This is a genomic window from Bradyrhizobium sp. 138, assembly GCF_023074075.1.
Lineage (GTDB): Bacteria > Pseudomonadota > Alphaproteobacteria > Rhizobiales > Xanthobacteraceae > Bradyrhizobium.
In genome coordinates this window covers 1-112,170 of record NZ_JADPKT010000003.1, presented here as the reverse complement: position 1 = coordinate 112,170, position 112,170 = coordinate 1, and the positions used below count along the sequence as shown (strand labels likewise).

Annotated in this window: 101 protein-coding genes and 1 tRNA gene (1 of these 102 only partly in view); 50 read left to right on the top strand and 52 right to left on the bottom strand. The window is 64.3% G+C overall.

All coding sequences use genetic code 11. From position 1 onward, the window contains the following. The 3 genes in view from IVA79_RS01525 to IVA79_RS01515 are tightly spaced (each overlapping or abutting the next) and all read left to right on the top strand, a layout consistent with a single transcriptional unit that may run on beyond the window. A protein-coding gene (locus IVA79_RS01525) for a M3 family metallopeptidase (protein ID WP_247549822.1) crosses the window boundary here: on the top strand, positions 1 to 1,679 show its 3' portion. The gene continues 403 nt to the left of window position 1, outside the view; the window shows 1,679 of its 2,082 coding nt (coding positions 404-2,082); its start codon lies beyond the left edge, outside the window; it ends in the stop codon at positions 1,677 to 1,679. Further along, the gene (locus IVA79_RS01520) at positions 1,679 to 2,317 is read left to right on the top strand and encodes a DUF1007 family protein (RefSeq protein WP_247549821.1); all 639 of its coding nucleotides are present in this window, start codon (positions 1,679 to 1,681) and stop codon (positions 2,315 to 2,317) included. Before IVA79_RS01525 ends, IVA79_RS01520 begins: the two co-directional genes overlap by 1 nt. After that, entirely contained in the window at positions 2,308 to 3,444 is a 1,137-nt protein-coding gene (locus tag IVA79_RS01515) for a nickel/cobalt transporter (RefSeq protein ID WP_247549819.1), read from the top strand. Before IVA79_RS01520 ends, IVA79_RS01515 begins: the two co-directional genes overlap by 10 nt. A 38-nt stretch (positions 3,445 to 3,482) precedes the next feature. Here the strand turns inward: IVA79_RS01515 and IVA79_RS01510 are convergent, their stop codons facing one another. Next, entirely contained in the window at positions 3,483 to 3,881 is a 399-nt protein-coding gene (locus IVA79_RS01510) for an MAPEG family protein (protein WP_247549818.1), read from the bottom strand. Positions 3,882 to 3,963: 82 nt separating this feature from the next. Here IVA79_RS01510 and hemH point away from each other — a divergent pair, with 82 nt between their 5' ends. The 5 genes from hemH to IVA79_RS01485 all read left to right on the top strand — a co-directional run bounded on the left by hemH (position 3,964) and on the right by IVA79_RS01485 (position 8,287). Next, positions 3,964 to 5,001, top strand: a complete 1,038-nt coding sequence (hemH, locus tag IVA79_RS01505) for a ferrochelatase (protein ID WP_247549816.1) — start codon at positions 3,964 to 3,966, stop codon at positions 4,999 to 5,001. Positions 5,002 to 5,011: 10 nt separating this feature from the next. Continuing rightward, positions 5,012 to 5,989, top strand: a complete 978-nt coding sequence (locus tag IVA79_RS01500; RefSeq protein WP_247549815.1) for an ABC transporter substrate-binding protein — start codon at positions 5,012 to 5,014, stop codon at positions 5,987 to 5,989. Between the two features lie 116 nt (positions 5,990 to 6,105). After that, positions 6,106 to 6,633, top strand: coding sequence for a hypothetical protein (locus tag IVA79_RS01495; RefSeq protein ID WP_247549814.1), 528 nt, complete (start codon positions 6,106 to 6,108; stop codon positions 6,631 to 6,633). Positions 6,634 to 6,822: 189 nt separating this feature from the next. Further along, complete coding sequence (locus tag IVA79_RS01490) at positions 6,823 to 7,827, top strand: SPFH domain-containing protein (protein WP_247549813.1); 1,005 nt, start codon at positions 6,823 to 6,825, stop codon at positions 7,825 to 7,827. A 16-nt stretch (positions 7,828 to 7,843) separates the two neighbouring features. After that, positions 7,844 to 8,287: an NfeD family protein gene (locus IVA79_RS01485; RefSeq protein ID WP_247549812.1), complete on the top strand. Its 444-nt coding sequence runs from the start codon at positions 7,844 to 7,846 to the stop codon at positions 8,285 to 8,287. A 107-nt stretch (positions 8,288 to 8,394) separates the two neighbouring features. Here IVA79_RS01485 and IVA79_RS01480 read toward each other — a convergent pair whose 3' ends face one another. After that, positions 8,395 to 9,402, bottom strand: coding sequence for a KpsF/GutQ family sugar-phosphate isomerase (locus IVA79_RS01480; protein ID WP_247549811.1), 1,008 nt, complete (start codon positions 9,400 to 9,402; stop codon positions 8,395 to 8,397). 193 nt (positions 9,403 to 9,595) lie between these two features. Here IVA79_RS01480 and IVA79_RS01475 point away from each other — a divergent pair, with 193 nt between their 5' ends. Then, positions 9,596 to 11,353: an outer membrane beta-barrel protein gene (locus IVA79_RS01475; RefSeq protein WP_247549807.1), complete on the top strand. Its 1,758-nt coding sequence runs from the start codon at positions 9,596 to 9,598 to the stop codon at positions 11,351 to 11,353. A gap of 27 nt (positions 11,354 to 11,380) precedes the next feature. On the opposite strand, the gene IVA79_RS01470 is transcribed toward IVA79_RS01475, so the two are convergent. The 3 genes from IVA79_RS01470 to gltB all read right to left on the bottom strand — a co-directional run bounded on the left by IVA79_RS01470 (position 11,381) and on the right by gltB (position 18,311). After that, entirely contained in the window at positions 11,381 to 11,788 is a 408-nt protein-coding gene (locus tag IVA79_RS01470) for a hypothetical protein (RefSeq protein ID WP_247549806.1), read from the bottom strand. Positions 11,789 to 11,950: 162 nt separating this feature from the next. Continuing rightward, positions 11,951 to 13,402 carry a glutamate synthase subunit beta gene (locus IVA79_RS01465; RefSeq protein ID WP_247549804.1) on the bottom strand — a complete coding sequence of 484 codons (1,452 nt, stop codon included), beginning with the start codon at positions 13,400 to 13,402 and terminating at the stop codon, positions 11,951 to 11,953. A gap of 160 nt (positions 13,403 to 13,562) precedes the next feature. Then, positions 13,563 to 18,311: a glutamate synthase large subunit gene (gltB, locus tag IVA79_RS01460; protein WP_247549802.1), complete on the bottom strand. Its 4,749-nt coding sequence runs from the start codon at positions 18,309 to 18,311 to the stop codon at positions 13,563 to 13,565. Positions 18,312 to 18,803: 492 nt separating this feature from the next. Here gltB and IVA79_RS01455 point away from each other — a divergent pair, with 492 nt between their 5' ends. Then, positions 18,804 to 19,601, top strand: a complete 798-nt coding sequence (locus tag IVA79_RS01455) for a hypothetical protein (RefSeq protein ID WP_247549800.1) — start codon at positions 18,804 to 18,806, stop codon at positions 19,599 to 19,601. Between the two features lie 95 nt (positions 19,602 to 19,696). Here IVA79_RS01455 and IVA79_RS01450 read toward each other — a convergent pair whose 3' ends face one another. Together IVA79_RS01450 and IVA79_RS01445 are read right to left on the bottom strand one after the other, a co-directional pair. Next, complete coding sequence (locus IVA79_RS01450) at positions 19,697 to 20,467, bottom strand: alpha/beta hydrolase (protein WP_247549798.1); 771 nt, start codon at positions 20,465 to 20,467, stop codon at positions 19,697 to 19,699. Positions 20,468 to 20,617: 150 nt separating this feature from the next. After that, on the bottom strand, positions 20,618 to 21,088 hold the full coding sequence (locus IVA79_RS01445; protein WP_247549797.1) for an Hsp20 family protein: 471 nt from the start codon (positions 21,086 to 21,088) through the stop codon (positions 20,618 to 20,620). Positions 21,089 to 21,307: 219 nt separating this feature from the next. Between IVA79_RS01445 and IVA79_RS01440 the strand changes: the two genes are divergently transcribed. Then, positions 21,308 to 22,255, top strand: coding sequence for an alpha/beta hydrolase (locus IVA79_RS01440; RefSeq protein ID WP_247549795.1), 948 nt, complete (start codon positions 21,308 to 21,310; stop codon positions 22,253 to 22,255). Between the two features lie 169 nt (positions 22,256 to 22,424). Here IVA79_RS01440 and IVA79_RS01435 read toward each other — a convergent pair whose 3' ends face one another. Both IVA79_RS01435 and IVA79_RS01430 read right to left on the bottom strand, forming a co-directional pair. Next, positions 22,425 to 25,184, bottom strand: coding sequence for a di-heme-cytochrome C peroxidase (locus IVA79_RS01435; RefSeq protein ID WP_247549794.1), 2,760 nt, complete (start codon positions 25,182 to 25,184; stop codon positions 22,425 to 22,427). A gap of 191 nt (positions 25,185 to 25,375) precedes the next feature. Continuing rightward, complete coding sequence (locus tag IVA79_RS01430; protein WP_247549792.1) at positions 25,376 to 27,172, bottom strand: tetratricopeptide repeat protein; 1,797 nt, start codon at positions 27,170 to 27,172, stop codon at positions 25,376 to 25,378. Positions 27,173 to 27,390: 218 nt separating this feature from the next. On the opposite strand from IVA79_RS01430, the gene IVA79_RS01425 reads away from it, so the two are divergent. Further along, positions 27,391 to 28,023, top strand: coding sequence for a LysE family translocator (locus tag IVA79_RS01425; RefSeq protein WP_247549790.1), 633 nt, complete (start codon positions 27,391 to 27,393; stop codon positions 28,021 to 28,023). Between the two features lie 163 nt (positions 28,024 to 28,186). Here IVA79_RS01425 and IVA79_RS01420 read toward each other — a convergent pair whose 3' ends face one another. Beyond that, positions 28,187 to 28,939 (bottom strand): sulfite exporter TauE/SafE family protein, encoded by a 753-nt coding sequence (locus tag IVA79_RS01420; protein WP_247549789.1) that lies wholly within the window; start codon positions 28,937 to 28,939, stop codon positions 28,187 to 28,189. 170 nt (positions 28,940 to 29,109) lie between these two features. On the opposite strand from IVA79_RS01420, the gene IVA79_RS01415 reads away from it, so the two are divergent. Continuing rightward, positions 29,110 to 30,000 carry a LysR substrate-binding domain-containing protein gene (locus IVA79_RS01415; protein ID WP_247549787.1) on the top strand — a complete coding sequence of 297 codons (891 nt, stop codon included), beginning with the start codon at positions 29,110 to 29,112 and terminating at the stop codon, positions 29,998 to 30,000. A 34-nt stretch (positions 30,001 to 30,034) separates the two neighbouring features. Here IVA79_RS01415 and IVA79_RS01410 read toward each other — a convergent pair whose 3' ends face one another. From IVA79_RS01410 to IVA79_RS01400, 3 genes are all read right to left on the bottom strand, one after another. Next, the gene (locus tag IVA79_RS01410) at positions 30,035 to 31,024 is read right to left on the bottom strand and encodes a tripartite tricarboxylate transporter substrate binding protein (protein ID WP_247549785.1); all 990 of its coding nucleotides are present in this window, start codon (positions 31,022 to 31,024) and stop codon (positions 30,035 to 30,037) included. 20 nt (positions 31,025 to 31,044) lie between these two features. Next, positions 31,045 to 31,827 carry a histidinol-phosphatase gene (gene hisN, locus IVA79_RS01405; protein ID WP_247549784.1) on the bottom strand — a complete coding sequence of 261 codons (783 nt, stop codon included), beginning with the start codon at positions 31,825 to 31,827 and terminating at the stop codon, positions 31,045 to 31,047. 526 nt (positions 31,828 to 32,353) lie between these two features. Further along, positions 32,354 to 33,244, bottom strand: a complete 891-nt coding sequence (locus IVA79_RS01400) for an N-formylglutamate amidohydrolase (protein WP_247549782.1) — start codon at positions 33,242 to 33,244, stop codon at positions 32,354 to 32,356. Positions 33,245 to 33,573: 329 nt separating this feature from the next. On the opposite strand from IVA79_RS01400, the gene IVA79_RS01395 reads away from it, so the two are divergent. From IVA79_RS01395 to IVA79_RS01380, 4 genes are all read left to right on the top strand, one after another. Continuing rightward, on the top strand, positions 33,574 to 33,933 hold the full coding sequence (locus IVA79_RS01395; protein ID WP_007597092.1) for a response regulator: 360 nt from the start codon (positions 33,574 to 33,576) through the stop codon (positions 33,931 to 33,933). Positions 33,934 to 34,007: 74 nt separating this feature from the next. Then, a tRNA-Val gene (locus IVA79_RS01390) sits at positions 34,008 to 34,082 on the top strand. A gap of 141 nt (positions 34,083 to 34,223) precedes the next feature. Further along, on the top strand, positions 34,224 to 34,709 hold the full coding sequence (locus tag IVA79_RS01385; RefSeq protein WP_247549780.1) for an L-2-amino-thiazoline-4-carboxylic acid hydrolase: 486 nt from the start codon (positions 34,224 to 34,226) through the stop codon (positions 34,707 to 34,709). Positions 34,710 to 34,838: 129 nt separating this feature from the next. Next, complete coding sequence (locus tag IVA79_RS01380; protein ID WP_247549778.1) at positions 34,839 to 36,113, top strand: lipase family protein; 1,275 nt, start codon at positions 34,839 to 34,841, stop codon at positions 36,111 to 36,113. A 16-nt stretch (positions 36,114 to 36,129) separates the two neighbouring features. Here the strand turns inward: IVA79_RS01380 and IVA79_RS01375 are convergent, their stop codons facing one another. The 10 genes from IVA79_RS01375 to IVA79_RS01330 all read right to left on the bottom strand — a co-directional run bounded on the left by IVA79_RS01375 (position 36,130) and on the right by IVA79_RS01330 (position 45,274). Further along, positions 36,130 to 36,648 (bottom strand): NUDIX hydrolase, encoded by a 519-nt coding sequence (locus tag IVA79_RS01375; RefSeq protein WP_247549777.1) that lies wholly within the window; start codon positions 36,646 to 36,648, stop codon positions 36,130 to 36,132. Positions 36,649 to 37,020: 372 nt separating this feature from the next. Continuing rightward, entirely contained in the window at positions 37,021 to 37,452 is a 432-nt protein-coding gene (locus IVA79_RS01370) for a hypothetical protein (RefSeq protein WP_247549776.1), read from the bottom strand. Continuing rightward, positions 37,449 to 37,919 (bottom strand): hypothetical protein, encoded by a 471-nt coding sequence (locus IVA79_RS01365; protein WP_247549775.1) that lies wholly within the window; start codon positions 37,917 to 37,919, stop codon positions 37,449 to 37,451. The genes IVA79_RS01370 and IVA79_RS01365 overlap by 4 nt, the downstream gene beginning before the upstream one ends. Continuing rightward, positions 37,903 to 38,568 (bottom strand): hypothetical protein, encoded by a 666-nt coding sequence (locus IVA79_RS01360; RefSeq protein WP_247549774.1) that lies wholly within the window; start codon positions 38,566 to 38,568, stop codon positions 37,903 to 37,905. The genes IVA79_RS01365 and IVA79_RS01360 overlap by 17 nt, the downstream gene beginning before the upstream one ends. A 68-nt stretch (positions 38,569 to 38,636) precedes the next feature. Beyond that, positions 38,637 to 39,581 carry a peptidoglycan-binding domain-containing protein gene (locus IVA79_RS01355; RefSeq protein WP_247549773.1) on the bottom strand — a complete coding sequence of 315 codons (945 nt, stop codon included), beginning with the start codon at positions 39,579 to 39,581 and terminating at the stop codon, positions 38,637 to 38,639. 432 nt (positions 39,582 to 40,013) lie between these two features. After that, entirely contained in the window at positions 40,014 to 41,105 is a 1,092-nt protein-coding gene (locus IVA79_RS01350) for an enolase C-terminal domain-like protein (RefSeq protein WP_247549772.1), read from the bottom strand. Positions 41,106 to 41,126: 21 nt separating this feature from the next. Then, complete coding sequence (locus IVA79_RS01345) at positions 41,127 to 41,753, bottom strand: LysE family translocator (RefSeq protein WP_247549771.1); 627 nt, start codon at positions 41,751 to 41,753, stop codon at positions 41,127 to 41,129. Between the two features lie 399 nt (positions 41,754 to 42,152). Further along, positions 42,153 to 43,376, bottom strand: a complete 1,224-nt coding sequence (locus tag IVA79_RS01340) for an ABC transporter substrate-binding protein (RefSeq protein ID WP_247549770.1) — start codon at positions 43,374 to 43,376, stop codon at positions 42,153 to 42,155. A gap of 153 nt (positions 43,377 to 43,529) precedes the next feature. Next, positions 43,530 to 44,459 (bottom strand): carboxylesterase family protein, encoded by a 930-nt coding sequence (locus tag IVA79_RS01335; RefSeq protein ID WP_346658140.1) that lies wholly within the window; start codon positions 44,457 to 44,459, stop codon positions 43,530 to 43,532. A 245-nt stretch (positions 44,460 to 44,704) separates the two neighbouring features. Next, complete coding sequence (locus IVA79_RS01330) at positions 44,705 to 45,274, bottom strand: alpha-ketoglutarate-dependent dioxygenase AlkB (protein ID WP_247549768.1); 570 nt, start codon at positions 45,272 to 45,274, stop codon at positions 44,705 to 44,707. 79 nt (positions 45,275 to 45,353) lie between these two features. Between IVA79_RS01330 and IVA79_RS01325 the strand changes: the two genes are divergently transcribed. Then, entirely contained in the window at positions 45,354 to 45,494 is a 141-nt protein-coding gene (locus IVA79_RS01325; RefSeq protein WP_007597071.1) for a hypothetical protein, read from the top strand. Here the strand turns inward: IVA79_RS01325 and IVA79_RS01320 are convergent. The 3 genes from IVA79_RS01320 to IVA79_RS01310 are packed head-to-tail and all read right to left on the bottom strand — an operon-like array spanning position 45,491 to position 49,317. Further along, entirely contained in the window at positions 45,491 to 47,077 is a 1,587-nt protein-coding gene (locus IVA79_RS01320) for an ATP-binding protein (RefSeq protein ID WP_247549767.1), read from the bottom strand. The two genes, IVA79_RS01325 and IVA79_RS01320, sit on opposite strands and share 4 nt — an antisense overlap. Beyond that, positions 47,074 to 47,778: a response regulator transcription factor gene (locus IVA79_RS01315; RefSeq protein ID WP_247549766.1), complete on the bottom strand. Its 705-nt coding sequence runs from the start codon at positions 47,776 to 47,778 to the stop codon at positions 47,074 to 47,076. Before IVA79_RS01315 ends, IVA79_RS01320 begins: the two co-directional genes overlap by 4 nt. Positions 47,779 to 47,799: 21 nt before the next feature. Then, the gene (locus tag IVA79_RS01310) at positions 47,800 to 49,317 is read right to left on the bottom strand and encodes a DUF4173 domain-containing protein (RefSeq protein ID WP_247550533.1); all 1,518 of its coding nucleotides are present in this window, start codon (positions 49,315 to 49,317) and stop codon (positions 47,800 to 47,802) included. 189 nt (positions 49,318 to 49,506) lie between these two features. On the opposite strand from IVA79_RS01310, the gene IVA79_RS01305 reads away from it, so the two are divergent. Beyond that, the gene (locus IVA79_RS01305) at positions 49,507 to 50,850 is read left to right on the top strand and encodes a glycoside hydrolase family 3 N-terminal domain-containing protein (RefSeq protein WP_247549765.1); all 1,344 of its coding nucleotides are present in this window, start codon (positions 49,507 to 49,509) and stop codon (positions 50,848 to 50,850) included. Here IVA79_RS01305 and IVA79_RS01300 read toward each other — a convergent pair. From IVA79_RS01300 to IVA79_RS01290, 3 genes are all read right to left on the bottom strand, one after another. Then, the gene (locus tag IVA79_RS01300) at positions 50,847 to 52,469 is read right to left on the bottom strand and encodes an ABC transporter substrate-binding protein (RefSeq protein WP_247549764.1); all 1,623 of its coding nucleotides are present in this window, start codon (positions 52,467 to 52,469) and stop codon (positions 50,847 to 50,849) included. The genes IVA79_RS01305 and IVA79_RS01300 overlap by 4 nt on opposite strands. Positions 52,470 to 52,564: 95 nt before the next feature. After that, complete coding sequence (hydA, locus tag IVA79_RS01295; RefSeq protein ID WP_247549763.1) at positions 52,565 to 54,019, bottom strand: dihydropyrimidinase; 1,455 nt, start codon at positions 54,017 to 54,019, stop codon at positions 52,565 to 52,567. Between the two features lie 75 nt (positions 54,020 to 54,094). Continuing rightward, complete coding sequence (locus IVA79_RS01290; protein WP_247550532.1) at positions 54,095 to 54,709, bottom strand: TetR/AcrR family transcriptional regulator; 615 nt, start codon at positions 54,707 to 54,709, stop codon at positions 54,095 to 54,097. Between the two features lie 102 nt (positions 54,710 to 54,811). Between IVA79_RS01290 and IVA79_RS01285 the strand changes: the two genes are divergently transcribed. The 3 genes from IVA79_RS01285 to IVA79_RS01275 all read left to right on the top strand — a co-directional run bounded on the left by IVA79_RS01285 (position 54,812) and on the right by IVA79_RS01275 (position 56,170). Continuing rightward, the gene (locus IVA79_RS01285; protein ID WP_247549762.1) at positions 54,812 to 55,507 is read left to right on the top strand and encodes a PspA/IM30 family protein; all 696 of its coding nucleotides are present in this window, start codon (positions 54,812 to 54,814) and stop codon (positions 55,505 to 55,507) included. 39 nt (positions 55,508 to 55,546) lie between these two features. After that, a complete protein-coding gene (locus tag IVA79_RS01280; RefSeq protein ID WP_097657431.1) occupies positions 55,547 to 55,822 on the top strand; it encodes a YiaA/YiaB family inner membrane protein in 276 nt (91 codons plus the stop codon). A 141-nt stretch (positions 55,823 to 55,963) separates the two neighbouring features. Next, on the top strand, positions 55,964 to 56,170 hold the full coding sequence (locus IVA79_RS01275; RefSeq protein WP_247549761.1) for a hypothetical protein: 207 nt from the start codon (positions 55,964 to 55,966) through the stop codon (positions 56,168 to 56,170). A gap of 54 nt (positions 56,171 to 56,224) precedes the next feature. Here IVA79_RS01275 and IVA79_RS01270 read toward each other — a convergent pair whose 3' ends face one another. Beyond that, positions 56,225 to 57,070 carry an SDR family NAD(P)-dependent oxidoreductase gene (locus IVA79_RS01270; protein ID WP_247549759.1) on the bottom strand — a complete coding sequence of 282 codons (846 nt, stop codon included), beginning with the start codon at positions 57,068 to 57,070 and terminating at the stop codon, positions 56,225 to 56,227. A 180-nt stretch (positions 57,071 to 57,250) separates the two neighbouring features. Between IVA79_RS01270 and IVA79_RS01265 the strand changes: the two genes are divergently transcribed. From IVA79_RS01265 to IVA79_RS01250, 4 genes are all read left to right on the top strand, one after another. Continuing rightward, entirely contained in the window at positions 57,251 to 58,747 is a 1,497-nt protein-coding gene (locus tag IVA79_RS01265; protein ID WP_247549758.1) for an aldehyde dehydrogenase family protein, read from the top strand. A 118-nt stretch (positions 58,748 to 58,865) separates the two neighbouring features. Further along, on the top strand, positions 58,866 to 59,993 hold the full coding sequence (locus IVA79_RS01260; RefSeq protein ID WP_247549756.1) for an alkene reductase: 1,128 nt from the start codon (positions 58,866 to 58,868) through the stop codon (positions 59,991 to 59,993). A gap of 104 nt (positions 59,994 to 60,097) precedes the next feature. Beyond that, a complete protein-coding gene (locus IVA79_RS01255) occupies positions 60,098 to 60,601 on the top strand; it encodes a GFA family protein (RefSeq protein WP_247549755.1) in 504 nt (167 codons plus the stop codon). A 111-nt stretch (positions 60,602 to 60,712) separates the two neighbouring features. Continuing rightward, on the top strand, positions 60,713 to 62,374 hold the full coding sequence (locus tag IVA79_RS01250) for a thiamine pyrophosphate-binding protein (RefSeq protein ID WP_247549753.1): 1,662 nt from the start codon (positions 60,713 to 60,715) through the stop codon (positions 62,372 to 62,374). 178 nt (positions 62,375 to 62,552) lie between these two features. Here IVA79_RS01250 and IVA79_RS01245 read toward each other — a convergent pair whose 3' ends face one another. Next, positions 62,553 to 63,950 (bottom strand): LLM class flavin-dependent oxidoreductase, encoded by a 1,398-nt coding sequence (locus IVA79_RS01245; RefSeq protein WP_247549751.1) that lies wholly within the window; start codon positions 63,948 to 63,950, stop codon positions 62,553 to 62,555. Positions 63,951 to 64,230: 280 nt separating this feature from the next. Here IVA79_RS01245 and IVA79_RS01240 point away from each other — a divergent pair, with 280 nt between their 5' ends. The 6 genes from IVA79_RS01240 (at position 64,231) to IVA79_RS01215 (ending at position 69,909) form a co-directional block, all read left to right on the top strand. Beyond that, positions 64,231 to 65,628 carry a M20 family metallopeptidase gene (locus tag IVA79_RS01240; protein ID WP_247549749.1) on the top strand — a complete coding sequence of 466 codons (1,398 nt, stop codon included), beginning with the start codon at positions 64,231 to 64,233 and terminating at the stop codon, positions 65,626 to 65,628. Between the two features lie 86 nt (positions 65,629 to 65,714). Continuing rightward, positions 65,715 to 66,626: an amino acid ABC transporter substrate-binding protein gene (locus IVA79_RS01235; protein ID WP_247549747.1), complete on the top strand. Its 912-nt coding sequence runs from the start codon at positions 65,715 to 65,717 to the stop codon at positions 66,624 to 66,626. Positions 66,627 to 66,754: 128 nt separating this feature from the next. Next, on the top strand, positions 66,755 to 67,486 hold the full coding sequence (locus IVA79_RS01230) for an amino acid ABC transporter permease (RefSeq protein WP_247549745.1): 732 nt from the start codon (positions 66,755 to 66,757) through the stop codon (positions 67,484 to 67,486). Positions 67,487 to 67,489: 3 nt separating this feature from the next. Further along, on the top strand, positions 67,490 to 68,182 hold the full coding sequence (locus IVA79_RS01225) for an ABC transporter permease subunit (protein WP_247549744.1): 693 nt from the start codon (positions 67,490 to 67,492) through the stop codon (positions 68,180 to 68,182). A 12-nt stretch (positions 68,183 to 68,194) separates the two neighbouring features. Further along, complete coding sequence (locus IVA79_RS01220; RefSeq protein WP_247549742.1) at positions 68,195 to 68,926, top strand: amino acid ABC transporter ATP-binding protein; 732 nt, start codon at positions 68,195 to 68,197, stop codon at positions 68,924 to 68,926. Positions 68,927 to 69,048: 122 nt separating this feature from the next. Continuing rightward, positions 69,049 to 69,909 carry a D-amino-acid transaminase gene (locus tag IVA79_RS01215; RefSeq protein ID WP_247549740.1) on the top strand — a complete coding sequence of 287 codons (861 nt, stop codon included), beginning with the start codon at positions 69,049 to 69,051 and terminating at the stop codon, positions 69,907 to 69,909. Between the two features lie 145 nt (positions 69,910 to 70,054). Here IVA79_RS01215 and IVA79_RS01210 read toward each other — a convergent pair whose 3' ends face one another. Genes IVA79_RS01210 through IVA79_RS01200 form a run of 3 tightly spaced genes read right to left on the bottom strand, consistent with a single transcriptional unit; the run spans position 70,055 to position 73,342 of the window. After that, positions 70,055 to 70,516: a carboxymuconolactone decarboxylase family protein gene (locus tag IVA79_RS01210; protein ID WP_063197490.1), complete on the bottom strand. Its 462-nt coding sequence runs from the start codon at positions 70,514 to 70,516 to the stop codon at positions 70,055 to 70,057. Between the two features lie 29 nt (positions 70,517 to 70,545). Further along, positions 70,546 to 72,156 (bottom strand): MDR family MFS transporter, encoded by a 1,611-nt coding sequence (locus IVA79_RS01205; protein ID WP_247549739.1) that lies wholly within the window; start codon positions 72,154 to 72,156, stop codon positions 70,546 to 70,548. Positions 72,157 to 72,160: 4 nt separating this feature from the next. Continuing rightward, entirely contained in the window at positions 72,161 to 73,342 is a 1,182-nt protein-coding gene (locus IVA79_RS01200; RefSeq protein ID WP_247549737.1) for an HlyD family secretion protein, read from the bottom strand. A gap of 213 nt (positions 73,343 to 73,555) precedes the next feature. On the opposite strand from IVA79_RS01200, the gene IVA79_RS01195 reads away from it, so the two are divergent. Continuing rightward, the gene (locus IVA79_RS01195) at positions 73,556 to 74,467 is read left to right on the top strand and encodes a LysR family transcriptional regulator (protein WP_247549735.1); all 912 of its coding nucleotides are present in this window, start codon (positions 73,556 to 73,558) and stop codon (positions 74,465 to 74,467) included. Between the two features lie 12 nt (positions 74,468 to 74,479). Here the strand turns inward: IVA79_RS01195 and IVA79_RS01190 are convergent, their stop codons facing one another. Next, the gene (locus IVA79_RS01190; protein WP_247549734.1) at positions 74,480 to 77,911 is read right to left on the bottom strand and encodes an indolepyruvate ferredoxin oxidoreductase family protein; all 3,432 of its coding nucleotides are present in this window, start codon (positions 77,909 to 77,911) and stop codon (positions 74,480 to 74,482) included. Positions 77,912 to 78,063: 152 nt separating this feature from the next. Between IVA79_RS01190 and IVA79_RS01185 the strand changes: the two genes are divergently transcribed. Continuing rightward, the gene (locus IVA79_RS01185) at positions 78,064 to 78,519 is read left to right on the top strand and encodes an Lrp/AsnC family transcriptional regulator (protein WP_247549732.1); all 456 of its coding nucleotides are present in this window, start codon (positions 78,064 to 78,066) and stop codon (positions 78,517 to 78,519) included. Between the two features lie 345 nt (positions 78,520 to 78,864). Beyond that, positions 78,865 to 82,974, top strand: coding sequence for an EAL domain-containing protein (locus IVA79_RS01180; protein ID WP_247549731.1), 4,110 nt, complete (start codon positions 78,865 to 78,867; stop codon positions 82,972 to 82,974). On the opposite strand, the gene IVA79_RS01175 is transcribed toward IVA79_RS01180, so the two are convergent. From IVA79_RS01175 to IVA79_RS01155, 5 genes are all read right to left on the bottom strand, one after another. Beyond that, positions 82,948 to 83,289 (bottom strand): hypothetical protein, encoded by a 342-nt coding sequence (locus IVA79_RS01175; protein ID WP_157283101.1) that lies wholly within the window; start codon positions 83,287 to 83,289, stop codon positions 82,948 to 82,950. The two genes, IVA79_RS01180 and IVA79_RS01175, sit on opposite strands and share 27 nt — an antisense overlap. A 221-nt stretch (positions 83,290 to 83,510) precedes the next feature. Further along, a complete protein-coding gene (gene galE, locus IVA79_RS01170; protein WP_247549729.1) occupies positions 83,511 to 84,503 on the bottom strand; it encodes a UDP-glucose 4-epimerase GalE in 993 nt (330 codons plus the stop codon). Positions 84,504 to 84,522: 19 nt separating this feature from the next. Beyond that, positions 84,523 to 85,326, bottom strand: coding sequence for a WecB/TagA/CpsF family glycosyltransferase (locus IVA79_RS01165; RefSeq protein WP_247549728.1), 804 nt, complete (start codon positions 85,324 to 85,326; stop codon positions 84,523 to 84,525). Continuing rightward, positions 85,319 to 87,682, bottom strand: coding sequence for an exopolysaccharide transport family protein (locus IVA79_RS01160; protein ID WP_247549726.1), 2,364 nt, complete (start codon positions 87,680 to 87,682; stop codon positions 85,319 to 85,321). The genes IVA79_RS01165 and IVA79_RS01160 overlap by 8 nt, the downstream gene beginning before the upstream one ends. A gap of 291 nt (positions 87,683 to 87,973) precedes the next feature. Next, a complete protein-coding gene (locus tag IVA79_RS01155) occupies positions 87,974 to 88,774 on the bottom strand; it encodes a methyltransferase domain-containing protein (RefSeq protein ID WP_247549724.1) in 801 nt (266 codons plus the stop codon). Between the two features lie 394 nt (positions 88,775 to 89,168). On the opposite strand from IVA79_RS01155, the gene IVA79_RS01150 reads away from it, so the two are divergent. After that, positions 89,169 to 90,197 carry a glycosyltransferase gene (locus IVA79_RS01150; RefSeq protein WP_247549722.1) on the top strand — a complete coding sequence of 343 codons (1,029 nt, stop codon included), beginning with the start codon at positions 89,169 to 89,171 and terminating at the stop codon, positions 90,195 to 90,197. A 3-nt stretch (positions 90,198 to 90,200) separates the two neighbouring features. Here IVA79_RS01150 and IVA79_RS01145 read toward each other — a convergent pair whose 3' ends face one another. Beyond that, complete coding sequence (locus IVA79_RS01145) at positions 90,201 to 91,187, bottom strand: glycosyltransferase (RefSeq protein WP_247549720.1); 987 nt, start codon at positions 91,185 to 91,187, stop codon at positions 90,201 to 90,203. 241 nt (positions 91,188 to 91,428) lie between these two features. On the opposite strand from IVA79_RS01145, the gene IVA79_RS01140 reads away from it, so the two are divergent. The 3 genes from IVA79_RS01140 to IVA79_RS01130 are packed head-to-tail and all read left to right on the top strand — an operon-like array spanning position 91,429 to position 95,027. After that, on the top strand, positions 91,429 to 92,529 hold the full coding sequence (locus IVA79_RS01140; RefSeq protein WP_247550531.1) for a glycosyltransferase family 1 protein: 1,101 nt from the start codon (positions 91,429 to 91,431) through the stop codon (positions 92,527 to 92,529). A gap of 15 nt (positions 92,530 to 92,544) precedes the next feature. After that, the gene (locus tag IVA79_RS01135; RefSeq protein ID WP_247549718.1) at positions 92,545 to 93,897 is read left to right on the top strand and encodes an O-antigen ligase; all 1,353 of its coding nucleotides are present in this window, start codon (positions 92,545 to 92,547) and stop codon (positions 93,895 to 93,897) included. Next, positions 93,894 to 95,027, top strand: coding sequence for a GNAT family N-acetyltransferase (locus tag IVA79_RS01130; RefSeq protein WP_247549716.1), 1,134 nt, complete (start codon positions 93,894 to 93,896; stop codon positions 95,025 to 95,027). The genes IVA79_RS01135 and IVA79_RS01130 overlap by 4 nt, the downstream gene beginning before the upstream one ends. A 21-nt stretch (positions 95,028 to 95,048) precedes the next feature. On the opposite strand, the gene IVA79_RS01125 is transcribed toward IVA79_RS01130, so the two are convergent. Then, positions 95,049 to 95,588 carry an alpha/beta hydrolase gene (locus tag IVA79_RS01125; protein ID WP_247549714.1) on the bottom strand — a complete coding sequence of 180 codons (540 nt, stop codon included), beginning with the start codon at positions 95,586 to 95,588 and terminating at the stop codon, positions 95,049 to 95,051. A 122-nt stretch (positions 95,589 to 95,710) separates the two neighbouring features. On the opposite strand from IVA79_RS01125, the gene IVA79_RS01120 reads away from it, so the two are divergent. Further along, entirely contained in the window at positions 95,711 to 96,181 is a 471-nt protein-coding gene (locus IVA79_RS01120; RefSeq protein WP_247549713.1) for an Lrp/AsnC family transcriptional regulator, read from the top strand. 108 nt (positions 96,182 to 96,289) lie between these two features. Here IVA79_RS01120 and wrbA read toward each other — a convergent pair whose 3' ends face one another. Genes wrbA through IVA79_RS01105 form a run of 3 tightly spaced genes read right to left on the bottom strand, consistent with a single transcriptional unit; the run spans position 96,290 to position 98,414 of the window. Next, on the bottom strand, positions 96,290 to 96,889 hold the full coding sequence (gene wrbA / locus IVA79_RS01115) for an NAD(P)H:quinone oxidoreductase (protein WP_247549711.1): 600 nt from the start codon (positions 96,887 to 96,889) through the stop codon (positions 96,290 to 96,292). A 39-nt stretch (positions 96,890 to 96,928) separates the two neighbouring features. Continuing rightward, a complete protein-coding gene (locus IVA79_RS01110; protein ID WP_247549708.1) occupies positions 96,929 to 97,627 on the bottom strand; it encodes a pirin family protein in 699 nt (232 codons plus the stop codon). A 34-nt stretch (positions 97,628 to 97,661) separates the two neighbouring features. Further along, positions 97,662 to 98,414, bottom strand: coding sequence for an SDR family oxidoreductase (locus IVA79_RS01105; RefSeq protein WP_247549706.1), 753 nt, complete (start codon positions 98,412 to 98,414; stop codon positions 97,662 to 97,664). 119 nt (positions 98,415 to 98,533) lie between these two features. Here IVA79_RS01105 and IVA79_RS01100 point away from each other — a divergent pair, with 119 nt between their 5' ends. After that, positions 98,534 to 99,469: a LysR family transcriptional regulator gene (locus IVA79_RS01100; RefSeq protein ID WP_247549704.1), complete on the top strand. Its 936-nt coding sequence runs from the start codon at positions 98,534 to 98,536 to the stop codon at positions 99,467 to 99,469. Positions 99,470 to 99,646: 177 nt separating this feature from the next. Here the strand turns inward: IVA79_RS01100 and IVA79_RS01095 are convergent, their stop codons facing one another. Continuing rightward, positions 99,647 to 99,904 carry a hypothetical protein gene (locus IVA79_RS01095; RefSeq protein ID WP_247550530.1) on the bottom strand — a complete coding sequence of 86 codons (258 nt, stop codon included), beginning with the start codon at positions 99,902 to 99,904 and terminating at the stop codon, positions 99,647 to 99,649. Between the two features lie 532 nt (positions 99,905 to 100,436). On the opposite strand from IVA79_RS01095, the gene IVA79_RS01090 reads away from it, so the two are divergent. The 4 genes from IVA79_RS01090 to IVA79_RS01075 all read left to right on the top strand — a co-directional run bounded on the left by IVA79_RS01090 (position 100,437) and on the right by IVA79_RS01075 (position 103,910). Further along, complete coding sequence (locus IVA79_RS01090; RefSeq protein ID WP_247549694.1) at positions 100,437 to 101,009, top strand: hypothetical protein; 573 nt, start codon at positions 100,437 to 100,439, stop codon at positions 101,007 to 101,009. A 139-nt stretch (positions 101,010 to 101,148) separates the two neighbouring features. Next, on the top strand, positions 101,149 to 102,138 hold the full coding sequence (locus tag IVA79_RS01085) for a tripartite tricarboxylate transporter substrate binding protein (RefSeq protein ID WP_247549692.1): 990 nt from the start codon (positions 101,149 to 101,151) through the stop codon (positions 102,136 to 102,138). 324 nt (positions 102,139 to 102,462) lie between these two features. Continuing rightward, the gene (locus IVA79_RS01080) at positions 102,463 to 103,452 is read left to right on the top strand and encodes an AraC family transcriptional regulator (protein ID WP_247549691.1); all 990 of its coding nucleotides are present in this window, start codon (positions 102,463 to 102,465) and stop codon (positions 103,450 to 103,452) included. Positions 103,453 to 103,556: 104 nt separating this feature from the next. Beyond that, positions 103,557 to 103,910, top strand: coding sequence for a hypothetical protein (locus IVA79_RS01075; protein WP_247549689.1), 354 nt, complete (start codon positions 103,557 to 103,559; stop codon positions 103,908 to 103,910). Positions 103,911 to 103,980: 70 nt separating this feature from the next. On the opposite strand, the gene IVA79_RS01070 is transcribed toward IVA79_RS01075, so the two are convergent. The 4 genes from IVA79_RS01070 to IVA79_RS01055 are packed head-to-tail and all read right to left on the bottom strand — an operon-like array spanning position 103,981 to position 106,470. Continuing rightward, entirely contained in the window at positions 103,981 to 104,811 is an 831-nt protein-coding gene (locus tag IVA79_RS01070) for an adenylate/guanylate cyclase domain-containing protein (protein ID WP_247550528.1), read from the bottom strand. Positions 104,812 to 104,870: 59 nt separating this feature from the next. Then, on the bottom strand, positions 104,871 to 105,338 hold the full coding sequence (locus IVA79_RS01065) for a YbaK/EbsC family protein (protein ID WP_247549688.1): 468 nt from the start codon (positions 105,336 to 105,338) through the stop codon (positions 104,871 to 104,873). Between the two features lie 38 nt (positions 105,339 to 105,376). Further along, entirely contained in the window at positions 105,377 to 106,108 is a 732-nt protein-coding gene (locus IVA79_RS01060) for a haloacid dehalogenase type II (protein ID WP_247549686.1), read from the bottom strand. Then, positions 106,105 to 106,470, bottom strand: a complete 366-nt coding sequence (locus IVA79_RS01055; protein ID WP_247550523.1) for a helix-turn-helix domain-containing protein — start codon at positions 106,468 to 106,470, stop codon at positions 106,105 to 106,107. Before IVA79_RS01055 ends, IVA79_RS01060 begins: the two co-directional genes overlap by 4 nt. A gap of 160 nt (positions 106,471 to 106,630) precedes the next feature. Between IVA79_RS01055 and IVA79_RS01050 the strand changes: the two genes are divergently transcribed. Continuing rightward, complete coding sequence (locus tag IVA79_RS01050) at positions 106,631 to 107,365, top strand: SDR family oxidoreductase (RefSeq protein ID WP_247549685.1); 735 nt, start codon at positions 106,631 to 106,633, stop codon at positions 107,363 to 107,365. 56 nt (positions 107,366 to 107,421) lie between these two features. On the opposite strand, the gene IVA79_RS01045 is transcribed toward IVA79_RS01050, so the two are convergent. Continuing rightward, a complete protein-coding gene (locus tag IVA79_RS01045; protein WP_247549683.1) occupies positions 107,422 to 108,306 on the bottom strand; it encodes an amidohydrolase family protein in 885 nt (294 codons plus the stop codon). Positions 108,307 to 108,634: 328 nt separating this feature from the next. Here IVA79_RS01045 and ykgO point away from each other — a divergent pair, with 328 nt between their 5' ends. The 3 genes from ykgO (at position 108,635) to IVA79_RS01030 (ending at position 109,882) form a co-directional block, all read left to right on the top strand. After that, positions 108,635 to 108,760 (top strand): type B 50S ribosomal protein L36, encoded by a 126-nt coding sequence (gene ykgO, locus IVA79_RS01040; RefSeq protein WP_006611362.1) that lies wholly within the window; start codon positions 108,635 to 108,637, stop codon positions 108,758 to 108,760. 103 nt (positions 108,761 to 108,863) lie between these two features. Continuing rightward, positions 108,864 to 109,496 carry a tetratricopeptide repeat protein gene (locus IVA79_RS01035; RefSeq protein ID WP_247549681.1) on the top strand — a complete coding sequence of 211 codons (633 nt, stop codon included), beginning with the start codon at positions 108,864 to 108,866 and terminating at the stop codon, positions 109,494 to 109,496. Between the two features lie 125 nt (positions 109,497 to 109,621). After that, on the top strand, positions 109,622 to 109,882 hold the full coding sequence (locus IVA79_RS01030; protein WP_247549679.1) for a hypothetical protein: 261 nt from the start codon (positions 109,622 to 109,624) through the stop codon (positions 109,880 to 109,882). A gap of 11 nt (positions 109,883 to 109,893) precedes the next feature. On the opposite strand, the gene IVA79_RS01025 is transcribed toward IVA79_RS01030, so the two are convergent. Further along, positions 109,894 to 110,076, bottom strand: coding sequence for a hypothetical protein (locus IVA79_RS01025; RefSeq protein WP_247549678.1), 183 nt, complete (start codon positions 110,074 to 110,076; stop codon positions 109,894 to 109,896). Positions 110,077 to 110,408: 332 nt separating this feature from the next. Between IVA79_RS01025 and IVA79_RS01020 the strand changes: the two genes are divergently transcribed. Further along, positions 110,409 to 111,365: an alpha/beta hydrolase gene (locus IVA79_RS01020; protein WP_247549676.1), complete on the top strand. Its 957-nt coding sequence runs from the start codon at positions 110,409 to 110,411 to the stop codon at positions 111,363 to 111,365. The last annotated feature ends 805 nt before the right edge of the window (positions 111,366 to 112,170 follow it).

Sequence of the window (112,170 nt, the reverse complement as noted above, 5' to 3'; positions counted from 1 at the left end):
GCCTCACACCCGAGCAGCTCCGCCTGCTGGAGCGCACCTACACCCGCTTCCACCGCGCCGGCGCCGGCCTCTCCGAGGAGGCCAAGACGCGGATGGCCGAGATCAATGAGAGGCTGGCCCAGCTCGGCACCGGCTTCAGCCATCATCTGCTCGGCGACGAGCAGGATTGGTTCATGGAGCTGGGCGAGGCCGATCGCCAGGGCCTTCCGGAGAGCTTCGTCGCCAGCGCCAAGGCTGCGGCGGAAGAGCGCGGCATGGCAGGCAAGGCCATCGTCACGCTGTCGCGCTCCTCGGTCGAACAGTTCCTGAAGAGCTCGGCCCGGCGGGACCTGCGCGAGAAGGTCTACAAGGCTTTCATTGCGCGGGGCGACAATGGCAATGCCAACGACAACAACGGAACCATCGTCGAGATCCTGAAGCTGCGCGAAGAGAGCGCGAACCTCCTGGGCTATCCGACCTACGCCGCCTACCGGCTCGAGGATTCCATGGCCAAGACGCCGGACGCGGTGCGGGGCCTCTTGGAACGGGTCTGGAAGCCGGCGCGCGCCCGGGCGCTCGCCGACCGCGACGAGATGCAGGCGCTGATCACGGCCGAGGGCGGCAATTTCAGGCTCGCCCCCTGGGACTGGCGCTTCTACGCCGAGAAGCTGCGCCTGCAGCGCGCCAATTTCGATGACGCGGCGATCAAGCCTTATCTTTCGCTCGACCACATGATCGAAGCCGCCTTCGACTGCGCCACGCGCCTGTTCGGGATCACCTTCGAGGAGTGCAAGGACGTTCCGGTCTGGCACCCCGACGTGCGGGTCTGGGAGGTCAAGGGCCCCGACGGCAAGCACAAGGCGCTGTTCTATGGCGACTACTTCGCCCGGCCGTCGAAGCGCTCCGGCGCCTGGATGACCTCGCTGCGCGATCAGCAGAAGCTCGACGGCGACGTCGCGCCGCTGGTCCTCAACATCTGCAATTTCGCCAAGGGCGCCGGTGGCGAGCCCTCGCTGCTGTCGCCCGACGATGCCCGCACCCTGTTCCACGAGTTCGGCCACGGCCTGCACGGCATGCTCTCCAACGTGACCTACCCGTCGCTGTCGGGCACCTCCGTATTCACCGACTTCGTCGAGCTGCCGTCGCAGCTCTACGAGCACTGGCAGGAGCGGCCTGAGGTGCTGCAGAAGTTCGCCCGCCACTACCAGACCGGCGAGCCGCTGCCGGACGAGCTGCTGCAACGGTTCCTGGCCGCGCGAAAATTCAACCAGGGCTTTGCCACGGTCGAGTTCGTCTCCTCGGCGCTGGTCGATCTCGAATTCCACACCCAGCCGGCCGCGGCGGCCGGCGATGTCCGTGCCTTCGAAAAGAAGGAGCTTGAGAAGATCGGCATGCCCGAGGAGATCGCGCTGCGTCACCGGCCCACGCAGTTCGGTCACATCTTCACCGGCGACCATTATGCCGCCGGCTATTACAGCTACATGTGGTCGGAGGTGATGGACGCCGACGCCTTCGGCGCGTTCGAGGAGGCCGGCAACATCTTCGATCCTGCCGTGGCAAAACGCCTGCACGACGACATCTACGCGAGCGGCGGATCGGTCGATCCGGAAGCGGCCTATGAGGCCTTCCGCGGCCGGCCGCCGGAGCCCGACGCGCTGCTCCGCCGTCGCGGCCTGCTCGACGACGCCAAGGCGGCCTGATGGGTACGCGCCGCCTGTTCGGATGGCTGCTCGCCGCCGCGATGACGCTCGCCGCGGGCCCGGCGAGCGCGCATCCGCATGTCTGGATCACCGCGACCAGCGAACTGCTCTACGCGGCCGACGGCACCATCACCGGCGTCCGCCATGCCTGGACTTTCGACGACATGTTCTCGGCCTATGCGGTGCAGGGGCTCGAGAGCAAGACCAAGGGCGCCTATACCCGCGAGGAGCTGGGGCCGCTGGCGCAGACCAATGTCGAGTCGCTGAAGGAATATGCCTATTTCACCTTCGCGAAGGCCGACGGCAAGAAAGAGCGTTTCCAGGAGCCGGTCGACTACTTCCTCGACTACAAGGACACGGTGCTGACCCTGCACTTCACGCTGCCGCTGAAGAACCCGGTCAAGCCCAAGCAACTGATGCTCGAAGTGTTCGACCGTTCCTTCTTCATCGACTTCCAGATGGCCAAGGACAGTCCAGTCAAGCTGGTCGGCGCGCCCGCCGGCTGCCAGATGAAGCTGGAGCGGCCGAACGACGGCACCGCCAGCGCGCAGAAGCTCAACGAGCAGACCTTCCTGAACGGCGAGAACACCAATTTCGGCATGATGTTCGCCAACAAGATCACGGTGGATTGCCCTTGAGCGGTCGTCTTCATTCCCCGCTCGCCCGCGGGCTTCTTGCCTGCGCCGCGGTCATCGTCGTGCTCGGCCTTGCGGATGCTGCGCTTCACGATCTCCTCGCGCAAAACCCCTTTGGCGCGCCGCGCCCCGCGCCGGCGGCTGAACCTGAAGCGAGCGGCCTCATCGGCTGGCTCTTGGCAAAACAGTCGGAATTCTATCGCCAGATGTCGGCCACGATCCGCGCCGCCAAAACCGACGGCTCGGCGGTGTGGACGCTGCTGTTCATCTCGTTCGCCTACGGCATCTTCCATGCCGCCGGCCCTGGCCACGGCAAGGCGGTGATCGCCTCCTATCTGGTCGCCAACCGCGAAACTGCCCGGCGCGGCATCGCGCTGTCGTTCGCCTCGGCGCTGATGCAGTCGCTGGTGGCGATCCTGATCGTCGGCATTTCGGCCTGGGTCCTGAATGCGACCGCCAAGTCCATGTGCAAGGCGGAAGGCGCAATCGAGATCGCGAGTTACGCCTTGATCGCGCTGTTCGGGCTGCGCCTCGTCTGGGTCAAGGGCCGCACCTTCATCCGCGCGCTGCAGGCGGCCCAGCCGGTGCCGGCAATCGCCGGCGTGCCGCATCACCACGATGATGACCATCACCATCATCATGATGCGCATGGGCATCATGACCACAATCATGGTCATGATCATCATCACCACGACCATGGTCACGCGCATCACCACCATGCCCACGATCATGTCCATGACGAGCATTGCGGCCATTCCCATGGTCCCACGCCGAGCGAGCTCGGGGGCCCCGGCGGCTGGCGGCGAGGTTTTGCCGCGATCCTCACCGTCGGCATCCGCCCCTGCTCGGGTGCGATCCTGGTGCTGGTGTTCGCGCTTGCCCAGGGCCTGTTCTGGGCCGGCATCGCCGCGACCTTCCTGATGGGGCTCGGCACCGCGATCACGGTCGCGGCCATCGCGGTCGTCGCTGTCTCCGCCAAGGAGATCGCCGCCCGCCTCAGCGCCGGGCGCGATGGCGGTGGTGCGCTGTTCATGCGCGGCATTGAGTTCGCGGCCGCGGGCGTCGTGCTGCTGTTCGGCGCAGGCCTGCTGTTCGGCTACATCGCGGCCGAACGGACGACGTGTTTTTGAGTCTCTTCCTCTCTCCCACAAGGGGAGAAGGACACACCTCACACCGGCAGAAACCGCTTCAACGCCGGCATGAAGAAGATCCCGAGATTGATCGCAAAGCCGACGGTCCAGAGGATCGAGCGCAGTGTCGGGCGATTGCCGAGATAGGTCAGCACATAGGCGATGCGGACGATCAGGAACAGTGCGGCGAGCTCGTCGATCAGCCGTTGCGGCGAATCCCTGTATTCGGCAAGCAGTACCGCGAAGGCGAAGAACGGAAAGGTCTCGATGCCGTTCTGGTGCGCGCCGAGCGCGCGCTGCGAGAGCGCGTCCTCGTAGAAGGCGGGGTCGCGCGGCCGGGAATTGTCGAAGCGGCGAAACCTGATCCATTTGACCGAGGCGATCGTCGCTAGATAGAGCAGCAGCGCTCCTAAGACGCACCATTCCGCGAGTGTCATGAGCTCCTCCCGCCCGGGTGCGACCCTAGCGATGCCGGGCTTACCTTGACAAGTTCGGATCAACGCGCGACCCACAGGGGCCATGACCAGTGTCGTCCCCATCGAGACCGGAAGACCGGCCGCCCAATCCGCCTTGCCGCGCGTTGGCGTGCTCCTGATCAATCTCGGAACGCCGGATACGGCCGATGCGCCGGGTGTGCGGGTCTATCTCAAGGAATTCCTCTCGGATGCTCGCGTCATCGAGGACCAGGGCCTGGTTTGGAAGCTGGTGCTGAACGGGATCATCCTGCGCAGCCGTCCCCGCACCAAGGCGCTCGATTACCAGAAGATCTGGAACACCGAGAAGGACGAGTCGCCGCTGAAGACCATCACGCGCTCGCAAGCCGGCAAGCTCGGGGCCGCGCTGTCGGATCGCAACCACGTCGTCGTGGACTGGGCGATGCGCTACGGCAATCCCTCGATCAAGGCGGGCATCGACGCGCTGATCGCGAAAGGCTGCGAGCGCATCCTGGCGGTCCCGCTCTATCCGCAATATTCCGCCTCGACCTCGGCGACGGTCTGCGACGAGGTGTTCCGCGTGCTCGCCCGCCTTCGTGCGCAGCCGACGCTGCGGGTGACGCCGCCTTATTACGAGGACGCGGCCTATATCGAGGCGCTCGCGATCTCGATCGAGGCGCATCTGGCGAGCCTGCCGTTCAAGCCGGAGCTGATCGTGGCGTCCTTCCACGGCATGCCGAAATCCTATGTCGACAAGGGCGACCCTTATCAGCAGCACTGCATCGCGACCACGCAGGCACTGCGTCGCCGGCTCGGCATGGACGAGACAAAACTGCTGCTGACCTTCCAGTCGCGCTTCGGCAATGCCGAGTGGCTCCAGCCCTACACCGACAAGACCATGGAACGGCTCGCCAAGGAAGGCGTACGCCGTATCGCGGTGGTGACGCCGGGCTTCTCCGCCGATTGCCTGGAGACGCTGGAGGAGATCGCGCAGGAGAACGCCGAGATCTTCAAGCATAATGGCGGCGAAGAGTTTTCCGCGATTCCCTGCCTCAACGACAGCGAGCCGGGCATGGACGTGATCCGCACCCTGGTGCTGCGCGAGCTTCAGGGCTGGATCTGATGAGCGCTCCATGAACCGCCGCCGGTGCCTGGCGCTTCTTGGGATGATCGCGGCGCTGCCGGCCCCGCTACTAGCGCAGCAGCCGAACGCGACGCGGCGGCTCGGCGTGCTCTCGGTCACGGCCGCCGATGATGCGATCGGCCAGACGCGCAGCATGGTCCTGGTCGAGGCGCTCGCCGGCCACGGCTGGAAGGAGCGCGACAACCTTAAGATCGACTGGCGCAGCGGTGGCGGCGACCGCGCCCGCATCGCGCAGCTCGCCGACGAGTTGATCGCGCTCAAGCCCGACATCCTGCTCGCGGTCGGCACGCCCTCGGTGGAGGAGTTGCGCCGGCGCACGACAGCGATCCCGATCGTGTTCGCCGTCGTCACCGATCCCGTCAGCCAGGGCTTTGTCGAGAAGCTCGCGCATCCCGGCGGCAACATCACCGGCTTCACCGATTATGACGGCCCATTGGCCGGAAAATGGCTGGAGATGCTGACGCAGGTCACGCCGCCCGTTCGTCGCGTCTTCGTCGTCTACAATCCCGAGACCGCGCCGTTCGCGCCCCTGATGCTGCGCACGATCGAGGAGGCGGCAACGGCGCTTCACGTGGCCGTCGAGCCCGCGCCGGTGAACGATGCCGGCTCGATCGCGGCGCTGGCTGCGCGTAAGGATGGCGGCTTCCTGGTCCTGCCCGACTTCTTCACCCTGGCCAATCGCGCGCAGCTGCTGGCGGCGATCGGCGAGGCTCGCTTGCCGGCGGTGTTCTGGAGCCGCACTTTTGTCGATGAAGGTGGGCTGATGTCCTACAGCACCGACAGCACCGAGCAACTGCGCCGCGCCGCCGCCTACATCGACCGCATCCTGAGGGGCGCGCAGGCGGCCGATCTGCCGGTTCAGAATCCGACCAGATTCGAACTCGCCATCAATTTGAAGACAGCCAAGTCGCTCGACCTGGTGATTTCACCCTCGCTGCTGGCAATCGCCGATTCCGTGGTTGAATAGCATCGCCGCTGCTACTCTCCGTCTGGAGAAGACTGCAAGGGTCTGACATAATGGCGGTGGGAGTCTGTCGCCTTTCGGTGGCTGCGACGGACGGCACAAGGGGCGAGTTTCAGTCGATGCGAGGATGGGTCTTTGTCGTTGTCGTGGCCTGGGCGCTCGCAGGCTGCAATACGACCGGCGATGTTGCGTCCACCATGTATCCGGACGCGGTGCGGGCCGGCAGTGCCGTGAAGGGCGATGCGGCCATCTTACTGGTCGGAAACGGCGGCAGCGAGACGATCAACTATCTCCAGTTCGTTCACAGCGGCTTTCCGGCGATCAATGCGCGTGGGATCAGCCTTGCCCCGGACGGATTTGTCGCCATCCCCGTCGCCGTCGGAACGACCGGGCTCGAGCTGCAGAACTATACGACGACGGGCCGCCCGGGCACCTATCTTCCAAATGGTGCGTCGATGGGATTCGTCCCGGTGCATACGCCCAAGATCGATATCCTCTCGCCCGGGCTGTACTACGTGGCGACCATCTTTCCGGGGCAGTCACGCAATTTCGAGACAAGACCGACCGGTGTCCAGCTCGCGAAGCTGCGAAAGGAGCGGCCCGAACTCGCAGGGCTGAAGCCGGTCAATTTCGGCTGGTCCAACTAGATCAACTCGTGGGTGGCCGCTGTTGTTTTTCAATGGATGTGGCTCGGTCGGTTCAAATAAATACACGCGCCGCTGTCCTTGCCGAACAGTCGCGGCAAACCGACGTTACTTGCGACCGCTGAACCGGTAGGGTTGCGATCCCGACCAATGACCGCGCGGGAAAGGTCTTCTTCCCGCCTTGGAGGAAATATGAGCGGTTTCGACATTTTCGCGATTGTTCTGGTGTTGCTCGTCATCGTCACGCTGCTGGCCGGCGTGAAGACGGTGCCGCAGGGCTATGATTGGACCATCGAGCGGTTCGGCAAATACACGCAGACGCTGAGCCCCGGGCTCAATCTGATCGTGCCCTATTTCGATCGCGTCGGGCGCAAGATCAACATGATGGAGCAGGTGATCGACATTCCCGAGCAGGAGGTGATCACCAAGGACAACGCCACCGTGACGGTGGACGGCGTTGCCTTCTACCAGGTGTTCGACGCTGCCAAGGCGAGCTACGAGGTTTCCAACCTGACGCAGGCCATCACCGTCCTGACCATGACCAACATCCGTTCGGTGATGGGCGCGATGGATCTCGACCAGGTGCTGTCGCATCGCGACGAGATCAACGAGCGCCTGCTGCGCGTTGTCGATGCCGCGGTCTCACCTTGGGGCCTGAAGGTCAACCGCATCGAGATCAAGGATATCGTGCCGCCGGCCGATCTCGTCGAAGCCATGGGACGGCAGATGAAAGCCGAGCGCGTCAAGCGCGCCGACATTCTCGCCGCCGAAGGCCAGCGCCAATCGGAGATTTTGCGTGCCGAGGGCGCCAAGCAGGGCCAGATCCTGCAGGCCGAAGGCCGCAAGGAAGCCGCGTTCCGCGACGCCGAGGCGCGCGAGCGTTCGGCGGAGGCCGAGGCGAAGGCCACTCAGATGGTGAGCGAAGCGATTTCCAAGGGCGACGTCGCCGCGTTGAACTATTTCATCGCCGACAAATATATCAAGGCGTTCGGCCAATTCGCGGAGGCGCCGAACCAGAAGATCATCATGCTGCCGATGGAAGCCACGAGCATGCTCGGCTCGCTCGCCGGCATCGGCGAAATTGCCAAGGCGACGTTCGGCGAGAGCGCGGCCTCGGGGTCTGCCGCCGCTCGCCGCCCCGGCTCAGTGCCGCCGACCGGCAGCACGCCGCCGGCGGTGCCGCCGCGGCAGGGATAATCAGAGAGGTCGCCTCATGACCGACATGTTCGTATCGCTCGGCAGCTGGAATTGGCTGATCTTCGGCTTCATCCTGATGGCGCTGGAGGTGCTGGCGCCGGGCATTTTCCTGTTCTGGCTCGGGCTCGCCGCGCTGCTGGTGGGGCTGATCTCGTTCACGGTCGCCGTGTCCTGGCAGATCCAGCTCGTGATGTTCGCGGTCTTCGCGGCTGCCGCCGTGCCGGTGTGGCGCCGCCTCGCCCGGCCGAAGCCGGAGGCAGGCGCCAGCCCCTTCCTCAACAGGCGCACCGAGGCGCTGCTCGGGCGCGAGTTCACCCTGGAGAAGCCGATCATCGACGGCAGCGGCACCGTACGCATCGGCGACACGGTGTGGCGCGTGGCTGGGCCCGATGTTCCGGCGGGGACGCGGGTGAAGGTGGTGCAGGTGGATGGCGCCAATCTGACGGTCGCCGCGGCGTAGTCGATCGTCATTGCGAGGAGCCCTTGCGACGAAGCAATCCAGACTGCATCTGCGGAGGCAGTTTGGATTGCTTCGCTACGCTCGCAATGACGAGCGGAAAGAGCGTGCTACGCCACGCCCGCCCGCAGCAGATCGTGCAGATGCACGATACCCACCACCTTGCCTGCCTCGGTGACGACCAGCGTCGTGATCTTGCTTGTGTTCAGCACCTCGATCATTTCGGTCGCGAGCATCGAGGGCGGCACCGTTTTCGGCTGCTTCGTCATGATGTCGTCGACCGATGCCGTCAGCAGGTCGGGGCGCATGTGGCGCCGCAAATCGCCGTCGGTGATGATGCCCGCGACCTCATTGGCGTCGTTGACGATGCAGACGCAGCCGAGACCCTTGGCCGACATCTCGACCACGGCCTCCGACATCTTGGTGCCCATGGGCTTGAGCGGGATCTCGGCGCCGGTGCGCATGTAGTCGCGGACGAATTTCAGCATCGCGCCCAGCTTGCCGCCGGGATGGAAATGCGCGAACTCCAGCGCGGTGAAGCCGCGGCCTTCGAGCAGCGCGATCGCGAGCGCATCGCCGATTGCGGCCTGCATCAGCGTCGAGGTGGTCGGCGCCAGATTGTGCGGGCAGGCCTCGCGCGCCTTCGGCAGCTCGATCACGATGTCGGCGGCTTGTCCCAGCGAGGAGGCCGCGTTCGAGGTCATCGCGATCATGGGGATGGCGAAGCGCGCCGAATAGTTCACGACGTTCTTCATCTCCGGCTGTTCGCCGGACCAGGACAGCGCCATGATGACGTCGTCGGTGGTGATCATGCCGAGGTCGCCATGACCGGCCTCGGCGGCGTGCACGAAGAAGGCGGGCGTGCCGGTCGAGGCCAGCGTCGCGGCGATCTTGCGCCCCATATGGCCTGACTTGCCGAGCCCGGTGACGATGACACGGCCCTTGGCGTTGCGGATCAGGTCGACCGCCTTGGCAAACGTCTCGCCCAGCGGGCCGCGCAGGGCGGCTGCGAGCGCGTTGATGCCGCCGCTCTCCGTCTCCAGGGTGCGGAGCGCGGATTCGACGCTGTCAGGGATGGGGCCGGATGATGCGGTCATCAGCGGTTTCGAATTCGGCATGTTCTGGTCCAGGGAGGAGGGCGCATTCGCCCGGTCGGCGCCTCATTAGCACGCCGCAGCCCGCGAGGCGACGAGGGCGCCAAGCGCCTCAACGGCTCATTAACCATAATTGTTTTAACTCCATTAACGATGGTTCCCGCCAACCGGAGGTCACCATCGTGAAAGTGTTTGATTTCGTTGGAGTTGTTCCATCGTGGGGTCGTCTCCAGGCACCGGCCGGAGCAAACGCGCGCAATTCCTGCGCGCGGCTTTGCCGTGCCTTGTCCCCTGCCTTGCGCTGACGGCCCTTGGAAGCTCACCCGCGGCCGCCCAAAGCCTCACGCCCGATCTGTTCAATCCCAACCGCGGCGGCTTCGCCTCGCCCGAGACGCTGCCGACCCGCCGCACCGCGGGCGTGCCGCAGGCGCCGTCGGATGCGCTGCCGCCGCTGCCCGATGCCAGTGCCGATCCGCGCAAGCGCCAGCAAACGCCGGCGACCTCGCGAATCGGTCAGGTCCCGACCTATGGCCTTCCGGCCGCCTCCGGCGCGAGCAGCTCCGGCTACGACGCGCTCAACCGCAAGCGACAGCAACCCAAGCTCTATCCCGGCCAGCCGAAGCCGAAGCGCGCGGCTGGTCCCGGCTCGCCGGTGCCGACGACAGTGGCGCCGCCATCCACGCTCGGCCTGCCAAAGATTGCGCCACCGCCATCTGCGTCCGCGAACAAGGCGCCGGTGCCGGCGGCGATGGCAGGATCGGTGCCCGGCCAGCCCCTGCGCCGTCGCCTCAAGGCGGATGACGATCCGTTCGGAGCGGTCGGCGACTATGCCGGCAGCTTCCTGATCAAGGGTGGACTCGAACTCTCGACCGGCTACGACACCAACCCGACGCGTCTCAACAGGCCGGTCGGCTCGCCGGTCTACGTCGTCGCGCCGGATCTCCTGGTGACGTCCGACTGGGAGCGCCACGCGCTCGTCGCCGACCTGCGCGGCTCGTTCTCCGGTTACACCAACGACATGCCGGCGACGATCAACGGCTTTGCCTCGCCGTCGCCGGTCGAGGCCAATCGCCCTGACTTCACCGGCCATGTCGACGGCCGCCTCGACGTCGATCGCGACCTCAAGCTGACCTCACAGCTGCGCCTGCGGCTCGCCACCGACAATCCCGGCAGCCCGAACGTGCAGGCCGGCCTGCAGAAATATCCTGTCTACGCCGCCTACGGCACCACGGTCGGCTTCGACCAGACCTTCAACCGCTTTCAGGTCGCCGCCGGCGCCACGATCGATCGCACCGCCTACACCGATTCGAAGCTCACCGACGGCTCGACCTTCAGCAATGACGACCGCAACTTCAACCAGTATGGCGGCGTCGGGCGCTTCTCCTACGATCTGAAGCCGGGCCTGAAGCCATTCGTCGAGGTCCAGGGCGACACCCGCGTCCACGATCAGGCCGCCGACCGCAATGGCTATTTCCGCGATTCGAACGGCGGCTATGCCAAGGTCGGCTCGACCTTCGAATTTTCGCGCATCCTCACCGGCGAGATCTCGGTCGGCTATTCCGCGCGCAACTATACCGACCCGCGCCTCAGCCAGCTCGCAGGGTTTTTGACCTCGGGTTCGCTGATCTGGAACGCGAGCGGCCTCACCACGGTGAAATTCTTCACCGATACGCAGATCGCCGAGACCACCATCCCCGGCTCCTCAGGCGTCCTGGTGCGCACTTACTCTGCCGAAGTCGACCACGACTTCCGCCGCTGGCTCACCGCCGTCGGCAAGTTCACCTATGGCACGCTCGACTACCAGGGCCAGAACCGCAACGACAAGACCTACTCGTTCGAAAGCAATCTGATCTACAAGCTCAACCGCAACATCTGGGTCAAAGGCACGCTGCGTCATGACATCCTGGATTCGAGCGTCGCGGGCTCAAGCTCGCAGGGGACGGTGGTGATGCTGGGGGTGAGGTTGCAGAATTAGAGGGGGCCGCGGTCGCTGTCCGATCAGCTAGCTGCGGTTCGACCGTCTCGCGGTTATTGTGATGACCGGCTCTTCGTCTGAAATGACGTCAAGGCATGTCCAGCCAGTTACAAAGCGATAGTGGCGAGCATTGTTGTGAATGAGTTTGAGCGCTTCGGATTGTGACTTCCAGAATGAAGAGTCTTCGACGAGATACGCGAAGTGCTCGGCGATCAGTCCCTCGGACACAGTGTCCTCGTTTTCGGGGCTAAGCGCCATTTCGTCCAAAATTCGAACGACGTGCGTCCTGTGGAACTGAACCGTCAGAGCGCGCCATGCGTCGTCCGGAATCGCAAAGTCGGCGCAAACGCCCTGGTCTTCCCAAGTCAATGCGATGAGGTCGCTCAGGCTCGTCTTGACTTGGAGGGGCTGTGCGATGGGGTGATATTTGGGCATGGCCGGGTCCAGAGGCGCCACTCTTTCCGTCGTCATGCCCCGCGAAGGCGGGGCATCCAGTACGCTGCGCCTTCTCGGTCGACGACAACTGTCGCGGGATACTGGATCGCCCGCTTTCGCGGGCGACGACACCTTTCACAAATCCGGCAGCGGCGCGCGAAGCTACCGCGGCAGATCCGTCTTTCCCATCAGGAACGTGTCGATCGACCTTGCGCACAGCCGGCCCTCGCGGATGGCCCACACCACCAGCGATTGGCCGCGGCGCATGTCGCCCGCGGTGAAGACGTTCGGGCGCGAGGTCTGGTAGTCCAATGTGTTGGCCTTGACGTTGCCGCGGGGGTCGAGATCGACCGCGAGCATCTTGAGCAGGCCCTCATGCACGGGGTGCACGAAGCCCATGGCGAGCAGGACGAGCTCGGCCTCGAGCTCGAACTCGGTGCCGGCAATCGGCTTGAACTTGTCGTCGACGTGCACGCAGTGCAGCTTCTTGACCTGGCCGTTCTCGCCCGAGAACTTCTGTGTCAGCACCGCGTATTCGCGGACGGCGCCTTCGGCCTGGCTGGAGGACGTCCGCATCTTGAGCGGCCAGTTCGGCCAGGTCAGGCCCTTGTTCTCGCGCTCGGGCGGGGCGGGCATGATCTCGAGCTGGGTCACCGAGAGTGCGCCCTGGCGCAGCGAGGTGCCGATGCAGTCAGAGCCTGTATCGCCGCCGCCGATCACGACGACATGCTTGCCGCCGGCCAGAATCTCCTGGACGCCGTTCAGAGGCTCCTCGGAGACGCGGCGATTCTGCTGCGGCAGGAAGTCCATGGCGTAGTGGATGCCGGCGAGATCGCGGCCGGGGATCGGCAGGTCGCGCGGGGCTTCGGCGCCGCCGGTCAGCGCGATTGCGTCGTACTCGTTGAGCATCTCGCGCGGATCGACGTTGCCGTCCGCGCCGACATGGCTGTTGTAGTGGAAGGTGACGCCTTCGGCTTCCATCTGCGTGACGCGGCGGTCGATGACGCCCTTCTCCATCTTGAAGTCGGGGATGCCGTAGCGCAGCAGGCCGCCGGCCTTGGCGAACTTCTCGAACAGATGCACGTCGTGGCCGGCGCGCGCGAGCTGCTGCGCGCAGGCCATGCCGGCCGGGCCCGAGCCGATCACCGCGACCTTCTTGCCGGTCTTGACGGCAGCGACCTCAGGCTTCAGCCAGCCATTGTCCCAGGCGCGGTCGACGATCGCGCATTCGATGGTCTTGATGGTGACCGGGTTGTCGTCGATGTTCAGCGTGCAGGAGGCTTCGCATGGCGCCGGACAGATGCGGCCCGTGAACTCCGGGAAATTGTTGGTCGAGTGCAGATTGCGCGAGGCCTCTTCCCAATTGCCCTGATAGACGAGGTCGTTCCAGTCGGGGATCTGGTTGTTGACCGGGCAGCCGGGCGTGCCGGGCGCGACCGAGCCGGTGCCGTGGCAATAGGGAATGCCGCAGTTCATGCAGCGCGCGGCCTGGTCGCGCACTTCCTTCTCGGTCAAGGGAACGACGAACTCGTTGTAATGCTTCACGCGCTCGGCGACCGGGGTGTACTTGCGGTCGTGCCGTTCGATTTCGAGAAAACCCGTGATCTTGCCCATTAAACCCGAAGTCCCTGCCGCTTAAGTTCTTTGCTCTCTCTCCCCTCATCCTGAGGAGCGGCGCGCTCTTCGCGCCGCGTCTCGAAGGATAGAGGCCCGGATGTGACCTCATGGTTCGAGACGCAGCTATCGCGCTCCTCACCATGAGGGCTTAGTTGTCTTACGCCCCGATCGCGATTTTCGGCTCGGCGTCCGCGTTGGCGGCCGCCATTTCGCGCAGCGCGCGCCGGTACTCGACCGGCATCACCTTGCGGAATTTGGGCAGCCAGTCCTTCCAATTGGCAAGGATGTCGACGGCGCGCTTGGAGCCGGTGGCTTTCGCATGGCGCGAGATCAGGACGTGCAGCCGCTCGACGTCGGAGGCGAGCAGGTTCTTGAACACGTCGACCCGGCCGTGCGCCTCGAGGTCACCGGCATGGTTATAGGTGCCGGCGTTGATCAGCTCTTCCGAGAGCACCGGTTCGAGCTCGACCATGCTGAGGTTGCACAGCCGGTCGAAGTCGCCGGTCTCGTCGAGCACATAGGCTATGCCGCCGGACATGCCGGCCGCGAAGTTGCGCCCGGTCTTGCCGAGCACGACCACGATGCCGCCGGTCATGTATTCGCAGCAATGATCGCCCGCGCCCTCGACCACGGCGACCGCGCCCGAGTTGCGCACGGCAAAGCGTTCGCCGGCAATGCCGCGGAAGTAGCACTCGCCCTCGATCGCGCCGTACATCACGGTGTTGCCGACGATGATGCTCTCTTCCGGCACGATGGCAGAGTTCTTCGGCGGCTTGACGATGATCTTGCCGCCCGAGAGACCCTTGCCGACATAATCGTTGCCTTCGCCCTCGAGCTCGAAGGTGACGCCGTGGGCGAGCCAGGCGCCGAAGGCCTGGCCCGCGGTGCCCTTGAGGCTGACATGGATGGTGTCGTGCGGCAGGCCGGCATGGCCGTAGATCTTGGCGACGGCGCCGGACAGCATCGCGCCCGCGGAGCGGTTGGTGCTGTTGATCGTGGCCTCGATCTTCACCGGCGCGCCGCGGTCGAGCGCAGGCGTCGCCTGCTCGATCAGCGAGCGGTCGAGCACCGCCTCCAGATGATGGTTCTGGCGCTCGGAGTGATAGATCTTCTGGCCCTTCTCTTCCTTCTGCTTGACGAACAGCTTGGAGAAGTCGAGCCCCTTGGCCTTCCAATGCGCGACCAGCTTGGTCTGGTCGAGCAGCTGCACCTGGCCGACCATCTCGTTGAAGGTGCGGAAGCCGAGCGAGGCCATGATCTCGCGGACTTCCTCCGCGACGAAGAAGAAGTAGTTGATGACGTGCTCGGGCTGGCCGGTGAAGCGCTTGCGCAGGACGGGGTCCTGGGTCGCGACGCCGACCGGGCAGGTGTTGAGATGGCACTTGCGCATCATGATGCAGCCGGCCGCAATCAAGGGCGCGGTGGCGAAGCCGAACTCGTCGGCACCGAGCAGCGCGCCGATCACGACGTCACGGCCGGTGCGGAAGCCGCCGTCGACCTGGACCACGATGCGGCTGCGCAGCCGCTCGCGCACCAAGGTCTGATGGGTCTCGGCCAGGCCGATCTCCCACGGCGAGCCGGCGTGCTTGATCGAGGTCAGGGGCGAAGCACCGGTGCCGCCCTCGAAGCCCGCGATGGTGACATGGTCGGCGCGCGCCTTGGCAACGCCCGCGGCCACCGTGCCGACGCCGATCTCGGAGACGAGCTTGACCGAGACGTCACCGGTCGGGTTGACGTTCTTGAGGTCGTAGATGAGCTGCGCCAGATCCTCGATCGAGTAGATGTCGTGGTGCGGCGGCGGCGAGATCAGGCCGACGCCCGGCGTCGAGTGCCGGACTTTTGCGATGGTCGCGTCGACCTTGTGGCCGGGCAGCTGGCCGCCTTCGCCGGGCTTGGCGCCCTGCGCCATCTTGATCTGCATCATGTCGGAGTTGACGAGATACTCCGTGGTGACGCCGAAGCGGCCGGAGGCGACCTGCTTGATCGCCGAGCGCATGGAATCGCCGCTCGGCATCGGCTTGAAGCGGTCGGCTTCCTCGCCGCCCTCGCCGGTGTTCGACTTGCCGCCGATCCGGTTCATGGCGATCGCGAGCGTGGTGTGCGCCTCGCGCGAGATCGAGCCGAAGCTCATTGCACCCGTGGCGAAACGCCTGACGATGTCCTTGGCCGGCTCGACCTGGTCGAGCGCTACAGGCTTGCGCTTCTCTTCGTCCGCGTTCTTGATCCGGAACAGGCCGCGCAGCGTCAACAGGCGCTCGGACTGCTCGTTGAGGATCTTTGCAAAGGCGCGATAGCGCTCCTGCGAATTGCCGCGCGCGGCATGCTGCAGCAACGACACCGATTCGGCGGTCCAGGCGTGATCCTCGCCGCGGCTGCGATAGGCATATTCGCCGCCGACATCGAGCGAGGTCTTGTAGACCTGCGCCTCGCCGAACGCGTCGGCATGACGGCGCACCGCTTCTTCGGCGATCTCGCCAAGCCCGACGCCCTCGACGCGGGTATGCGTGCCCGCGAAGAATTTTGCGACGAAGTCGGCCTTGAGGCCGACCGCGTCAAAAATCTGCGCGCCGCAATAGGACTGGTAGGTCGAGATGCCCATCTTGGACATCACCTTCAAAAGGCCCTTGCCGATCGACTTGATGTAGCGCTTGACGATCTCGTAGTCGTCGAGCGAGCCGGGCAGGCGGTCCTTCATCGCGATGATGGTCTCGAACGCGAGGTACGGGTTGATCGCTTCGGCGCCGTAGCCGGCCAGGCAGGCGAAGTGATGCACTTCGCGTGGCTCGCCGGATTCGACGACGAGGCCGACCGAGGTGCGCAGGCCCGTGCGGATCAGGTGATGATGCACGGCGGCGCAGGCCAGCAGCGACGGGATCGGCACGCGATCGGTGCCGACCATGCGGTCGGACAGGATGATGATGTTGACGCCCTCGCGCACCGCGCTTTCCGCGCGCGCGCAGAGCTCGTCCAGCACCTGGTCCATGCCCGCCGCGCCGAGACCGGCGTGGAAGGTGGTGTCCAGCGTGCGCGACTTGAAGTGCGACTCGGCGACATCGGAGATCGAGCGGATCTTTTCCAGATCCGCGTCGGTCAGGATCGGCTGGCGCACTTCGAGACGCTTGGTGGTGGCCATGCCCTGCAGGTCGAACAGGTTCGGCCGCGGTCCGATGATGGAGACGAGGCTCATCACCAATTCCTCGCGGATCGGGTCGATCGGCGGGTTGGTGACCTGCGCAAAATTCTGCTTGAAGTAGGTGAACAGCGGCTTGGCCTTGTCCGACAGCGCCGAGATCGGCGTGTCGTTGCCCATCGAGCCCGCGGCTTCTTCGCCCGTGGCCGCCATCGGCGTCATCAGGATGGCGATGTCTTCCTGGCTGTAGCCGAACGCCTGCTGGCGATCGAGCAGCGACAGATTGGAACGCACCCCTGTTGTCGGCACCTTCGGCAGCTCTTCCAGCACGATCTGGGTCCGCTCCAGCCACTCCTTGTAGGGATGGCTCTTGGCGAGCTCGGCCTTGATCTCGTCGTCCGGGATCAGTCGGCCCTGCTCGAGGTCGACCAGCAGCATCTTGCCGGGCTGCAAGCGCCACTTGGTGATGATCTGGTCCTCGGGGATCGTCAGCACGCCCATCTCGGACGCCATCACGATGCGGTCGTCCTTGGTGACGAGATAGCGCGCTGGCCTGAGGCCGTTGCGGTCGAGCGTGGCGCCGATCTGGCGGCCGTCGGTGAAAGCGATCGCGGCGGGACCGTCCCACGGCTCCATCAGTGCGGCATGATATTCGTAGAAGGCGCGGCGCTTCTCGTCCATCAGCGGATTGCCGGCCCAGGCCTCCGGAATCATCATCATCACGGCGTGCGGCAGCGAGTAGCCGCCCTGCACCAGGAATTCGAGCGCGTTGTCGAAGCAGGCGGTGTCCGACTGTCCCTCATAAGAGATGGGCCAGAGCCGGTTGATGTCCTTGCCGTACAGCTCGGAGCTCACCGAAGCCTGGCGCGCCGCCATCCAGTTGGTGTTGCCGCGCAGCGTGTTGATTTCGCCGTTATGCGCGATCATGCGGTAGGGATGCGCCAGCGACCAGGCCGGGAAGGTGTTGGTCGAGAAGCGTTGATGCACGAGCGCCAGCGCGCTCTCGAAATCCGTCTCGTGCAGATCGGGATAGTACTTGCCGAGCTGGTCGGCGAGGAACATGCCCTTGTAGATCACGGTGCGACAGGACATCGAGCAGGGGTAATAGCCCGCAAGGCCACGGTCGCGACGCTGGTAGATCGCCTGCGAGATCGACTTGCGCAGGATGTAGAGCCGGCGCTCGAACTCGTCCTCGGTCTTGGCGGTGCCGTTGCGGCCGATGAACACCTGCATGCAGGCGGGCTCGGTCGGCTTCACGGTGACGCCGAGCGAGGAATTGTCGGTCGGCACGTCGCGCCAGCCGAGCAGGGTCAGGCCCTCCTCCTTGATCTGGTCGGCGATGATGCTCTTGATGACGTTGCGCCAGGCGGTGTCGCGCGGCATGAACAGCGAACCGATGGCATATTCGCCCGGCTGAGGCAGCGCGAAGCCGAGCTCACCGGCCTTGCGGCTGAAGAAGGCGTGCGGAATCTGCACCAGAATGCCGGCGCCGTCGCCGGCGCGCGGGTCGGCGCCGACGGCGCCGCGATGCTCGAGATTGCAGAGGATGTTCAGCGCGTCTGCGACGATCTCGTGCGACTTCTGGCCCTTGATGTTGGCGATGAAGCCGACGCCGCAGGAGTCCTTCTCGAGGGCGGGATCGTAGAGGCCTTCGGCCGGCGGGCGCGAGTTGTGCTCTTGAATCGGATTGGTCATCGGATCGGTCGTTTTCGAGGCGACCGTCGCCGACAGCTCTTCTGCCACGATGTTTGCGCGCTCGAATTGCGACCCGTTCATTGTTTCAATCCTCTCCATGCGGCAAGCTGCCTCACCGCCACCTTCGGCGCACCTTCGGCGTTCCGCGGCACCCGCCTCTGGGTTACCGCTCGTCCGCTGCGAGCCGCATTTTCTTAAATTCAGGCCTAGGCGTTCTTCGTCCCCGAGAACGGCTTTGCCTGGTACCTTGCCGGCGCTCGAAAGTGCCAGTTTTCGCTGCAATCCCTGTGCCGGAACCGCAGGCAAAATTGAGACAGTCTTCCTGTCCTAACCATCACCTTGCCAAATTTTTGTCTAGCACACAAGCGCGCGGAAGTCCCGATTCCCGATATGTCAATCAATCGCTTTCCAAAAGTTGCGCGGCCGCCGTTTTGAAGCAAACGCGCCCCGATCCGGCCCTGTGGGCGCCGAAATCCCAAATGAAGCTTCGGATCAACCCTTCGGAAGGCGCGCCACGCCGCAAGAAGCGAAAGAGCGCGAGGTCATCCGGGGCCTGACAGGAGCGTGTCGAAAATGAAGTTTTTCACAGGATGTGTGGCTGCTGCCACGCTGGCGCTGGCTGCAACTACTGCCCAGGCGCAGATTCCCGCGAGCGGTGTTGCGGGAGGGGGCGTGCTCGCGGTGTCGGATTTCGACGGACCCTATGCGCCGCCGGAGGCCGCGCCGCCACCGCCGCCGCGTTACGGCCAAGGCTACGGTCAAGGCTACGGTTACGACTATGGCTACGAAGGGCAGGGGCCGGCACCGGCGTTGCTGCCTGCCACCGAGGTCTACGCGGTGCTGCGCGACAACGGCTTCTCGCCGCTCGGCATCCCGCGCCTGCGCGGCAGCGTCTACACCATCGCGGTGATCGACCGCCGCGGCGACGACGGCCGGCTCGTGATCGATGCCCGCGACGGAAGAATCTTGCGCTTCATGCCGGCCGCCGACGCCTATGGCATGGCGCCCGGCTATGACGAGCGTTCGGTCGCGCCCTACGGGCCGAAGACCGCGCTGCCGCCGCCGACCATGGTCCGCAGCGGCCCGCCGCGGCCGCCCGCCGCGATCCCGCATGTGGCGAGCCGGACCGTGCCGCTGCCCAAGGCCGCGCCGCCTCGCGGCGCGACGCCGGTTGCCGCCGCCAAGCCGGCCGAGCCCGCGGCGCCGCAAGCTCAAGCGCCGCAGGCGCAGGCCACGCGGCAAACCGCTGCCGCGCAGGCCAAGCCCGCCGAGGCCGCGCCACAAGCCATGGCATCAACGGTCGGACAGGCGAAGCCGCTGGCAACGATCTTGCCGACGCAGGAGATGCCTGCCGCTCAGGGGCTGGATTAGCCTTGCGGGTTTGACGCGCCGGCCTCGGGAGGGAGCTGAGCAAAACAAAAGCGCCCGATAAAACTCGGGCGCTTTTTCGTTACTTGACCTGAGCTTCAGCTCCGCGGATACCCCGCCGCTTCCAGGATCAAATTCGCCACCTCCTTCGGATGCGACACCAGTGAGAGGTGGCCGGCATCGAGCTCGACCGTGGTGGCGTTCATGCGCTTGGCGAGGAAGCGCTCGAGATCGGGATTGATGGTGTAGTCGTTCTTCGACACTGCGTACCAGCTCGGCTTCGAATGCCATGCCGCTTCCGTGGTGCGGCCGGCGAAGATCGAAGCCGCGGTCGGCCATTGCACGGCGTAGAGCTCCTTGGCCTGCTCCGGCTTCACGCCGTTGGCAAAATACTTCAGGAAGGCGTCCTCCGAGAGCTTGGTGTAGCCGTCATGTTCGACGATGCCGGCGCGCACCGGACCGGTCGGAAACTGCTTTGACAGGGCGACGAAATCCTCGTTCGCATCGGGCGCGCGTGCCGCGATATAGACGAGGCCGGTCACCTTCGGATCGGTGCCGACCTGGCTGATCACGGTGCCGCCCCAGGAATGCGCGACTAGCACGGTCGGCCCGTCCTGCTCGGCCAGCGCGCGCTTGGTCGCCTCGACGGAGTCGGCAAGCGAGGACAGCGGATTCTGCACAGCCGTCACATGCAGGCCTGCGGCCTGGAGGATCGGGATCACCTCCGACCAGCTCGAGCCGTCGGCCCAGGCGCCGTGCACCAGCACGACATTCGTCGCCTTCACGGTCTGCGGTGTCTGTGCGTGAGCGAGGCTGAGAGGAGCCGCCAGCAGGCTCGCGGCGACGAAAAGGCTGCGCCAAAGTGTCATGATCGTTCTCCGTGTTGTTTTGGGCTCGATGCCCAAAGGACGGAGCGCACAGCGGCGCCGTTACGCGCCTTCACCGCTCTGTGATGCGGCGCAAAAAAACGCCCCGGGGCACCGGGGCGTTTTCGTAACTTGGAAGCAGCGTTGTGCGGTTTACGCGGCGGCTTGCGCGGCCGAGTTCTCGATCACCTGCGCCTTCGGTGCGCCGGCATTGATCGCGATCTGGCGGGGTTTCTTCGCCTCGGGAATCTCGCGGACGAGATCGACGTGAAGCAGCCCGTTCTCGAGCGAGGCGTCCTTGACCTGCACGAAGTCGGCAAGCTGGAAGGCGCGCTCGAAGGCACGCGCGGCGATACCGCGGTAGAGCACTTCGGACTTCGAGTTCTCGCCTGCGACCTTCTCGCCCTTGATCGTCAGCGTGTTTTCCTTCGCGACGATGGAGAGCTCATCCTTGGCGAAGCCCGAGACCGCAACGGTGATGCGGTAGGCGTTCTCGCCGGTACGCTCGATGTTGTAGGGGGGATAACCGGGGCTGCCGTCCGAACCGGCCTGGTCGAGCAGGTTGAAGAGGCGGTCGAAGCCGACGGTGGAACGATAGAACGGGGTGAGATCGTAGCTACGCATGGTCAAGTCCTCCATTGAGCGACTGTTGGGTACCCGCCCGCCAATCGGGCCGGGCTTTAGTCTGTGTGCAGCCTGATGTTCCGGTTCCGAAACACTGGTAGCGGCCTGCACGAAGGTGATATGGGTGGAACGAGACGGCGTTCAAGAGGGCGGCATTTGCGCCTTTTCGGCGCTTTGGCCCCTTGATTTGCAGCACTTCGCGCCCAAGCACCTCCAATCATGACGCTGGTCTCGATCCCGTCCAATCCCGTCCCCGAAAACGTCGTCAGTGGCACCATCAAGACCCCCGATGGCGCCGAGCTGCGCTTTGCGCGCTGGGCGCCGCCGGCGAACCGCAAGGGCACCGTCTGCGTCTTCACCGGACGCAGCGAGCAGATCGAGAAATATTTCGAGACCGTGCGCGATCTGCGCGACCGCGGCTTTGCGGTGGCGATGATCGACTGGCGCGGGCAGGGCCATTCCTCGCGCCGCCTGCGCGATCCGCGCAAGGGCTATGTGCGCGACTTCTCCGATTTCGAGGTCGACGTCGAGGCCTTCGTGCAGCAGGTGGTGCTGCCGGATTGCCCGCCGCCCTTCTTCGCGCTGGCCCACTCCATGGGCGGCACGGTGATGCTGCGGGTGGCCCATGCGGGCAAGCGCTGGTTCGACCGCATGGTGCTGTCGGCACCGATGATCGATCTGCCCGGCCGCACCACCTCGCTTCCAGTGCGTGCATTGCTGAAGACGATGCGTCTGCTCGGGCAGGGCGGCCGTTATGTCCCCGGCGGCAGCGACCGCCTCACCGGGCTCGATCCCTTCATCAACAATCCCGTCACCAGCGATCCGGTGCGCTATGCACGCAATGCCGCGATCCTGGAGGAGGATCCGACGCTCGGGCTGGCGTCACCGACCGTCGCCTGGGCCGATACCGCCTTCCGCGCGATGCACACGTTCAAGGGCGTGAACTACCCCTCGCAGATCCGCCAGCCGATCCTGATGCTGGCGGCCTCCAACGACAGCGTCGTCTCCACCGCGGCGATCGAAGAATTTGCCTATCACTTGCGCGCCGGATCCCATCTCGTGATCGCCGGCGCCAAGCACGAGATCCTCCAGGAGCAGGATCGCTACCGCTCCCAGTTCTGGGCCGCCTTCGACGCCTTCGTGCCGGGCACGCCGCTGTTCAAGTGAGGGGCATCCGCGAAGGCGGTGCGTGTTTCACCTCTCCCGCCTGCGGGAGAGGTCGGCGCGCAGCGCCGGGTGAGGGCTCTATCCTCTTGGGGGTTCTCGCCCGTTGAGATACCCCCACCCCAGCCCTCCCCCGCAAGCGGGAGAGGGAGCGTACTGTCGCCGGAGTTAGCTACAGCGTCTTCAGATACTCGATCAGATCGTAGCGCTCGGCGTCGTCCTTGAACATGCGGCCGATCACGCCGGGGCGTTTCGGCTCGCCATCCTTGCGCTCGAAGGAATGGCCGAGCACGCTGTTGCCCTGGATCGGATCCTGCTCCGACCCCGCCGAGAACTGCGTTTCACCCGTCTTGCACGTCTCGTTTGCGGTGACCGCAAAGCCGACGGTCACGGGGTCATAGTCGCGGCGGCCCATGCAGAATCTGGTCGGGCGCTCGCTCGCCGGCTTCAGCAGCCAATACAGTGAAGGCACCGAACCGTTGTGCAAGTAAGGCGCCGTGGCCCAGATGCCGTTCAGCGGCCGCGCGCGATAGCGCGGATCGGGCGCCGGATTGAGGCAATTCTTGCGCGCGAGATTCCACATCTTCCCCCGCTCGGCCTCCGGGACCTTCTCGTCGTCCATCCATTTGCGCGCGACGAGATCGACCACCGTCATGAGGCCCAGCGCATAGACCATCTCGTTGGGGGACTTGCTGGCGGTCGGGACCTCGCATTGCCACCATGTCTGGAGGTCGCCCGTGTTCACTTTCAGGAAACCGGGCACATCGACAACCCTGTTGCCGAGAACGAGCGACTGTTCGGGATCCGTATTGATCTCCTTGAGCGGAATCGTGACGGCGTTCAGCACCTTGCTGTCGCCGCTCTGCTCCCAATGCGACGAGGACCAGAAAGCGTCGGTGTTGACCGCCGGCAGGTGACATCCGGAACACATCTGTTCGTAGATCTTGCGGCCATTCTCAGCCTTCTTCTGATCGATCCGCCAAGCGTCGCCGAGGATCTGCGAGGGCCATTTCGGCGCCAGCAGCCCGCCGAACTTCGGCTCGGCCGCCTTGAACGGATCCGGGCCTCTCAGCATGTCTTCGATCCAGCCGAGTGTCCTGATGTTCACCGAAGAGCGCCACAGCCTGTCCGCGGGATAAGCGTCGGACAGATTGAGCAGCGCGGTCACGCCGAGCGCTTCGCCTGCGTTGCGGATCAACGGCTGCTCGATCGAGGCGTCGTATTGGGCGAACTTGAACCAGGGCACGGTCCAGATCGCGGGGTAGCTGACCGGGGCGTCCTGGGCGTGCAGGTTCTTCTCGAATCCCTTGACCCCGCTCAGCGCGAGATCCTGCGAGAACACCTGGTTGCCGATGCGGTTGAGCGCGTCGAGGCGGCCGAACCCTTCCTCCGTGTCCTGCTGCTGCCGGCCGTTCCAGGTCTTCTTGCCTTCAATCGTCTTTTGCTGGGTTTGCGCCCAGTCGATCAGGAACGTGCCGATCGCGCTGAGTTTCTGCTTGAGTGCGGCGCGGTCCGTCTTGCTGGCGTCGGGGCCGAGCACGCGATCGGCAAAGCGCTGGAAGCGGAACGGAACGTACAGCGTGTAGGCGATCGAGAGGCCGGTGGAGAGCTCCAGCTTCTTCAGGTCGGTCATGGCCGGGCCGCCGTCGAAGCGGACGTCCACGCCCTGGTAATGGATCTGGCCGGTGTGGCAGGCCGCGCAGGTCAGCCCGATCTTGTCTTCCTCGCGACGGCCGGTCGCGGGATCGACGACGCCGGTCATTCGCGCAAAGCCGACCGGCAGGCCGTCGACGTTCTCCACCGGCGTCCATCTGGTCGACCAGTCCGATGGCTGCGTCGTCTCATAGACATTGGCGTAACCGAAGCGGCGCAGTGTCGTCGTGTCGGTCTGGATCGACTGCGGGCTCGGGATGAAGCCGAAGCCTTCGAGATAGGCGCTGTCCTTCATCATGCCCGGCTTTGAGAACAGATGAAGCCGCGGCTGCTCCAGCGCGATGAACCATTCGTAGGGCACCGGGAAGGTCGCGGTACCCTGGCTGGCATGATGGAACCAGTGCCGGTCTTTCAGCGACCAGTTCTGCTCGAGCCAGAAGGCGGCCTTCGTCTCCGGGACCGCAGGCAAGGGCGGCGGCAGAAGATTCACGAGGATCCCCTTCTGGGGCAGGATGGCGCGGACCTGGTTGGGGAATTCGGCGACCGCCACCAGCGCGACGAGGCCAAGGCCGATGACGAACGCCGTGAGCGCGACGGCCCAGCGAAAGCGGAGCTGGCAGGCCGACAGCAGCGGCTGCGACAAGATCCGCTGATTGATACTGTCGGGGAATTTGCGCTCCTCAAACAGCGTGCGCACGTCGGCCACGCTGAGATAGCGTTCCTCGTCCTGCTTGCCCTTGCCGATGATCTTCAAAAGGATGGGCCATTCGAACTTCATCAGCAGCTTGTAGTACCAGCGTGCGGCGCTGCCGGCGCGCTTGAGGTTGTCGCGCATGAAGCTCTGGATTTCCGCGGCGTTGAGGCCGGGCTCGCTGCTGCCGGTGCGCGGGTCGGTGTAGGTCCGGCCGAAGCTCGCGAGCCGTGCGATCTCGTCTTCGTTGACCTTGCCGTCGACGCCGAGGATGCGCGAGCCGGCGCCGCGCTTGTCGAGCGGACCACCGCGCAGCGCGTCGAGCTGCGCGCCCGACCAGATGCTCTTCAGAATGTGCTTGATGCCGTTGGCGATCAGCGCAACGCCGCGGACCTGGATGCGGGCCGAGATCTTCTTCAGCCCCGTCTCGCCGGTCGCATTCGCGATGGTCTGCGAGAGCGTGTTGAGCGGAACGGTTCCGCCCTCGACGAAACCTTCACCGGCGAGGCCGCGCAGGAACGGACATGGGTTGTTCGGCGAGACCGGGATCGAGGGATCGAAGGGCGGCTTCGAAGCGGGGTGATGCATGGCCCAAATCCTGAAACAGCGAATCGAAATGCGCAGGCGCGCTGTTAGAGCGCGGAAAGTCCTAACAAACCGACAGCAGGCTATACTACTTCAGCGTGTAGCGGAGTGTGGCCGAATTCACTCTCGTGTCAACAAAGCCGGCGGATTTGCCGGGGGACCGATCAGGAACTGTTAAGAGCCCTTGGCGGCGTTCAGGACTCGGCGGCGCGTCTGACGTCGCTCTGCACCAGGGTCAGCTTGCCGAGCGGCACGCCGGCCTTGAGCAACCCCTCGCGGTAATGGGCGAGGTCCTCAGGCCGCTTCCAGTGGAAGTTGCGCAAGTGCCTGTCGACATTCAGGGTTGGATAATCTCCCATCAGCACGCCGACGGCCTCGCTCGCCTCGCCACTCCGTCCCATCTGGGCCAACGCCGCAGCGCGGATCGCCAACGCCTGCATGTGGTTCGGGTTGATGTAGAGCTGCTCGCGGGCCCATGACAGGGTCGCGTCATATTGGCGCAACAGATAGTGGCTGAAGGCGTTCAGCGCCGCCCATTGGTAGCGCGGGTCGCTGTTGTCGCGCTGCGCCGCCATCGAAAACAGCTCGATCGCCTCGCGGTGCTCGCCGATCACGAAATGGCAGATGCCGAGCACGCCGCGCGCGCCGTTGTCATAGGGGTTGAGCGCGACCGCACGCTTGGCGGCGTCCATCGCGGCCTCGTAGTGCCCCTCCATCGCATGGGCCCAGGACAGGATCGAGAACGCGAAGGAGGAGCGCGGGTCGAGCCGCACGCTGGTCTCAGCCAGGTTCATCGCCTCGGCCCACATCTCACGCGTGCCCTTGACCCAGCCGAACTGGATGCTCTGGATCTGGATCGTGGCGAGATAGGCGTGCGCGATCGACAGTTTGGGATCGAGCCGGATGGCCTCGCGGAACAGGTCGACGGCGGCGGCCAGGTCTTCTTTGGTGTGGCGGTAGTAGTGCGACAGGCCCTTGAGGAAGCGGTCCCAGGCGCTCACATCGGTCGAGAGCCGCGCCGGCGCCGAGGCCTCGGCCCGGACGATCTCGGTGGCGATGGCGGCGGACAGGTTGGTGGTGATCTCGTCCTGCATCGCGAACAAATCGCCGATGTCGCGGTCGTAGCGGCCGGTCCAGAGCTGCTCGCCAGTCTCCGGCGCGATCAGCTCGGCGGTAACGCGGATCTTGGCGCCGGCGCGCCGCACCGAGCCCTGGATCAGGTAGGTGGCATCGATCTCGCGCGCGATCAGCCGCGTGCTGGTGTTCTTGCCCTTGAAGGCGAAGGTCGAGTTGCGGCTCAGCACGCGGTAGAAGGATTGCAGCGACAGCGCATGGATCAGATCCTCGGTGAGGCCGTCGGAGAAATATTCGTCCTGGGCGTCGCTGAGATTGGCGAAGGGCAGCACGCCGACGATTGCGGTGCGGTACTGTTGCGAGAGGGCGGATGCCTCCCGGAGCTCGGGCGCGAGCGCCGGTGCGCCCTCAGGCGTCCAGGTCCAGACTCCGACCGCATCCTTGATGTTCTTGAAGCGATGGTCGCCGGCATCGGTCAGCAGCACGGTGAGATGCTTGCTCGCCTCGCGATAGGCCTTGGCCGAGATCGCGAAGCCGCCAGGGCTCGCCACCGATTCCAGGCGGACGGCAATGTTGACATCGTCACCGAATACTTCGTCCTCGTCGGCGATGACGTCGCCCATGTGAATGCCGAGGCGGAACTGCATGGCGCGGTCGGCCGGCAGATGGTGGTTGCGCTCCGCCATCAGCGTCTGCATCGCGATCGCGGCCTCGGTGGCTCCGACAATCGAGGGGAACTCCAGCAGGAAGCCGTCGCCGGTGTTTTTGACGACCCGGCCGCCGTGATTGAGGATGATGGGGTGGATCGCGGCGCGATGGGCCTTGAAGGCGGCATGTGTGCCGGCCTCGTCGCTGCCCATCATGCGCGAATAGCCGGCGACATCGGCGCAGACGATGGCGGCCAGGCGTCTTTCCATATTCTCGCAGCTCCAAGTGAGGACAGACCGGCCACGGCGTGGCAGTCGCCTCGAATCCTGCATTTCAAGAACCCCACCTTTATAGAGCAGATGAGGCCGAGCGAAAGTAGGATCCGCATTGCAAATTCGAGGTAAATCCTACGCAATTCCGGCGGTGGACGGGGTGGGACGAACCGACTAAGCCCGTGTTTCGAGCCGGCGGCGAGGGCACGTCACATATGTTGGGCATTCACGAGATCTGGCTGTTCATCCTGTCGGGGGTGCTTCTCAACATCACGCCGGGGCCTGATTCCGTCTACGTCATCGGCCGCAGCATGCAGATGGGCTGGCGCGGCGGCGCCGCGGCCGCATTCGGCATCAGTTGCGGCTGTTTTGTCCATGTCGCGGCCGCGGCGATCGGCCTTTCGGCCCTGCTGATGGCCTCGTCGACCGCCTTCTCGATCCTGAAGCTGGTCGGCGCGGCCTATCTGGTCGTCACAGGGCTGCAGATGCTGTGGTCGCGCCCGGTGCTCGCGGCAGCGATCGACGAGCCGGTGCGGAGCTCGCTGCGGCGGGTCTTCCTGCAGGGGGTCTTCACCAACGCGCTCAATCCCAAGGTCGCGCTGTTCTTCCTGGCCTTCCTGCCGCAATTCGTCGCAGCCGATTCACCGCATAAGCCGCTCGCGTTCCTGACGCTCGGCCTGATCTTCATCTGCACGGGGACGCTGTGGTGCCTGGTGCTGGCGGCGTTTGCCGCGAAAGCCGCGCATCGGCTGCGCAAATCCGAGGGCGCGATCGCCTGGGTCAACCGCGCGCTCGGCGGCCTCTTCATCTATCTCGGCATCCGCGTCGCCATGCTGGAGACGCGGTAAGTCATTCGAACGAATGACTTCGTAGGGTGGGTTAGCCCCGCGGCTGCGCGAAGCGCAGTCGCTAGGCGTAACTCGCGTAACTCACCATGCCTCCTCACATGCGGAACGAAGTTGGTGGGTTACGCATCGCGGTTTGCGCTTCGCGCAATCCGTGATGCTGTGCTTACGCGAACTCCTTCAGCAGCGCGCTGCCGGCGAGATACAGGCCGAGCAGGATCATCGCGATCAGGAACCAGCGACGGAACGCTTCGGCCGGCATCCGCGCCCGCACCGATTGGCCGATGAACATGCCGGCAAAGGCCATGGTGAGGCCGACGGCGCCCGGCACGGCATTGGTTGGCGTCATCAACCCAACGGCGGTGAGGTTGAAGGCGAGCGCCAGCGTTGCCGTCGTGAAGAACACACCGAGCGCTTGCACCAGCTCGTCCTTCTCCATGCCGATCGCCTGCATGAACGGCATCGAGGGGATCACCTGCACCCCGGTCGAGGCCGAGATCACGCCGGTGACGACGCCGACCACGCCGCCGACCCATTTCTCGTTCTGCGGCGCGACGTGGAACTTGAACTTGTTCAGACCGATCACGGCGTAGATGACGAGCAGGGCGCCGAGCACGATCGTGCCGTAGCGCGCATGCGGCCCGGTCAGCGCGCCGGCATTGAGCCAGCAGCCGATCACGGTGCCGATCATCAGCGGCCACAGCCGCCGCAGAATGTCGCGCAAATACGGGCCGCCGAAGGTCTGCCAGATGTTGGTGACGATGGCGGGCACGATCACGATGGCGATCGCGCGGCTCGGGGCCATGCTCACCGCGAGCAGGCCCATGGACACCGTCGGCAGGCCGAGCCCGACCACGCCCTTGACGAATCCGGCAAGCAAGAAGACGGCGGCGATGACGATGAGGAGCGGGTCGATCATATCTGCACATTGACTGAAGCTGCGCGGGCGCACAATCTGGAGGTTACGGAGACTGCCTTCGTTCTGGGCGAAGGCTAGAGCATGATCCGGACCCGAAGGGCCGCGTTAGCGCAAAGTGCGCAGCGGTTTTCCGACAAGATCATGCTCCAACAATAAGAAAGAGACCTGTCATGCGCTTCGACCTCGTCGACCTCCAGCTCTTCATCGCGGTCGCCGACCAGCGCAGCATCACGCGCGGCGCCGAGCGCTCGCATCTGGCGCTGGCTTCGGCCAGCGCGCGCATCAAGGGGCTCGAGGATGCGCTCGGCGTCGCGCTGCTCAAGCGCGGGCGGCGCGGCGTCGAATTGACGGCGGCCGGGGAGAGCCTGCTCGATCATGCGCGGCTCGTCATCCACCAGATCGATGCCATGCGCGGTGATCTCGCCGGCTTTGCCTCTGGCGTGCGCGCCAGCGTGCATTTCCTCGCCAACACGTCGGGCCTGTCGGAGCATCTGCCGAAAGCGCTCGCCGGCTTCCTGCGCGAGCATCGCGACGTCGCCATCGACATCGAGGAGCGCGAGAGCACCGACATTGCCGCGGCGATCACCGCGGGCGCCGCCGATCTCGGCTTCGCTGCCGAGCACGCACTGCCCGAGCATATCGAGCGTTTCCCCTTCAGCGAGGATCGTCTGACGCTGGTGACCTCACGTCGCGGCCCGTTCGCCGGCCGCCGCCAGATCGACTTTCAGGAGGCGGGAGCTTGCGACTTCGTCGGCCTGACCAGCGCCACCGCGCTTCAGATGCACATCTCCAAGCACGCGGCCCGGCTCGGCATGCGCCCGCATTTCCGTGCGCGCCTGCGCGATTTCGACGCGATCTGCCAGATGGTCGCCGCTGACGTCGGCGTGGCGCTGGTGCCCGAAGCCGCCGCCCGCCGCTGCGCCAAGACCATGCCGCTCGCCATGGTCCGCCTGCGCGATGCTTTCGCCAACCGAAGGCTCGTGATCTGCGCGCGCAGCTTCAAGGCGCTGCCAAAGCCGGCCAAGATGCTGGTGGAGCATCTGCGGGCGGCGGCGGTGTGAGGGTACTCTTACCCTCCAGGGAGGGTAAGCAAGTCTACTTCGCCGTCTCTACGCCAGCGTCCTTGATCACCTTCGCCCACTTCTTGGTTTCGTCCGCAATGAATTGACGAAAATGCTCCGGCTCATCGCCGATCAGCGTCGCGCCTTGGGCGGCGAGCTTTTCCTTCACCGCGGGATCTGCCATTGCCTTCGTGACCAGGCCATGCAACGCGGCGATGATCTCCTTCGGCGTGCCCTTGGGCGCGACCATGCCGTACCAGTTCACGATGCGTAGATCGGGAAAGCCGGCTTCCGCGGTGGTCGGTACATCAGGCGCGGTCGGTGCGCGTTCGGCCGAGCCGACCGCAATGGGGCGCAGGGCGCCCGCCCTGACCTGCGGCAGCAGCGCCGGGAGATCGAAGAACGCCATCTGCACCTGCTGGCCCAGGAGGTCGTTCACCGCAGGCGCGGCGCCGCGATAGGGTACGTGGACGATGTCGATCCCGGCCGTCAGCTTGAACAATTCACCGGCGAGATGCGGCAGGCTGCCGGCGCCGGTGGAGGCGAAGTTGAGCTTGCCCGGCTGCGCCCTGGCCAACGCGATCAATTCGCTGACGTCCTTTGCGGGCACATTGGCGGCGACGACGAGCATTTCCGGCACGGTTGCGACCAGCGTTACCGGGGTGAGATCGGTGAGGGTCTCGTAGGCGACCTTCTCCATGCTCGAGCTGATTGCGAGGGCGCCGGCCGAGGAGATCGCGACGGTGTAGCCGTCGGGCTGGCTCTTCGCTACGGCGTCGGTGCCGAGCACGCCACCCTGTCCGCCGCGATTGTCGATCAACACCGGCTGACCGCACAGTTCAGACATGCGCTGGCCGACGACCCGGGCGATGATGTCGTTGGGCCCGCCGGCCGGGAACGGCACGATCAGCTTGATCGGCTTGACCGGAAAGTTCTGCGCCGATGCCAGGGACGGCAGCAGCAGGAACAATCCCAAGAACAATCTCACGAACAATTCAACGAGCAGCCTGCGTGAGAGAATCATGCAAGCCCTCCGCTCGCTTGCTATTGGTTCAAAAGCTTCAGCGCTTCTTCGTGAACCCTGGCGTCGCCGGCGGCGATGATGCGGCCGCCGCCCTGGGCCGGCTTGCCTTCCCACGTGGTGACGACGCCGCCGGCGCCGGTCACGATCGGGATCAGCGCCGCGATATCATAAGGCTTCAGCTCGGTCTCGACCACGAGATCGACATGGCCCGCCGCCAGCATGCAATAGGAGTAGCAGTCGCCGCCATAGCGCGACAGCCGCGCGTCCTGCTCGATACGGCCGAAGATGGCGCGGTCGCGCTCGTTCATCAGCAGAGGGCTGGTGGTGTAGGTCGTGGCTTCCGAGAGCGAGGCGCAGCGGCGGACCTGGAGCCGGCGCTCGCCGGAGGGGCCCTTGTAGTTGGCCGAGCCGTTGTCGCCGGAGAAGCGCTCGCCGATGAAGGGCTGATGCATCATGCCGAACACCGGCGCGCCCTTGTGCAGCAGTGCGATCAGCGTGCCCCAGATCGGAAAGCCGCCGATGAAGGATTTGGTGCCGTCGATGGGATCGAGCACCCAGACATAGTCGGCGTCCTCGCGCTCGTTGCCGAATTCCTCGCCGACGATGCCGTGCTGGGGGAAGTTGGCCTTGATCAGCCGCCGCATCACCGCCTCGGCGGCGCGGTCGGCCTCCGTCACGGGATCGAAATCCCTGGTCTTGCTCTTGTCGTCGATCGACAACGAGGTGCGGAAGAATGGCAGGATGGTTTCGCCGGAGGCGGTGGCGAGCCGTCCGATGAAGGCGGAGAAGTCGATCACCGTCACAGGCCGAATCCTCAAAGCGAAAGTTGGGTGAAGCTCGTCTCTTGCCTAGCTCAATTCGGCAGGATCTTGCAGCGCCGTCTTGGCTTTGCTCCCTGGTATTTTGAATGCCGCGGCCGGCTGCCTCATCTCAGTCATCTCCTGGCCAAATATCGATCACGGCGTTGAAAACTTAGTTCCGACCATGCCTCGTTCGCATGCAAACATCTATCAACCCATTGAATTTCCTTATCAAAGAAACTGAATCTGGGTTTCCGTAGAAGCAACTGAGCCATGTCCATATTGCATGGGAAACGGCTCAAAAGCCCTTGCACTTTGTGCGTCGCGGTCGCATATTGTTGCGGTGCGGTAGCGCTTTGCGTTACCGCTGCCCTCCTTGGGCGTTTCCTCCCTAGACTTGGGCCGCTTGCGTCATTCGCGAGCGGCCCTTTTTTCTTGCGGCCGCCGTTTTCATTTTAAGGTGCGCAAGCTTGCGAAGCGAAAACGCGCTCGCACCCGAAACTTCGTCACTCGAGAGAGAAGCCGGCGCCTATTCTGCCGCGGCCTGGAACGGGCCGAGGTCGCCGAACGGAATCGTGGTCGCCAGCATGTCGGCAAGAACGCCGAAATCGGTCGCCACCTGCGCAAAGCGTGGACTGCGCTCGCGCCGCCGCTCGTCCATGTAGATCGCGCGGTTGAGTTCGAGCTGCACCGCGTGCAGGCCGCTCGCCGGATTGCCGTAATGCTCGGTGATGAAGCCGCCGGCGTAGGGCTTGTTGCGGCCGATCGAATAGCCGAGCCCCGTCATGGTCTCCTCGACCAGGTCCGGCAGAAGCGGTGTGCAGCTCGTGCCGTAGCGATCGCCGATCACGACGTCGGGCCGGCGCGGCTCGTCTCTGCTGACACCGACCGAGGGCATCGAGTGGCAGTCCACCAGCACCACGGTGCCGAACATCTGGTGCACCTTGTTGATCAGCCGGCGCAGCGCGCGATGATAGGGCTTGTACAGCGTCTCGATCCGCCCCAGCGCATCGTCGACCAGGATGCGGTCGCGATAGATCTCCTGGCCGTCGCCGACCACGCGCGGAATAGTGCCGAGGCCGCCGGCGACCCGCATCGAGCGGGTATTGGCAAAGCTCGGCAGCCGTCCGCTGAACATGCGGGGATCGAGCTCATAGGGTTCGCGATTGACGTCGACATAGGAGCGGGGAAAATTCACCCTGACGGTCGGAAAGCCGCGCTCGCTTAAATGGCCGATCAGCTCGTCCATGAACGAATCTTCGGATCGCCGCAGTGTCGGCAGGTCGATCCTGGAGGCTGCGAGGAATTCGTCCGGATAGGTCGAACCGGAATGGGGCGAGTTGAAGATGACAGGCGCGCGCCATTGCGCGGGCTCCACGATCTCGAAGGCTGGCGACACCTCGCCGTCAAACCGGGTCATCTTCTCAGGCTTCGTCCCTTCGCGCCGGGATCTGGCAGGTCCAGACCGCATTGATTCGGCCGATCGAGCGGCTCTTATGTGTCGTCATTGTCCGGAATCGCAACCATTCTGCCAAGTGAAAAGATGTGACGGCTTGTTGGAACACGTCTTAACCGTGTGGGCAGGGAAGCGGGGATGCGCCGGCGTGGCTCGATTGCTTCGAGCGGCATTCGGGTTCACAAGAGCCGGCAGCAAGAGCCCGCTTGGGGTTAAGATTTTCACCCCAAATTTACCCTCTGTCGGGCTTAGTGACCTCTGCTGATATCCTCTGGGGATCGACGTTTCCTGCCATGCCAAAAATCCTGCTCGCCGAAGACGACAACGACATGCGCCGTTTCCTGGTCAAGGCGCTGGAAAACGCCGGTTTTCAGGTCTCGTCCCACGACAACGGCATGGCCGCCTATCAGCGCCTGCGGGAAGAGCCGTTCGAGATGCTGCTGACCGACATCGTGATGCCGGAGATGGATGGCATCGAGCTCGCCCGCCGGGCTTCGGAACTCGATCCCGACATCAAGATCATGTTCATCACCGGCTTTGCGGCGGTCGCCCTGAACTCGGATTCGGACGCCCCCAAGAACGCCAAGGTGCTGTCCAAGCCCGTGCATCTGCGCGAATTGGTCAGCGAAGTGAACAAGATGCTGGCGGCCTGAATCGACCCCGTTCCGTCCTTGCGCCGGCTCTCCTGAGCCGTTATAGGGACCCCACCCGATCTAGACGACCTCTAGGGCACGTAGCTCAGCGGGAGAGCACTACCTTGACATGGTAGGGGTCACAGGTTCGATCCCTGTCGTGCCCACCATCCTTCGCTCGCGATAGCAGAGAGAAGGATGCCACGCCGAAGCCCAAAGGGCGTAGGCGGGCTGCCGCCACAAGCTACGGCTCGGCAAGCCACGACGGCTCGATCTGGGCTACGATGTCGCCTCCGACGCGAGCCCGGCCCATGAGCATATCCGTCATCGAACAAGCAAAAATCCAGGCCCAGGTGCTGGTGCCGCTGGTGAAGGCGCTGCAGGCCGAGCTTGGCGAGGCGCGCGCCAACGCATTGGTGCGCAAGGCGCTCGGCGATCTCTATCGCGGCTTCGGCGAGGAATTCTGGAAGGCCAAGAACCAGGGCGAGAACGAACCCGATCTCGGCAAGGCCGTGTCCTCCGCCTTCAAGACCTACGCCCGCGACGACGCACTCGCATACGACGTCATCGAGCAGACCCACAACGCCTTCGCCTTCGACGTGACGCGGTGCGCCTATGCCGAGTTCTACAAGGCGCTCGGCGAGCCCGAGCTCGGCTTCCTTCTGATCTGCACCGCCGACTTTGCGACCGCGGAAGGTTTTGGCTCGGATATCAAGCTGACGCGCACGCAGACCATCATGCAAGGCGCGCCGCATTGCGATTTCCGCTACCGGCGCGATGGTGGCGAAACGCGATGAAGGACCTACGCCCAAAAAAGGCGTGGACCTGCGCGCGATCGTCTCCATAATCGACACGGATAAAAAATACCCGGGTCATCAACCCGGCCAAAAAATGCTGTGCGCGCCGCAAAGGGACCGGAGACGCCTATGTTCACCACCCCGATCGCAAAATCGATGATGGCGCTCGCCATCGCCTCGGCTCTCGCAATTCCGCAGGCGCACGCGGACTCGTCGCTGCCGGTCGGACCGAAAGTGGGCGACCAGAACCTGTCGCCGTTCTATCGCTGGTCCGAAACCTTGCCCGAGAGCGCCGGCGTGATGTTGCGCAAGGAACCCATGCTCGTGCAGCCCGAAATCACAGGCGCCGCACTCGCTGAGCGCATCCTCTACACGTCGAGCGATCTGCGCTGGCACGCAGGCATCGTGCCGGTCAGTGGCACGCTCTATCTGCCCAAGGGCGAGCCGCCGGCCGGAGGCTGGCCCCTGATTGCCTGGGCGCACGGCACGCTCGGCGTCTCCGATGCATGTGCACCGTCCTGGACCGGTCACAAGCCGCGCGATGCCACCTACATCCAGCGCTGGCTGGAGAACGGCTTTGCGGTCGTCGCCACCGACTATCAGGGACTCGGCGGCCCGGGCCCGCATCCCTATCTGATCTGGCAGGCGGAAGGCCGTTCGGTGCTCGACGGAGTGCGCGCGGTGCTCTCCGCCTATAAGGACAGGCTCGCGTCCAAAGTCTTCATCACCGGCCAGTCGCAGGGCTCGGGTGCCGCGATGGGCGCAACTGTGATCGCCGAGAGTTACGCGCCGGACGTCCCGCTCGTCGCCACCGTGGCAACGGGCCTCGTCTCGACCTTCCCGGACGGTCCTTACAAGCCGCCGCAGACCACCGCGGTCAGCTCGCCGATCTATACGTCGCTCATGCTGCTTGGCGGTTCGCTGCCCGACGGCGCGCCCTCCGCCGATGACCTCGTCTCCGACAAGGGCAAGCCGATCCTGAAAGCGGCGCGCGAGAGCTGCACGACCGAGATGCGCAATGTCGCCCGGCAAGACGGTATTACTGGCGACAACGTCTACGTCGAGCCGATCGCCAATGTGCTGGCGCGGCTGACTGCGATCACGGACATGAAGGCGGTGCGGCTCAAGGTGCCGGTGCTGCTCGGCACCGGCCTTGCCGATTCCACGCTGGCTCCGGCCCGGCAATATGCGGCGGTCGTGGCCCTGTGCGCCGCTGGAAACGATGTGGTCTGGAAGACCTATCCCGGTGCCACGCATAATGGCGGCCTGAATGCCGCCTTCCCCGATGCGCTCGCTTTGATCCGCGGCATGCTCGCGGGCCAGAAGCCGCAAACCAATTGTGCCGGGATTGCGGAGCCCGGCCCCCCGGGCGAGGCCACGCGGGGGGTGGCCTTCAACGATTAATCGGCTGCGTATTTCTTCACCGCCGCCTCGTCTCACACGATTCCGGCGTCATCGCGCCCAGCAAAGCAGGAGCGCCTCCGTCTCTTGCCCTTAGCAGCAAGCCCTTCAGCTCGGTCGGGAACAGTCTCGGGCCGCCCTCCACATCGAGATCGGCCAGGTCGAACCAGCGCGCCACGATCTCGGCCCCGTTATCCTCCCTGAAGTCGATGCGGTCCTGATCGCGGAATGCGGCATCGGGAAACTCGACTTCGGAGATGAACATCACCTCGTGTCCGGTCGCGCCCTCGTGCACGAAGATGTTCTCCAGCATCAAGGGCGCGCCCCTCAGTGAGACCGCGATGCCGAGCTCTTCGTTGAATTCACGCATGAGCGCAACCCGCCAGCTCTCGCCGAACTCGATCTCGCCGCCGAGCGGACGCACGCCCTTGATCAGTCCCGCATCGTCACGAACCTCGGCGGCGAGCAGCCGTCCATCGCGCCAGTGCAGGCCGATCGCGACGACGCGGATGTGGGGATGAGGGCGCCACCTGGTCATGGGGCATCGTTATCGCCCTCCTCACCGCCGCGCAATGCGTGGACGCGAAGCGTTGTCGGGCCGGATCCGCACCGCCTTCGGCATGCAAGAGCTTGGCAGCCTTGATCCAAGATTTGTCGCCTGAGGGACAGATTAGGTCAACCCTTCCCGGCATTGATTCGCCATGTCGAAGAGCGCCGAAGGTGCTCTGCGCTCGGCGATCAAATGGAATGGAATACTGGAGGCGGCGGGCAGAGGGCTGGGCCGAGTCCGGACACCCGATCCACATGTAAGATCAGACGAACAGATGACACTGCAAAGACGATGCACATTGCGGCTTGCGGAGCCATCAGATCTCGACGCGACCTAAAGTAGATTGAGAGGCGCCTGTCCCTATTGGGATGTCAATTCCCAAACAGCACCGGTGTCAGACCAGCCCAATAAGTAACTCTTGCCCGCAGGCAACTGCAGTTGTTTCAAATCCTTGCCGTTGTGAAAAGCCACGGCGAACTGCCTACCGCACTTCTGGCATGACAGCTCCGCAGCCCTACCCGTCTCGATAGTGAATGTTTTCCAAGACGAAGTGTCGGCATCCAAATAAGCCATGACGAGCTTCTTGTCGCCGACGTTCTGAATACGGATGCTGTCACTAGTCAATGGGGACAATTGAGGACTTGGCAGAAGCAAATCCTGTGCTGGTGTGCGCAACTGCGTCGATCGTTCCGAAGGTCCAAGCGGACGTCTCGGTGCGGGCGAATCCTCAGCGGAGGCAAGGTTCGCGAGGCCGAGCGCCATGCTTGATAGAAGGATCGATGCCGCTCTCATGTGCCCTTCCGCTCTTCCGTTTGAGTGGGTGCCGGGGAAGGTTGGGAGAGGCGCCCCAGCATGTATCCAACGATTGTTCCGAACAGTCCGAACGCAGGGGCGATCTGCTCATTGCTATAACCGGCTGTCACCAAGATCAAAGTGCCGACGATCACCGTCAGCACGATAACGGGGCGTGTAATTTCCTCCGGCTTGACGCTTCCAATCCTGCGAAGTCCGAAAATTAGGACGCCGATGATTGCTAAGCCGAGCGCGCCGATCAGGCAAGTTAGCCAGAACTCGTAGGGAGTCTTGGACGAAAAGAACTTCGCGATGTTGCTGCCGCTACTAGGATTTTGCAAAACGGATGCCGGCGGTAGTTCCTGCGCGCGCACATCCGGTGACCCGCTGAGCATCACAACGATGATGGCAGAGCGGACGGACCAGGACCAAATCATATGCTTTGCAAAACTAAAGGACTCGAACATATTTCTCGCCTTCAATTGCAGCATCGTCGAACTTCAATCCATTCATTGCAAATACATACCCCTTGTCGAGCGCCGCGCTTCTCTGGCCGGGCGTGCCGTGATCCTTAGGGTCCGCGTTGTTGTAGTCACCGAAGTCCATCATAGCCTTTTCGACTGATCGCATGGCACCCGCGGCTGCGCCCATTCGTTTGCCCATATAAAAACCTGCCAGCAGGTCGGCATGCAACTCGCGCAAGCGCTGGGTTGATGCTTCCAAGCGCTCATAGTACTGATTGACTGAGAAAAACTGGAAGATATGGCTGCACTCGTGCGCAAGCACGCATGCAACGGCCACGCCGCCCTGATCCGGCTTGAGAAGCTCATTGACGAGCTTCAATCCAATCAAAACAGTGCCCGTCGTGCCCGTGACTATGGTGGTATCCGTTGCAAACGCGTTGTCGTCCTTCACGTACTTGAAGCCGGGATTGACCGGTATGATCCGGAGAATTCTCTCCAACTCGACCACCAAGGCGTTGTCAAAGGCTCGATCATTCGACTTCGACAAGAGATCGTCGCGGTCACTCGTTCGGCTCTCCGTCCCGATCGCGCAGGCAACTCGTCCCTTCGCCCAGGTGGGGTGTGCCTCCAGTCCAATGAAGGCGGTTGCCAATCCGGTCGTGAGAAACGCTCGTCTCGTGCAGCTGGTACACATTAGAGTACCCTTGGCGTGGGGCGAACCTATCTGAATGCACTAAGTATCGGCGGACACTCTCCCAATCCCCTGTAGCACCGGCCAACTTGAATTGCGGGCCCGCTGCTGTCCAGGGCGCGATTCGAAATCGGATTGGGCGGGAGCGCCGGAACCGGTGCAACAGGACCGCCTTGTGCAGGAGCTCGCCCGATCGGGTAATTCGAGACGTCCGTATTCTTGTCGTAGTTGGACCGGAAGCTGGACAGCATCGCAGGTGCAATCGCTTGATAAGACTTAGGTCGATCCTTGCTCATCCAGATCGAGAAGCCACGGATTTCGGCGGGCTGATCCGGAAAATGCACGAGGTTGGCTCGCACATACACAGCTGCACCATTTTCGAACGCAGAGATGACGAACCAATCGTTCTCTACAAGGCGATCATAGGCAACAGTTCTGCCGTTGATGCTGATCAGTCTATCGTGCAGATCCTTCAAGGAGACCTCTGTTCCGAACCTCAGCAAGTCGATTGAGACCAGTGAATTGTCCCAGTGCCTTCCCCATTTTGTCTTTCCTGACTTGCCTAGCAATGCGAACGGAATGCCCACGGACACACCGACATCGGTGTCCGTATATTGTTTGAAGCCGAACTGTTGATCCCTGATCTGGGTCCCCTCTGCGAGCAGGCGGTCGAGCTCTTGTGGACTCAATTGTCCGGTGGGGCTGGATGATGTTCGTTTTTGGAAGTTGCCGATCGCTTGCCTTGTTCCTTCCCCCAGCTTCCCGTCGATCAATCCGTCATACTCTGTCGTCCAGATCAACGCCTCTTGCACATCTCGCACTTGCCGCTCACTGAGCGACTGTGCAGCTGCACCATGTATCCAACACGATAGGAAGAGACCCCCGAGCACCGCAAAAGCTCGGCGGTCAACTGGGTTTTTGCATGCGGCGATTGCGGCGAACAAGAAGTATGGCTTGCTGAAAATGATCGACATGGGCTTTCCTCGAAATGCGGGGCGCCTACAGCGAGTGTAGTCACAAAACTGCTACAACTTCAAGTGGGTTCAATTACGGGTTGATCGTAACGGACCTCATAATCGTCTTTCTTCGGCGTTCGGGACCCGAGCCCTCGATTCCGGCGGAGCGACACTGAACACGGAGCTACGCTTGCGATGAGAGGAGGGCCCGCGAAGGGGAGTGTCTGTCTGGACATGGCGGTGCTGGCGCTGATCACTCCGCGCGCTGACGTTGGATCGTCGACCGGCAGGCCGCGCTCTAGCGTTGCCGGAGCTTGCGCGACAACGTGGCCGCTGCTTCAGGCGGGCGAGGGCGCGCCGTTGGGTCGCTCTAACAGATCCGTCCGCCGCTGCATCTGGATTCAGCACCTGGGTGTGAAGGCGAATTCCGGGCGCTGACATGTGGTGGCCTTACCCCACCAGATATTTCCTCACCGCCGCCTCGTCCCATGCGATCCCGTTGCCCGGCGCCTCGCTCGGCACCGCGAATCCGTCTTTGATCGCGAGCCGGGTCGAAAGCACCGCGTCGGCCCAGTCGACATATTCCAGCCAGTGCGCGGTTGGGGTCACGCAGAGCAAATGCGCGCTCACCTCCGAGAACAGATGCGAGGACATCTCGATGCCGGCGGCGTGCGCCAGTGAGGCGGCACGCAGCCAGCCGGTGACGCCGCCGATCCGCTGCACGTCTGGCATCACGTAGTCGCACGCCTCCGCCGACAGCGCGGCCTGCATCGAGAACGCGCTGTCAAAGTTCTCGCCGATCTGGACCGGCGTGTGCAGCGCGTCGGCGATGCGGGCGCTGCCTTCATAGTCATCGTGGCGGACCGGCTCCTCGATCCAGCTCAAGCCTTCGTCGTCGAGCATCTCGCCGCGGCGGATCGCCTCGGTCACCGTCAGCGCCTGATTGTAGTCGCACATCAGCGTCACCTGATCGCCGACGGCTTTGCGTACCGCGCGCACAACGGCGAAATCCTCCCGCGCATCGGGGCGGCCGACGCGGATCTTGGCGGCGCGAAACCCCTCGGCCAGCAGCGTGTGCGCCTCGTCGACCGCGGCACCCGCCGGCATGATGCCGAGCCCCTTCGAATTGTAGGCCCTGACCGGCTTCGGCGCACCGCCGAGCAGGCGCGCCAGCGGCAGGCCCTTGCTGCGCGCCAGTGCGTCCCAGGCCGCCATGTCGATGCCGGATTGCGCCAGCCGTTGCAGGCCGGCCAGCCCCAGAAGCGTGAAGCGCTGGGCCAGCTTGCGCTCGATCTCGAACGGCAGCAGCTCGTCGCCGGCGAGTAGCTCCGACATTTCCGTGACCATCGCCGTCAGCGGCTTCAAGGCCGACGGCGTGATCGAGAACAGATAGGCATGGCCCACCGCACCCTGGTCGGTCTCACAGTCGATCAGCACCAGCGGCGCCTTGGCGACCGCGCCGGTCGAGGTCTGCAGCGGCAGGTTCATCGGCACGATCACGGGCCGCGCGTGGAAGCGCTTGATGCGGATGGTCTCGGTCATGGGTCTCTCCCGGCGATCGGACTACTTTTGCTGCAAGGCCATGCGAACGCCAAGACCCAGGTAAATCGCCCCGATGACGCGACCCTGCCAGCGGCCGACGCTGCGATGACGGGTGAGCCAGCCAGCGACGCGCCCGGCGGCAAGAGCAATCAACGCGGTGTAGATCGCGCTCATGACGACAAAGACGAGGCCAAGAACCGCAAGCTGGGCAACCATGGAGCCCCGCTCGGAATGCACGAACTGCGGGAGAAAGGCGAGGAAAAAGAGCGCCGTCTTCGGGTTGAGCAGTTCGGCCAGCACGGCTTGCCGGTAGGCGAGCGGCGCGTCGATGAAACGCGACTGCGCCAACTTTAAATCCTCGCCTCGTTCCATCAACGCGCGGATGCCGAGATATATGAGGTAGGCAGCGCCGGCGTACTTCACCAGGCTGAAGGCGACAGCCGAGGTCATCAGCACTGCCGACAATCCGAGCGCCGCCATCAAGGTGTGAAGCAGGTCTCCCGTAGCGATGCCGAGACCAGTGGCAATTCCGACGCGATGCCCGCCTACAGATGAGCGCGCGAGCACCAAGAGGACGGCAGGCCCCGGAATGAGGAAGAGGCCGAGAACCACCGCGATGTAGGTCAGCAACGTGTCGAACTGGATCATGGTGAGTTTCCGATCTGATGGTCAGGAGCTAGAGCCAGCCAGACCCGGTCTCTCAATGCAAGTCATTGATGCGAGGTCGAGAGAGTCCCCGTGTGGTACCCCTCTCCCTAACCCTCCCCTCTTGCGGGGTAGGGCAATCGCATATGGGAGCGATCTCGCCCGTGACCATCCTTCGAGACGCCCGCCTTTGGCGGGCCCTCAGGATGAGGACCGTGTGCGCGGCACCTGCTTCAACGAGCACCAATGCTGCTTAGCCTCATCCTGAGGAGACCGCGAAGCGGTCGTCTCGAAGGACGAGGCGCGCGCTCAGTTCGCGCTAAGCGCCATATGCGATTGCCCTACCTTGCGGGGGAGGGCGGGGCAAAGGGGTGGCCCAGCAAAAGGTCCGTGTAAGTCACCTCACCGTGCCGCACCTTCCGTGAATGCCGTCTCGATCACCTCGCCAAACGGCTGCCAGGAGCGGCCGTCAAACTGAACCAGCCGCATCTGCTTGATCGGCAGATAGTTGCTGGGCGAGGTGTTCATCCTGATGTCGGGCAACGCAACGGTGGGCTGATAAGACCTGAGGGACGCCGCCTGCCGCATGATGTTCTCGCGCGAGAGATCGTCGCCGCATTGCTTCAGCACCTGCGTCAGCGCCTCGGCCGCGGCGTAGCCATAGAGCGCGGCGCTGTTGTTGGTGCTTTCGACCTGATGGTATTTGTCCATGAAGGCGAACCAGTCTTTCATGGCGGAATCGTCTTTCCATGCGGGATCGCTCGGGTCCTTCAGAAAGGCTGCCGAGATCACGCCGGCCGAGTTCTCCAGGCCTGCCGGCGCCATCGCATTGGCGATCGATGCGGAGGCATCGTTGACGATGAAGACCGGATGCCAATTCATTGACGCCGCCAGCTTGATCACCTTGGACGCCGTCGACGGCACGCCGAGGAAGACGAAGATGTCTGCGCCGGCGCGCTTGAGGATCGAGACGTGCCCGTCGAGATGCTCGTCCTTGATGTCGAAGGCGATGTCGACGAGGACATGACGGTTGAGATCGCCAAGCCCTTCCTGAATGCCTTTGTAGAGCATGTGGCCGAACTGGTCGTTCTGCCAGAGCACGACGATCTTCTTCCTGGGGTAATAGGCCTGAATGTAGTTGGCGTAGATGCGTCCCTCCGACCGGAACGAAGGCTGCCAGCCCATGGTCCAGGGAAATGCGTTTCCCCGGCTCAGCTCCTCGTCGCCAGAGGCAACGAACAGCTGCGGGATATTCTTCTCGTTCAGATACCAGCGCGTGGCGAGATTGCCGGGCGTTCCGAACGAGCCGAACATCAGGTGCACATTCTCGGTCTCGACGAGATTGCGCGTCAGCTCCAGCGCCGTTGCCGGATCGGAATTGTCGTCGCGCGTGATGAAGCGGATCTTGCGCCCGTTGATGCCGCCACGCGCGTTGATCATGTCGAAATAGGCGGCCTCCGCCTGGCCGATCGCGCCGAACTCCGAGAGCGGCCCCGAATACGGCATGACATTGCCGATGCGGATTTCCTTGTCGCTCGCCGGTTGCTCCGCGCGTTGCTGCGACATCGCCCCAAGCGAGGCCAGAGCGGCGATCAAAACGAACAGTAGTCTGCCGGTGACGCGCATGCTCGACACCTTATCGTTGGCCCCCAACGAAGTCGGCTCAATCCGCACCTAGGCGCGTTAGTCTATGGCAGGCGTTTGGCAATCGTGTGGCTTGGCGGTGCGCTTCAAGCAGCGCAGTGCCCGAACCGAAATGGCAGGCGTGTTGACACGTCGCTACGGCAGCCCCCGCGCCTCGAGCTGATGCACCAGCAGCAGGGTCGGCTCGGCGAGGCTGTCGCCGGAGCCGTCGAGGCCGAAGGCGCTCGCGATGCCATCGCGGCTGCGCAGCAGCGCGCTGCGCGGACAATGGCCGGCGCCGCAGAGCGTCTTCTTCAGCGTCTCGCCTTGCGCCACGATGCCGGCTGAATCGTCTGCGGCCCAGGCCAGCACGATCGGCACATCGACATTGAGGATGCCGGGAAAGACCGAGCGCTTGTTGTACTGGCCGGCATCGGTGCCGAGATAGGCCTTCTCGCTGTCGCTGGCGTCCTTGCCGGCGCGGTAAGTGCCGGACACCAGCACCACGGCGGCGACATCGGCGCGATCGGTCTGAAGCTCGGGATGCGCCAGCAGGGTCGCGACATGGAAGGCCCCGGCGCCGTAGCCGACCGCGACGATCTCGCGGGCATCGCCGTTGAACAGGTCGATATTGCCGTGTACCCAGGACAGCGCCGCCGCCACGTCGGTCGCCCCCATCGGCCAGGTCGCTGCCGGGGCCAGGCGATAGTTGACGCGCACCCCGATCATGTCGTTGCGGGCGGCAAAGCACATCGCCTGGTCCTGGATCTGGCGCGACAGTTCCGGCGCGGCGCGGTCACCGGCAAAAGTGTCGCCGACCACGAACAGCAGCACCGGCCGCGGCGTATCCGCCTTGGTCTCGCTGGCGGCGATGTCGAGCACATTGGCCTCGCTCTCGCCATAGCGCAGGCCGCGCGAGAAGGTGACCCGCTCGCACAGCCGCGCGGTGCCACCGGCGGTGGTGTCGGAATCGGTGAGGCCGACTTGCACGAGGTGGGATGGCGGCGAGAGCCGGGCCGGCATCGGCCCGTGCGCGGAGGCCGTGGTCATGGTCAGAAGCAGGAGAAATATCAGATAGTTCTTCATGGTGATGCTGGCCGCCTTGCGGGGCTCATATTGGCTGGCTGATTTGGCCTGTCTTTTCAATTCGCCTCATTAGTCAGCTGGCCTTGAGGCAAATTCGCGGCACCTTTGGCAGACCCGCGGCCGGCGCGGAACGGGCGGCCGGTGCGGCAAGCAGCCGCGTCTGGAAGGCACGTCCGAAGGCCCGGGACGGTTGCGCTCTACTGTGCATGGGGTTGTTTTCGAAAGTTTTTGTTTTGGACGGCCGGTCAGGCCCGCTTCATCGTCCGGAAGGTGATGGAGTAACGGCGGGCCTCGACCGGCGGGATGCTGTGCTCCCATTGCGAGCGCGCCTCGCCCTCCATCATGTAAAGCGAACGCGGCAGGGCCTCGAGCGTGTGGCGCTGCCATTTGTCGCCGCTGCGGCGGCGGAAGCGAAACTTGCAGGCCGCGCCGAGCGAGAGGCCGAGGACCTTGTCGAAATGCGGCTTGTCGCGGTGCCAGCCGATGCCAACGCCGACCTCATATTCGGTGCAGAGCACCTGGCGGACGCTGGCCTCCGGCAGCCCCGCCCATGCCTCGACCTGGCGCGCGACCGGTGCCACCCAGTCCGGGATCGGCTCCGCCTCGGCCAGCCGCTGCAGCGCATAGTCGTAGCGATAGCCGAACGAGGCCACCCGGCGGTTGCCCTCGAAGGCGCCGAACTGGAAGCGCTGGAGCGGCAATGCTGCGATGCGGCCGATCAAGGTCTGCTCGATGGCGGCTTCGATAAAATTGTCGGCATAGCGAAGCCCAGGAGGCCCGGCTTCCGGTTCGGCGAACAAACCTAGCTGCGTCATTCCTCGCATTTCCGTGACGGAACCTTTTGTCGCCCCAAGCGACTTACATATGACGCGGGAAGGAACGTGCGAGGCTGTCATGGCAGAGAAGCATACCGCCGATCCGGCAGAGATCATGCGGGCGACCGGTCATCCTGAGCTGGAATATGCCGCCGGCTGGACCATCGCTGGTCTGGTCACCATCGGCACCATCGTCGCCGCCTGGGTGTTTGCGATCTAGGCCACAGGGAATTGGAGCTCGAAGGCGGCCCCCTCGTCGGTCGGCTTCAGCCTGATCGAGCCGCCATGGCTCGCCATCACCGCGCGCGCGATCGCAAGCCCCATCCCGGTGCCACCCTGGTCGCGGCGGGTGGTGAAGAACGCATCAAAGATCCTGTCGCGGTTCGGCGCCGAGATCGGCTCGCCGTCATTGCTCACCGTCAGACGCAAGGTCGTCCGCTCGAAAGCCGCCTCCAGCCTGATTGACCGCGCCTTGTGCCGCATCGCGTTGTCGGCGAGATGCGACAGCACGATCAGCGCCTTTTCGCCGGACATGCCGATCGGGCGGTCGAGGCTGCCGCTGGCCGAGATATCGCTTGCCGGAAACAGGCTCTTGAGGTCGGCGATCACGGGTGCGAGCTCGGTGCGCTCGTTCTGCGGCAGGCTCTCGGCACGGGCCAGTTCGCGCAGCCGCTGCGCCATTGCCTCCAGCCGCTGGGTGTCGGACAGGATGTTGGCGATGAAGGTGTTCTGCTCGGCCGGCGTCAGGCCCCCGGCCTTGCCTTGAACCGAATCCTGCAACAGCTCGGCCGCGCCCTTGATCGAGGTCAGCGGCGATTTCAGCTCGTGGGTGAGGTGGGCCGAGAACGTCGCGATATAGTCCGACCGCCGCGCCAGCTGCTCGGCCATGCCGAGGAAGCTGTGCGAGAGCTGCGCGAACTCGCGCGTGCCGTAATGCCGGAGCGGCTTGAATGCCTCGCGATCGCCCCGGCCGATTCGAACCGCGCGGTCGATCAGCTCGCGCATCGGCAGGGTGATGGTGCGGGAGAACACGAGGCCGATCGCGACCGTGCCGAGGATGACGGCGAGGCCGGCCAGCACGAACTTGGCCCGCTCCTGGTAGAGATGATCGAAAATGTTGCTCGGCGTTCGCGTGGTGTAGATCACCCCCGCGACGCGGTTGTTGACGATGACGGGCATCGCCGAGAACACGTGCACGCCGAGGCCGCGGCTGAAGGAGTAGATCGGCGGCGGCGGCTTGTCCTGCACGCGGTTGCGCAAGGTCGCCCGGTATTGCCCGTGCAGCGCGTCCGCGACCTCCTCGATATGGGCGAGCGACTGCCCGACCTCCTGCCGCCCGGCGATGACGACGCCTTGCGGATCGAGGATACGAAACCCCGCCAGCGTCACCTTCTGGGTCTCGCGGATGATCGGCGTCAGCCTTGCGCCGATCTCGACAAAGGCCGGCTGCGCGGGCTGGGACGCGGGTAGCGCATCCGGACGTCGCCGCAGCAGATCGTTCGCAGTGAGGTCGAGCGCAGGCCGAATCGGCGTGACCTGGTCGCCGGGGTCGGGCAGCACGCCCGGCGGCACCTCGGCGCCGAGCGTGAGGCCGCTGTCGAGCCTCGTCGTGACCTCCTGTGCATAGATCGTCGCCAGCACGCGGCTTTGCGCGATCAGCTCGGCCTGGGTCTGGCGGATCAGCTGGTTGTCGTAGAGGCGGAAGAAGAACAACCCGACCAGGGGCAGCACGCCGACGGTGGTGAGCACCGTGAAGATCACGAGACCCAGCGATGGCCGCCATTTGTCCGGCGCCGCGCTCATGCCTCTTTCTCGCAGCGGCCGAGCTTGAAGCCGACGCCGTGAATGGTCTCGATGACGTTCTCGCAATTTTGCGCGGCCAGCTTGGCGCGGATGTTGCGGATGTGGCTGTCGATGGTGCGGTCGGAGACCTGGATGTTGAGCTGATAGGCCGCCCGCATCAGCTGCTCGCGGTTGAACACCGAAGTCGGCCGGGTCAGGAACGCGCGCAAAATGCCGAATTCGATCGCGGTCAGTTTTATCGGCGTGCCGGCAAAGGAGGCGACATGTTGCTCGGGATCGATCAGGAGCCCCCCTTGTACTAGCGCTCCCGGGCCCGCCTTGGCCTCGCCATTGCGCGGACTGAGCCGGCGCAGGATGACGTTGACCCGCGCCACCAGCTCGCGCGGGCTGAACGGCTTGGTCACGTAATCGTCGCCGCCGATCTCGAGCCCGAGGATGCGGTCGATTTCCTCGTCGCGCGCCGACAGGAACAGGATCGGCACGTCGGAGGTCTTGCGAATCTCGCGGCAGACGTCGAGGCCGTCGAACTCGGGCATGCCGATGTCGAGCACGATGAGATCGGGCCTGTCGGCGGCGAAGCGGGCGAGCGCCTCCCTGCCGTCGCGGGCCTCGATCACGTCCATGCCGGCCTTCTTCAGCGCGACGCGGATGACCTCGCGGATGTGGCCTTCATCGTCGGCGATGAGAATGCGATGCGCCAAGGAAACTCTCCGCTGCCCTCGTCAGCCCGCCGGCCGGTTCGTCGCCTGCGTATCCAGCCTGTGCCCGAGCCGCCAGTTCCGAAAACCCCAGCTCCGCCAGGCCAGATCCTGACGCTGCTGTTCTACAAGGCGGTCGCGGCGCGACACAAGGCAATAGCCGCGTGCCGAAAGATCGCTCTCCTTGGCCTTGGTCAGAAGTTCGATTGCCTTATCGATCGCGGGCAGTGCCTGCGGCCCGAGCGAGAGGAGATAATTGGTGTCGAGCTGCACGCCTTTGCCGGAAGCTTCCTTGCTGTGAGCCACATTGTAGTCGGCAATGAAGGCATCGAAGTTCACCAGCGAGCAGCCATAGAGCACGATCGCCAATGCGATCAGATTGACACCGACCAGCCACTCGTTGGACCTGTCGAGCGCGATACGGGCCACGATCAGGACCAGTCCGAGCGCGACCAGCCCCATCCAGATGAAGGCCGCGATGCGCCAGTAAGTCAGCATGTAGATGTCGACGTAGAGATCGAGGCGCAGGATGGAGGAGGCGACCAGCAGCACGTTTTGCCCCACCCAGACATAGACCAGTGGCCGGATCACCTTCGATTTCTCGGCCGGCCCGCCCGGACGCATCACCACCAGCACGAAGGCTGCGGCGAGCAGGGCGGTGACGATCAGCGGATAGGCGCCGCGATGGGCGTAGGCCGCGTAAGTCATGTTGTCGGGCAGCGCGACGTGGCCCCAGAGATAGATGCCGTCGAGAACGGATTGTGCCGCGAACAACAGATTGAACAGGATCAGTGAGCGCAGAATGGTGGAGGGACCGAAAAATTCCGGTGAGACGAAGGGCGGAAGCGGTGGCGGCTCTACGGCAGCGGCTTCGGCGGCGACGGCAATCTTCTTGCGCCGCCAGCGCACATGAATGAAGGGCCAGATCAGCGCGAGCATCATGGTCCAGAACAGCACGCGCGGGATGCTGACATATTCGAAGATGAGTTTTGGATTGAGCAGCGACACCCATTGCTCGATCACCGGATTGGCCGCTGCGAACAGCGCGACGAAGACGGTGCTCAGCGCCGCTGGCAGCAGCCACAGCGCAATGCCGCGGGTGAACGCCGTTGCGTCGAAAACCTGGGGCGCATCGAGAAAGAACCTGAAGGGACCGAGCAGGACGAAGTTGCGCAGCGCGCGGATGCGGTCAGCGAGCCCGGTCGCTTCCGCATTGGTGACGAGCAGCAACGCAATTGTCAGCGATGCGACGAGGATCAGGAACGACAGCGCGTTGAGCTCCTCGATAACCGGCACGAGGCCGGCGACGAGAATGGCTGCGCCGATCATCGCACGCCGCAGATTAAGAGCTGCATGGTTGGACAGTGCCGACACGCCAGCGAGCGCGATCGCAAAGAGCGTCAACGACAGTCCGATCCGCTGCCCGTAGAACAGCCAGTCGGCGAGTGCGGCCAGCAGCAGCGCCAGGCCGACCTTGGCCGGGATCGAGGAATGACCGATCGGCTTGATCTCTTCTACGATCGTCGAAGCCAGGCTTGTCATATCGGTGAGACCTTTCGTGATGGTTGGCATCACGAAGTCTGAACGCCAGTTGTGCAGAAGGCGGGATCAACGTCTGCACGGATTCAGGAGTCTTTTGCAGATTTCGTGCAGGAGCGTGGTTGCCTCTCGCCCAGCGCAAATCGCTTTGATAGGTGCGAAGCATTCGCCACTCCCAGCACGTGATGCATCATGCAATTGCTCCGCCGTATCGGCCTCATTCTGCTCTGGCTTGCCGCGCCTGTCGTCGCGTTCGCGGCCGCGAACAAGAACGATCCTTATCTGCTCTCGCTGCGCGGCGCCGGAAACATCGCGCTTGTCGTCGCAAGCATCGTGATCGTCATCCTCCTGCTGCGCAGAGGGCGTTGGCGTACCATCGCGGGCAAGCTGCTGGTCATGCTCTGGTGCCTGCCGCCGGTCCTGATGTCGGCCGCGCATCTGAAGTTCGAGCTGCGCAAGAACGATGTCCTCGGTGTCAGCGCGGCGGAAGCGCGTCAGCTCGGGCCGCACTTCATGGTCGGCTATTCCTCATTTCCCGAGGTCGCGCGCCTTGCCGGGCAGGGATTGATCGGCGGGGTCTATGTCACCCGGCACAACATCCGCGGCCGAACCATCGAGGCGCTGCGGACCGAGATCGCCGCGCTCCAGGATATCAGGCGCGCCACCGGCCTGCCGCCGCTGGTCGTCGCCGCCGATCAGGAGGGCGGCATCGTCGGCCATCTTTCGCCGCCCCTGACAAAGGTGCCGGCATTGGCGACGCTGGCCGGACTCGCTCCCGACGACCAGCAGGCCAAAGCCGAAGAGTTCGGCCGCATCCATGGCCGCGAGCTCGCGGACCTCGGCGTCAACCTCAATCTCGCCCCGGTGCTCGACCTCAAGCCGCCGGCGCGGCGCAACCGGCTCGATTTCCACACGCTGATCGGCCAGCGCGCGATCGCTACCGATCCGGCTGTCGTCAGCACGATTGCGAGCGCTTATGTGCGCGGGCTGGAGCGGTCAGGCGTCGGTGCCACGCTCAAGCATTTTCCGGGCATCGGCCGGGTCCGTGCCGACACACATCATTTCAGCGCCAATCTCGACACGCCGGTCAAGGAGCTGGAGACAACCGACTGGCTCCCGTTCCGCGACGTGCTATCGCATTCGCGCAGCGCACTCATGGTTGGCCATGTCACGCTCACCGCCGTCGATCCCGATCGCGCCGCATCGCATTCGAAACGCGTTGTCGAGGGCATCCTGCGCGAGACCTGGGGTTACCAGAGAGTGGTGATGACCGACGACCTCGTGATGGGCGCGATCTACCAGAACGACGTCTGCAAGGCCGTGGTCGAGGCGATCAATGCCGGCGTCGATCTGTTGCTGGTTGCCTATGACGGCGCGCAGTTCTACCGCGTCTTCGCCTGTGCCCTTGACGGGGCGCGGCAGGGCAAGCTCGACGCAGCAATGCTGCGCGCAAGCGCGGCGCGGCTGGAGCGGGGTTTTCCGATCGAGCAGGCGCGCGCAACGTCAAGTGCGATCCGCGTCGTCGATAGGCACTAGCCCTTTGCGAACTGGCGGTAGTCCGGTTCGCGGTGAAACCAGAACTCGTAGCCGGTGACGGCCTTCTGCATCGCGACATCGTGGATCGGCTGGTTGAGCGGAACGACCGGAACGTCGCGCATGCAGAGCGCGATGAAATCCTTCACGCACCGGTCGTACTCCGCGCTATCGGCCGTGAACCGCGCCTTGTCGATCAGCGCGTCCATCTCCTTGTTCTGATAGGACGAGACGTTGAAGATCGAGTTGTTGCCGTGGAAATTCCAGTAGAAGTAATATTCGGGATAATCCAGCCAGCCGCTGAAGCGGTTGAGTGCGAGCGGCAGCTCCTTCTTGTTCAGCGTCGTGCGCCAGTTGGCGCCGGGGATCTTCTCGATTCCCGCCTTGATACCGATCTTGGCGAGGCTCTCCTGGATCAGGATCGCAGTCGGCTCGCCGACGGTCGCGGTGCCCGTGTCGAGCGACAAGGTCGTCTCGAGGCCCGACTCGAAGCCTGCTTCCTTCATCAGCGCCTTGGCCTTGTCGAGATCGGTGACATAGGGAAACGGTTGCGGCCAGACCGGCTTTGAGACCTCTGCCGCTCCGCCGTACATCGGAACGGCGCGCCCGAAGAACGCACTGCTCTGGATCTGCTCGTAGGGCATCGCCCAGGCGATGGCCTGCCGCAGCTTCACATTGTCGAACGGCGGCTTCGCGGTGTTGAGCGCGACGTACCAGAGCGCGTTCGGGATCGGCACGCCCGACACCTTGACCTTGCCCTCCCTGATGATCTGCTCGAAATCGCGCGGCGCAAAGCCGCTGGAGATGTCCGCATCGCCTCGCTCCAACATGGCGCGGCGCGTGCCCGCGGAAGGAACGTCGCGCGCGATCACGCGCTTGACCTTCGGCAGCGGACCGCTCTTCCAGTCATCGAACCGCGCCAGCACGGTTTCGCTGCCGGGCTTCCAGCTCTCGATCTTGTAGGCGCCGCCGCCGGCCTCGTTGTTCCTGAGCCACGCCAAGGCCCATGGGTCTTCCGGCGTCGCATTCTTTTTCGCCAGCTCGGAGTTGATGATGAAGGGCACGACGACCGCGACGTTGAACAGCAGCATCTTGTCCTTGCGGACATAGTCGATGCGGAAGGTGTGGTCGTCGACGATCACGAACTGCTCGGGCTTCTCAAGCGATCCCGCCGACATCTGGAAGGTCGGAAAGCCGCCGACCTTCACCGCGCGGTCGAACGACCATTTGACGTCCTTGGCGGTCACAGGCGTGCCGTCGTGGAATTTCGCGTCCTTGCGGAGCTTGAAGGTGCAGGACATGCCGTCGGCCGCAACCTCCCAGCTTTCGGCGAGCTCGGGCGCGAGCTTCTCGCGATCGTACGAGACCGTCCCGTCGGGCAGCGTCTTCGAGGCGTAGCTCAGCAGCCGGTCGTAGCAGTTCCAGGACAGACCGTTCACGGTCTGGTTGGAGCCGACGCCCTGCATGTCGAGCGAGTTCGGCCCGAGTTCCTGCACCACCAGCAGCGTTTCGCTGCGCGCCTGCGCCCAGGCGAAGTGAGGTGTGATCGCCGTCAGTCCGACCGCGCCGAGGCTGCTGATCACCACATTGCGGCGGCTGATGTCGAAAGGTGATGAGCTCATCGGTGCCTCTTTTGCGAAATATCTGCGACGTAAAGAGGCAAGGTGCATGCCATCAGCCGCGCTTCACGGCGTCGCACCCGTGCCGCGCCGCGCGGTTACGGCGCGACCGCTCCGCGGCTGACGGCGCGCGGGGCGGTCAGCTCTTTCCACGTGGAGTTGGCGACATGGACCGGTGAGAACGCTGGCCGCTCGATGTAGTGGCCGTCGCCGGCCTCGGCGCGCAAGTTCCCATCCTTCCAGACAACGCGGCCGCGCGACAGCGTCGCTGCCGCTCCGCCCGTGCAGGCAAAGCCCTCGAACACGTTGTAATCGATCCGGCTCATCTGCCGCCTCGCGCTGATGGTCTTGCTCGCCTTAGGATCCCACACCACGATGTCGGCATCCGAGCCGACGGCGACCGCGCCCTTGCGCGGAAAGATGTTGAGGATGCGGGCGATGTTCGCCGAGGTCACCGCGACGAATTCTTCCTTGGTCAGCCGCCCGGTAGCGACGCCCGCGGTCCACAGCAGCGCGAGGCGGTCTTCGAGGCCGCCGGTGCCGTTCGGGATCTTCCTGAAGTCGCCGAGGCCGAATCGCTTCTGCGCGGTGGTAAAGGCGCAATGGTCGGTCGCGACCACCTGGAGCGAGCCGGCTTGCAGGCCGGCCCACAGACTGTCCTGGTGGGACTTGTCGCGGAACGGCGGCGACATCACGCGCTGCGCAGAATGATCCCAGTGCTTGTTCTGGTATTCACCTTCGTCGAGCAGCAAGTGCTGGATCAGCGGCTCGCCATAGACGCGTTTTCCGGCCGCACGTGCGCGTGCGATTGCTTCATGCGCCTCGCGGCAGCTCGTGTGCACGATGTAGACCGGGGTCCCCGTCATGTCCGCGATCATGATGGCGCGGTTGGTGGCTTCACCCTCGACCTCCGGTGGTCGTGAATAAGCGTGCCCCTCCGGGCCGGTGACGCCGCGCGCGATCAGCGCCTCCTGCATCAGGGCGACGACGTCACCGTTCTCGGCATGGACCACCGGCATGGCGCCGAGATGGGCGCAGCGGGCGAACGAGTTGTAGAGCTCGTCGTCGTTCACCATCAGCGCGCCCTTGTAGGCCATGAAGTGCTTGAAGGTGTTGATTCCGTAGGTTTTGACCACGGTCTCCATCTCGTCATGGATCTGCTTCGACCACGATGTCACCGCCATGTGGAAGCCGTAGTCGCTTGTCGCCTTCTCGGATTTGCGCCTCCAGTCCTGATAGGCCGCGAGCATCGACTGGCCGGGATCGGGCAGGCAGAAATCCACCACCATGGTGGTGCCGCCGGTCAGCGCCGCCTTCGTTCCCGATTCGAAATCGTCGGCTGTCACGGTGCCCATGAACGGCATTTCGAGATGGGTGTGCGGATCGATCCCGCCTGGGATGATGTAGGCGCCGCCGGCGTCGATAATCTCGGCACCCGTGGGCGCTTCGAGCGATGCCCCGATTGCGACGATGGTCTCACCGTCGATCAGCACGTCCGCACGGCGCGAATGATCATGATTGACGACGGTGCCGCCGCGGATGAGGAGGGGCATGGGAGGCTCCGAAAGAGAGGACGAGACGCCGCGAAGCTAAGCGTGCCGCCCGCGATGCGACAGGCGAAATTTTAGTCAGGCGCCGCCCGCGTGCGCGACCAGTCCGTCGATCATCGCACGCACGAGGCGAGCGATTTCTTCACGCAGCGCCGGCAGCGGCACGGCAACCAGCTTCTGCTCCAGCCCCAGCGCCACCATGCCATGTACCGCCGAGAACAGGCTGCGCGCGGTAATGCCGAGCTCGTCTGCACCTCGCTTCGGAAACAGCGTGGCCAACGGCTGGTAGATGTGGCGGAACAGCCGCATCTGGTCCGCGACGGACCAGTCGGGGACGGTCTTGTCCGCCTCCATGCGGTGCTCGAACAGCGCGCGCCAGAGCTGGAGATTTTCCGCTGCGAAATCGCAATAGGCGAGGGCGATGCGGACCAGTGTGTCTTGCGGCATTGCCTCGCCCGCGCTGACCGCTGCGCTGAGCGCCTCGTCCAGCCGGAGCAGCGTGCGGGAGCCCACGCGCAGGATCAGCTCGTCCATGTCGGCGACGAGATTGTAGACCGCGCCGTTGGCGCAGCCGATCTCGCGGGCGAGATCGCGGGTTTTCACGCCCGACAATCCGCGGTCAGCGATCATCCGTTCCGCTGCCAGGATCAGCTCAAATCTGAGTTTCTCTCGACGTTCCAAGGCTTTAGACATTTTCGTCCAGATTCTTGAGCGGCGCTCAAATTTTTCTTGAACGAAGTTCAAGTTCCCTGCTACAAAGCATTTGTGAGCAACGCTCATAACAGGGAGCTACAGATGTTCAAGACCGTAGTGACACTTTTCCGCGGCAGCGTGGCCGCCGCGGGTGAGGAGCTGGAAGACCGGACGGCCCTTCTGATCCTCGACCAGCAGATGCGCGATGCGGCGGCTGCCGTCGAGCGCAGCAAGCGGACGCTGGCCTTGGCCATCGCGCAGGATCAGCAGGAAGGCCGCAAGTTAGAGACGACGATCGCCCGCATCGCCGATCTCGAGACCCGCGCGGTTGCGGCGCTCGACGGCGGCCGCGAGGATCTCGCCAGGGACGCGGCCGAAGCCATTGCAGGCCTGGAGGCCGACCGCGATGCGGCGATGACGGCCCGTGCGCTGTTCGCGACCGAGATCGCCCGGCTGAAGCGGCACGTGGCAAATGCGCAAGCCCGCATTACCGAACTCGATCGGGGCCGTCGCGTCGCCCGTGCCTCGGAGGCGGTGCGCTCGCTTCGCCGCAGCGGCATCGAGGCAGCGCGTCCTTACGAATCCACGCTGCCTGAGGCGGAGAGCACCCTGAGGCGCCTGCGCGATCGGCAGATGGAAGCCCAGGCTGCCGACGATGCGCTCATCGAGCTCGATGCGGCCACGGGTCCCCTCGCCACCGCCGAGAGATTGGCCGAGCAGGGCTTTGGCCCGCGGCTGAAGACGACTGCGGACGACGTGCTGGCGCGGTTGAAGTCCAACCGCACGCCGACTGCCTGATCCCCAACCGATCATCATTCGAGCCAACAGGAGACCATCATGAACCAGAATGGCCAGCCCCACAGCAGCGCCTGGGTGACCTTTACTTACGCATCCTTTGCCGCCTCCGCATTCCTCGTCGCCATCGGCGTCTTCTTCCTGCCGATCGACGTCTGGATGAAGGGTTATCTCACCATGGGTATCGTGATGCTGGTCCAGACCTGCATCACCCTGACCAAGACCGTGCGCGACAATCACGAGAGCAGCCGGCTGGTGAACCGCATCGAGGACGCGAAAGCCGAGCGGCTGCTGATGGAGGTTTCCAAGGCGGCGTGAGAGAAGCGCCGGATCCGGATGACGAGCAAGAGCCGCGGAGCAGCGCCCCGCGGCTTTCGCACTCCGCGATCCGCATCCCGCATTGTGCTTCGGACGTAGGTGCGATATGGCTCGCGCGCTTTCCAGAGGCGGAGACGAGCTTTGTCGAAACAATCGCTGCGCGAGGAGGCCGAGCGCCTGATCCGCGAATCGATGGAAAAGAAGACCATCGTCGTCAAGCAGGGCTCGACCCGCATCGAGGCCATCTGCGGCAAGTGCGGCGCGCCGAACCGGGTCCAGGCGGAGAAAGGCCAGACCCGGGTCAAGTTCGCCTGCAAGAATTGCGGCCACAAGCAGGAGACGCTGTAGGTTCTTACCTGTCCCCGTAAGAACGGGGCGAGGGAGTGATAGGCCGGTGCCAGCCTACTCGCCCTTCACAAACCTGTTGAACGCATCCGCGTAATCCGGGTGCCAGCGCGACAGCGGCGGGCGGTTCTCGATGATGTCGCCGGCGGCCCATTCCATGCGCTTCTCGTCGAGCGCGCGCGGCACGTCATTGTCCGGGCACAGAATGTAGAAGTCGCCGGCCTCGAGCCGCGCCAGCATGAAATCAACCGTCTGCTCCGGCGTCCAGGCGCCGGCCGGCTTTTCGGTGCGGCCCTTCGCGGTGAGGCCGGTGAAGACGAAGCCCGGTATCAGCAGGTGGGCCGTGACGCGACAGTCCTTCGTGTTGCGCAGCTCATGCTGGAGGGCTTCGGTGAAGGCTTTCACGCCGGCCTTGGAGACATTGTAGGCGGGGTCGCCCGGCGGCGTGGTGATGCCCTGCTTCGAGCCGGTGTTGATGATGAGGCCGCCTTTGCCGCGCGCGATCATGTTGGGCGCGAAGATGCGCGAGCCGTTGATGATGCCCCACATGTTGACGGCGATGATGCGCTGCCAATTGTCGGGCTCGCCGAACAGTGTGCTGCCCGGCTGGATGCCGGCATTGTTCATGAGGATGTCGGTGCCGCCGAACCGCTCGCGCACCGCGCGCTCCAGTTCCATCACGCTCTCTGCCCTGCTGACATCGACGGCGAAGGTCATCACCTTTGCGGCATCGGTGACGGATGACAGTTTTGTTGCGGCCTCGGTCAGTCGAGCCTCGTCGACGTCAGCGATACACACCTTCATTCCAGCGCGCGCAAAGGCCATGGCCGCGGCCAACCCGATGCCGGACGCGCCACCGGTGATCACGGCAACATTGTCTTTCACGATGGCGGGATGTGGCATGGTGCGTCTCCGGAGCGTGGCTTGCGCGAGCTATAACATGGCGGTGCGCGACCCTGCGCAAGTCGGCATGGGAGGTCTTCGTTCCCCGCTGCCTTTACGCCTATCCGGCACCGCTGTATCCTTCAACGCAACGATCCCGCCCAGATCGAACCAATCAATCACCTGACAGGGAGTGCAGCCATGGCTGTGTCGCAGGCTATTCCGATCACGCGTCATCCGTTCGCGAACGGGTCGTACAAGCAGATGCTGATCGACGGGAAATGGGTCGATGCAGCCTCAGGCAAGCGCTTCGAGACTCACAATCCCGCCACCGGCGAGCTGCTCGCAACCGTCGCCGAGGGCGACAAGGAAGACATTGATCGTGCAGTTGCCGCCGCCCGCCGCGCCTTCGAAGGACCCTGGAGCAAGGTCAAGCCGTTCGAACGGCAGAATCTGCTCTTGAGGCTTGCCGACCTCGTCGAGAAGAATTTCGACGAATTGTCGCAGCTCGACACGCTCGACATGGGCGCGCCGCTCAGCCGCACCCGTGCTTATCGTCTGCGCGCCGTCGGCATGCTGCGTTACTACGCCGGCCAGACCACCGCGATCCATGGCGAGACAATCGAGAACTCGCTGCCGGGCGAAATCTTCTCCTACACGCTGAAGGAGCCGATCGGCGTCGTCGGCGCCATCATCCCCTGGAACGGTCCGCTCACCGCGACGATCTGGAAGATCGGTCCGGCGATCGCGACCGGCTGCACCGTGGTGCTCAAGCCCGCCGAAGAGGCGCCGCTGACCTCGCTGCGCATCGCCGAACTGGCGATGGAGGCGGGAATTCCGCCCGGCGTCATCAATGTCGTACCCGGCTATGGCGAGACCGCGGGCGCCGCCCTCGCCTCGCATCATGACGTCGACAAGGTCGCCTTCACCGGCTCGCATATGACGGGCCAGTCGATCATCCGTGCCTCCGCCGGCAACCTCAAACGCGTTTCGCTCGAGCTCGGCGGCAAGTCGCCGGATATCGTGTTCGCCGACGCCGATCTCGATGCCGCCGTGCCCGGCGCGGCGATGGCGGTGTTTGCCAATTCGGGGCAGATCTGCAGCGCCGGCACGCGGCTGTTCGTCGAGCAGTCGATCTACGAGGAGTTCGTCGGCCGCGTTGCCGAATTCGGCAAGAAGCTGCAAGTCGGCAACGGGCTCGATCCCAATGTCCAGATCGGCCCGCTGGTCTCCGAGCAGCAGCTCGAACGCGTCACCGGTTATCTCGACATCGGCCAGAAGGAAGGCGCGAAGGCGCTTGCCGGCGGCGGCCGCGTCACCGAGGGTGCGCTGTCGAAGGGCTTCTTCGTCTCACCGACCGTGTTCGCGGGCGTCCAGGACAACATGCGCATCGCGCAGGAGGAGATCTTTGGTCCCGTCATCTCCGCGATCGCGTTCAAGGACATGGACGAGCTCGTCAAGCGTGCCAACAATACCACCTTCGGCCTCGGTTCCGGCCTGTGGACGCGCGACGTCAGCAAGGCGCATGCAGTTGCAAAGTCGCTGCGCGCCGGTTCTGTGTGGGTGAACTGCTATCAGGCGATGGATCCGGCCGTGCCCTTCGGCGGCTACAAGATGAGCGGCTACGGCCGCGAGTCCGGTAAGCAGCATGTCGAGGAATATCTCAACGTGAAGGCCGTCTGGATCAAGACGGCGTAAGGCCTGCTCTCTGACGCGTTCCGCGACAGGGAATATCTACTTTGCAAGGGGCGGCACTTTTCCAGGGGCCGCCCCTCGCTATATGATCCGCATCCTTCCATAGCCATTCGGTGCCCCCATGAAATTCGAAGCGTTGTTCAAGCCGTTGCAGGTCGGTCCGTACAAGCTTGCGCATCGCGTCGCGATGGCGCCGCTGACGCGCATGCGGGCCGAGCGCGCGAGCTTTTCGCCGCGACCGCTCAACGCCGAATATTATGGTCAACGCGCTACGAAGGGCGGCCTGATCATCGCCGAAGCCTCGCCGGTGCTCTCGCACGGTCGCGGCAACCCGGCGACACCTGGCATCTATTCGGAGGCGCAGATCGCCGGCTGGCGCAAGGTGGTCGACGCGGTGCACGCAAAGGGCGGCATCATCTTCCTCCAGCTCTGGCATGTCGGCCGCGTCTCGCACTCCTCCTTCCATGGCGGCGAGCTGCCGGTTTCCGCATCGGCGATCCCGATCAAGGCGGAAGGGATGAAGGCGATGACGGCCGACGGCAAGATCTCCGACTACGAGACGCCGCGCGCGCTGGAGACCGAGGAGGTCAAGGGTATCGTCGAGGCGTTCCGGCAAGGCGCCAAGAATGCGCTGGCGGCCGGTTTCGATGGTGTCGAGATCCACGGCGCCAACGGCTACCTGCTCGAGCAATTCCTGCAATCGCGCAGCAACCAGCGCACCGATCAATATGGCGGTTCGATCGAGAACCGCGCGCGGCTGCTGCTCGAAGTCACGCAGGCCGCGATCGATGTCTGGGGCGCCAACCGCGTCGCCGTGCGGCTGTCACCGCACGGCATCGCCAATGATTCCGGCGAGCCCGATCCGATGCCGCTTTACACCCACGTCGTGAAGGCGCTCGACAAACTCGGGCTCGCTTATCTGCATTTCATCGAGCCGCGCTCCAGCGGCGCTGGCCGCGCCGACGTCCACTGGGAGAACGTGCCGTCGGCCATGGTGCTGTTCCGGCCGCTCTACAGCGGGGTGCTGATGACCGCCGGCGGCTTCACCGGCGAGACCGCGAACGCGGCGATCGCCGACGGCCATGCCGACATCATCGCCTTCGGCCGCATCTTCATCTCCAATCCCGACCTGCCGCGACGCCTGCTGCACGACTATCCGATCACGCCGTACAACCGTGCGACGTTCTACGGCGGCGAGGAGAAGGGGTATACGGACTATCCGGCGTATGACGAGTTGACGCCGGCGTAGGTGATCTCGTAGCCCGGATGAGCGGAAGCGATATCCGGGATCTTCGTCCGAGCGAGACTTTTCCCGGATATCGCTGCGCTCGCAATGACGACGGAGAGACTTCAATGGCCAAAGCCGCAGTTGCTGCAGGGATAGCCACCGGCCAATGCCTCTGCGGCAAGGTCACCTTCGAGATCGACATCCCTGCGCGCTGGGCCTGGCACGATCACTCCGCCGCCAGCCGCCGCGCCCACGGCGCGGCCTACGCCACCTATGTCGGAAGCTGGAAGAAGCGCTTTCGCATTATTTCAGGCAAGACGGCGCTCACCCGCTACGAGGACAAGGCCACCAAGACCACCCGCAGCTTCTGCTCGCATTGCGGCACGCCGATCGCCTATGAGCGCCCCCGCGGACCGCACATGGTCAATATCCCACGTGCGCTGTTCAACGAGCGCACCGGCCGGCAGCCGCTCTATCACATCGCGATCGAAGAGCTGCAGGAATGGGCCTATACCGGCGAGCCGCTGGTGCCGCTGAAGGGTTTTCCCGGCGTGGTCTGGCAACGCTCGAAAAAGAAGAAGCGTGCGGGCGGCGAGGATCCGTTCGAATTGGGGCGGGAGGAGATGTAGGGCGCTGCGCGCCCACGCAACGCAGACATGACCGCGCTTCCTTGCGCGCCTCCCGAAATTTCGGCCATCATGTCTTTCGTCCTTGCGGCAACGTCCGTTCCTGGAGGAAACATGAAGAACAAGATCACCGGCCGCTCCGCCTTTCTCGCGCTGCTCAAGGACGAGGGCATCACGCATCTGTTCGGCAATCCTGGTACCACCGAGTTGCCGATCATGCATGCGCTGAAGGACCATCCCGATCTGACCTATGTCATGGCGATGCAGGAGAGCCTGGTGGTCGCTATCGCCGATGGCTATAGCCGCGCCTCGGGAAAACTCGTCGCCTGCAACGTCCATGTTGCGCCGGGACTCGGCAACGCGATGGGTTCGCTCTACAACGCCCAGTTCACGGGCACGCCGATGATCCTGACCGCGGGACAGCAGGAGCAGGGCCACGGCCTGATGGAGCCGGTGCTGTATGGCCCCTTGGTGCGGATGGCAGAGCCGCTGGTGAAGTGGGCGGTGGAGGTGACACGGCTGGAGGATTTGCCCCGCATCGTCCGCCGCGCCGCCAAGGTCGCGACCACGCCGCCGACCGGGCCGGTATTCATTTCGCTACCCGGAGACATCCTCAACAGCGAGGCCGGCATCGATCTCGGTCGCTCCACCCGCATCGACACGCGCGTAAGGCCGTCGGACGAGGCGTTGAAAGCCTTTGCCGCGCGGCTTCTTAGGGCGGAGCGTCCCGTCATCGTCACCATGGACGAGGTGGTCAAGAGCGATGCACTGAAGGAGGCGGCCGAGCTCGCCGAGCTGCTCGGCGCAGCCGCTTACCAATCCTCGACGCCCTATGGATCGCACTTCCTCTCGGAGAGCCCGAGCTTCGTCGGCACGCTGGCGCGGGTGCAGAAGGTTGCGCGCGATACGCTAGCGCCCTACGACCTCCTGATCGCGCTCGGCGGCGATCCCTTGCGCATGTCGGTCCATAGCGAGGTGGATGCGCTGCCTGATGGTCTCGGCATCGTGCAGATCGGTCTCGTCGATTGGGAGATCGCCAAAAACTACGGCGCCGAGATCGCCCTGAAGGCGGATTTGAAGGAGACGCTGCGCGCGTTGATCCCGGTGCTGAGGGAGATGGGCGGCGGCGCACTCGCGGGCCGCGCCAAGCAGCGTCTCGCCGAACTCGCACCAAAGACTTGGACCGCACGTCGCGCTGCCCTGGTCGAGCAGATCGGCAGGAGCGCGGGCCGCAGCCCCATCGATCCGGACTTCCTGGTGCTGCAAATGGTCGAGGCCATGCCTGACAATGCCATCCTGGTCGACGAGGGCCTCACCTCGAGCCGCCAGGTTACGGCGCTGCGTCCGCACCGCGATCGCTATGGCTATCACGGCCTTGCCTCCGGCGGCATCGGCTGGGGCCTGCCGGCCTCGGTCGGCGCCAGCATCGCCAATCCTGATCGCCCCGTCGTCTGCTTCTCGGGCGATGGCAGCGCGATGTACTCGATTCAGTCGCTGTGGACTGCGGCGCACCACAAGCTGCCGCTCAACCTCGTCATCGCCAACAATGGCGGCTATCGCATCATCAAGCAGCGCCTGCTCGCCTTCCACGGCGATGACAATTACGTCGGCATGGATTTCGTCGATCCGCCGGTGGACTTTGCCGGAATCGCCAAGGCGCTCGGCTGCGAGGCGATCAGGATCAGTGATCCCGGCGAGCTGAAGGCGACGCTGGCGTCGGCGTTCAATCGGCCGGGGACCAAGCTGATCGAGGTCATGGTGGACGGGAAGGTCTGAGTGCTCGCTAAGAAATGCGGTGACAGTGTCCTCCGGCTCTTCCACCGTCACCCTGAGGTGCCGGAACGTAGCGGAGGCCTCGAAGGGCGACGGCCCGGCTGTCAGCCCGGCCGTTCATCCTTCGAGGCTCGACCAGCGGTGCATGCACCGCCGGTCTCGCGCCTCAGGATGACGGGACTTACAGCGTGGGGACGTTAGCCCCCTTCTTCCCCACCCGATAACCCGCCGCCGGATGCGGCGCGTCGAGCCTCGCACGACCGCCGCCAAACAGCTTCTCCCGCAGCGTGCCCTTGGCATACTCGCTCTTGTACCGCCCGCGCCGGGTCAGCTCTGGCACCAGCATGTCGGCGATGTCCTCGAAATCGCCGGGCGAGATCGCGAAGGCAACGTTGAGGCCGTCGACGTCGGTCTTCTCGAACCAGTCCTCGATCTTGTCGGCGACCATCTCCGGCGTGCCGACCACGACAGGCCCGGCGCCGCCGATGCCGACATGCTCGATAACATCGCGCACGGTCCAGATCCGATCGGGATCGGCGCGAGTGACATTATCCATGGCGCTGCGGCCGGCGTCGTTCTGGACGTGACGCACCTGCTGATCGAGGTCGTAGCCGGAGAAGTCGACGCCGGTCCATCCCGACATCAGCGCCAGCGCGCCTTCGGGGCTGATGTGGCGGCGATAGTCGGCGTATTTTTCCTTCGCTTCGGCTTCGGTTCGGCCGAGGATGATCGTCATCATCGAAAACATCAGGATCTCGGCGGGGTTGCGGCCAATCGCGGCCGCCTCCTGGCGGATCGCGGAGACGCGGGGGCCGATCACCTTGGCCGACGGTCCCGACATGAACACGCATTCGGCATGCTTGGCCGCGAACTGCCGGCCGCGCGGCGAGGTGCCGGCCTGGTACAGCACGGGCGTGCGCTGGGGCGAGGGCTCACTGAGATGGATGGTGTTGTTGATGCGGTAGTTCGCGCCCTCATGATTGACGCGATGAACCTTTGTGGGATCGGTGAAGATACCGCGCTTGCGGTCGCGCAGCACGGCGTCGTCCTCCCAGCTTCCTTCCCAGAGCTTGTAGACGACGTCCATATATTCGTCGGCGATGTCGTAGCGGTCGTCGTGTCCGGTCTGCTTGTCCTTGCCGGCGCCGCGCGCGGCGCTGTCGAGATAGCCGGTGACGACATTCCAGCCGATCCGGCCCTCGGTGAGATGATCGAGCGTCGACATTCGCCGTGCGAACGGGTAGGGCGGCTCGAACGACAGATTGCTGGTCACGCCGAAGCCGAGATTTTGCGTCACCGCGGCCATCGCCGAGAGCAGCAGCAGCGGCTCGTTTGACGGCGTCTGTGCTGCGTTGCGCAAGGCCGCGTCAGGGCTGTTGCCATAGACGTCGTAGACCCCGAGCACGTCGGCCAGGAACAGCCCGTCGAAACGGCCCCGCTCCAGCGTCTTGGCGAGATCGATCCAGTAGGGCAGGCGGTTATACTCGGCGGTGCGGTCGCGCGGATGGGTCCATAGGCCAGGTGACTGGTGTGCGACACAATTCATCGCGAAGGCGTTGAGCCTGATCTGCTTGGCCATGCTGCTTTCCCGGCGCTCTGTACTGAGCGCTCTTCGAATGGTAGATGTGCGCCCGAACTTGGTTGCGCCCGAACTTGGCGAAGTTCTTGCATATCGCTTGCGCTTGGCAAGGCCAAAGTCGGCGTCGCAGCTGTGCTTGGCAAGCCAATCCTGGGGATGCAAGGACGAAATCCCAAGAGAACTACAAGAGAACTACAAGAACGATCCAAGCCCCCGCCACTTTCGAAGGCCACCCCATGTCGGGTAAGGTCCTTCGTCTCAAAGTCTCGAAAAGCACGTCATGATCAGAGCCGACGCCATCGCCCGCGCCCGTGAGGATTTCAAGTCCGGCGCGTTTCTCACCGAGCTCGACCGCCGCGTCGCCTTCAAGACCGAAAGCCAGACCCCGTCCCGCGGCGCCGAGCTGCGCGCCTATCTGGAGCAGGAGATGCAGCCGGCGTTTGCGGCGCTGGATTTCACCAGTCGTATCGTCGAATCCCCCAGCGGCAAGGCGCCTTTCCTGTTCGCCGAGCATCACGAGAGCGCAACGGCGCCCACCGTGCTGATTTATGGCCATGGCGACGTCGTCGACGGCATGGAAGGCGAGTGGCGTGAGGGGCGCGATCCCTGGCGGACCACGGTTGCCGGCACGCGGCTCTACGGCCGCGGCACCGCCGACAACAAGGGTCAGCACAGCATCAACATGGCGGCGCTGCGCGCGGTGCGCGATGCCCGTGGCGGCAAGCTCGGCTTCAACGCCAAGTTCATCGTCGAGATGGGCGAGGAGATCGGCTCGCCCGATCTCGGCAAGGTCTGCGACCTCAATCGCGACGTGCTCAAGGCCGATCTGTTCATGGCCTCCGATGGGCCGCGGCTGTCCGCCGACCGCCCGACCTTGTTCCTCGGCTGCCGCGGCGGTATCCGCATTCATCTGGATGTGAGCCTGCGCGATGGCGGTCACCATTCCGGCAATTGGGGCGGCGTGCTGGCCAACCCGGCGACCATTCTGGTCAATGCGATCTCCACGCTGGTCGACGGCCACGGCCGCCTCCAGCTCGACGCCTTGAAGCCGCCGCGGCTCACCAACCAGATCCGCTCCTATCTCGCCGACGTGCAGGTCGTGCCGACTGAAGACGAGCCGGCGCTGGCGGAGAACTGGGGCGAGGACGGGCTCTCGGCTGCCGAGCGGCTCTACGCCTGGAATACGCTGGAAGTGCTGGCGATGTCGTCCGGCAATATCGAAAAACCGGCCAACGCCATTCCCGGCCATGCCAATGCCGTGCTGCAACTGCGCTTTGTGGTCGGCACCAAAATTGATGGGCTGATCGAGTCCATCCGCGCCCATCTGGTCGCAAAGGGTTTTCCGATGGTCGAGGTGCGGGCGGCCCAGAGCTTTGCTGCATCGCGCACAGACTTCGACAGCCCCTGGATCAAATGGGCGGCGGATTCGGTGCAGGAGACCACCGGCAAGGCGCCGGCGGTGCTGCCGAATTTCGGCGGCTCGCTGCCCAATGACGTTTTCTCCGAGATCCTGGGCCTGCCGACGATCTGGGTCCCGCACTCCTATCCCGGCTGCTCCCAGCATGCGCCCAATGAGCACATCCTGCTGCCATTGACCGAAGAGGCCTTGACGGTGATGGCCGGGCTGTTCTGGGATCTCGGCCAATTGCCAGGACCCCTGACGAGCCCGTTAACCTGAGCCTTTGATCCAGCCAAAAGTCACATTCTAATCCGGGCCGATTTGTGCTTGCATCCGGCCGCATCATCCTGAAAGGGGACAAAAAAGTGAAACATTTCCGTAGCATTGGGCTCGCGCTCGCCGCGACCTTCGCCGTCAGCCAGGCCGGGGCCCAGGAGCTGACCGGCACGCTGAAGAACATCAAGGACACCGGCGCGATCACGCTCGGCTTCCGCGACTCCTCGATCCCGTTCTCCTATCTCGACGACAACCAGAAGCCGGTCGGCTTCGCCATGGACATTTGTCACAAGATCGTCGACGCGGTGAAGAAGGAGCTCAAGCTCGACAAGCTCGAGGTCAAGCTCAACCCGGTGACGTCGGCGACCCGTATCCCGCTGATGGCGAACGGGACGATCGACCTCGAATGCGGCTCGACCACCAACAATGCCGAGCGCCAGAAGCAGGTCGCCTTCACCAACACCCACTATTTGACCGCCAGCCGCTACGTCTTCAAGAAGTCGAGCGGCCTGAAGTCGATCGAGGACCTCAAGGGCAAAACCGTGGTCTCGACTGCCGGCACCACCAACATCAAGCAGCTCACCGAGGCCAACGTCGCCAAGAGCCTCGGCGCCAACATCATCCCGGCCAAGGATCATGCCGAAGCCTTCCTGATGGTCGAGACCGACCGCGCGATCGCCTTCGTGATGGACGACATCCTGCTCGCGAGCCTCGTCGCCGGCTCGAAGAACTCGGATGACTACGTCATCTCCAAGGATGCGTTCTCCAAGCCGGAGCCCTATGGCATCATGCTGCGCAAGGACGACGCTGCCTTCAAGAAGGTTGTGGATGCGGCGACCGCCGCGCTCTACACCTCCGGCGAGGCCGAGAAGATCTACAACAAGTGGTTCACCCAGAAGATCCCGCCGAAGGGGCTGAACCTCAACACCCCGATCTCGGCCGAGCTGAAAAACGAGTTCGCCAAGCCAACGGACTCGCCGAACCCGGACGATTACAAGTAAGATGCGCTATCCGTCTCTCCCCGCGTGCGGGGAGAGACGGTACATTTCGGCCCTTCTGGAGGGAGAATGGCCGGACATTTGCATAGGCGCCGGGACATCCATGACTGGCGCGTTCGCGCGGGGGACACGTGAACTATAACTGGAACTGGGGAATCTTTTTCCAGCCGAACCCGATGGGGACCGGCACCTATCTCGACATGTTGCTGTCGGGCCTGGCGCTGACCCTCAAGACCGCGGCGCTGGCCTGGGTCATCGCGCTGATCACCGGCTCGCTCGTCGGCGTGATGCGTACGCTGCCATCGAAGGGAGCGAACTGGTTCGGCTTTGCCTATGTCGAATTCTTCCGCAACATGCCGCTGCTCGTGCAGCTCTTCCTGTGGTTCTTCGTGCTGCCGGAACTGCTGCCAAAAGGCGCCGGCACCTGGCTGAAGCAATTGCCCAACGCGCCGTTCTGGACCGCGGCGATCGGCGTCGGCTTCTTCATGTCGGCGCGCGTGGCCGTGCAGCTGCAGGCCGGCATCGGCTCACTGCCGCGCGGACAGAAGATGGCGGCAACCGCGCTGGGCCTGACCACCACGCAGGGCTATCGCTACGTGCTGCTGCCGATGGCGTTCCGCATCATCCTGCCGCCGCTGACGTCCGAGTTCCTCAACACCATCAAGAACACGGCGGTCGCGATCACCATCGGCCTGCTCGAGCTGACCGGACAGGCGCGCTCGATGCAGGAATTCTCGTTCCAGGTGTTCGAGGCCTTCACCGCCGCGACCATCCTCTACCTCCTCGTCAACGCCGTCGTCGTGACCGCGATGCGCTTCCTCGAGCGCTGGGTCGCGATCCCCGGCTACATCACGGGGAAATAAGCGATGTTCGGCAATCTCGATTTCGACGTCATCCGCCGCGCGCTACCTTATCTGTTCTACGAGGGCATGACGTTCACACTGACGCTGACGGGCCTCGCAGCCCTCGGTGGCCTGGTGTTCGGTACGGCGCTCGCGCTGATGCGGCTGTCCGGCCTCAAGCTGCTTGGCCGGATCGCGGGGGTCTATGTCGACTTCATGCGCTCGCTGCCGCTGGTGCTGGTCATCTTCTGGTTCTACTTCCTGGTGCCCTATATCGGGCAGTGGGTGACCGGCGCCTCGCGCCCGATCAGCGTCGGCGCGTTCGCATCCTCGCTCATCACTTTCATCATGTTCGAGGCGGCGTATTTCTCCGAGATCATGCGCGCCGGCATCCAGTCGATCTCGCGCGGCCAGCCGGCCGCGGCCAGCGCGCTCGGGCTGACCTACGCCCAGACCATGCGCTACGTCGTGCTGCCGCAGGCTTTCCGCAACATGCTGCCGGTTCTGATCACGCAGACCATCGTGCTGTTCCAGGATACCTCGCTGGTCTACGTCCTCTCGATCACGGACTTCCTGGGAGCGGCGAGCAAGGTGGCGCAACGCGACGGGCGCCTGGTCGAAATGTATCTGTTCGCAGCGGTCGTCTATTTCACCATTTCCTGTATCGCGTCCTACGGCGTCCGCCGCCTGCAGGCGCGCATCGCCATCATTCGCTAGGGCTAAAAGCTCATGATCGAAATCAGCCACGTCAACAAATGGTACAGCCCGAGCTTCCAGGTGCTGACCGATTGCACCACCAGCGTCACCAAGGGCGAGGTCGTGGTGGTCTGCGGCCCCTCGGGCTCGGGCAAGTCGACGCTGATCAAATGTGTCAACGCGCTGGAGCCGTTCCAGAGCGGCGACATCAGTGTCGACGGCATCAAGGTCAACGATCCCAAGACCAATCTGCCTAAGCTGCGCTCGCGCGTCGGCATGGTGTTCCAGCATTTCGAACTGTTTCCGCACCTGAAGATCATCGACAATCTCTGCCTCGCGCAGCAGAAGGTGCTCGACCGGTCGCGCGACAAGGCCATGGCGAAAGGCATGCAGCTGCTGGAGCGCGTGGGCCTCAAGGAACAGGCGCAAAAGTATCCCGCGAACCTGTCCGGCGGCCAGCAGCAGCGCGTTGCGATCGCCCGTGCGCTCGCCATGGATCCGATCGTCATGCTGTTCGACGAGCCGACTTCGGCGCTCGACCCGGAAATGGTCAGCGAGGTGCTCGACGTCATGGTCGATCTCGCTCATGAGGGCATGACCATGATGGTCGTGACCCACGAGATGGGCTTTGCCCGCAAAGTGGCCAATCGCGTCATCTTCATGGACCGCGGCGAGATCGTCGAGGACGCAGCGAAGGAAGACTTCTTCGGCAAGCCTCGCAGCGACCGCGCGCAGAAGTTCTTGTCGAAGATCCTGTCGCATTAACTTTCTCGGTCATCCCGGGGCGCGACGCAGTCGAGCCCCGGGATGACGAAGAGTAGGGTTTATCGGGCGCGCCAAATCTCCTATACCGAGAGCCAATCCCCCTTCTCGCCAGGAGACCTGCCTTGGACCCGATCGCTTACGTCAACGGCTCATTCGTTCCGCTCTCGGACGCCAAAATCTCGGTCCTCGATCGCGGCTTCCTGTTCGCCGACGGCATCTATGAGGTCTCGGCCGTGCTCGACGGCAAGCTGGTCGACAACGCCTCGCATCTTTCGCGGCTGGAGCGCTCGGTCGGCGAGATCAGCTTGAAGCTGCCCGAGACGGTCGAACGCATCACCGAGCTCCAGAAGGAGCTGATCGCGCGCAACAAGGTCGACAACGGCCTCGTCTATCTCCAGGTGACGCGCGGCGCCGACAAGGGCCGCGACTTCGCGTTTCCCAAGGGTGACATCAAGTCGAGCCTGGTGATGTTCACCTCGGAGAAGGACATCATCAACGCAGCCTCGGCCAAGACCGGCATCAACGTGATCACCGTGCCCGACATCCGCTGGGAGCGCCGCGACATCAAGAGCGTAGCCCTGCTGGCGCAGGTCTTGGCAAAGCAGGCGGCGGCCGAAGCCGGCGCGGGCGAGGCCTGGATGTTGGAAGACGGCTACGTCACCGAGGGCGGTTCGTCCTCGGCATTCATCCTCACCAAGGACGACGTCATCGTCACCCGCAAGAACTCCAACGCGATCCTGCCTGGCTGCACCCGCAAGGCCGTGGTGGCGCTCGCCGAAGAGCGCCAGCTTCGCGTCGAGGAGCGCTCGTTCACGGTCGCCGAGGCTCTGGCAGCGAAGGAAGCCTTTGCGACCTCGGCGTCCCTGTTCGTCCAGCCCGTGGTTGCGATCGACGGCAACAAGATCGGCGACGGCAAGCCCGGCCCGATGGCAACGCGCCTGCGCGAGATCTACGTAGAATTCGCCAAGGCGACGGCGGTCTGAGCCACACGTTCAGCTGCCGTAGGGTGGGCAAAGGCGCGAAGCGCCGTGCCCACGTCTTTTGTTGAACTCATGAAGAGACGGTGGGCACGGCGCAAGTGCGCCTTTGCCCACCCTACGAGACCTGCGCTGAGGCGCGTCGTACCCCTCACGCCACCGACGCCTTCACCTTCACCGGATGCACGGCGCGGAACGCGATTGCGATCCTGTTCCAGGCGTTGATGGCGCCGATCAGCATGGTCAGGTTCACCGTCTCTGCATCGGAGAACTGTGCGCGAACCTGCTCGTAGACATCGTCGGGCGCGTGCGTCTGCGAAATCAGCGTCACCGATTCCGTCCAGGCCAGCGCCGCACGCTCACGGTCGGAATAGAGCGGGGATTCGCGCCAGGCATTGAGCAGGTAGATGCGCTGCTCGGTCTCGCCGCGCTTGCGGGCGTCCTCGGTGTGCATGTTGATGCAGAAGGCGCAGCCGTTGATCTGCGACGCCCGAATCTTGACGAGCTCGATCAATGATTTCTCGAGTCCGGTCGACTGGATCTGCTCCTCCAGCGCCATCAGCGCTTTCATCGTGTCGGGGGCGGCCTGGTAGAAGTTCATGCGGGGCTTCATGGTCGTTCTCCTTATGTTTTCGGTGGGGATCAGTGGGCTCCACCGGCCGAAGTCTGACCGGGCTTCTTCAGGAAGAGGACGGCAGCCAACGCCACGATCAGCGCCATGCCGAGCAGGTAGAACGTGTCGCTGAAGGCAAGGATATAAGCCTGCTTCTGCACGACGTGGCCAATCGCGACATAGGCACGATGCGCGGCGTCTGCACGGTCGAGGATGCCGTGATTGACGAAATATTGGGTGAGCTGCTCCAGCCGTGTACGGGTGGCCTGCTCGAACACCGAGACCGACTGCATCAGCACGTTGGAGTGATACTGCTCGCGCTTGGTCAGCAGCGTCTGGAGCAGTGCGATGCCGACGGCGCCGCCGAGATTGCGCATCATGTTGAACAGGCCGGAGGCCGAGCCCGCGTTCTCCGGCTCGATGCCTGCGGTCGCGACCGCGGACAGCGGCGCCATCACCAATGCCTGGCCGATGGCGCGGACGATATTGGGCCACAGCAGCTGGTCGGCGGCATAGTCGGTGGTCATATAGATGTTCATGAAGTTGGAAGCCGCGAACAGCACGAAGCCGACGCCGATGATGAACCGCGCGTCGAACCGCTGCATCAGGCGCGGCACCAGCGGGATCAAGAGGAGCTGCGGCAATCCGGTCCAGGCCAGCACCATGCCGATCTGCTCGGCATTGTAGCCCTGGATGCGCGCCAGATATTGCGGCAGGATGAACACGGAACCGTAGAGCGCGATGCCGAGCAGGAAATTTGCGAGCATGCCAAAGCCGAAATTGGGCCGGACCAGCAGGCGCAGATTGAGCAGCGGCTTCTTCACCGTCAGCTCGATGATCAGGAAGGCGGCCAGGGCAACGGCCGCGATCACGGACAGTTTGACGATGAAGGGTGAGCCGAACCAGTCGTCCTTGTTGCCTTCCTCCAGCACGGTCTGCAGAGCCGACAGCCCGATCGCCATGGTGATGATACCCGCCCAGTCGCCCTCGCGCAGCAGCGATAGCTTCATGGGCTTTGCGTCCAGCGCGTACCAGAGCATGCCGACCATGATCGCTCCGGGGACGAGGTTGACGTAAAAGATGTACTCCCAGCCGAAATTCTCGGTGAGATAGCCGCCGATGGTCGGGCCGATCGCGGGGGCGAACGTCGCGGACAGCGCGAACAACGCAAGACCGACCGGTTGTTTTCCACGCGGCAGCAGCGTGATGATCAGCGTGAACGCCATCGGAATCAGAACGCCGCCGGTGAACCCTTGTACGGCGCGCAGCACGATCATCTGCGGCAGGTCCTGCGCCAGTGCGCAGGCCGCCGACAGCAGGAGGAACAGGATCGCGTTGGTGAGCAGGTAGATCCGGATCGAGAACACCTGTGCGAGCCAGCCGGAAAGCGGGATCACCACGATCTCCGCGACCAGATAGGAGGTCGAAATCCAGCCGCCGTCGTCGATGCCGGCGCCGATCGCGCCCTGAATGTCCGCGAGCGAGGCGTTGACGATCTGGATGTTCAGCACCGCCATGAAGGCGCCGAGCGTGGCGCCGATCACCGCGATCCAGGTTTTTGCTGACACCGCCGGTGCCGCAGGCGTAGCGGAGGCGGTGAGGCCGGCAGCAGCGTTGACGGTCGGTTGGAACGTGCTCATGGGGTCAGCTGCCATTCGCTTGGGATGCGCTATCGGCAAGGCGCTTGGCCGTCTCGCGCTCGGCCAGCACCGTGGCCTTCGTATCGACGGTCGGCACGGCCGACATGCCGGGGCGCAGCAGGCCGGTCAGGCTGTGGTCGTCCAGCACGATCTTCACGGGAACGCGCTGCACGATCTTGGTGAAATTGCCGGTGGCGTTGTCCGGCGGCAGCAGCGCGAATTCGAGCCCGCTCGCCGGCGACAGGCTGTCGACATGGCCGCGCAGGGTCTTGCTGCGGAAGCTGTCGACGTGCAGCTCGACCGGCTGTCCGGGCCGCACATGCGTGAGCTGGGTCTCCTTGAAATTCGCGACGACATAGACCGCATCGAGCGGCACCACCGCCATCAATTGCGTTCCAGCTTGTACGTATTGGCCGACGCGCAAGCTCCGGGCGCCGACCGTACCGTCGACCGGCGCGGTGATCTCGGTATAAGACAGGTTCAGCGCCGCCTGCTGCGCGACCGCGCGGGCGCGCTCGAGCTGAGCGGTGGCCTGGGCGCGCTGGGTGGTGAGAACGTCGACCTTGCGCTGGGCGGCGAGAAGGCCTGACTTCGCGTGCTGCAGTTGCGCGCTGCTGGCGCGCAGCGCCGCGTCGGTCTGCTGCGCGCGCTGAATCGTGCCGGAGCCCGACTTCATCAGCTCGTCGTAGCGGGCGCGCTCCTCCTGAGCGAATTTCAGATTGGCATCCGCAGCAGCGACATCGGCCGTGCTTTGCTCGATGATCGGCTGCTGCAGTTCGAGCTGGGCATCGATATTGCGCACCGAGGCTTCGGCAGCAGCGACGTCGGCGCGTGCCTGGTCGAGGGCCGCCTTGAAGTCGCGGTCATCGATCTTGGCCAGCACCTGGCCTGCCCTGACCTTCTCGTTGTCGCCGACCAGCACCCTTGCGATGTAACCGGAAACCTTGGGCGCGATGATCGTGGAGTCGGCTTTTACGTAAGCGTCGTCGGTTGTCTCAAGATAGCGGCCGTGGGTCCAGTAATCGTGTCCGTAGTAGGCGATGGTGGCCGTGCCTGCGAGCAGCGCCAGCACCAGCGCCGCCCGCCGGACCCTGCTCCGGGCCGGGACCGCGGGTGGCGCCTTGGCGTAATCGCGCGTGATTTCAGTTGCTTGCTGGAAGGTCTCGGTGCGGGGCATCTCGGACATTGCGGTCTCCTGTCGCTCGCTGAGACTATCGGTCTTGCCGGCCCGGGTGATAATTGGCTAAATTCTGGAAGGATTATCCATTGAGAGCGGATAATCTGAGCCGTCGCCCTGGTTCGAGATGTCTACCGGGCTAGGCGCGCGACTGCCCCAGCGCGATTGCCGACTCTGTCGCGCGATTGCTGCTGAGGCGTACATCCTCGAGCAAGGGAAGCCATGGATCGATTGACCAGCCTCGAAGTGTTCAGCCGGGTGGTCGAGACCGGCGGCTTCTCCGCAGCAGCCCGCAAGCTCAACATGTCGACCACCATGGTGAGCAATCACGTTCAGGCATTGGAAGACCGGCTCGGGGTGAGGCTGCTTCACCGCACCACGCGCAAGGTCAACCTCACCGAGATCGGCAAGGCCTATTATGACCGCTGCGTCCAGATCCTGGCCGATCTCGAACAGGCCGACGACATCGCGAGCGAATTGCAGTCGGTGCCGCGCGGCACATTGCGCATCCACGTCGCCACGCACATGGTGCCGTTCGTCACGCCGGTGGTGGCGAAACTGCTGTCGACCTATAACGAGCTCAAGATCGATCTGCGTATGGGCGAGGCCGAAATCGACCTCATCGAGGAAGGCTATGACGTCGCTCTGCGCATGACGTCGCCGCCGGACTCGAGCCTGATCGTCCGCAGCCTCGCCACCTGGCGCCACGTGCTGTGCTGCTCGCACGACTATCTCGAAAGGCATGGTCGTGTTCAGAAGCTCGACGAGCTCGCCACGCACAATTGCGCCCGGCACCTGAACTATCCCTTCGGTGACGATTGGCGCTTCCTCGATCGCAAGGGCTCGCCGGCATCGGTGCGCATCTCCGGCAGCTTCATCACCAACAGCGGGGAAGCGCTGCGGAAGGTGGCGCTGGAGGGCGCGGCCGTCTGCCTGATGGCCGGGTTTCTCGTTCGGGACGATCTCGAAGCCGGTCACCTCGTGCGGCTGCTGCCCGAATATCGCCCGGTCGAGCTGTCGATGAACGCGGTCTATCCGCACCGTCATCATCTGTCGGCGAAAGTCCGCACCTTCATCGACATGCTCGTGCAGCACAGTGCTGAGCAGCAGAAGCTGATCAATCCGTATTCATGAGCAAGGAGGCGGTCAGGCCGCTCGCAGCGCTGCCGGCCGCGCCACCAGGGATTCGACCTTCGCCTTGACTGACGCGATCGCAGCCTCCTTCACGGGTCCGTAGCCGCGGATCTCCATCGGCGCCTTCGCGATTGCGACGAGATCAGGAAGACGCGCCGTATCGAGCTCGCCGAGCATTCGTTCGATCAGGCCTTCATACCACGCGATCAGTTCGCGCTCGGTGCGCCTTTCCCGGGTGTAGCCGAACGGATCGAGCGCTGTCCCGCGCAGCCCCTTCAAGCGCGCCAGCACGGCGAGAGGGGTCTGGATCCACTGACCGAACGCGCGCTTGCGCGGACGTCCGCGCGCGTCGCGCCTTGACGGCAGGAAGGGCGGGGCAAGGTGGTAGCGGACGCTGAAGCCGTCCTCGAATTCGCGCTTCAGCTCATCGAGGAATCCGCTTTGCATGTGCAGCCGCGCCACCTCGTACTCGTCCTTGTAGGCCATCAGCTTGAACAAGGCGCGTGCGACTGCCTCAGTCAGAGCCTCGCTGTTCAGAACGGCTTCGGCAGCGCGGACCCTTGCGACGGTTGTCCGGTAACGTGCCGCATAGGTGCCGTCCTGATAGGCGGTGAGAAAGTCGGCGCGACGGTCGATGATCTGGTCGAGCGTCTCGGCTGTGAACGCTTCGTTCACCTTCGGCAGGAAGTCCGGATCGGAAGCCGCAATCCGGCCCCAGGCAAAGGCCTGCTTGTTGCGCTCGACCGCGACGCCATTGAGCTCGATCGCGCGCAGCAGTGCTGCAAGCGAGATCGGGACCAGCCCGCGCTGCCAGGCAAAGCCGAGCATGATGATATTGGCATAGACGGCATCGCCGAGCAGCCGTTCCGCCAGCGCGTTGGCATTGATCGTGCCGAGGTTGTGCTCGCCGATCACCTGGCCGATCGCGCGCAGGCGGGCGGGGGAGGCGAGATCGGCGTCGCGGAAGCGGACGACGTCGCCGGTCGGCATTTCCGCGGTGTTGACCGCGGCGCGCGTGCCGCGGCGGTAGGTGCCGGACGCTTTTGGCGAAGAGCTGACGACGAGATCGCAGCCGATCAGCGCATCGGCTGCGCCTTGGTCGATGCGCACCTGGTGCAGGGCCTCGGGACCTGGCGCAAGCCGGATAAAGCTCAGCACAGGCCCGAACTTCTGTGCAAAGCCGGTGAAGTCCAGCACCGAGACGCCGCGACGTTCGAGGTGTGCAGCCATGCCGATCAGTGCGCCGACGGTGATCACGCCGGTGCCGCCGACGCCCGTCACCAGCAGATCGTAGGGACCCTCGAGCGTTGCAGAGACGGGGAGGGGAAGCGTGGCCGCATGGCCGACGGCGTCGATCTGGCTCGCACTCTTCTTCCGGCGCGTCGCGCCTTCGACAGTGACGAAACTCGGACAGAAGCCGTTGAGGCAGGAAAAATCCTTGTTGCAGGATGAGAGATTGATCTGGCGCTTGCGGCCGAACGGTGTCTCCTTTGGCTCGACGCTGAGGCAGTTGGATTCCACCGAGCAGTCGCCGCAGCCTTCGCAGACGAGATCGTTGATGTAGGCGAAGCGCTTGGGGTCGGCCATCCGCCCACGCTTGCGCCGGCGCCGCTTCTCGGTGGCGCAGGTCTGCTGATAGATCAGCACCGAGACGCCGGAGACCTCGCGCAGCTCGCGCTGCACGGCATCTATCTCCTCGCGCGGATGGATGGTGACGCCGGCCGGCAGGTCGGCAGGCGAGAACTGTGCGGGATCATCCGACACCAGCGCGATGCGCGTCACACCTTCGGCGCGGACACTGTGCGCGATCGCATGGACGCTGACGGGACCGTCGACCGGCTGGCCGCCGGTCATGGCGACGGCATCGTTGAACAGAATTTTGTAGGTGATATTGGCCTTGGCCGCGATCGCCTGCCGGATCGCCATCGAGCCGGAATGGTAGTAGGTGCCTTCGCCCAGGTTCTGGAAAATGTGCTTGTGGCCGGTGAATCTTGATGAAGCCGCCCAGTTCACCCCTTCACCGCCCATCTGAATCAACGACGAGGTCTCCCGGTCCATCCAGCTCGCCATGAAATGGCAGCCAATGCCGGCCAGCGCCTTCGATCCCTCGGGCACCTTCGTCGACGTGTTGTGCGGGCAACCCGAGCAGAAATAGGGCGTGCGCGTTGCGCCCGGGACGTTGATGGTGCGTGCGGCCTCCGGCAACAGTGCGGCCGCGCGTGCGGCGAGGTTGAGGCCCGGGAACATCGGATCGAGCCGCCGCGCCAGCACGCCCGCCAGCGCGCGCGGCGACAATTCACCGATCCACGAGATCAGCCGCGCCCCTTGCTCGTCGTGCTTGCCGACCATGCGCTCGGGCTTCGCCCCGGGATAGTCGTAAAAATACTCTTTGAATTGGCTCTCGATGATTCCGCGTTTCTCCTCGACCACGAGGATCTCGCGCTTGCCCTTCACGAAATCCATGGCGTCGTGCAACGCCAGCGGCCAGACCATGCCAACCTTGTAGACGTCGATGCCGATGCGGCGGCAAGCGGCTTCATCGAGGCCCATCAGCCGCAGCGCCTCCATCAAATCGAGATGCGCCTTGCCTGTGGTGACGATGCCGTAGGTCGCGTTCGGGATGTCATAGATGTGGCGATCGATCGGATTGGCCTTGGCGAAGGCATAGACGGCGTGCTTCTTCGCCTCCAGCCGTTCCTCGATCTGCGGGCCCGGCAGGTCGGGCCAACGATAGTGCAGTCCATCAGGCGGCGGCGTGAAGTCCGGCGTGCGGAAGGCGCGCGGCGGGCGCAGCGCGACGGAGGCGCCTGACTCCACGATCTCCGAGATCGCCTTGAAGCCGACCCACATGCCGGAGAAGCGGCTCAGCGCGTAGCCATATTCGCCGAACTCCAGATATTCGCCGACGCTTGCGGGATGCAGCGTCGGCATGAACCAGCTCATGAAGGCGACGTCGGACTGGTGTGGCATCGAGGAGGAGACACAGCCATGGTCGTCGCCGGCGACCACCAGCACGCCGCCATGCGGCGAGGATCCGTAGGCATTGCCGTGCTTGAGTGCGTCGCCGGAACGATCGACGCCCGGACCCTTGCCGTACCAGAGGCCGAACACGCCATCGACCTCGCGGTCTCCTTGCGTTTCGACCTGCTGCGAGCCGAGTACCGCGGTCGCGGCGAGGTCCTCGTTCACCGCGGGAAGGAATTTGATGCGATCCCGCTTCAGCCGTTCCTGGATGCGCCAGAGTTCGAGATCGACGCCGCCGAGCGGCGAGCCGCGATAGCCGGAGATGAAGCCGGCGGTGTTGAGCCCACGCGAGCGATCGCGCCTGGCTTGGTCGAGCGCGATGCGGACGATGGCCTGCGTGCCCGTGAGGAAGACACGGCCTTCTTCACGGTCATAGCGGTCGGAGAGTTCGTAGGTGTCGAGCGACGGAATGGCGTCCATGCGGACCTCCCGCGGCATCCCTGCCGGATGGGAACAAGGTTAGGCCCGGGCGGCTGGTAGGTCTTACCCATTTTTCCTCGTATCTAGGCTGTTCTGGTAGAATTGTCCGATTTGGTCTACAATTCGGTGGAATCATCCGTTTGGTGGGGTTCATGATCGAAGACCAGGACACGCGGATTCTCGCGCACCTCCAGAAGGACGGCCGTGCCACCAACCAGCAACTGGCGGACGAGGTCGGCATGTCCACCTCTGCCTGCTGGCGCCGGGTGCGCGCGCTGGAGGAGGCTGGGGTCATTCGGGGCTACGCGGCGCTGGTCGCACGCGAGCAGGCGGGCTTTGCCATGTCGGCCATTCTCCACGTCTCGCTGGAGCGGCACGACGCCAAATTCGTCGACGAGTTTGTGTCCCGCGTCACCAAACGTCGCGAGGTGCTGGAGTGCTTTGCGACCACGGGCGATGCCGATTATCACCTGCGCGTCGTCGTGCAGGACATGGCGGCCTACAACCGCTTCCTCGACGAGTTCATGTTCCGCATTCCCGGCATCCGCTATGTCCGCAGCAACGTGGTGCTGAAGGAGATCAAGACCGGCGTGGCACTGCCGTTTTGAAAAGATGCCGTAGGGTGGGCAAAGGCGCGTTTGCGCCGTGTCCACTATCTCACCTTGATTTGCGAAGGTGGTGGGCACGCTTCGCTTTGCCCACCCTACGGTACCGCGTGCGGAGCCGCGCTCAATCTCCCGTAAACCAATACAGGGCTGCAAATCCGTAAAGAGAGCGCGCCTTTGGTTGGGGATTCGTGCCGCGTGGCGGTATTTCCGGCAGTTTGGCTCGCCTCGTTCGCAGCTCATTCACTTTGATCGACGGTTTGCGACGCGCAATAACGACCACTTAGGCGATGGCTATTCATAAAGGCACCCGGGAAAAACAGGCAGAAATGCCCGGGAGCTGAGACCGTGCCGACGACACTCGCGCGCACCTTTGCGGCGTTGAGCGCCATCAACGAAGCGATCCTCTACGCGAAATCGCCGGACGAGCTGTACCAGAAGGTCTGCGACGCCGGGTTTTCGAGCGGGGACTTTTTGGCGGTCGCCGTGTTCCTGGTGGGGCCGGATGGCCGGCGGCTGTGCTTCGTGGCCGGCTGCGGCGACGACATTCCGCGGTTGCGCTCCATCGTGATCACGACGGAAGCCGGTACACCCGAGGGCTCGGGCGTCGGTGGCGAGGCGTTTCGCGAACAGAAGCTGTGCATCAGCAACGATTATCTGAACGACCCGCGTTCGCTGGCATGGCGCGCGGGCGCGGCTTCGGCTGGCATCGGCGCGGCTGCGGCGCTGCCGCTGCTCTGCAACGGCAAGAGTGTCGGCGTGCTCTACGTGACCCGCCGCGATGCCGGCTCGCTGAGCGAGCAGATGGTGTCGCTGTTCGAGCGCATGTCAGCCAACATTTCCTATGCGCTGGACAATTTCGCGCGTGAGTCCGCGCGGAAGACCAGCGAGCGGGCGACGCGGCGGCTGAACCGCATGTTCGGCGCCATCAGCGCCACCAACGAGGCCATTCTGCGCGCCAAAACCGAGCAGGAGCTGTATCAGCTGGTGTGCGACGCCTCGGTCCATGGCGGCAAGTCATTGGCGACGGCCGTTCTGTTGAAGGAGCGGGAATCCCACTGGCTGAAGCCCGTTGCCGGCACCGGCCAGAATCTGGAGCTCGTTGCACAGACCAAATATTCCGTCGATGCCGACAATCCCTATGGGCGCGGCATCTCCGGCAATGTCTTCCGCAGTCAAAAGTCCTATGTCGAGGACGACCTCGTCAGCCGCACCAGGGGGACGCCGTGGGAGCAGGCCAATGTCAACACGGGTGTTGCAGCCTGCGTCGCGGCTCCCCTGGTCAAGTGTGGCGAGAGTGTCGGCGTCATCCTGTTCTTCATCAGCAAGTCCTGGGCCAAGGACCAGGAAGTCGTCGCGCTGCTTCTGCGCATGGCGGAGAACGTTTCCTTTGCGCTCCAGAATTTCGATCGCGACGAGGAAAAGGCACAGATCGCACGAGAAGAGGAACGGCTCGCGCGCATGTATGCCGCGCTGAGCGCGACCAATGAAGCGATCATCCGGTCCACATCACGTGCCGAGCTGTTCGATCTCGTATGCGAAGCGTCGGTGCAGGGCGGCAAGTTCGGCTCGGCGACGATCGCGCTCGCCGAGCCCGCCTCCGAGCTGCTGCGCGTCGTCGCCTCTGCCGGTCCGAATTCCGATGAGGTGCGCAGGCTCAAATTTGCAACGACGGACACGATACCGGAAGGACGAGGCCTGACCGGTACGTGTTTCCGCACCAGAAAGCCCTGCCTGGCCAACGACCTGTTGTCCGATGAGCGGCTCAAGCTGTGGCACGACAGCGCGCATCGCACCGGCGTCAAGTCTTCCGCTGCGTTGCCGTTGCTCAACGGCGATCGCATCGAGGGCGTGTTCCTGTTCAATTCCCTCGAGATCGGCACGTTCACGCCCGAGTTGCTCGAACTGCTGGAGCGTCTTGCGCGCAACGTGTCGTTTGCGATCGCAAATCTCGACCGCGCCGAGGAGAAGGCGAAGGCCGACAAGCAGCGAGACCGGTTGAGCGGCATGTTCGCGGCGTTGAGCGCCACCAACGAAGCCATCATGCGCGCCGAGACTCGCGAGCAGCTGTTCGACGTCGCATGTCAGGCGGCCGTGCTGGGCGACATGTTCGCCTCGGCGACGATCGGAATCATCGACGAGACATGTGAGCTGGTCCGGGTCGTTGCCGTGAAGGGGCGGCTCCAGGAGCGGATGGTCGGGCGCAGCTGTGCGATTTCCCCGGATCATCCCGAGGGCCAGGGGATCATCGGAACCTCGGTGCGGACGCGCCGGCCCAGTGTCATCAACGACTACATGCACGACCCGCGCTCGGCATACTGGCACTCCAAGGCAGTCGAGGACGGGACCCGCGCTGCTGCAAGCTTTCCGCTTCTGCGCGCCAGCCAGGAGCCAATCGGCATCCTGCTGTTCCTTGCACCGGAGGCGGATACATTCACGCCCGATCTGGTCGAGCTGCTGGCCCGTCTCGCGGAAAACGTCTCGTTCGCGCTCGACAATTTCGATCGTGCCGAGGAAAAGGCCCGCACCGAGGCGCAGAAGGAGCGGCTCACGCGGATGTTCGCGGCCCTGAGCGCGACCAACGAGGCGATCACGCGGGCAAAGTCGCGCGCCGAATTGTTCGACCTCGTGTGCCTCGCGGCATCGAACGGCGCCAAGTTCACCTCGACAACCATCGCACTCGCCAGCACCGACAGCGACCAGCTCAAGATCGTTGCCAGCGCCGGACCGTCGTCCGACACCACCCGTAATGTCCGCCTCTCCATCGATCCGGAGCGGCCCGAAGGGCGCGGCATGAGCGGCACGGCGTTCCGCACCCGCCAGCCCTGCATCAGCAACGACTATCTCAACGACCAGCGCGTGAGCGCCTTCCACGCCGTCGTGCGCGGCGACGGCGCGCGGTCGGGCGCCGCGTTTCCGCTGATCGTGCATGACCAGGCGGTCGGCGTCATGATCTACATGTCGACCGAGCCCGCCACTTTCACGGCCGAGTTCGTCGAGCTGCTGCAGCGCCTTGCCGACAACGTTGCCTTCGCGATGGAGAATTTCGATCGCGCGGACGAGAAGAACAAGGCTGACGAGCGGATCGAGTACCTCGCCTCGCATGACAGTCTGACCGACCTTCCGAACCGCGAGACCTTCAACGGGCTCTTGCGCGAGGCGATCGCCACAGCGGAGCGCCACGATCACCGTTTTGCGGTGCTGTTCATCGATCTCGACCGTTTCAAGGTCATCAACGACTCGCTGGGCCACGAGGCCGGCGACCTGCTTCTGCTCGAAGTGGCGAACCGGCTGCGCAGTGCGCTGCGGACGAGCGACGTGGTGGCGCGGCTCGGCGGCGACGAGTTTGTGGTGATCCTCGATCAATGCGGCGAGATCGATCTCGTCCAGCGGATCGCGACCGGGCTCCTGACGGCGCTCGCCGAACCCATGGAGCTGGCCGGCCACGAATGCCACACCACGGCTTCGATCGGCATTGCGATGTATCCGGCCAACGGCTCCGACGCGCAGACGCTGACCAAGAACGCCGACATGGCGATGTATCTCGCCAAGGAAGACGGCAAGAACGGCTACCGCTTCTTCTCCAAGGAAGTGAAGACCCAGTCGATCGAAAGATTGTCGCTGGAGAGCGCGCTGCGCCGGGCGCTGGAGCGCGAGCAGTTCTCGCTGAACTACCAGCCCAAGGTGGAGATGGAGACCGGCCAGATCACCGGCGTCGAAGCGCTGCTGCGCTGGACGCATCCCGATCTCGGCAACGTCTCGCCGGCGCAGTTCATTCCGCTTGCTGAGGAAACCGGGCTGATCGTGCCGATCGGCCGCTGGGTGCTCAAGGAGGCCTGCGCGCAGGCCATGGCCTGGCAGCGCCGCGGCCTGCTGCCGTTGTCGATGGCGGTCAACCTGTCGCCGCGGCAGTTCGCCGACGAGCATCTGTTGCAGGACGTCGACGAGGCGCTGGCGGCCTCCGGCATGTCGCCGGTGCTGCTCCAGCTCGAGGTCACCGAGAGCATGATGATGCGCAATGTCGGTCGCGCGCTCAAGGTGCTCGACGCCATCCAGAGCCGCGGCATTCGTCTCGCCATCGACGATTTCGGCACCGGCTATTCGTCGATGTCGTTGATGAAGCACTTCCCGATCGACACCATCAAGATCGACCGCTCCTTCGTGCGGGACCTGCCGCAGGATTCGGAGGACCAGGCGATCGCGCAAGCGATCATCAGCATGGGCAAGGCGCTCGGCATGACCGTCGTCGCCGAAGGCGTCGAGAACGTCGAGCAGGAAGCGTTCCTGCGCAGCCATGGCTGCGATGAGATGCAGGGCTTCCTCATTTCAAAGCCGTTGCCGGCGCGGCAGATGGCGGAACTGCTGCGGCCGATGGCTGTCGCGCCACCGCTCCAGCCGGAGCAGGACGCTGCGGTCACGGAACCTGCGGCGTCACGGCTGAAACGCGCTGTCGTCTGACGGCTGCGGCTGCAACTCGCGAATCTCGTCGTCCTTGGTGTCTGCCTTGCGTGGAAAATCCTCCGGCCAAGACACCGAGGTCTGATCCTCGAACAGAGCGAGGAGCAGGCACGCGCCCTCGGCAAAGGTCGATCCGTCTTCGAGGCCGAGCGCATGCGACCACGCACCTGGCATCGGCTGGCGCACGTCGAGCACCGCGATCGCGGGTCCCCACCACCAGGCCGGCGCCGGCGAGCGCTCGTCCTCGGGCACGGCGAGCCAGCGGGCGAACTCGTTCACCACGCGCTCGAATTGCAGGCTTGCGGCCTGATGCATTCGCTCGGTGCTCCTTGTCGCGCCTGAAACCAGGCCGATGCGCGCACTCGGTCGTGGTCGTGAAGTTTTGAAGAACGGCGTCTCTCGGAGGCCGTATGCCGGCCCATCGGGGCCATACCACAAGCAAGCGACGGCCGGAAAAGCGGCCGGCGCGGCTGTCATAGTCGCGTCATTCTCTTTAGCGGTCGAAGGTGCCCACCGGCAAGGAGCAATATGGCTGCCTAGCGCGGCCTGAACGGATGCGCCTTCTGGTGCCAGGCCCAGGCGGTGCGGATGACCGTAGGCAGGTCGGAGTGACGCGGCACGAAGTTCAGCACCTTCCGGGCAGCGGAGGGGTCGGCGACCAGATAGGTGGGATCGCCGGCGCGGCGCGGCTTGACGGTGTGGGGCACTTCGCGCCCGGTCTCTTGTCTGATGGCGTCGAGGATCTCGCGCACCGAGAAGCCGGAACCGGTGCCGAGATTGAAGCTGCCGCCGGCATGCCCGTCTTCGAGAAGCTTCAATGCCGCGACATGCGCCGCCGCGAGGTCGGTGACGTGGATGTAGTCGCGGATCGCGGTTCCATCGGGTGTATCGTAGTCGTCGCCGAACACCGCGAAGTCGACATGACCTTGCAGCGCCATCATGGCGCGGGGAATGAGGTGGGTTTCGTTGTCGCGCAGCTCGCCGATGCCGCCTGAGGGATCGGCGCCGCTGGCGTTGAAATAACGCAGGCAGAACGCGCCGAAGCCATAGGCCGAGCGGTAATCGGCCAGCATCCGCTCGATCATCCATTTCGATGCGCCGTAGGGATTGATCGGTGCGCAGGGAAAGTCTTCCGGCAGTTCCTTGGAGTCGGCATTGCCGTAGACGGCACCGGTCGAGGAGAACACGATGCGATGGCATCCGGCATTGCGCATCGCCTGCAGCAGCGACAGCGTTCCCTGCACATTGTTGACGTAATATTTCTGCGGATCGGTCATGGATTCGCCGACGAGGCTCGCCGCCGCGAAATGCATCACCGCCGTGATCTCATGGTCGGCGAATGCGCGGGCCAGCGCGGTGCCGTCGAGCAGATCGCCGGTCACCAGGGGGCCGGCAACGAAGCTGCGATGGCCCGTCGAGAGATTGTCATAAACGACGGGCTGATAGCCGGCAGCGGTCAATGCGCGGCAGGCATGCGAGCCAATATAGCCCGCGCCCCCTGTAACGAGGACAGTCGGTCGGTCAGTCATGTCGTCTTCTGCTCTTCTCTTAGCGGAGGGGGCGGTTGCGGCTGAAGAGAAGATAGAGCGCGCGGGGGTTGGTGGTCAAATAGCGCCAGAACAGGCGGCGTGGCTCGAGCCAGGTGCGCCAGACCCATTCGAGCCCGATCTTCTGCATCCATTGCGGCGCGCGTGAGCGGCTGCCGGACAAAAAATTGAACAGGCCGCCGGATGTCTTGATAACGCCAACATTGGTGAGATGCGGCGTGAACTCCTTCACGAATGCCTGCTCGTTGGGCACGCCGAGCGCGACCCACAGATAATCAGGCGCGAGCGCGTTGATTTCCTCGACCTTCGCACGTAGCGCGTCGCCCCTGAGATAGCCGTGGCTGCGCCCGATGATCTTGAGATTCGGATACATCTTCTGGACGTTCTCGACGGCCACGATGTTCTCGGCCTCGCTGGCGCCGAGCATGTAGAATGTGCGGCCGACCGCTTCCGCCTTGCGCGCGACGACGTGGAACAAATCCGTGGTCGCGACCCGCTCGGGCAGCGGAAACCAGGATTGCAGCTTCGAGGCCGCCACCAGCGGCTGGCCGTCGGCGTTGATCAGGTCGGCGGCGCGGAACAGGCGCTCGGTCTGCGGCTCGGTCGAGCAGCGCGCCAGGACCTCGCCGTTGGCAGAGGTCAGGAACAACGGACGGCCGATGCGATGATTGGGATCTGTCGCCTCGATCATGAAATCGGCGGTCGCTTCCAGGTCGAGCGCGGCCATGCGAAGCCCGCCGACAGTGAGCCGAGGCACGTCGGCAGTCGCCGCCCGTCCATCGAGGTTGACGCGGCGCTCAAGCATATTGTCTGCCTCGCTGACGCGTTTCAATTGCCGGGGTGAGCTCGTCGAGCACGACGCCGACGAGCTTGCGCTCGGCGCGGCCGAGCGCGGTCAGGATCTCTTCCAGACTGTCGTTGATGTCGAGGCTGGTCGGCAGCACGGCCACCAGCGCGTCGGTGTCGTCGAGCAGCTTGCGGCTGGCGGCCGACAGCGGCATCGCAGGGCCGTCGAGGATTACGAGGTCATAGCCGCCGGCGGCGCGCGCCTGCGCGATCGCCTTGCGGATCGCGTCGGCAGCCTTGCCGGCATCGCCCTCGCCGGCCGGCAGCACCGAAATGCCGTTGACGGTCTTGATCTCGCGAGCGGCCTTGCTGCCGATCGAGAGCCAGCCGAGCCTGCTCGGCTCGCTCTTGCCGGGGCGGCTGACCTTGTTCGAGAGCGCACGGACCTGATGGTCGGCGTCGATCATCAGCACGCGGACGCCATCGCGCGCCGCCGCGAGTGCGAAATTCAGCGCGCTCACGCTGCGTCCGGACTCGCCGCCACCGACCAGCGCGATGACCGGCATCGCCTTGCCGCCGGCACGCCGGGCCACGGCAGCGCGCATGTCGCGCCAGGCGTTGAGCAGCTTCGTCAGGGGAAAGCCGGGCCGCAATGTCGGCCAACCCAGCCGGGTGAGATCGACGCCGCCGCCGGCGGCGAGAATGGCGCCGAGCGTGTGAATGACGTCGGCCTCCTGCAGGCGTGCGATCAGCGGCTTTTCGATCAGGGGGTTTTCGACCATCGCCGGCTGCAGCGGTGGCGCGGCAAGTTCGGGCGGGGCCTGCGCGACTTCCGGGGCCCGCGACACCTGCTCAGGCCGCGACACTTCCAGCGGCCGCGAAACCTCGGGAGCGCGCGTTTTCTCCGGGACCGGCCTGCGCTCTCGGCGGGCGGGGGCGGGTGCGGTTGCACCGGCGAACAGAAGTTCGGTCGCAACGAACCAGCTCGCCGCTGCGAGCGCGCCGAAGATGAAGCCGATCATGGCGAACAGGCTCATGGCCGGCGGGAACGAGCGCCGCTGCGGCACCGTCGCCTCGCCGATGACGCGAGCCGCCGAGGTATTCAGGCTCTCCTGCTCCTCGGTCTCGCGGGAGCGCTTGAGGAAGGATTGATAGACGTCGCGGCTGGCTTCGGCTTCGCGCTCGAGCTCGCGCAGGCGCACGGCGGCCTGGCTGAGCTGCACGCTCTGCCGCTTCTGCGCTTCCAGCGCCCGGTTGAGCGAGGCTTCATAGTCGCGGGCGCGGGTCAGATCGTTCTTGGCGGACTGGGCGAAGCGGTCGATCTCTTCATTGATGGTGCGCTTGAGATCCTCGACCTGCTTCTCGGTCTGGCGCAGCGCCGGATGGCGCGGGCCGAGTTCGCCGGCCTGCTCAGCATACTTCTTGCGCGCATCGGCATATTGCGCGCGCAAATTCGCGATCGTCGGCGATTGCAGCGCTTCTGGAATTGCGCCGGCATCGGCCGCGGCGCGGCGACTTGCCTCGATCTGGTCGAGCCGGGCCTGGGCATCCATCGTCGCCGCGCGCGCCGCGGACAGCCGCTGATTGCTGGCGGAGAGCTGCTGGTCGCTGATCAGCGCATCCTGGGTGCCGACGAAATTGTTCTGGGCCTTGTAGGTGGCGAGCGCGGTCTCGGCGTTGCGCAGCCGGTCGCGCAGCTCCTTGAGGCGGCTGGAGAGATCGCTGGTGGCGCGCCGTGCGGCCGAAGCCTGCGAGTTGCGGGATTCGGCGAGGTAGGCATTGGTCAGTGTGTTGGCGATCATCGCGGCTTTCGCCGGATCGGTCGACCAGACCTCGATGTCGACGATGAAGCTCTTTTCGGTCTTGCGGATCGTGATGTGCCTGTTCAGCGCCTCGAGCGCCGCAAGCTGCACCTCGTTGTTGGCCGCAGCGGTGGGCGCCCGGGGCTGCAGCCCGATCAGGCCGAGCAGCGACGACATCAGGCTCCCAGCCTCGCCGCCGCCGAACTCCGGGTCCTTGTCGAGACCGGCCTGCTGGATCACCTTGAGCAGGACGCTGTTGGCGGTGATCAGGCGCGCCTGGCTCTCCACCACCATCGACATGCCGGAGACGTCCTGCGCGCGCGGCGTGAGCTCTCGGTCGACGAGCTGAAGCTCGCGCGGATCGACATAAAGCTGGGCGGTGGCCGTGTAGCGGGGCGTCAGGCTCTTGCCGACGGTGACGGCGAGCATTGCGCCAAGCAGAGCCGCCGCGGCAATCGCGATCTTGCGCCGCCAGAGCAAATTGGCGAGCTCCAGCATGTTGAAGCCGGCCTGGGGACTCTGTTGCGGGGGCTCGGGTCTCGCCCGATCTATCGGCTGGTTATAGTCAAGCATGATCCCCAGCTTTCATTCCAACTGTCGCAGGCTGAGGGGTTACTCTTCGCTCTACGCCATGCACCCGGGATATAGGTGACCAATCAACGCAACAGGGAAAATTAACCATACTCATTGAGGGACTATTCACCGAAATGGCAAACAAAGCGTTTAAGCCGATGCCACTGCGTGCTGCGTCCTCGTGACGCTCGGGCTGCGTGAAATCCCCAGAGATTAACGGTTCGTTACCGCGCACGGCGTGGCCGCGAGGCTCCGCTTGTTCTGTGATGGGCCGTGCGCGCGCCATGGTGGTCAGCTCTTCCGCAGGATGACGTGATAGTCGCCGCGGCGCACATCGATGCCGCGCGGCAGCACGGCGTTCAGCATTGCGGCGCCGGCGTCCACGAGGGCGGCGAACAGCGGCTTGCGCCGACGCATCTCGGGATAGCGTGGGCTCTCGACCTCACGGCGGTAGATCATCTCCAGGCCGTTGGCGGCCGCGAATGCTTCGAGCCGGGGCAGCGTCACCAGCGGATGGAAGAAGGTCGGGAAGGGTGGCTCGCCGGGCAGACCGGCGTCCTTGATGCCGCGGATGTGGCGGTAGAACCAGATGTGAAACCAGTGCGGCGAATATTTGGTGACGACGCCGGACAGCGAGCGGGGATTGGGCGCGCCGATCAGGACCATGCCGCCGCGCTTGAGCGCGTCTCGGAAATTCAGCAGCGCGGCGTCGACGTTCGGCAGATGCTCGATCACGTTGTAGCAGATCACGAGATCGAAGGTTTCGCGCTCGAAACAATAGGTCTGCACGTCGCCGAGAATCGCCTCGTCCGCGTAGCTGTTGTTGCGGACCTGGTCCTCGTCGATATCGACGACCGTGACCTTGCTGCGATCAAGCATTTCCGGCGGCAGGACGCTGCATGAGCCGCCGCCCGCTTCATAGATGGCGAGTTGGCCTTTCGGCAGTTCGCGGCGCAGCACGTCGTGAACGGCGAGCAGGCTGTCGCGGGCTTCGCCGGGGACGAGATCGTGGAGCGCCTGGGTGTACGCCGCGGCCGCAGGGATAGGGATTGCCGTGGCTGTCGCGAAATCGATCGTGGCTGGCTTGTTCATGTTTTTTGACCGCGCTTGTTCTAATCAAATTTACAGGAAAAAACTCGCTTGCCCGAAGAGCAAATCCGATGCCGCGACGTCTCACCGGTCGCAGTGCTTACGGCCCGGTTAATGCGCATACGCATTAACTACGGCATTGTTCATGTTGGCTCGTCGTCGCCGCATGGACCGCGAATTGCAGTATCACGCACGCATGATTTCGCGGGAGAAACAGGCGAAAGCGGTTAAACGCATGATGTCGGTTCAGGACGGCCGGGAGATCGGCGCGAGGCGCAGGCACGCGCATTCAACTGACCGTTCATTTTGGGACGCATCTGTCCCGCGGCGATGTGCCGTCGCGGGATGCGTGATTGAAGCAGGGCTTTTTCAACATATCTCGGACATCTAGAACGTCATGACATTGATCCCGACAGACCTGTCCGCCATGCGTATCTCGGATGCCGTGCGCGATCCCAACCGGGAGATCGTGGCGAGCTCCCGCGTCATCGACCTGTCGGTCGGCATCGTCGTCTGCATTCCCTGCTTCCGTCGTCCGCAGCATTTGCGGCTGACGCTGGACTCGCTGGTGAACCAGCGTACCCCGCGCTCCTTTGCCGTCGTCATGGTCGAGAACGATGCCGCGCAGCGCGAGAGCGCGCCGGTTGCTGCCGAGTTCCTGGCCGAGGGCAGGCTGCAAGGCGTCTGCCTCGTCGAGACGCGCCAGGGCAATTGCCAGGCAATCAACGCCGCGTTCGAGACGGCGCAGGCGCTGTTTCCCGCCGCAACCCGCTTCCTGATGATCGACGACGACGAGATCGCATCAAGCGACTGGCTCGAGCTGATGGTCCGCACCGCTGAGGCGACCGGCGCCGACGTGGTCGGCGGGCCGGTGCTGCCGATGTTCCAGGACGACAGCAAGCCGTGGCTGTCGCGTCATCCCGCCTTCCGTCCTGCCTACGACTATTCCGGCGCGGTGCCGCTGATCTATGGCTGCGGCAATTGCCTGATCACGCGGTCGACCTTCGAGCGGTTCGATCGTCCCGCGTTCGACCTGCGTTTCAATTTCCTCGGCGGCGGCGATTGCGATTTCTTCGTGCGGTGCCGTGATGCCGGACTAATCTTCCACTGGACGGCGGAGGCCGTGATCACCGAGACCGTGCCGCAAAGCCGCACCAGTTTCGGCTGGATCGCAAGGCGTGGCCTGCGCATCGGCGCGATCAATTATCGTGTGCAATACAAGGCCGCGCAGAGCCCAGCGGCGCGGGCGCGCGTGTTCGCGCAGATGCTTGGACGGTTGCCGCTGTCGCTGGTTCGCGCCGCAGGCCTGTTGACGTCGTCGAAGGCGGTCGTCGCGATGCACCCGGTGATGGTGGCGTTTGGCTCCATGCTCGCGGCGTTCGGCTTCGCGCCGAAGCCCTATGAGGCCTCTAAGATCGTGTCGTGACGGTTAGATGCCGAAGCGGGCGAGGGCGGTCCTTGCCGCGGCGCGCGGCAATGACTTAGGCGACCGCCGCCCGATCATCGCGAGATAGCCGAGGGCTTGGCGATATCTGCCGAAGCGGACCGCCTGCATCGCAGAATAGGTGACGAGATGAATCTCGGCGGCCCGGCGCAGCCCGGCTGCCGTGCCTTGGGTCAATCTCGCCAGGATCAGCCCGTCGTCGAAGACTCGCGCGATGGCCGGGAAGAAATCCTTCGGCGTCCGCACCGCCGCGTTCATGGTGTTGGCCGTGTGCAGGCGATAGTCGAGCAGCAGCTTCGGTGCGAATTCGAACTCGCCGATCGCGGCAAGACGGCACCAGCAGTGCCAATCCTCGCAATATCGGAGGGAGGTGTCGAAGCCGCCGATGGCGCGGAAGGCCTCGGCGCGTGCGAGCGCGATGCCACCATTGACGATGAAATTGCCGGCCGCGAGCCGTGCCAGCACGTCGCCCGACGGCTTGCGGCGCCTCTTCAACAGGTCGCGGCGGCCGATCTGCCGTCCCTCGCTGTCGATCGTATTGTAGTCGCCATAGACGAGAACTGCGCGCGGAGCGGCACGCGCGGCCGCCAGCAGCGCCGTCACCGCGCCGGGACGCAGGCGGTCGTCGGCATCGAGGAAGAGCAGCCACTCGCCGCTCGCATGGCGCGCGCCGAGATTGCGCGCCGCCGATACGCCGGCGGACTCATTGTGTATCAGGCGCAGCCGCGGGTCGCGGACGGCGCGGACGATCGCGACGGTGTCGTCGCTCGAGCCGTCGTCCACGACGATCACCTCGGCCACGTCGCCTTGCGCCAATGCGCTCGCGATGGTTTCGCCGACATAGACCGCGGCGTTCTTGGCGGGAATGACGACGGACACCAATGCGCCCGGATTCACCGGCAACGGCAGGCGCGCGGCCGCCGCGGCGCGAGAGGCGCCCGGCAATTCGAGAACGTCTTCCGCGGTGATCAAGTTTCGGCTCGTCTTTAATGTTCTGTTAACCAGGGGCGGGGTGGCATTGCTTGCGATCGCAACCTCGGCTGCGTGCGGATGATACCCACATTGCACTTGAATGGTGGCCTCGACGGCGTATGCGGCCCCGGTTTCGTCAAATAGCGTTAAGCCGCTGGCATTAAGCCTGTGGCAAATTCGGAAGAGTGCGACAGCCGGCCCCATGCGAGAATGCGCATCCGGCTGCCGCGGATGGAATCCAGTGCCCGCAACGACATTCGAACACGACCCCGATGCGATGGTCCTCAACCTCTTTTATGAGGACAAGGACGATCGCTGGTTCCCCGGCGACCGGCATCTGCGGCGCATGGCGCGCCGCCTGCTGCTCGGCGAGCCGCGCATGAGCGGCCAGCTTCGCGTGTTTCTCAATCTCTGTGCGGGGCTCGATCGGCTCGGTATCCGCTACCGCGTCAACGACTACGGCCATATCGCGCAGCACCCGGACGAGCTTGCCTGCATCATCGGCCGTACCTTCTTGCTCGACAAGTTCGCGTGGAAGAATCCGATCCTGCTCGGCGTCGCCGCCCATAATCATCCGCTCGACGATCCTGATCTGTTCAAGCGTCTGCCGGTCAAGAAGGTCGTGGTGCCCGGCCCCTGGTACGTCGACATGTACCGGCCGTACTGGCCCGACACGGAGGCATGGCCGATTGGCATCGACACCGATCTCTGGGCACCGTCTGAGCGATCGCAGAAGACGGCCGACGTGCTGATCTACGACAAGGTCCATTGGGACCGCGAGCGCTATGCCTCGGAGCTGATCGAACCCGTCCGCGCCCGTCTGCGAAAAGAGGGGCACTCGTTCACGGAGCTGCGTTACGGCAACTACAAGGAGGAAGACTATCAGTCAGCGCTGGCGCGCTCGCGCGCGATGATCTTCCTGTGCCAGAACGAGAGTCAAGGCATCGCCTATCAGCAGGCGTTGTCTTGCGGCGTTCCGGTGTTCGCCTGGGATCCGGGCGGCCCGTGGCGAGATCCCGATTACTATCCGCACCGCGTGCAGTTCGCGCCGGTGTCGTCGGTGCCGTATTGGGACGAGCGCTGCGGAGCCAAGTTCCTGGACACCGCGGGGTTCGAGGCGGGTTGGGGCAAGTTCTGGGCCGGCTGTGCTGCGGGCAGGTTCGATCCGCGCGGTTTTATCCTGGACAATCTCACGCTGGAGCAACGGGCGCTGCAGTACTACGAAATTGCGCGGAGCATCGTGCGGCAGCCGGTGGCGCAGACTTCCGGCATGCCTGTTGACCGACGCGCGACAGGGGTGAGCCGGGACTTAGAGCCTCACCAGCGTCACCAAATGTCTTGAGCCATGGTTAGCAGCATGGACCGCAGCGCCGCCGACATGACTGAGCTTGAGGCCCGATCGCTGGGTCGCGCCTTCCGCGATGGCTTGGCGCAGCTGAATGCCGCGCAGGCTGCGCGCTGTCTCGTCGCCGTCGCGTCGCTGCTGCTGGTGTTGGTGACGCTCGATCCCTTTCCGGACCTGCGCAACCCCGATGTCACCAATGTCGTCGGCGGACGAATGGCGCTGGCCTATCTTTCCTGGGGTTTGCTGGCTGCGGTCGCCGTGCTGTTCGTCGCCGCGACGGATGGGCCGGCGCTGAAGAGCCTGGTGACGCCGCTTCACCTTTGTCTTGTGGCCTGGCTGGTCGTCAACATCGTCCTCTCCGAAAGCCCAGGTGTTTCGATGCAGCGGTTCGTGCTGCTCGCGAGCGTGACATCGCTCGCCGTCCTGCTGCCATTGCTGCCGCCGACGCAGCGCAGCTTCAACCTGTGCCTCGGTGCTGCCGCGCTGGTGCTGCTCGCACTCTGCTATCTCGGCGTCTTCCTCGCACCGCAATATTCGATCCACACGGCGCTTGATATCGCCGAATCCCAGCTCGCCGGCGACTGGCGTGGCAGTTTTGGCCATAAGAACGTCGCCTCACCCGTGATGACGATCCTGGTCTATGTCGGCATCTATCTGTCCGCCGTGGGCTCGTTCGTGATGGGGCCCGCGATCGCCGCACTCGCCGGCATCTTCCTGATCTTCACCGGTGGCAAGACGTCGTCGGTGCTGTGTCTTGCGATCTACGCGCTCGCCTCGCTGGTCTATGTCACCCCCGGCCTGTGGCTGAAGCGGATCATCTGCTTCGTGCCGCTGATCGTGATGAACCTGCTGACGGTCGGCAGTGTCTTGAGCCCGGCGCTCGGGGCGATGACGCGGCTGCTTCCGCTCGATCCCACATTTACCGGCCGCTCCGCGATCTGGGAGTTCGCGCTCGCGGCCGTCGCCGAGAAGCCGATCATCGGTCACGGCTATGCGGCCTTCTGGGACGACGTCACGGAACGGCAGACCGCCCAGGGCGCCGAATGGGCGACGTCGGCGGCCCACAGCCACAACAGCTATCTCGACCTCGCGGTCACCATCGGTATGCCAGGGCTGCTGCTCGTGATTCTTATCTTCGTGCTCGCACCACTCGGCAATTTTCAGTCGGCCCAGACCCACAACCGCAGTGGCGCACTGGCAAAGCTGTTCCTGACCGTATGGCTGTTCGGTCTTTATTATGGAGCCACCGAGACCTTCCTGCTCGAACGGCAAAATCCGATCTGGTTCATGTTCGCGCTGGCCGCGGCCGGCCTGCACTTCCTGGCGAGGTTCCAATGCGTCGCGCAGATGGAACCGAAGTCATGACGTCTCTCAGCGTCGAGCACTTGGACGGTCTCGTGTCCAGGACGTCGGGAATCGCGATCGATTTCGTGCGTGATTGGCGCCAGGCCGCTTCGCGCCTGAACGCCGGGCATCGCACCGCTTTCCAGCATGGCTATTGGCTCGGCGCCTGGTACCAGGCGTTCGATGACGTCGCGCCGTTGATCGCCGTGATCTCCGATGCCACGACCGGCAAGGACATCGCGATGGTGCCGATGATCAGCCATATCAGGCGCGGCATTCGCATCGTCGAATTCGCCGATCTCGGCGTCTCCGACAACAACGCGCCGATCCTGGCGCACGATGCCGCGCCGGAGGCGACGATCGGCAAGGCGCTGGTCGAGGCGTTGCGCGCCTTGCCGGATAGCTTCGATCTGCTGCGTTTGAGGAAGATGCCGGCCCAGGTCAGCGGCAAGCCGAACCCGCTGGTGTCGATGGGGCGGATCGGGTCTTCCTCGCTCAACGGCAATCTCGTGCTGATGGGCGATGACTATGCGGACTACCAGGATTCGATCAAGCGCCTCCAGATGCCGCGCTGCTGGCGCGTCTTCAGCCGTCATACCGGCGCGCGCTTCGAGATCGCCACGGATGTCGCGCGCGCGCATGAACTGATGGACGTCATGGACGTCCAGCAGCAGGCGCGCATGCGAAAACTCGGCTCGCCCTTCGTCCTCAACGACAAGACCCATGCGCGATTCTATCGCGAGGTCGCTCGCCAGGGCATCGCGGAGGGTTATGCCGTCGTCTCGGCGCTGGTCTGCGACGAGGGCATCGTCGCCACCGCGCTCGGCGTCAGGCACGGCGCCACCTTTTACCTGCTCCGCATCAGCCACGGCGGCGATTCCTGGTCGAGCTGCTCGCCGGGGCTGCTCGTCGCCGAGCGCACCCTGGCGGCGCTGCATGCAGAGGGCATGCGCCGTTTCGATCTCAGCATCGGCAACCTGGACTACAAGCGGCGCTTCGGTGCCGAGCGGGTGCCGTTGACCGATGTCAGCATCGCGCTGTCCTGGCGGGGCTTACCCTTTGCATGGCGCGACTACGCCGCGCAGGGCCTCCGCCGCTATCCCGCGGCCGCCGCCCTTGCTGCGCAGGCCATGGGCAAGGGGAGACGCTGACACAGGCGGGCTTTGCGCGTGTCATCTTGCAAGGCCCGCACGAAAGGCGTCGAGCAGCGCGCGACCCTGCGACCAGTCGCCGAGCCCGCTCGACGCATTGATGTGGCCGAGCGCGCCGAGCACGACCAGGCCGGACCGCCAGCCGCGTGCCCGTCGTTGCGTGACCTCGATCGCGCCATAGGGATCATTCGTGCTCGCGATGATCAGCGAGGGAAAGCGCAGGGCGCGATCCGGGACGGGCTTGAACGCGGCGGCTTCGGCAGGAAAATTGGCGCCGTCGGGATCGGGGACGGCGACCAGACATGCACCGGCAATCGCCGTCGGGAAGCGAGCGGCCCAATGGGCCACCAGCAGGCAGGCAAGGCTGTGTGCAACCAGGACAGGCGGCATCGTGCAGCGCTCGATCGCTCGCTCCAGCGATTGCTCCCAGTCGTCGAGCTCGGGCCGGTCCCAGCTCGCCGGCTGAAATCGCGTGAAGCGCGGCTCGGTGCGTTCCCATTGCGTCTGCCAATGGGTGTCTCCCGAGCCGCCGAGGCCGGGCAACGTGATGATGTCGTGCATGATCGTCCCGTGATATCTGAGATGAGACCGCAGTGTGACCGATCCCGGTGCTGCATCACATGGCAAGTCATCGGCGCAATCGGGCGTTTGCCGATGATCTCAAGGTGAAATGGAGAATTCGGTTGGATCGTTTCGGGAGCATCGATGCCAAGGACCTGAAGATCCTGGAGGCGCTGCAGGTCAACGCGCGCGTGCCGCTGTCCGAGCTCGGCCGTTCCGTAGGGTTGTCCCAGCCCGCGGTGTCCGAGCGCGTCAAACGGCTCGAGGAAGCCGGGATCATCGAAGGCTACGGCGCGCGCATCAATCCGCGCGCGCTCGGGCTCGGCCTGATGGCGCTGGTGCGCCTGCGGACCACGCATGAGTACATCAAGACCTGCCTCAAGAGGTTCGCAGAGATCCCCCACATCATCGAAGTCCATCGCGTCACCGGCGATGATTGCTTCGTGCTCAAGGTGCTCGTTCCCGCTCCCGAGGACCTCGAGACGATCGTGGACCGCATTGCCGGATTTGGCGCGGTCACGACCTCGCTGGTGCTGCGGAGCGAGCCGGTGCGGCCGATCGGCCGCGAGCTTGTTAGGAAGAAAACCGCCTGAATGTCCGACGGCGGCAATGCCGCCGCCGCGCCAAAGGGGGCATTCCTGAACGGGAATGCCGCGATCGCATCAGCCGTGCAGCTCAGCCATGGAGTTTAGCCGTGGAGCTTAGCCATGGAGCTTCTTGGCGGTCTCCGCGATCTGGCGACCCTGATAGCGCGCGCCGGCGAGTTCGTTGGCGCTGGGCTGGCGGCTGCCGTCGCCGCCGGTGATCGTGGTGGCGCCATAGGGGGCACCGCCAGTGATCTCGTCGAGCTTCATCTGTCCGGCAAAGCCGTAGTTCATGCCGACGACGACCATGCCGAAATGCAAGAGGTTGGTGATGATCGAGAACAGCGTCGTCTCCTGGCCGCCATGCTGGGTGGCGGATGAGGTGAAGGCGCCACCGACCTTGCCGTGCAGCGCGCCCTTGGCCCAGAGCCCGCCGGCCTGGTCGAGGAAGTTGGCCATCTGCGAAGCCATGCGGCCGAAGCGGGTGCCGGTACCGACGATGATCGCGTCGTAATTGACGAGATCCTCGATTGTGGCGATCGGCGCGGCCTGGTCGAGCTTGTAATGCGAGGCTTTCGCAACCTCGGCCGGCACCAGCTCCGGCACGCGCTTGACGTCGACGGTGACGCCGGCCTCGCGTGCGCCCTCGGCGACGGCGTTGGCCATCGCCTCGATATGGCCATAGGCGGAATAATAGAGGACGAGAACTTTAGTCATGGTGGTCTCCGTTGAATGCAGATTCGATGGGATGAGTTGTTAGGCCGCGTCGACGAGCACGATCTCTGAATCTTCCAGAGCGGTGATCTTCAGCCTGGCCTCGTCGCGGATCGCAGCGCCGTCGCGGGCGTTGACGCGGATGCCGTTGATTTCGACGGCGCCTGCCGCGGGCACGAGGTAGAGATGCCGTGATGTCTGCGGCGCGTACTCCGCGCTCTCGCCCGCCTTCAGCGTGGTGGCGAGCACCCGCGCATCGGCGCGGATCGGCAGCGCGTCCGTGTCATCCTCGAAGCCGCTCGCGATGGTGACGAGCTTGCCGGAGCGGCCAGCCCTGGGGAAAGGCTTCGATCCCCAGGTCGGCTGTCCCCCGCGCGCCGTCGGCTCGATCCAGATCTGGAAGATCCGCGTCTGCGTCGGCTCGAGATTGTACTCGGAGTGGCGGATGCCGCTGCCGGCGCTCATCACCTGCACATCGCCCGCTTCAGTGCGGCCCTCGTTGCCGAGGCTGTCCTGGTGGGTGATCGCGCCCTCGCGCACATAGGTGATGATTTCCATGTTGGCGTGGGGATGGGCGGGAAAGCCGGTGTTGGGCGCGATCTCGTCGTCGTTCCAAACGCGCAAGGCGCCGTGACCCATGTTGTCGGGGTCATAATGGCCAGCGAAGGAAAAATGATGCTTGGCCTTGAGCCAGCCGTGGTCGGCGCCGCCGAGCTTTGCGAAAGGTCTGAGTTCGATCATGGAAGTGGGTCCTGATTGGAGGGCGGATTTGCCGTCACGCGCCAAACCCGCCATCGACATTGAGCACGCTGCCGGTGATGAAGGAGGCGTCCGGGCTTGCGAGAAAAACCACGCCGGCGGCGACTTCCTCGGGACGACCGAAGCGTTGCAGCGCGTGCTGCTTGCGCTGGGTCTCGGCGAACTCGCCGCCATCCTTCGGATTCATGTCGGTGTCGATCGAGCCGGGCTGCACCACGTTCACCGTGATGCCGCGCGGGCCGAGGTCGCGTGCTGCGCCCTTGGTGTAGCCGACCACGGCTGCCTTGGTGGCGACGTAGTCGGCAAGACCCGGGAACGAGGCGCGATCAGCCAGCATCGAACCCACGGTGACGATGCGGCCGCCTTCGCCCATCAGCTGCGAGGCGGCACGAATTGCCGCGATCACGCCGTGCACGTTGATCTGATCCTGGCGGGCCAGCGCTTCCGTATCCGCCTTGGCATCGTCGATGGCGCCACCGGCGGCGACGCCGGCATTGTTGACGAGGATGTCGAGATGGCCGAATTCCTTGGCGACGTCGTTGACCAATTGAGTGACGTCCTTCGCGGAAGCCTGGTCGGCCTTGAAAGCGCGCGCCCTGACGCCCTTCGCCTTCAGCTCCGCGACCACAGCCTCCGCCTTGTCGGGCGAAGCGACATAGCTGATGGCGACGTCAGCGCCTTCATCGGCGAGAGCGCGGGCGCTTGCCGCGCCGATGCCGCGCGAGCCGCCGGTAACGAGGGCAACCTTGCCTGAGAGCTTCTTGGTCATTGGATTTCTCCATTCCCTGGGTTTGCGATTGACCCTTGGATAAGCCTCCGCCTGTGGTATAGAAATAGAAACTATCGAAACACATTGTTTCCCAATAAATCCCGATCGGACCGGCGGCCATGGCAAAACTCCCCGATTTCGAGGCGCTCGCGATTTTCGCAAAAGTCGTGGAATTACGGTCGTTTGCGGGGGCCGCGAGCGAACTTGCGATGTCCAAAGCGACGGTCTCGAAGGCCGTGACCCGGCTGGAGGAGCGGTTAGGCGCCCGCCTGTTCAACCGCACCTCGCGCCGGCTCGCGCTGACCGATGCCGGCCATAAGCTCGCCGACCGCGCGACGCGCCTTCTGGCCGACGGCGAGGCAGCGGAGAACGAGGCGCTGGCGCAGTCGGTGGCGCCGCGCGGCCTGGTGCGGCTCGCGGTGCCCATGACGTTCGGCATCAAGGCAGTGGCGCCGCTGCTGCCGGAGTTCTTCGCGGCCTATCCGGAAGTTTCGGTCGATCTGCATCTGAGCGATGCGACCGTCGATCTGATCGGTGAGGGTTTCGACATGGCGATCCGGATCGCGCGCCTGCCGGATTCCTCGCTGATCGCGCGGCAGCTCTTCACCATGCCGCGCTACACCGTGGCCGCGCCGTCCTACCTGAAGCAACACGGACGGCCGACGCATCCGATGCATTTGGCCGAGCACAAATGCTTCAGCTACGCCTATCTCTCCACGCCCAACGTCTGGCACTACACCAATTCGGCCGGCGAGCAGGCCAGCGTACGCCCGGGCGGCCCGCTTCGCGTCAACAACGGCGAGGCCGTGATGCCGGCGCTGATCGCAGGTCTCGGCATCGCGGAGCTTCCCGAGTTCATCGTCGGTGAGGCGATCTCGTCGGGCGAGGTCGAAGTGATCCTGAAGGACTGGAAGCAGGCCGAGGGCGCCGTGCACCTGGTGACGCCGCCCGGCGGCCCGCGCCCCGCCCGCGTCGAAGCGCTCGGCGATTTTCTCGCGGCCAAGCTGCCGGGCACGTGCAAGCGGCGGACGAAGAAGAGTGCGAGGGCTGGATAGATCCTTCGTGGGCACGGCGCTTTGCGCCTTTGCCCACCCCGCGAGACCTCGCTAGTCTATCCTGCAAACGGCTATCGTAGGGTGGGCAAAGCGACTTGTCCGCCGTAGCTCGAAGAGCGAAGGCGGAAGCGTGCCCACGTCTTTGCCCGAGGGAATCGCAAAGCCTACCGTCTTGGACTAAGCCACCTTCACGCCGTCGATGGCGACAATGCGCAAGCTCGGCTTCACCGTCTTCTCCAGCTGGGCCTTCAATTCGTGAACGCGCGGGTCGCTCGAACGCTTGGCACAAACGGCATATTGATGGACGGATTGAGCCAATGCGCGTCGCGCTTCCGGCGTCTGCGTCAGTTCGGGCTTTGAAAGCCGCAACACGATCGCTGCGAGATTCACCAGCATCTCGTCCAGCGCAACGTCGATGGTCGCCAGATTCCGCATCATCCACTCTCCCTGAGAAGGCAACAGCGAGTCCGGACATGCGTTCCTGAAGGAGCCCGACATGGCTAACGCTTCGTAAACGTCTTGTTCTTGCCGCCTGGCGCGTTAGGCTGGCAGCGAAACAAGAAAAATCAGGGGAGGGCATCATCATGGATCGACGCGGTCTCTTGCGTGCGGCTGCGGCATTGCCGCCGACGGAGTTTTTACCCAAGCAGTTTGCCAAGGCGAAGAAACGCTAGGCGCCGTCGCGTTGCGGTCATAAACTTTGTTGTCTATATCCGCGCCGCGTTTTGTTTCCTGCTTCGTGTTTCTCAACAACCCGATCGACCGCTACATGATGCTTCGTCTTGTTTGCCTCGTCCTGTTCGCACTGTGCCTGGCCGGTCCCGCGCAGGCGCAAACCACCCAGCCGGCGACGGTTGCCAAGCCGGCAAAGAACGCGCCTTCCAAGCCGGCACCTGCTTCGCGGTCCACGCCGCAAGCTGCAGGACCGTGCGTCGGCGTGATATCGCTGCTGGGCGATCGCTTCATCGTGAAGAAGATCGGCGCGACCGTGTTCGGCAACGAGAACAAGGAGGTTCCGGTCGACGGTTTTGGGCTCGATGACCTCGTTGTCGAGCGTGTGAGGAGCGCGGTCAGCTCCGGTTTTGTCGTCCGCAGGATCGCTGCCGATAAATCCGCATTCAATTCCTACGATCCCGGGCTTGGCATGTTCGTTCGCAGCGACAAGGCCGGCGCCATCGTCCGACAAGTTGCCGGTCAGGCCGGATGCAAACGCTATGTCGTCGTGATCAAGGGAATACGCCAGGGTGGATTCTTCGGCATCGGTGTCATGAAGGGCAGCCCGTTGTACAACATGGCCGACATCTACGCGGTGATACGGATCTACGTTCATGACGGGCAAAGCTTCGATATTCTGAAGAGCGGCGAAGGCTCGATCAGCGGAAGCAACTTTATGACCGGGCCGCCGACGCTGCGTATCGATTGGGCGCAATGGCCAGAACCGCCGGAAGCCGCCAACAATCCAGTGATGCGCGCGTCGACGCGGCAACTGCTCGGCAACGTCCTCGACAAGAGCCTGCCTACCTTGTTGCAGTCGCAGTAGTTGAGGAGATGCGGCCAACCGGTCGACACCCCCTCCAGGCCCCCGCCGGGGAGGGTGCAAGCGCACGGGTATCGCAACACAAATCCGTTCCGGTTAGGCTGCCTCCCAACAACGAAAACAATCGGGGAGGTACCAACCAATGAAACGCCGCGAACTCCTGAAGGCCGCTGCCGTGCTGCCGCTCGCACAGGCAGCTTGCTCTCAATCAAGCTTTGCCCAAGCTCTTTATCCAGCGCGCAACATCACCCTGATCGTGCCGTTTCCGGCCGGAGGCCAGGCCGATCTCGCGGCACGGCCGGTCGCCATGGCGCTGGAGCGGATCCTCGGCAAGCCCGTCATCGTCGATAACAGGGCCGGAGGCGGCGGCGGCTCGGTCGGCAATGCAGCCGCGGCACGCGCCGAGCCCGACGGCCACACGCTGCTGATGACGCTGTCCTCGCTCGCGGTGCTCCCGGAGGCCGACCGCCTGTTTGACCGTCCCGTCGCCTATGAGGTCTCGCAGTTCATGCCGATCGCGCGGGTGCTTGCCGATCCCACGCTATTGGCGGTGCCGGCCTCCGCGCCGTGGAAAACGGCGCAGGATTTCGTCGAGGATGCCAAGAAGCGTCCGAGCCAGATCACCTACGGCTCGTCGGGGCCCTACGGCACGCTGCATGTGGCGATGGAGATGTTCGCAAGCAGCGCCGGCATCAAGCTGCTGCACGTGCCGTTCCGCGGCGCAGGTCCGGCGCTGACCGCGATCCTCGGTGGCACCGTGCAGGCGATCGCCGCCGCACCGGGCACGCTGAAGCCGCAGGTCGATGACGGCAAGTTGCGCGTGCTCGGCAATTGCGGTGCGCAGCGCATCGCGAGCTTCCCTGATGTGCCGACCTTCCATGAGCTCGGCTACAAGGACGTCGAGTTTTACATCTGGGCCGGGCTGTTCGCGCAGAGCGCGCTGCCGGCGTCCGTCGCAACACGTCTGCGCGAGGCGATGGCGCAGGTGATGACGAGCCCTGATGTCCTCAAGGCCTTCGAGACCTCGGGCAGTCTCGTCGCCTATCAGGACGCCCCGGCCTTCGCGCAATTCATTGCGGCCGACAGCGCGCGCCTGATCGCGGCGGTCAAGAAGATCGGCAAGGTGGAGTAGGGCCAGGTTCAGGATTCGCCGGGGCCAGGCCGCGTCGGGTGTGCCGGTACTATCCCGGCTCGGGAATGCGCCCTCGTAGGTGCGCCTTCCAGCCGTCCTGGCTGCTGCGCTACCGGTAAAGTCATGACGACCGGCAATGGTCGCGCCGAATTGTGCCACGTGGCCACTCGGCATGATCATGCGGTGACTCGCGACGTGTTGCCGCAGCAGATGGACAAAAGCGAAAATCCACACGGTCCAAGGCGCCGCCGGCTTTGAAAGGCGTTGCGCGGCTTGGCCGGCGCGATATCAGTATCGCGGTATTCGAGCCTGGAGACGCGCGTCATGGCAACTCACGGCGGATCGATCCGCGGCGCGCCGCGTCTCGGCTATGCCGGCGACCCGAGCGGGCCGACCTATGACGCCTGGCGGGAGGAATTTTGCCGCCACGTGATGTGCGGCGATCTGGCGCCACTTGCGTCGGGACCGGTGCATTGCGATCTGACCGCGCTGGCGCTGCCCGGACTCAGGTTGTCGGGAGCCGCGGGTTCGCCGATGCAGTTCGTCGTGACCGGTGCCGATCGCGACAACGCGCTCGCCTTCGTGCTTGCGACGACCGGCCCGATGCGCATCACGGTTGGCGGGCGGACAGTCGATCTCGAACCGATGGCCACTGGCCTTGCCGACGCAGCACATCAAGGGGCCGACGTCTCGCAACTGACCGAAGGGCGGTTTCAGTCACTGTTCATCGCGCGTCGGACGCTGCTGGCCTGCTGTCCCGACGCGGAGGATCGTATCGCGCGGCCTCTCGTGCACAACCCCGCACTCGCGGCTTTGCTGCACCAATATCATGATCTCACGGTTCGGCACGCTCCCGATCTCGATGCACTGGCGCAGAGTGCCGCCTCGCAGCATCTGTTGGACCTCGTGGTCCTCATGCTGGGGACCCGGCGTGACGAGACCGAGCTCGCAAAGGAACGTGGTCTTGCGGCCGCGCGCCTCGAGGCGATCAAGGCCGACATTCTGGCCCGACTCGGCGACGGCGATCTCTCGCTTGCCAGCGTCGCGCAACGCCATCGGGTCAGTCCGCGTTCGATACAATTGCTGTTCGAGCGCACCGGCGTCACGTTTTCCGAGTTTCTGCTTGAGCAGCGGCTGATGCGCGCGGCGCGGCTGCTCCGCGATCCGCTGCACCGGTTGAACAAGATCAGCGATTTCGCTTACCTCTGCGGCTTCAACGACGTCTCGTATTTCCACCGGACATTTCGGCGGCGCTTTGGAATGACGCCTTCGGATGCGAAGGTCCACGACATGAACATGGACGACAAGCCCTGACGGAAGTTGGTTCCAAGTCCGCTTTCACGTTTTGTTGTTGAAGCAGAACCTTCCCGTGCCTCATTGATTGAGGAGCTTTTGAAGAACCCGGAAGGATTCTGGACATGCGAACAGAGCGGATTGCGCTGGGTGTGGCGCTCGCTGTCGGCGGCATCGTCGCGCAGGGCGCAGCATTCGCCGAAGAATATCGCGGAACCATGGAACAGCAGATGGCCTGCACCCCGGATGTGTGGCGCCTGTGCAGCGACCAGATTCCGGATGTGAGTCGCATCACGGCTTGCCTGCAGCAGAACACGCCCCAGCTCTCGAGCGGCTGCCGTGCGGTGTTCCAATCCAACAACCAGATGCCGCCGCAACAGCAGGTCCCACGCAATCGCGCCGCGCCGCCGCCGCGCTATAACAATGCGCTGCCGCCACCTCCGCAGGCGCAACCGCGTCCCTATGAGGATGACGATTAGGCTCTCTTGAGCGCTTGATCCGGCAAGATGCGCAAGCGCTGGGCGCGACGAAGCGGCCGTGCCGCCTCGTTCAGCGCTCTGTTCTGCTGTCCGATTCAGGTCGGTTGCCGAGCACCATCCGCATGACCACACCGAACAGAATGGCTGCGACCGGCCAGTGAAACCAGATCTTATGGCTGGTCAAAAGATTGATCACAATCAGGAAGGCCGACACCGTGAGGGCCGCTGCGACCGGGCGGGGCAGCCTTGTGAGCCAATCCGAGACGACATTCATCGGCGAAGATGGCGCGCGCCTGTCGTCCATCCACGGAGCACGCGCTCTCTCTGAGGGAGTTGTACGATCCCCGATCGCAAAGCTCCCTGACCCGGCGGCCTGGCCACCCAGGGTCAACCGATAGCTGGTCAGCGGCGCAATGTTCTTCATCGGCCGCTGGCCGAGGCAGTCGAAGCCAACGGACAATTTGTTGTGCACCTGATCGTAGACCGAGCTCGAGATCACGACGCCGCCGGGCTCGGCGAGCTCTTGCAGGCGCGATGCGATATTGACCCCGTCGCCATAGATGTCGGAGCCGTCCACCATGACGTCGCCGAGGTTGATGCCGATGCGAAACTGCATCGGGCTCGCCTGGGACGCGTCCGAAGCCTGACTGGAGATTTCCTGCTGGATCTCGACCGCGCATTGCACGGCCTCGACGACGCTGGCGAACTCGGCGATCACGGCGTCGCCCCAGGTATTGACGATGCGGCCGTCATGACGCTCGACCAATCGCGCAATGGCCGTACGGTAGCGGCGGAGCGTCTCCAACGTTCCGGTCTCGTCCGCTTCCATGAGACGAGAATAGCCGTACACGTCAGCGCACAGCACGGTGGTCAGTCGTCGTTTCACCTTGTCATCGGTCATGGCCGCTATGCTAGCCTGCCTGACCGGCAAATGCATCAGGCATCCAGTCCGGCGCCGCCTTACGGCCTGACCTCGCAGACATCGACCCATTCGGCCGCGGTGAGCGCGGCCATCCGCTCCGGCGTGATGCGCACCGCGCTGTGGGTCGAGCCCGCGGCCGGCACCACGACGTCGAACGCCTTCAGGGAGACGTCGCAATAGATCGGCAGCGGCGACTTCAGCCCGAACGGGCAGACGCCGCCGACCTCGTGCCCGGTGATCTCGGCGACCTCCTCCAGCCCCAGCATCTTCGGCTTGCCGCCGAACTGCGCCTTGACCTTCTTGTTGTCCATCCGTGAGGTGCCGGCGGCGACGATCAGGATCACGCGCTCGCCGATGCGCAAGCTCAGCGTCTTGGCGATCATTCCGGGCTCGACACCATAGGCTTCGGCGGCCAGCGTCACGGTGGCCGAGCTGATCGGGGATTCGATGACGGAGATGTCGGGGGCTTTCTCGGCGAAGAAGGCGCGAACGGATTCCAGGCTCATTCCGGGCAGCTCATTCCAGTCTCACGGGACGGCGATGCCTAAGCAATCATTGGCAGCTCGGACAGCGCCCTGACGCGGTGGTCCGGCGCAAAGCCAAGCTCGTCCATCTGGGTGCGGATCGCCCTAAACATCGTCAGCGGTGCCACGAGTTCGGTCTCGACGCAAGCCAGCGCCATCGCTTCCGGCGTCACCCGCTCGATCCAGGCGACATTCAGCCCAAACGACTTGGCTCCCGCCACGTCCCAGGGATTGGAGGAGACGAACAGAACCTCGTTCGGCGCGCTCCCGAGCTGCTCGCCGATCAGCTCATAAGCCTCTGGGCTCGGCTTGAAGATCTTCTTGGCATCGACGCTGATGGTGGCATCGAGCAGGCTGTCGAGGCCGGAGTTGCGCACGAGTGCGTCCAGCATGTCCGGGCTTCCGTTGGAGAGGATCGCAAGCTTGCGTGGCTTCAAGGCTGCAAGCGCGCTTGTCGCATCTGGATAGAGATCGAGATGCAGATATTTCGCGATCACGCGCTCGAACGCCTCGCTCTCATAGGCCAGCCCAAGCACGCGCAGCGTATAGGCGAGCGAGTCGCGGGTGACCGCGGAAAAATCCTGGTAGCGCTGCATCAGCGAGCGCAACCAGGTGTATTCGAGCTGCTTGATGCGCCAGATTTGCGTGATGATCTCGCCATAGCCCGGAAACGCATCCTCGGTGATCTCTGCGACCGACTGGATGTCGTAGAGCGTTCCATAGGCGTCGAACACGACGGCTTTGATCGTCATTGGCCCGTCCTCTTTGTCGTCCAGCCATCCCGCTCGGCGAACACCCGGCTGACCTCCGCCATATGCTCCGTGCCCCACGTGCAGAGCGGCACCAGAGCTTGGGCGAGGCTGTGACCCAAAGGGGTGAGACTATAGTCCACCCGCGGCGGCACTTCCTTGTAGTCGGTCCGCTTCACCAGGCCGTCGGCCTCCAGCTCCTTCAGCTGCTGGATCAGCACCTTGTCGCTGACGTCGCGCACGGCGCGCCGCAGCTCGCCATAACGGGTCGGGCCGTCCTGGGCGAGGAAGTACATGATCAGCGGCTTCCACTTGCCGGAGACGACCCGCAAGGTCGCATCGAGGCCGCAGGTGAAGCCGGGCAAAGTCGGGGTGCAACGCTGGACGTCTGCTTCAGCCGGCGCCGGCGCGAGATTTTGGTCTGAACGATCTGACGACACTTTTTGGGCACTTACCAAAAGGTGCATACTTGTCGATAGGTGGGTACGCCGCCAGCTCAGTGCAACCTCAGTGAAGGAGCACATCATGAGCAGACTACAAGGCAAGACGGCAGTGGTGACCGGCGGCGGCACCGGCATCGGATTCGGAGCGGCGAAACGGTTCGTCGAGGAAGGCGCGTTCGTCTATCTGTTCGGGCGGCGCCAGGAGCCGCTCGATGCCGCCGTCGCGCAGCTGGGGTCCTCGGCGCGCGCGGTCAGGGGATCGGTCACGGACCTCTCAGATCTCGACCGACTGTACGCCACAGTGAAAGCCGAACGCGGCGGGCTCGATATCCTGTTCGCCAACGCCGGGACCGGATTGTTTGCGCCGCTCGGCGAGATCACGGTCGAGCACTACGATCACATCTTCGACGTCAATGTGAAGGGACTGGTATTCACGGTGCAGAAGGCGCTGCCGCTGATGCGCCAGGGTTCGTCGATCATCCTGACGGGTTCGAGCACGGGGGTGATGGGGACGCCGCAATTCAGCATCTACAGCGCGACCAAGGCTGCGATCCGCAATCTGGCGCGGAGTTGGGCGCTCGACCTGCGCGGCACCGGCATCCGCGTCAATGTGCTGTCACCGGGGCCGATCAAGACGGAGCTCGCGTTGGAGATCGTCGGCGAGGAAGCGTTTGATGCGCTCGGCAGCACCACACCCATTGGGCGTATCGGCGACCCCTCCGAGACCGGAGCGGTGGCCGCGTTCCTGGCGTCCTCGGACAGCAGCTTCATGACCGGCGGCGAAGTGTTCGCCGATGGAGGCCTGGCGCAGGTCTGAGGTTTTGTGCGTGAGGGCTTCGGTCATTCGATCGAAGCCCTCGATGCGCCGCGACGCTAAATCCCCAGCAGCTTGCGCGCGTTCGCCTTCAGCACCTTCGGCCGGATCTCGTCGCGGATGTCGATCTTGGCGAAATCCGACAGCCAGCGGTCCGGCGTGATCACCGGCCAGTCCGAGCCGAACAGCATCTTGTCCTGCAGGATCGAGTTGATGTAGCGCACCAGGATCGGCGGGAAGTACTTTGGCGACCAGCCCGAGAGGTCGATATAGACGTTCGGCTTGTGGGTCGCGACCGACAGCGCTTCCTCCTGCCAGGGGAAGGAAGGGTGGGCGAGGATGATCTTGAGGTCGGGGAAATCGGCCGCGACGTCGTCCATGTACATCGGGTTGGAATATTTCAGCCGCATCCCCATGCCACCCGGCATGCCTGAGCCGACGCCGGTCTGGCCGGTGTGAAACAGCGCGATCGCGCCGCCATTGTTGATCTCTTCATAGAGCGGATAGGCCATGCGGTCGTTGGCGTAGAAGCCCTGCATGGTCGGGTGGAATTTGAAGCCGCGCACGCCGTATTCCTCGATCAGCTTGCGTGCCTCGCGCGCGCCCAGCTTGCCCTTGTGCGGGTCGATCGAGACGAAGGGGATGAGGACGTCGAGATGGTCGGAGGCGACCTCCAGCATCTCGTAATTGTTGTAGCGGCGGAAGCCGGTCTCGCGCTCGGCATCAACCGGGAAGATCACGGCCGCGATGTTCTTGGCGCGGTAATAGGCCGCGGTCTCCGGCACCGTCGGCGGATGCTTGTTCGGCGACTTGAAGTACTCCGCCATCTGCGCCTGGAAATCGTCATAGCCGTCGTCGGCATGGCAGCCGCAGGGCTCCTCGGCATGGGTGTGGATGTCGATGGCGACGACTTTGTCGATATCAGGCAGCTTCAGCTTCGGCATGGGTGTCCTCCCGACGGGTTGCCGAATTGATTATATGATATAACGAATTTGGCAAGGCGTCCTTGAAAGCCTTGAACGCCTTGAACCGCTTGAACCCTCTTGGGATAAATCAGGCCGATCCGGCCGGTTCGACTGTGCATGGGGTTGTTTTCGCGAATTTGCCGGTTCGGAAGGCGGCAGTTAACATTGACAGCCCCTCCCGCCATGCCTTAAGAACCGCCCCGTCCCGGGCGGTCGTCCGCCAGCGGGAAAAATCTCATTTTGCCACATTCGCGCGTGCCGAAACGGTAGTGCCGAACACGGCCTTTCGAACGTTCAGGATTCTGCCATGAAGGTCCGTAACTCGCTGAAATCGCTGCGCGGTCGCCATCGCGCCAACCGCCTGGTCCGCCGCAAGGGCCGGGTCTATGTGATCAACAAGGTGCAGCGCCGCTTCAAGGCGCGTCAGGGCTGATCTCGCCCTGCCGGACGCCCGCGCGCCCGCAAGACCACGGTCTCACACGAGTTTGACGCCGCCCTGCTTTGCAAGGGCGGCTTTGCGCGTTTAGACTTTGGCCATGGCTTTGAGATTCCCTTTTGCGCGCACCCTGTGTCTGGCACTTGTGCTGGGAACCGTTGGCCTCGCTCCAGCTCTGGCGCAGCAGGTTGAGCCGCCCGGCAAGCAGAAGAAGCTCCCCGAAGCGCCGGCCAAGCTGCCCAAGGTCGATCGCAGCAAGAATCTCGATTTCCTGTTCGGCGCGTTGAAGGCGGCGCCCGACGAGGTCAGTGCCAAGCATGTCGAGGCCCGAATCTGGGCGATCTGGCTGCAGACCCCGAGCGACACCGCGGCGCTTCTGATGGCGCGCGCCAAGACCGCGGTCGACGCCAAGAAGATCGAGGTCGCGATCAAGCTGCTGGATTCGGTCATCAAGCTCAGGCCCGACTATGTCGAGGCCTGGAACCGGCGCGCCACGCTCTACTACATGCAGAACGACTATGGCCGTTCGCTCGCGGATATCCAGCAAGTGCTGATCCGGGAGCCGCGCCATTTCGGCGCGCTCGCAGGCCTCGGCATGATCATGCAGGAGGTCGGCGACGAGAAGCGCGCGCTCGAGGCCTATCGCAAGGCGCTCGCCGTCAATCCGCATCTCGAAAAGATTCCCGATCAGGTCAAGTCGCTGACCGAGAAGGTCGAAGGTCGCGATATCTAGCCTAGAACTCGATCATTTCTTGAGGGAACGTGGCGTCTTCGGATTAACCACGATCGGAAGCGCGGCGTCGTGAGGACTATTGTCGGCGCCGCGGCGGGCCTACCTGCATGGCAGGAGCCAAAGCCATGAAGCGTTTGATTGTTGCGAGTGTGTTGCTGCTCGCGTCGGGGACGGTGAGCTTCGCCGATGGACTGTTCTGGGTGGTCGGCAACCGCGCCACCGGAAAATGCAATATCGTGACCAGCAATCCGGTCATCATCGGCGACATCTGGTTCGGCGACGGTCCCTACAAGTCCAGGGCCGATGCCAAGCTTGCCCGTTCGACGATCCGCGCCTGTCCGGCACTCACGCCCGACGAGGAAAAAGACGAGGACGGGTCGAACTAAGTCGCTTGCACCTAGTGCAGGACGCTGCCGCCGCGCTCGACCAGGCCGTGGTCGGCGGCTGCGGCGTAAGCCTTTGCCAGCTCGGTCTCGAGATGCTCGTTGATCAGGAGCAGCGCCCGCACGGCACCGCGCAGGTCGCCGTTGCAGCTCGCGACAATTTCGTCGATCGCAGTGTCGTTCGATCTGAAGCTCATCGAAAATCCTCCGGTTCAAACCAGGACAAATTCTGCCGGTCTTTCCCACATCCCCTGGGGCCTGCGAGGAGGATCGGCGCCCACCCGCGCCTAGATGGCGGAACCGACCATGGCGATTATATGGAAGCCGCGATGACGGCTGCATGAAGCTGTCCCGAGGCTTGCGTGTCCTCTTGAAATATTGTTGATTCCATTGAGTTTTTACGTTCCGCAATTGTGCACATATCCACAGCCCCGGCATTTTTGGTGGACGCATGGAAGGCCGGTGGATCGAAACTGCCGCCGATCGGACCCGTAACTCCCCAGTGCCCAGCATCTCCCGGATTCTCTCCATGATCGTGATGTCAGTCGTGACGGCGCTGGTTCTGCTGGCGCTGGTCACGCAGGCCGGAATCCTCGCCGTGCAGCGCGCCTTTCCGCCGCAAGGCAGCATGGTCGAGGTCGATGGCGCGACGCTTCACGTCGTCGATATCGGCCCGCGCGATGCAGGCTTGCCGATCGTGATGCTGCACGGCGCGAGCTCGAATCTCGAAGCGATGCGGCGTCCGCTCGGCGACCTCCTCGCCAAAAACCATCGCGTCATCCTGGTCGACCGTCCCGGCCACGGCTGGAGCACGCGCGCGCGGCGCCAGGATTCCACGCCGCAGATCCAGGCGCGGATGATCGACGATGCGCTTCACAAGCTCGGGATCGAACGGGCGGTCTTCGTCGTGCATTCCTGGAGCGGCGCACTCGGTGCGCGGATTGCGATCGATCATCCGGCCCGCGTCGCCGGGCTTGTCATGCTCGCGCCCGTCACCCATCCCTGGCGCGGCGGCGTCGGCCGCTACAACGAGATCATGGCAACGCCGGTGATCGGCCCGCTGCTCGCCTACACCATCACGCTGCCGCTCGGTTACTTTGTGGCCGAGTCCGGTGCGCGCAACGTGTTCCTGCCGCAGATGATGCCTGATGGTTTCGTGCGGGATTCAGCGACTCCCCTGCTGCTGCGCCCGCGCGAATTCATCGCCAATGCCTATGATCTGGTGACGCTGAAGGAAGCCGTCGCCGCGCAGGTCGCGCGTTACGGCGAGATCAAAGCCCCGGTCACGATCATCGCCGGCGAGCCCGACAAGACGGTCAGGACCAGCATCCACGCCCGCCCGTTCGCCGCCATGGTGCCGAATGCGAAGCTGATCGTGCTGCCCGATCTCGGCCACATGGTGCAGAACGCCGTGCCGGACCGCGTCAAGGCGGAGATCGAGACGATGATCGGCACGATCACGCCGGCACAGGCGGCCGCCGATTAGAGCGTTCGAGCGAGGTGGATGTTTCCGTAGCGAGCTCTCGTAGGGTGGGCAAAGGCGCACCGTGCCCACGATCTCTCAACGAGCAAGGTCTTGTTGGGTGGGCAAAGGCGCGCTCTTTGCGCGCCGTGCCCACGATCATTCTCGGAATTGCACTGGGATGTCCCGTACGTCACCAACGTCCTGCCCTGTGCGCGTCGATATCGAGACACTTGCGGTTCCCTCGGGTGAAGACGTGGGCACGCTTCGCTTTGCCCACCCTACGGCAGGAGGCCTTGTGTCGCCTTCTGTCAATCCACCTTCGCAAAAATATTCCACTTTACCGAAATTCGGTTTTGTCGTATGTGTCGGCCATCCCGGCTCATCAAGAGGGGCGATCTCGAGGTCGTCTTGATCGCGAGCCGGGCTTGCGGTGGACGCGGCAGCGTCGGCACGAGAGGCGCGGGCAGGGCGGGTAGTCCCTGTGAGCCCGAAACCGCGTGCAGACGAGCGGCGCTGTCAGGTTCGTCTCGCCTGTAAGTTTCCGGCTTCGTCGACAGGGCTGGAAAGACTGCGGGTGACATGGCGGGCCGTGCGTACGGCAAAACCGTGTGGTCCTGGCCGTCGTTGCCACGGTCAAGCCTGTCGCGAAGGTGCGAGCGAGCCCAACCGGGCGGACTGCATCACCAATTCGCGGGGCGAGGGAGGCCAGAAGGAAAGTTCGGCTCCCGGGAGAGCACGGCATAAGCCGTCCGACCATCGCGCAGGGAAGGCCGAGTGATCGGCACCACCTGTATGCTGCTGTGCGGTTCTTCCTGCGTGCGCATTT

What these genes read in the sequence shown, in the direction of transcription:
- IVA79_RS01290 (WP_247550532.1), bottom strand. Translation starts at nt 54,709, where the DNA reads ATGTCTAAAGCCTTGGAACGTCGAGAGAAACTCAGATTTGAGCTGATC.
- IVA79_RS01320 (WP_247549767.1), bottom strand. Translation starts at nt 47,077, where the DNA reads ATGAGCGCGGCGCCGGACAAATGGCGGCCATCGCTGGGTCTCGTGATC.
- IVA79_RS01285 (WP_247549762.1), top strand. Translation starts at nt 54,812, where the DNA reads ATGTTCAAGACCGTAGTGACACTTTTCCGCGGCAGCGTGGCCGCCGCG.
- IVA79_RS01205 (WP_247549739.1), bottom strand. Translation starts at nt 72,156, where the DNA reads ATGAGCACGTTCCAACCGACCGTCAACGCTGCTGCCGGCCTCACCGCC.
- IVA79_RS01110 (WP_247549708.1), bottom strand. Translation starts at nt 97,627, where the DNA reads ATGATCGAACTCAGACCTTTCGCAAAGCTCGGCGGCGCCGACCACGGC.
- IVA79_RS01035 (WP_247549681.1), top strand. Translation starts at nt 108,864, where the DNA reads ATGGCTTTGAGATTCCCTTTTGCGCGCACCCTGTGTCTGGCACTTGTG.
- IVA79_RS01210 (WP_063197490.1), bottom strand. Translation starts at nt 70,516, where the DNA reads ATGAAGCCCCGCATGAACTTCTACCAGGCCGCCCCCGACACGATGAAA.
- IVA79_RS01510 (WP_247549818.1), bottom strand. Translation starts at nt 3,881, where the DNA reads ATGACACTCGCGGAATGGTGCGTCTTAGGAGCGCTGCTGCTCTATCTA.
- IVA79_RS01085 (WP_247549692.1), top strand. Translation starts at nt 101,149, where the DNA reads ATGAAACGCCGCGAACTCCTGAAGGCCGCTGCCGTGCTGCCGCTCGCA.
- IVA79_RS01355 (WP_247549773.1), bottom strand. Translation starts at nt 39,581, where the DNA reads ATGTCGATCATTTTCAGCAAGCCATACTTCTTGTTCGCCGCAATCGCC.
- IVA79_RS01165 (WP_247549728.1), bottom strand. Translation starts at nt 85,326, where the DNA reads ATGCTTGAGCGCCGCGTCAACCTCGATGGACGGGCGGCGACTGCCGAC.
- IVA79_RS01220 (WP_247549742.1), top strand. Translation starts at nt 68,195, where the DNA reads ATGATCGAAATCAGCCACGTCAACAAATGGTACAGCCCGAGCTTCCAG.
- IVA79_RS01490 (WP_247549813.1), top strand. Translation starts at nt 6,823, where the DNA reads ATGAGCGGTTTCGACATTTTCGCGATTGTTCTGGTGTTGCTCGTCATC.
- IVA79_RS01395 (WP_007597092.1), top strand. Translation starts at nt 33,574, where the DNA reads ATGCCAAAAATCCTGCTCGCCGAAGACGACAACGACATGCGCCGTTTC.
- IVA79_RS01240 (WP_247549749.1), top strand. Translation starts at nt 64,231, where the DNA reads ATGATCAGAGCCGACGCCATCGCCCGCGCCCGTGAGGATTTCAAGTCC.
- IVA79_RS01410 (WP_247549785.1), bottom strand. Translation starts at nt 31,024, where the DNA reads ATGATTCTCTCACGCAGGCTGCTCGTTGAATTGTTCGTGAGATTGTTC.
- IVA79_RS01270 (WP_247549759.1), bottom strand. Translation starts at nt 57,070, where the DNA reads ATGCCACATCCCGCCATCGTGAAAGACAATGTTGCCGTGATCACCGGT.
- IVA79_RS01310 (WP_247550533.1), bottom strand. Translation starts at nt 49,317, where the DNA reads ATGACAAGCCTGGCTTCGACGATCGTAGAAGAGATCAAGCCGATCGGT.
- IVA79_RS01195 (WP_247549735.1), top strand. Translation starts at nt 73,556, where the DNA reads ATGGATCGATTGACCAGCCTCGAAGTGTTCAGCCGGGTGGTCGAGACC.
- IVA79_RS01365 (WP_247549775.1), bottom strand. Translation starts at nt 37,919, where the DNA reads ATGTTCGAGTCCTTTAGTTTTGCAAAGCATATGATTTGGTCCTGGTCC.
- IVA79_RS01070 (WP_247550528.1), bottom strand. Translation starts at nt 104,811, where the DNA reads ATGACCGATGACAAGGTGAAACGACGACTGACCACCGTGCTGTGCGCT.
- IVA79_RS01150 (WP_247549722.1), top strand. Translation starts at nt 89,169, where the DNA reads ATGACATTGATCCCGACAGACCTGTCCGCCATGCGTATCTCGGATGCC.
- IVA79_RS01335 (WP_346658140.1), bottom strand. Translation starts at nt 44,459, where the DNA reads ATGAAGAACTATCTGATATTTCTCCTGCTTCTGACCATGACCACGGCC.
- IVA79_RS01095 (WP_247550530.1), bottom strand. Translation starts at nt 99,904, where the DNA reads ATGCGGAATCTGGCGACCATCGACGTTGCGCTGGACGAGATGCTGGTG.
- IVA79_RS01200 (WP_247549737.1), bottom strand. Translation starts at nt 73,342, where the DNA reads ATGTCCGAGATGCCCCGCACCGAGACCTTCCAGCAAGCAACTGAAATC.
- ykgO (WP_006611362.1), top strand. Translation starts at nt 108,635, where the DNA reads ATGAAGGTCCGTAACTCGCTGAAATCGCTGCGCGGTCGCCATCGCGCC.
- IVA79_RS01340 (WP_247549770.1), bottom strand. Translation starts at nt 43,376, where the DNA reads ATGCGCGTCACCGGCAGACTACTGTTCGTTTTGATCGCCGCTCTGGCC.
- IVA79_RS01225 (WP_247549744.1), top strand. Translation starts at nt 67,490, where the DNA reads ATGTTCGGCAATCTCGATTTCGACGTCATCCGCCGCGCGCTACCTTAT.
- IVA79_RS01500 (WP_247549815.1), top strand. Translation starts at nt 5,012, where the DNA reads ATGAACCGCCGCCGGTGCCTGGCGCTTCTTGGGATGATCGCGGCGCTG.
- hemH (WP_247549816.1), top strand. Translation starts at nt 3,964, where the DNA reads ATGACCAGTGTCGTCCCCATCGAGACCGGAAGACCGGCCGCCCAATCC.
- IVA79_RS01380 (WP_247549778.1), top strand. Translation starts at nt 34,839, where the DNA reads ATGTTCACCACCCCGATCGCAAAATCGATGATGGCGCTCGCCATCGCC.
- IVA79_RS01435 (WP_247549794.1), bottom strand. Translation starts at nt 25,184, where the DNA reads ATGCATCACCCCGCTTCGAAGCCGCCCTTCGATCCCTCGATCCCGGTC.
- IVA79_RS01265 (WP_247549758.1), top strand. Translation starts at nt 57,251, where the DNA reads ATGGCTGTGTCGCAGGCTATTCCGATCACGCGTCATCCGTTCGCGAAC.
- IVA79_RS01300 (WP_247549764.1), bottom strand. Translation starts at nt 52,469, where the DNA reads ATGAGCTCATCACCTTTCGACATCAGCCGCCGCAATGTGGTGATCAGC.
- IVA79_RS01190 (WP_247549734.1), bottom strand. Translation starts at nt 77,911, where the DNA reads ATGGACGCCATTCCGTCGCTCGACACCTACGAACTCTCCGACCGCTAT.
- wrbA (WP_247549711.1), bottom strand. Translation starts at nt 96,889, where the DNA reads ATGACTAAAGTTCTCGTCCTCTATTATTCCGCCTATGGCCATATCGAG.
- IVA79_RS01020 (WP_247549676.1), top strand. Translation starts at nt 110,409, where the DNA reads ATGATCGTGATGTCAGTCGTGACGGCGCTGGTTCTGCTGGCGCTGGTC.
- IVA79_RS01480 (WP_247549811.1), bottom strand. Translation starts at nt 9,402, where the DNA reads ATGCCGAATTCGAAACCGCTGATGACCGCATCATCCGGCCCCATCCCT.
- IVA79_RS01250 (WP_247549753.1), top strand. Translation starts at nt 60,713, where the DNA reads ATGAAGAACAAGATCACCGGCCGCTCCGCCTTTCTCGCGCTGCTCAAG.
- IVA79_RS01185 (WP_247549732.1), top strand. Translation starts at nt 78,064, where the DNA reads ATGATCGAAGACCAGGACACGCGGATTCTCGCGCACCTCCAGAAGGAC.
- IVA79_RS01495 (WP_247549814.1), top strand. Translation starts at nt 6,106, where the DNA reads ATGCGAGGATGGGTCTTTGTCGTTGTCGTGGCCTGGGCGCTCGCAGGC.
- IVA79_RS01325 (WP_007597071.1), top strand. Translation starts at nt 45,354, where the DNA reads ATGGCAGAGAAGCATACCGCCGATCCGGCAGAGATCATGCGGGCGACC.
- IVA79_RS01440 (WP_247549795.1), top strand. Translation starts at nt 21,308, where the DNA reads ATGACGCTGGTCTCGATCCCGTCCAATCCCGTCCCCGAAAACGTCGTC.
- IVA79_RS01100 (WP_247549704.1), top strand. Translation starts at nt 98,534, where the DNA reads ATGGCAAAACTCCCCGATTTCGAGGCGCTCGCGATTTTCGCAAAAGTC.
- IVA79_RS01160 (WP_247549726.1), bottom strand. Translation starts at nt 87,682, where the DNA reads ATGCTTGACTATAACCAGCCGATAGATCGGGCGAGACCCGAGCCCCCG.
- gltB (WP_247549802.1), bottom strand. Translation starts at nt 18,311, where the DNA reads ATGAACGGGTCGCAATTCGAGCGCGCAAACATCGTGGCAGAAGAGCTG.
- IVA79_RS01075 (WP_247549689.1), top strand. Translation starts at nt 103,557, where the DNA reads ATGCGAACAGAGCGGATTGCGCTGGGTGTGGCGCTCGCTGTCGGCGGC.
- IVA79_RS01305 (WP_247549765.1), top strand. Translation starts at nt 49,507, where the DNA reads ATGCAATTGCTCCGCCGTATCGGCCTCATTCTGCTCTGGCTTGCCGCG.
- IVA79_RS01450 (WP_247549798.1), bottom strand. Translation starts at nt 20,467, where the DNA reads ATGACACTTTGGCGCAGCCTTTTCGTCGCCGCGAGCCTGCTGGCGGCT.
- IVA79_RS01280 (WP_097657431.1), top strand. Translation starts at nt 55,547, where the DNA reads ATGAACCAGAATGGCCAGCCCCACAGCAGCGCCTGGGTGACCTTTACT.
- IVA79_RS01080 (WP_247549691.1), top strand. Translation starts at nt 102,463, where the DNA reads ATGGCAACTCACGGCGGATCGATCCGCGGCGCGCCGCGTCTCGGCTAT.
- IVA79_RS01105 (WP_247549706.1), bottom strand. Translation starts at nt 98,414, where the DNA reads ATGACCAAGAAGCTCTCAGGCAAGGTTGCCCTCGTTACCGGCGGCTCG.
- IVA79_RS01050 (WP_247549685.1), top strand. Translation starts at nt 106,631, where the DNA reads ATGAGCAGACTACAAGGCAAGACGGCAGTGGTGACCGGCGGCGGCACC.
- IVA79_RS01375 (WP_247549777.1), bottom strand. Translation starts at nt 36,648, where the DNA reads ATGACCAGGTGGCGCCCTCATCCCCACATCCGCGTCGTCGCGATCGGC.
- IVA79_RS01470 (WP_247549806.1), bottom strand. Translation starts at nt 11,788, where the DNA reads ATGCCCAAATATCACCCCATCGCACAGCCCCTCCAAGTCAAGACGAGC.
- IVA79_RS01465 (WP_247549804.1), bottom strand. Translation starts at nt 13,402, where the DNA reads ATGGGCAAGATCACGGGTTTTCTCGAAATCGAACGGCACGACCGCAAG.
- IVA79_RS01445 (WP_247549797.1), bottom strand. Translation starts at nt 21,088, where the DNA reads ATGCGTAGCTACGATCTCACCCCGTTCTATCGTTCCACCGTCGGCTTC.
- IVA79_RS01245 (WP_247549751.1), bottom strand. Translation starts at nt 63,950, where the DNA reads ATGGCCAAGCAGATCAGGCTCAACGCCTTCGCGATGAATTGTGTCGCA.
- IVA79_RS01350 (WP_247549772.1), bottom strand. Translation starts at nt 41,105, where the DNA reads ATGACCGAGACCATCCGCATCAAGCGCTTCCACGCGCGGCCCGTGATC.
- IVA79_RS01455 (WP_247549800.1), top strand. Translation starts at nt 18,804, where the DNA reads ATGAAGTTTTTCACAGGATGTGTGGCTGCTGCCACGCTGGCGCTGGCT.
- IVA79_RS01155 (WP_247549724.1), bottom strand. Translation starts at nt 88,774, where the DNA reads ATGAACAAGCCAGCCACGATCGATTTCGCGACAGCCACGGCAATCCCT.
- IVA79_RS01255 (WP_247549755.1), top strand. Translation starts at nt 60,098, where the DNA reads ATGGCCAAAGCCGCAGTTGCTGCAGGGATAGCCACCGGCCAATGCCTC.
- IVA79_RS01135 (WP_247549718.1), top strand. Translation starts at nt 92,545, where the DNA reads ATGGACCGCAGCGCCGCCGACATGACTGAGCTTGAGGCCCGATCGCTG.
- IVA79_RS01385 (WP_247549780.1), top strand. Translation starts at nt 34,224, where the DNA reads ATGAGCATATCCGTCATCGAACAAGCAAAAATCCAGGCCCAGGTGCTG.
- galE (WP_247549729.1), bottom strand. Translation starts at nt 84,503, where the DNA reads ATGACTGACCGACCGACTGTCCTCGTTACAGGGGGCGCGGGCTATATT.
- IVA79_RS01370 (WP_247549776.1), bottom strand. Translation starts at nt 37,452, where the DNA reads ATGAGAGCGGCATCGATCCTTCTATCAAGCATGGCGCTCGGCCTCGCG.
- IVA79_RS01065 (WP_247549688.1), bottom strand. Translation starts at nt 105,338, where the DNA reads ATGAGCCTGGAATCCGTTCGCGCCTTCTTCGCCGAGAAAGCCCCCGAC.
- IVA79_RS01520 (WP_247549821.1), top strand. Translation starts at nt 1,679, where the DNA reads ATGGGTACGCGCCGCCTGTTCGGATGGCTGCTCGCCGCCGCGATGACG.
- IVA79_RS01485 (WP_247549812.1), top strand. Translation starts at nt 7,844, where the DNA reads ATGACCGACATGTTCGTATCGCTCGGCAGCTGGAATTGGCTGATCTTC.
- IVA79_RS01045 (WP_247549683.1), bottom strand. Translation starts at nt 108,306, where the DNA reads ATGCCGAAGCTGAAGCTGCCTGATATCGACAAAGTCGTCGCCATCGAC.
- IVA79_RS01415 (WP_247549787.1), top strand. Translation starts at nt 29,110, where the DNA reads ATGCGCTTCGACCTCGTCGACCTCCAGCTCTTCATCGCGGTCGCCGAC.
- IVA79_RS01345 (WP_247549771.1), bottom strand. Translation starts at nt 41,753, where the DNA reads ATGATCCAGTTCGACACGTTGCTGACCTACATCGCGGTGGTTCTCGGC.
- IVA79_RS01425 (WP_247549790.1), top strand. Translation starts at nt 27,391, where the DNA reads ATGTTGGGCATTCACGAGATCTGGCTGTTCATCCTGTCGGGGGTGCTT.
- hydA (WP_247549763.1), bottom strand. Translation starts at nt 54,019, where the DNA reads ATGCCCCTCCTCATCCGCGGCGGCACCGTCGTCAATCATGATCATTCG.
- IVA79_RS01025 (WP_247549678.1), bottom strand. Translation starts at nt 110,076, where the DNA reads ATGAGCTTCAGATCGAACGACACTGCGATCGACGAAATTGTCGCGAGC.
- IVA79_RS01130 (WP_247549716.1), top strand. Translation starts at nt 93,894, where the DNA reads ATGACGTCTCTCAGCGTCGAGCACTTGGACGGTCTCGTGTCCAGGACG.
- IVA79_RS01060 (WP_247549686.1), bottom strand. Translation starts at nt 106,108, where the DNA reads ATGACGATCAAAGCCGTCGTGTTCGACGCCTATGGAACGCTCTACGAC.
- IVA79_RS01260 (WP_247549756.1), top strand. Translation starts at nt 58,866, where the DNA reads ATGAAATTCGAAGCGTTGTTCAAGCCGTTGCAGGTCGGTCCGTACAAG.
- IVA79_RS01030 (WP_247549679.1), top strand. Translation starts at nt 109,622, where the DNA reads ATGAAGCGTTTGATTGTTGCGAGTGTGTTGCTGCTCGCGTCGGGGACG.
- IVA79_RS01330 (WP_247549768.1), bottom strand. Translation starts at nt 45,274, where the DNA reads ATGACGCAGCTAGGTTTGTTCGCCGAACCGGAAGCCGGGCCTCCTGGG.
- IVA79_RS01430 (WP_247549792.1), bottom strand. Translation starts at nt 27,172, where the DNA reads ATGGAAAGACGCCTGGCCGCCATCGTCTGCGCCGATGTCGCCGGCTAT.
- IVA79_RS01420 (WP_247549789.1), bottom strand. Translation starts at nt 28,939, where the DNA reads ATGATCGACCCGCTCCTCATCGTCATCGCCGCCGTCTTCTTGCTTGCC.
- IVA79_RS01400 (WP_247549782.1), bottom strand. Translation starts at nt 33,244, where the DNA reads ATGACCCGGTTTGACGGCGAGGTGTCGCCAGCCTTCGAGATCGTGGAG.
- IVA79_RS01125 (WP_247549714.1), bottom strand. Translation starts at nt 95,588, where the DNA reads ATGCACGACATCATCACGTTGCCCGGCCTCGGCGGCTCGGGAGACACC.
- IVA79_RS01175 (WP_157283101.1), bottom strand. Translation starts at nt 83,289, where the DNA reads ATGCATCAGGCCGCAAGCCTGCAATTCGAGCGCGTGGTGAACGAGTTC.